The 115343-nt window shown below is 32.4% G+C and carries 119 protein-coding genes (2 of these 119 only partly in view); 65 read left to right on the top strand and 54 right to left on the bottom strand.

What is annotated here, in order from left to right; all coding sequences use genetic code 11:
• Positions 1-860 carry the 3' portion of a GTP 3',8-cyclase MoaA gene (moaA, locus tag PQF96_RS08520; protein ID WP_271765740.1) on the top strand. The gene continues 172 nt to the left of window position 1, outside the view, so only the last 860 of its 1032 coding nucleotides appear in the window; its start codon lies off the left edge, out of view; its stop codon occupies positions 858-860.
• A 110-nt stretch (positions 861-970) separates the two neighbouring features.
• On the top strand, positions 971-1435 hold the full coding sequence (locus PQF96_RS08515) for an MORN repeat-containing protein (RefSeq protein WP_109434281.1): 465 nt from the start codon (positions 971-973) through the stop codon (positions 1433-1435).
• Positions 1436-1443: 8 nt separating this feature from the next.
• Here PQF96_RS08515 and PQF96_RS08510 read toward each other — a convergent pair whose 3' ends face one another.
• Entirely contained in the window at positions 1444-2409 is a 966-nt protein-coding gene (locus PQF96_RS08510) for a glycogen-binding domain-containing protein (protein WP_143916790.1), read from the bottom strand.
• Positions 2406-3389 carry a hypothetical protein gene (locus PQF96_RS08505; RefSeq protein ID WP_271765739.1) on the bottom strand — a complete coding sequence of 328 codons (984 nt, stop codon included), beginning with the start codon at positions 3387-3389 and terminating at the stop codon, positions 2406-2408. The genes PQF96_RS08510 and PQF96_RS08505 overlap by 4 nt, the downstream gene beginning before the upstream one ends.
• 160 nt (positions 3390-3549) lie before the next feature.
• Here PQF96_RS08505 and PQF96_RS08500 point away from each other — a divergent pair, with 160 nt between their 5' ends.
• The 7 genes from PQF96_RS08500 to PQF96_RS08470 all read left to right on the top strand — a co-directional run bounded on the left by PQF96_RS08500 (position 3550) and on the right by PQF96_RS08470 (position 9905).
• Positions 3550-4386 carry a universal stress protein gene (locus tag PQF96_RS08500; RefSeq protein WP_271765738.1) on the top strand — a complete coding sequence of 279 codons (837 nt, stop codon included), beginning with the start codon at positions 3550-3552 and terminating at the stop codon, positions 4384-4386.
• Between the two features lie 91 nt (positions 4387-4477).
• Positions 4478-5899, top strand: a complete 1422-nt coding sequence (gene cls, locus PQF96_RS08495) for a cardiolipin synthase (RefSeq protein WP_109434285.1) — start codon at positions 4478-4480, stop codon at positions 5897-5899.
• An 18-nt stretch (positions 5900-5917) separates the two neighbouring features.
• A complete protein-coding gene (locus PQF96_RS08490; protein WP_271765737.1) occupies positions 5918-6709 on the top strand; it encodes a patatin-like phospholipase family protein in 792 nt (263 codons plus the stop codon).
• Positions 6693-7325: a Crp/Fnr family transcriptional regulator gene (locus PQF96_RS08485; RefSeq protein ID WP_271765736.1), complete on the top strand. Its 633-nt coding sequence runs from the start codon at positions 6693-6695 to the stop codon at positions 7323-7325. The genes PQF96_RS08490 and PQF96_RS08485 overlap by 17 nt, the downstream gene beginning before the upstream one ends.
• A 113-nt stretch (positions 7326-7438) precedes the next feature.
• Complete coding sequence (locus PQF96_RS08480) at positions 7439-8851, top strand: MBL fold metallo-hydrolase (RefSeq protein WP_271765735.1); 1413 nt, start codon at positions 7439-7441, stop codon at positions 8849-8851.
• A gap of 78 nt (positions 8852-8929) precedes the next feature.
• Positions 8930-9487, top strand: coding sequence for a YeeE/YedE family protein (locus PQF96_RS08475; RefSeq protein ID WP_271765734.1), 558 nt, complete (start codon positions 8930-8932; stop codon positions 9485-9487).
• Between the two features lie 4 nt (positions 9488-9491).
• A complete protein-coding gene (locus PQF96_RS08470; protein ID WP_109434290.1) occupies positions 9492-9905 on the top strand; it encodes a DUF6691 family protein in 414 nt (137 codons plus the stop codon).
• Here the strand turns inward: PQF96_RS08470 and PQF96_RS08465 are convergent.
• The 15 genes from PQF96_RS08465 to PQF96_RS08395 all read right to left on the bottom strand — a co-directional run bounded on the left by PQF96_RS08465 (position 9894) and on the right by PQF96_RS08395 (position 21615).
• A complete protein-coding gene (locus tag PQF96_RS08465) occupies positions 9894-10898 on the bottom strand; it encodes a 2-hydroxyacid dehydrogenase (protein ID WP_271765733.1) in 1005 nt (334 codons plus the stop codon). The two genes, PQF96_RS08470 and PQF96_RS08465, sit on opposite strands and share 12 nt — an antisense overlap.
• Complete coding sequence (locus PQF96_RS08460) at positions 10879-11544, bottom strand: hypothetical protein (RefSeq protein WP_109434292.1); 666 nt, start codon at positions 11542-11544, stop codon at positions 10879-10881. Before PQF96_RS08460 ends, PQF96_RS08465 begins: the two co-directional genes overlap by 20 nt.
• A 17-nt stretch (positions 11545-11561) precedes the next feature.
• Positions 11562-12059 (bottom strand): hypothetical protein, encoded by a 498-nt coding sequence (locus PQF96_RS08455; RefSeq protein ID WP_271765732.1) that lies wholly within the window; start codon positions 12057-12059, stop codon positions 11562-11564.
• Positions 12060-12065: 6 nt separating this feature from the next.
• Complete coding sequence (locus tag PQF96_RS08450) at positions 12066-12509, bottom strand: hypothetical protein (RefSeq protein ID WP_109434294.1); 444 nt, start codon at positions 12507-12509, stop codon at positions 12066-12068.
• A 75-nt stretch (positions 12510-12584) separates the two neighbouring features.
• The gene (locus PQF96_RS08445; protein WP_109434295.1) at positions 12585-13028 is read right to left on the bottom strand and encodes an Hsp20/alpha crystallin family protein; all 444 of its coding nucleotides are present in this window, start codon (positions 13026-13028) and stop codon (positions 12585-12587) included.
• A gap of 91 nt (positions 13029-13119) precedes the next feature.
• A complete protein-coding gene (locus PQF96_RS08440) occupies positions 13120-13536 on the bottom strand; it encodes a hypothetical protein (RefSeq protein WP_271765731.1) in 417 nt (138 codons plus the stop codon).
• A gap of 367 nt (positions 13537-13903) precedes the next feature.
• Complete coding sequence (locus tag PQF96_RS08435) at positions 13904-15274, bottom strand: MBL fold metallo-hydrolase RNA specificity domain-containing protein (RefSeq protein WP_271765730.1); 1371 nt, start codon at positions 15272-15274, stop codon at positions 13904-13906.
• 11 nt (positions 15275-15285) lie between these two features.
• A complete protein-coding gene (locus tag PQF96_RS08430; protein WP_271765729.1) occupies positions 15286-16116 on the bottom strand; it encodes a restriction endonuclease in 831 nt (276 codons plus the stop codon).
• 20 nt (positions 16117-16136) lie between these two features.
• The gene (locus tag PQF96_RS08425) at positions 16137-16556 is read right to left on the bottom strand and encodes a pelota family protein (protein WP_271765728.1); all 420 of its coding nucleotides are present in this window, start codon (positions 16554-16556) and stop codon (positions 16137-16139) included.
• A 21-nt stretch (positions 16557-16577) separates the two neighbouring features.
• Positions 16578-17429, bottom strand: a complete 852-nt coding sequence (locus tag PQF96_RS08420) for a universal stress protein (RefSeq protein WP_109434300.1) — start codon at positions 17427-17429, stop codon at positions 16578-16580.
• Positions 17430-17496: 67 nt separating this feature from the next.
• Positions 17497-18345: a universal stress protein gene (locus tag PQF96_RS08415; protein ID WP_271765727.1), complete on the bottom strand. Its 849-nt coding sequence runs from the start codon at positions 18343-18345 to the stop codon at positions 17497-17499.
• A gap of 86 nt (positions 18346-18431) precedes the next feature.
• The gene (locus tag PQF96_RS08410) at positions 18432-18932 is read right to left on the bottom strand and encodes a universal stress protein (RefSeq protein ID WP_271765726.1); all 501 of its coding nucleotides are present in this window, start codon (positions 18930-18932) and stop codon (positions 18432-18434) included.
• Between the two features lie 64 nt (positions 18933-18996).
• Positions 18997-19845: a universal stress protein gene (locus PQF96_RS08405; RefSeq protein WP_271765725.1), complete on the bottom strand. Its 849-nt coding sequence runs from the start codon at positions 19843-19845 to the stop codon at positions 18997-18999.
• Positions 19846-19865: 20 nt separating this feature from the next.
• The gene (locus PQF96_RS08400) at positions 19866-20720 is read right to left on the bottom strand and encodes a universal stress protein (protein ID WP_109434303.1); all 855 of its coding nucleotides are present in this window, start codon (positions 20718-20720) and stop codon (positions 19866-19868) included.
• 46 nt (positions 20721-20766) lie between these two features.
• Positions 20767-21615, bottom strand: a complete 849-nt coding sequence (locus PQF96_RS08395) for a universal stress protein (RefSeq protein ID WP_271765724.1) — start codon at positions 21613-21615, stop codon at positions 20767-20769.
• Between the two features lie 142 nt (positions 21616-21757).
• Between PQF96_RS08395 and PQF96_RS08390 the strand changes: the two genes are divergently transcribed.
• Together PQF96_RS08390 and pdxH are read left to right on the top strand one after the other, a co-directional pair.
• A complete protein-coding gene (locus tag PQF96_RS08390; RefSeq protein WP_271765723.1) occupies positions 21758-24166 on the top strand; it encodes a heavy metal translocating P-type ATPase in 2409 nt (802 codons plus the stop codon).
• Between the two features lie 31 nt (positions 24167-24197).
• Positions 24198-24803 (top strand): pyridoxamine 5'-phosphate oxidase, encoded by a 606-nt coding sequence (pdxH, locus tag PQF96_RS08385; protein WP_271765722.1) that lies wholly within the window; start codon positions 24198-24200, stop codon positions 24801-24803.
• 14 nt (positions 24804-24817) lie between these two features.
• Here pdxH and PQF96_RS08380 read toward each other — a convergent pair whose 3' ends face one another.
• Entirely contained in the window at positions 24818-25024 is a 207-nt protein-coding gene (locus PQF96_RS08380) for a YgaP family membrane protein (protein WP_109434307.1), read from the bottom strand.
• Between the two features lie 983 nt (positions 25025-26007).
• Here PQF96_RS08380 and ccoS point away from each other — a divergent pair.
• The 7 genes from ccoS to PQF96_RS08345 are packed head-to-tail and all read left to right on the top strand — an operon-like array spanning position 26008 to position 32213.
• Positions 26008-26202, top strand: coding sequence for a cbb3-type cytochrome oxidase assembly protein CcoS (ccoS, locus tag PQF96_RS08375; RefSeq protein WP_109434308.1), 195 nt, complete (start codon positions 26008-26010; stop codon positions 26200-26202).
• Position 26203: 1 nt separating this feature from the next.
• On the top strand, positions 26204-28405 hold the full coding sequence (gene ccoN / locus PQF96_RS08370) for a cytochrome-c oxidase, cbb3-type subunit I (protein ID WP_143917541.1): 2202 nt from the start codon (positions 26204-26206) through the stop codon (positions 28403-28405).
• Between the two features lie 5 nt (positions 28406-28410).
• Entirely contained in the window at positions 28411-28596 is a 186-nt protein-coding gene (locus tag PQF96_RS08365) for a CcoQ/FixQ family Cbb3-type cytochrome c oxidase assembly chaperone (protein WP_109434310.1), read from the top strand.
• On the top strand, positions 28593-29549 hold the full coding sequence (locus tag PQF96_RS08360; RefSeq protein WP_143917542.1) for a cbb3-type cytochrome c oxidase N-terminal domain-containing protein: 957 nt from the start codon (positions 28593-28595) through the stop codon (positions 29547-29549). Before PQF96_RS08365 ends, PQF96_RS08360 begins: the two co-directional genes overlap by 4 nt.
• 41 nt (positions 29550-29590) lie before the next feature.
• On the top strand, positions 29591-31012 hold the full coding sequence (ccoG, locus tag PQF96_RS08355) for a cytochrome c oxidase accessory protein CcoG (protein ID WP_109434312.1): 1422 nt from the start codon (positions 29591-29593) through the stop codon (positions 31010-31012).
• A gap of 49 nt (positions 31013-31061) precedes the next feature.
• A complete protein-coding gene (locus tag PQF96_RS08350; protein ID WP_271765721.1) occupies positions 31062-31508 on the top strand; it encodes a FixH family protein in 447 nt (148 codons plus the stop codon).
• Between the two features lie 3 nt (positions 31509-31511).
• On the top strand, positions 31512-32213 hold the full coding sequence (locus PQF96_RS08345) for a sulfite exporter TauE/SafE family protein (protein ID WP_271765720.1): 702 nt from the start codon (positions 31512-31514) through the stop codon (positions 32211-32213).
• A 13-nt stretch (positions 32214-32226) separates the two neighbouring features.
• Here PQF96_RS08345 and hemN read toward each other — a convergent pair whose 3' ends face one another.
• The 4 genes from hemN to PQF96_RS08325 form a co-directional block, all read right to left on the bottom strand.
• Positions 32227-33591: an oxygen-independent coproporphyrinogen III oxidase gene (hemN, locus tag PQF96_RS08340; protein WP_271765719.1), complete on the bottom strand. Its 1365-nt coding sequence runs from the start codon at positions 33589-33591 to the stop codon at positions 32227-32229.
• Between the two features lie 131 nt (positions 33592-33722).
• Entirely contained in the window at positions 33723-34559 is an 837-nt protein-coding gene (locus PQF96_RS08335) for a universal stress protein (protein ID WP_109434316.1), read from the bottom strand.
• 78 nt (positions 34560-34637) lie between these two features.
• Positions 34638-35699, bottom strand: coding sequence for a response regulator (locus PQF96_RS08330; RefSeq protein ID WP_109434317.1), 1062 nt, complete (start codon positions 35697-35699; stop codon positions 34638-34640).
• 25 nt (positions 35700-35724) lie between these two features.
• Positions 35725-36951, bottom strand: a complete 1227-nt coding sequence (locus tag PQF96_RS08325) for a sensor histidine kinase (RefSeq protein ID WP_109434318.1) — start codon at positions 36949-36951, stop codon at positions 35725-35727.
• Between the two features lie 285 nt (positions 36952-37236).
• On the opposite strand from PQF96_RS08325, the gene PQF96_RS08320 reads away from it, so the two are divergent.
• The 8 genes from PQF96_RS08320 (at position 37237) to deoD (ending at position 41973) form a co-directional block, all read left to right on the top strand.
• Positions 37237-37647: a hypothetical protein gene (locus PQF96_RS08320; RefSeq protein ID WP_109434319.1), complete on the top strand. Its 411-nt coding sequence runs from the start codon at positions 37237-37239 to the stop codon at positions 37645-37647.
• 14 nt (positions 37648-37661) lie between these two features.
• Complete coding sequence (locus PQF96_RS08315; protein ID WP_271765718.1) at positions 37662-38537, top strand: J domain-containing protein; 876 nt, start codon at positions 37662-37664, stop codon at positions 38535-38537.
• Between the two features lie 10 nt (positions 38538-38547).
• Complete coding sequence (locus tag PQF96_RS08310) at positions 38548-38844, top strand: chaperone modulator CbpM (protein WP_109434321.1); 297 nt, start codon at positions 38548-38550, stop codon at positions 38842-38844.
• An 86-nt stretch (positions 38845-38930) separates the two neighbouring features.
• A complete protein-coding gene (locus PQF96_RS08305; protein ID WP_271765717.1) occupies positions 38931-39215 on the top strand; it encodes a hypothetical protein in 285 nt (94 codons plus the stop codon).
• Positions 39216-39351: 136 nt separating this feature from the next.
• The gene (locus PQF96_RS08300; RefSeq protein WP_271765716.1) at positions 39352-40236 is read left to right on the top strand and encodes an RsiV family protein; all 885 of its coding nucleotides are present in this window, start codon (positions 39352-39354) and stop codon (positions 40234-40236) included.
• A gap of 83 nt (positions 40237-40319) precedes the next feature.
• Positions 40320-40619, top strand: a complete 300-nt coding sequence (gene trxA / locus PQF96_RS08295; protein ID WP_109434324.1) for a thioredoxin — start codon at positions 40320-40322, stop codon at positions 40617-40619.
• Between the two features lie 2 nt (positions 40620-40621).
• Positions 40622-41269 (top strand): deoxyribose-phosphate aldolase, encoded by a 648-nt coding sequence (gene deoC, locus PQF96_RS08290; RefSeq protein WP_271765715.1) that lies wholly within the window; start codon positions 40622-40624, stop codon positions 41267-41269.
• A gap of 5 nt (positions 41270-41274) precedes the next feature.
• The gene (gene deoD, locus PQF96_RS08285; RefSeq protein ID WP_143917548.1) at positions 41275-41973 is read left to right on the top strand and encodes a purine-nucleoside phosphorylase; all 699 of its coding nucleotides are present in this window, start codon (positions 41275-41277) and stop codon (positions 41971-41973) included.
• Between the two features lie 76 nt (positions 41974-42049).
• Here the strand turns inward: deoD and PQF96_RS08280 are convergent, their stop codons facing one another.
• Complete coding sequence (locus tag PQF96_RS08280; RefSeq protein WP_109434327.1) at positions 42050-42889, bottom strand: universal stress protein; 840 nt, start codon at positions 42887-42889, stop codon at positions 42050-42052.
• A 144-nt stretch (positions 42890-43033) separates the two neighbouring features.
• Between PQF96_RS08280 and PQF96_RS08275 the strand changes: the two genes are divergently transcribed.
• From PQF96_RS08275 to PQF96_RS08265, 3 genes are all read left to right on the top strand, one after another.
• Positions 43034-43483 (top strand): DUF2267 domain-containing protein, encoded by a 450-nt coding sequence (locus PQF96_RS08275; protein ID WP_109434328.1) that lies wholly within the window; start codon positions 43034-43036, stop codon positions 43481-43483.
• Between the two features lie 71 nt (positions 43484-43554).
• The gene (locus tag PQF96_RS08270; protein WP_109434329.1) at positions 43555-43827 is read left to right on the top strand and encodes an acylphosphatase; all 273 of its coding nucleotides are present in this window, start codon (positions 43555-43557) and stop codon (positions 43825-43827) included.
• 130 nt (positions 43828-43957) lie between these two features.
• Complete coding sequence (locus PQF96_RS08265) at positions 43958-44572, top strand: WG repeat-containing protein (RefSeq protein ID WP_271765714.1); 615 nt, start codon at positions 43958-43960, stop codon at positions 44570-44572.
• A gap of 7 nt (positions 44573-44579) precedes the next feature.
• Here PQF96_RS08265 and PQF96_RS08260 read toward each other — a convergent pair whose 3' ends face one another.
• The gene (locus PQF96_RS08260; RefSeq protein ID WP_109434473.1) at positions 44580-45020 is read right to left on the bottom strand and encodes an Lrp/AsnC family transcriptional regulator; all 441 of its coding nucleotides are present in this window, start codon (positions 45018-45020) and stop codon (positions 44580-44582) included.
• 103 nt (positions 45021-45123) lie between these two features.
• Here PQF96_RS08260 and PQF96_RS08255 point away from each other — a divergent pair, with 103 nt between their 5' ends.
• Both PQF96_RS08255 and PQF96_RS08250 read left to right on the top strand, forming a co-directional pair.
• On the top strand, positions 45124-46053 hold the full coding sequence (locus PQF96_RS08255; protein ID WP_271765713.1) for a 2-hydroxyacid dehydrogenase: 930 nt from the start codon (positions 45124-45126) through the stop codon (positions 46051-46053).
• A 3-nt stretch (positions 46054-46056) separates the two neighbouring features.
• Positions 46057-46470 carry a VOC family protein gene (locus PQF96_RS08250; RefSeq protein WP_271765712.1) on the top strand — a complete coding sequence of 138 codons (414 nt, stop codon included), beginning with the start codon at positions 46057-46059 and terminating at the stop codon, positions 46468-46470.
• Positions 46471-46747: 277 nt separating this feature from the next.
• Here the strand turns inward: PQF96_RS08250 and hpf are convergent, their stop codons facing one another.
• Positions 46748-47050 carry a ribosome hibernation-promoting factor, HPF/YfiA family gene (gene hpf, locus PQF96_RS08245; protein WP_143917551.1) on the bottom strand — a complete coding sequence of 101 codons (303 nt, stop codon included), beginning with the start codon at positions 47048-47050 and terminating at the stop codon, positions 46748-46750.
• Positions 47051-47165: 115 nt separating this feature from the next.
• Here hpf and PQF96_RS08240 point away from each other — a divergent pair, with 115 nt between their 5' ends.
• The 3 genes from PQF96_RS08240 to PQF96_RS08230 are packed head-to-tail and all read left to right on the top strand — an operon-like array spanning position 47166 to position 50193.
• On the top strand, positions 47166-48248 hold the full coding sequence (locus tag PQF96_RS08240; protein WP_143917552.1) for an efflux RND transporter periplasmic adaptor subunit: 1083 nt from the start codon (positions 47166-47168) through the stop codon (positions 48246-48248).
• Positions 48248-49510: an ABC transporter permease gene (locus PQF96_RS08235; protein ID WP_271765801.1), complete on the top strand. Its 1263-nt coding sequence runs from the start codon at positions 48248-48250 to the stop codon at positions 49508-49510. Before PQF96_RS08240 ends, PQF96_RS08235 begins: the two co-directional genes overlap by 1 nt.
• A gap of 8 nt (positions 49511-49518) precedes the next feature.
• Complete coding sequence (locus PQF96_RS08230; RefSeq protein WP_109434335.1) at positions 49519-50193, top strand: ABC transporter ATP-binding protein; 675 nt, start codon at positions 49519-49521, stop codon at positions 50191-50193.
• Here PQF96_RS08230 and PQF96_RS08225 read toward each other — a convergent pair.
• Positions 50186-51025 (bottom strand): universal stress protein, encoded by an 840-nt coding sequence (locus PQF96_RS08225; protein WP_271765711.1) that lies wholly within the window; start codon positions 51023-51025, stop codon positions 50186-50188. The two genes, PQF96_RS08230 and PQF96_RS08225, sit on opposite strands and share 8 nt — an antisense overlap.
• 139 nt (positions 51026-51164) lie before the next feature.
• On the opposite strand from PQF96_RS08225, the gene PQF96_RS08220 reads away from it, so the two are divergent.
• A complete protein-coding gene (locus tag PQF96_RS08220; RefSeq protein WP_271765710.1) occupies positions 51165-51947 on the top strand; it encodes a DUF6544 family protein in 783 nt (260 codons plus the stop codon).
• A 59-nt stretch (positions 51948-52006) separates the two neighbouring features.
• Here the strand turns inward: PQF96_RS08220 and PQF96_RS08215 are convergent, their stop codons facing one another.
• Genes PQF96_RS08215 through PQF96_RS08200 form a run of 4 tightly spaced genes read right to left on the bottom strand, consistent with a single transcriptional unit; the run spans position 52007 to position 55038 of the window.
• Positions 52007-52495 (bottom strand): hypothetical protein, encoded by a 489-nt coding sequence (locus tag PQF96_RS08215; protein WP_271765709.1) that lies wholly within the window; start codon positions 52493-52495, stop codon positions 52007-52009.
• A 14-nt stretch (positions 52496-52509) separates the two neighbouring features.
• Positions 52510-53475 (bottom strand): MlaD family protein, encoded by a 966-nt coding sequence (locus PQF96_RS08210; RefSeq protein WP_271765708.1) that lies wholly within the window; start codon positions 53473-53475, stop codon positions 52510-52512.
• 28 nt (positions 53476-53503) lie between these two features.
• Entirely contained in the window at positions 53504-54256 is a 753-nt protein-coding gene (locus tag PQF96_RS08205; protein ID WP_271765707.1) for an ABC transporter ATP-binding protein, read from the bottom strand.
• On the bottom strand, positions 54256-55038 hold the full coding sequence (locus tag PQF96_RS08200; protein WP_271765800.1) for an MlaE family ABC transporter permease: 783 nt from the start codon (positions 55036-55038) through the stop codon (positions 54256-54258). Before PQF96_RS08200 ends, PQF96_RS08205 begins: the two co-directional genes overlap by 1 nt.
• 151 nt (positions 55039-55189) lie before the next feature.
• Between PQF96_RS08200 and PQF96_RS08195 the strand changes: the two genes are divergently transcribed.
• Together PQF96_RS08195 and PQF96_RS08190 are read left to right on the top strand one after the other, a co-directional pair.
• A complete protein-coding gene (locus tag PQF96_RS08195) occupies positions 55190-55459 on the top strand; it encodes a heavy-metal-associated domain-containing protein (protein ID WP_109434341.1) in 270 nt (89 codons plus the stop codon).
• A gap of 29 nt (positions 55460-55488) precedes the next feature.
• Positions 55489-55671, top strand: a complete 183-nt coding sequence (locus tag PQF96_RS08190) for a hypothetical protein (protein WP_143917556.1) — start codon at positions 55489-55491, stop codon at positions 55669-55671.
• A gap of 59 nt (positions 55672-55730) precedes the next feature.
• Here PQF96_RS08190 and PQF96_RS08185 read toward each other — a convergent pair whose 3' ends face one another.
• The 4 genes from PQF96_RS08185 to PQF96_RS08170 are packed head-to-tail and all read right to left on the bottom strand — an operon-like array spanning position 55731 to position 59422.
• Positions 55731-56669, bottom strand: coding sequence for a hypothetical protein (locus PQF96_RS08185; protein WP_109434343.1), 939 nt, complete (start codon positions 56667-56669; stop codon positions 55731-55733).
• A gap of 11 nt (positions 56670-56680) precedes the next feature.
• The gene (locus PQF96_RS08180) at positions 56681-57640 is read right to left on the bottom strand and encodes a DUF6175 family protein (protein WP_109434344.1); all 960 of its coding nucleotides are present in this window, start codon (positions 57638-57640) and stop codon (positions 56681-56683) included.
• 18 nt (positions 57641-57658) lie between these two features.
• A complete protein-coding gene (locus PQF96_RS08175) occupies positions 57659-58189 on the bottom strand; it encodes a hypothetical protein (protein WP_143917557.1) in 531 nt (176 codons plus the stop codon).
• Positions 58190-58207: 18 nt separating this feature from the next.
• A complete protein-coding gene (locus PQF96_RS08170) occupies positions 58208-59422 on the bottom strand; it encodes a hypothetical protein (protein WP_109434346.1) in 1215 nt (404 codons plus the stop codon).
• 739 nt (positions 59423-60161) lie between these two features.
• On the opposite strand from PQF96_RS08170, the gene PQF96_RS08165 reads away from it, so the two are divergent.
• From PQF96_RS08165 to PQF96_RS08155, 3 genes are all read left to right on the top strand, one after another.
• Positions 60162-61094 carry a metallophosphoesterase gene (locus PQF96_RS08165; protein ID WP_109434347.1) on the top strand — a complete coding sequence of 311 codons (933 nt, stop codon included), beginning with the start codon at positions 60162-60164 and terminating at the stop codon, positions 61092-61094.
• Between the two features lie 25 nt (positions 61095-61119).
• The gene (locus PQF96_RS08160) at positions 61120-62250 is read left to right on the top strand and encodes a helix-turn-helix domain-containing protein (RefSeq protein WP_271765706.1); all 1131 of its coding nucleotides are present in this window, start codon (positions 61120-61122) and stop codon (positions 62248-62250) included.
• Between the two features lie 160 nt (positions 62251-62410).
• The gene (locus PQF96_RS08155) at positions 62411-63553 is read left to right on the top strand and encodes an acyltransferase family protein (RefSeq protein ID WP_271765705.1); all 1143 of its coding nucleotides are present in this window, start codon (positions 62411-62413) and stop codon (positions 63551-63553) included.
• A gap of 83 nt (positions 63554-63636) precedes the next feature.
• On the opposite strand, the gene PQF96_RS08150 is transcribed toward PQF96_RS08155, so the two are convergent.
• Positions 63637-63876 carry a NifU family protein gene (locus PQF96_RS08150; protein ID WP_109434349.1) on the bottom strand — a complete coding sequence of 80 codons (240 nt, stop codon included), beginning with the start codon at positions 63874-63876 and terminating at the stop codon, positions 63637-63639.
• A gap of 3 nt (positions 63877-63879) precedes the next feature.
• On the bottom strand, positions 63880-65025 hold the full coding sequence (locus tag PQF96_RS08145; protein WP_271765704.1) for an Mrp/NBP35 family ATP-binding protein: 1146 nt from the start codon (positions 65023-65025) through the stop codon (positions 63880-63882).
• A gap of 193 nt (positions 65026-65218) precedes the next feature.
• Here PQF96_RS08145 and PQF96_RS08140 point away from each other — a divergent pair, with 193 nt between their 5' ends.
• A complete protein-coding gene (locus PQF96_RS08140) occupies positions 65219-66046 on the top strand; it encodes a hypothetical protein (protein ID WP_271765703.1) in 828 nt (275 codons plus the stop codon).
• A 12-nt stretch (positions 66047-66058) separates the two neighbouring features.
• On the opposite strand, the gene PQF96_RS08135 is transcribed toward PQF96_RS08140, so the two are convergent.
• The 3 genes from PQF96_RS08135 to trmB are packed head-to-tail and all read right to left on the bottom strand — an operon-like array spanning position 66059 to position 67703.
• A complete protein-coding gene (locus PQF96_RS08135) occupies positions 66059-66394 on the bottom strand; it encodes an MGMT family protein (RefSeq protein ID WP_109434352.1) in 336 nt (111 codons plus the stop codon).
• Positions 66385-67014, bottom strand: a complete 630-nt coding sequence (locus PQF96_RS08130) for a LysE family translocator (protein WP_109434353.1) — start codon at positions 67012-67014, stop codon at positions 66385-66387. Before PQF96_RS08130 ends, PQF96_RS08135 begins: the two co-directional genes overlap by 10 nt.
• 14 nt (positions 67015-67028) lie before the next feature.
• Positions 67029-67703, bottom strand: a complete 675-nt coding sequence (trmB, locus tag PQF96_RS08125) for a tRNA (guanosine(46)-N7)-methyltransferase TrmB (RefSeq protein WP_109434477.1) — start codon at positions 67701-67703, stop codon at positions 67029-67031.
• A 347-nt stretch (positions 67704-68050) separates the two neighbouring features.
• Between trmB and PQF96_RS08120 the strand changes: the two genes are divergently transcribed.
• The gene (locus PQF96_RS08120) at positions 68051-69106 is read left to right on the top strand and encodes a UDP-N-acetylglucosamine--N-acetylmuramyl-(pentapeptide) pyrophosphoryl-undecaprenol N-acetylglucosamine transferase (protein WP_143917560.1); all 1056 of its coding nucleotides are present in this window, start codon (positions 68051-68053) and stop codon (positions 69104-69106) included.
• Here PQF96_RS08120 and PQF96_RS08115 read toward each other — a convergent pair.
• The 3 genes from PQF96_RS08115 to PQF96_RS08105 form a co-directional block, all read right to left on the bottom strand.
• On the bottom strand, positions 69044-70126 hold the full coding sequence (locus PQF96_RS08115) for a sensor histidine kinase (protein ID WP_109434355.1): 1083 nt from the start codon (positions 70124-70126) through the stop codon (positions 69044-69046). The two genes, PQF96_RS08120 and PQF96_RS08115, sit on opposite strands and share 63 nt — an antisense overlap.
• Entirely contained in the window at positions 70127-70810 is a 684-nt protein-coding gene (locus PQF96_RS08110) for a response regulator transcription factor (protein ID WP_109434356.1), read from the bottom strand. It abuts the gene before it with no gap.
• Positions 70811-70956: 146 nt separating this feature from the next.
• Positions 70957-73356 (bottom strand): inorganic phosphate transporter, encoded by a 2400-nt coding sequence (locus PQF96_RS08105; protein WP_109434357.1) that lies wholly within the window; start codon positions 73354-73356, stop codon positions 70957-70959.
• Positions 73357-73846: 490 nt separating this feature from the next.
• Here PQF96_RS08105 and PQF96_RS08100 point away from each other — a divergent pair, with 490 nt between their 5' ends.
• The 6 genes from PQF96_RS08100 to PQF96_RS08075 all read left to right on the top strand — a co-directional run bounded on the left by PQF96_RS08100 (position 73847) and on the right by PQF96_RS08075 (position 84392).
• Entirely contained in the window at positions 73847-74206 is a 360-nt protein-coding gene (locus PQF96_RS08100) for a toxin-antitoxin system YwqK family antitoxin (RefSeq protein WP_109434358.1), read from the top strand.
• Between the two features lie 371 nt (positions 74207-74577).
• The gene (locus PQF96_RS08095) at positions 74578-77376 is read left to right on the top strand and encodes a TonB-dependent receptor (protein WP_271765702.1); all 2799 of its coding nucleotides are present in this window, start codon (positions 74578-74580) and stop codon (positions 77374-77376) included.
• A gap of 37 nt (positions 77377-77413) precedes the next feature.
• Complete coding sequence (locus PQF96_RS08090; RefSeq protein WP_271765701.1) at positions 77414-78718, top strand: hypothetical protein; 1305 nt, start codon at positions 77414-77416, stop codon at positions 78716-78718.
• 508 nt (positions 78719-79226) lie between these two features.
• On the top strand, positions 79227-82001 hold the full coding sequence (locus tag PQF96_RS08085; RefSeq protein WP_271765700.1) for a TonB-dependent receptor: 2775 nt from the start codon (positions 79227-79229) through the stop codon (positions 81999-82001).
• 60 nt (positions 82002-82061) lie between these two features.
• A complete protein-coding gene (locus PQF96_RS08080; RefSeq protein WP_271765699.1) occupies positions 82062-83276 on the top strand; it encodes a hypothetical protein in 1215 nt (404 codons plus the stop codon).
• Positions 83277-83561: 285 nt separating this feature from the next.
• Entirely contained in the window at positions 83562-84392 is an 831-nt protein-coding gene (locus tag PQF96_RS08075) for a T9SS type A sorting domain-containing protein (protein WP_271765698.1), read from the top strand.
• Between the two features lie 88 nt (positions 84393-84480).
• Here PQF96_RS08075 and PQF96_RS08070 read toward each other — a convergent pair whose 3' ends face one another.
• A complete protein-coding gene (locus PQF96_RS08070; protein ID WP_109434364.1) occupies positions 84481-85887 on the bottom strand; it encodes an MATE family efflux transporter in 1407 nt (468 codons plus the stop codon).
• Positions 85888-86191: 304 nt separating this feature from the next.
• Here PQF96_RS08070 and PQF96_RS08065 point away from each other — a divergent pair, with 304 nt between their 5' ends.
• The 5 genes from PQF96_RS08065 to PQF96_RS08045 all read left to right on the top strand — a co-directional run bounded on the left by PQF96_RS08065 (position 86192) and on the right by PQF96_RS08045 (position 90081).
• Positions 86192-86536, top strand: a complete 345-nt coding sequence (locus PQF96_RS08065) for a T9SS type A sorting domain-containing protein (RefSeq protein WP_160114027.1) — start codon at positions 86192-86194, stop codon at positions 86534-86536.
• A 131-nt stretch (positions 86537-86667) separates the two neighbouring features.
• Positions 86668-87651 carry a LuxE/PaaK family acyltransferase gene (locus tag PQF96_RS08060; protein WP_271765697.1) on the top strand — a complete coding sequence of 328 codons (984 nt, stop codon included), beginning with the start codon at positions 86668-86670 and terminating at the stop codon, positions 87649-87651.
• A 3-nt stretch (positions 87652-87654) separates the two neighbouring features.
• Positions 87655-88674, top strand: coding sequence for a hypothetical protein (locus tag PQF96_RS08055; RefSeq protein WP_109434367.1), 1020 nt, complete (start codon positions 87655-87657; stop codon positions 88672-88674).
• A gap of 6 nt (positions 88675-88680) precedes the next feature.
• The gene (locus tag PQF96_RS08050; protein WP_109434368.1) at positions 88681-89199 is read left to right on the top strand and encodes a DUF350 domain-containing protein; all 519 of its coding nucleotides are present in this window, start codon (positions 88681-88683) and stop codon (positions 89197-89199) included.
• A 432-nt stretch (positions 89200-89631) separates the two neighbouring features.
• Positions 89632-90081, top strand: a complete 450-nt coding sequence (locus PQF96_RS08045; RefSeq protein WP_109434369.1) for a YHS domain-containing (seleno)protein — start codon at positions 89632-89634, stop codon at positions 90079-90081.
• 167 nt (positions 90082-90248) lie between these two features.
• Here the strand turns inward: PQF96_RS08045 and tyrS are convergent, their stop codons facing one another.
• Positions 90249-91544: a tyrosine--tRNA ligase gene (gene tyrS, locus PQF96_RS08040; protein WP_271765696.1), complete on the bottom strand. Its 1296-nt coding sequence runs from the start codon at positions 91542-91544 to the stop codon at positions 90249-90251.
• 316 nt (positions 91545-91860) lie between these two features.
• On the opposite strand from tyrS, the gene PQF96_RS08035 reads away from it, so the two are divergent.
• Both PQF96_RS08035 and PQF96_RS08030 read left to right on the top strand, forming a co-directional pair.
• Positions 91861-94872, top strand: coding sequence for a CHAT domain-containing protein (locus PQF96_RS08035; RefSeq protein WP_271765695.1), 3012 nt, complete (start codon positions 91861-91863; stop codon positions 94870-94872).
• A 334-nt stretch (positions 94873-95206) separates the two neighbouring features.
• Positions 95207-96217: an NAD-dependent epimerase/dehydratase family protein gene (locus tag PQF96_RS08030; protein ID WP_271765694.1), complete on the top strand. Its 1011-nt coding sequence runs from the start codon at positions 95207-95209 to the stop codon at positions 96215-96217.
• Here the strand turns inward: PQF96_RS08030 and PQF96_RS08025 are convergent.
• From PQF96_RS08025 to PQF96_RS08015, 3 genes are read right to left on the bottom strand one after another with little or no spacing between them, the layout of a single operon-like run.
• On the bottom strand, positions 96192-96698 hold the full coding sequence (locus PQF96_RS08025; RefSeq protein ID WP_271765693.1) for a DUF4296 domain-containing protein: 507 nt from the start codon (positions 96696-96698) through the stop codon (positions 96192-96194). The genes PQF96_RS08030 and PQF96_RS08025 overlap by 26 nt on opposite strands.
• On the bottom strand, positions 96695-98035 hold the full coding sequence (locus PQF96_RS08020; protein ID WP_109434374.1) for a dihydroorotase: 1341 nt from the start codon (positions 98033-98035) through the stop codon (positions 96695-96697). The genes PQF96_RS08025 and PQF96_RS08020 overlap by 4 nt, the downstream gene beginning before the upstream one ends.
• Positions 98036-98037: 2 nt before the next feature.
• Entirely contained in the window at positions 98038-98769 is a 732-nt protein-coding gene (locus PQF96_RS08015) for a polyprenol monophosphomannose synthase (protein ID WP_143918635.1), read from the bottom strand.
• A 95-nt stretch (positions 98770-98864) separates the two neighbouring features.
• Between PQF96_RS08015 and PQF96_RS28640 the strand changes: the two genes are divergently transcribed.
• A complete protein-coding gene (locus tag PQF96_RS28640) occupies positions 98865-99521 on the top strand; it encodes a DUF4271 domain-containing protein (protein WP_109434376.1) in 657 nt (218 codons plus the stop codon).
• A 29-nt stretch (positions 99522-99550) separates the two neighbouring features.
• Positions 99551-100297, top strand: coding sequence for a uroporphyrinogen-III synthase (locus PQF96_RS08010; RefSeq protein WP_109434377.1), 747 nt, complete (start codon positions 99551-99553; stop codon positions 100295-100297).
• Between the two features lie 119 nt (positions 100298-100416).
• Here the strand turns inward: PQF96_RS08010 and pckA are convergent, their stop codons facing one another.
• Both pckA and PQF96_RS08000 read right to left on the bottom strand, forming a co-directional pair.
• The gene (pckA, locus tag PQF96_RS08005; protein WP_143915799.1) at positions 100417-102033 is read right to left on the bottom strand and encodes a phosphoenolpyruvate carboxykinase (ATP); all 1617 of its coding nucleotides are present in this window, start codon (positions 102031-102033) and stop codon (positions 100417-100419) included.
• 68 nt (positions 102034-102101) lie between these two features.
• The gene (locus tag PQF96_RS08000; protein ID WP_271765692.1) at positions 102102-102500 is read right to left on the bottom strand and encodes a DUF423 domain-containing protein; all 399 of its coding nucleotides are present in this window, start codon (positions 102498-102500) and stop codon (positions 102102-102104) included.
• A 137-nt stretch (positions 102501-102637) separates the two neighbouring features.
• On the opposite strand from PQF96_RS08000, the gene PQF96_RS07995 reads away from it, so the two are divergent.
• Positions 102638-104008 (top strand): saccharopine dehydrogenase family protein, encoded by a 1371-nt coding sequence (locus tag PQF96_RS07995; RefSeq protein WP_109434380.1) that lies wholly within the window; start codon positions 102638-102640, stop codon positions 104006-104008.
• Between the two features lie 162 nt (positions 104009-104170).
• Positions 104171-104641 (top strand): Lrp/AsnC ligand binding domain-containing protein, encoded by a 471-nt coding sequence (locus PQF96_RS07990; protein WP_271765691.1) that lies wholly within the window; start codon positions 104171-104173, stop codon positions 104639-104641.
• 48 nt (positions 104642-104689) lie between these two features.
• Here PQF96_RS07990 and PQF96_RS07985 read toward each other — a convergent pair whose 3' ends face one another.
• The 5 genes from PQF96_RS07985 to PQF96_RS07965 all read right to left on the bottom strand — a co-directional run bounded on the left by PQF96_RS07985 (position 104690) and on the right by PQF96_RS07965 (position 111165).
• Positions 104690-105382, bottom strand: coding sequence for a zinc metallopeptidase (locus PQF96_RS07985; protein ID WP_109434382.1), 693 nt, complete (start codon positions 105380-105382; stop codon positions 104690-104692).
• A 108-nt stretch (positions 105383-105490) separates the two neighbouring features.
• Positions 105491-106606, bottom strand: a complete 1116-nt coding sequence (gene ald / locus PQF96_RS07980) for an alanine dehydrogenase (RefSeq protein WP_271765690.1) — start codon at positions 106604-106606, stop codon at positions 105491-105493.
• Between the two features lie 134 nt (positions 106607-106740).
• Positions 106741-107001, bottom strand: coding sequence for a SemiSWEET transporter (locus PQF96_RS07975; protein ID WP_200825074.1), 261 nt, complete (start codon positions 106999-107001; stop codon positions 106741-106743).
• A 138-nt stretch (positions 107002-107139) separates the two neighbouring features.
• Positions 107140-110172, bottom strand: a complete 3033-nt coding sequence (locus PQF96_RS07970; RefSeq protein ID WP_271765689.1) for a leucine--tRNA ligase — start codon at positions 110170-110172, stop codon at positions 107140-107142.
• A gap of 60 nt (positions 110173-110232) precedes the next feature.
• Entirely contained in the window at positions 110233-111165 is a 933-nt protein-coding gene (locus tag PQF96_RS07965) for a ketopantoate reductase family protein (protein ID WP_271765688.1), read from the bottom strand.
• A 277-nt stretch (positions 111166-111442) separates the two neighbouring features.
• On the opposite strand from PQF96_RS07965, the gene PQF96_RS07960 reads away from it, so the two are divergent.
• From PQF96_RS07960 to truB, 6 genes are all read left to right on the top strand, one after another.
• On the top strand, positions 111443-112321 hold the full coding sequence (locus PQF96_RS07960; RefSeq protein WP_271765687.1) for a cell division protein FtsX: 879 nt from the start codon (positions 111443-111445) through the stop codon (positions 112319-112321).
• Between the two features lie 12 nt (positions 112322-112333).
• Positions 112334-113161 (top strand): prolipoprotein diacylglyceryl transferase, encoded by an 828-nt coding sequence (gene lgt, locus PQF96_RS07955; protein WP_271765686.1) that lies wholly within the window; start codon positions 112334-112336, stop codon positions 113159-113161.
• Between the two features lie 3 nt (positions 113162-113164).
• Complete coding sequence (locus tag PQF96_RS07950) at positions 113165-113572, top strand: hypothetical protein (RefSeq protein WP_271765685.1); 408 nt, start codon at positions 113165-113167, stop codon at positions 113570-113572.
• The gene (locus tag PQF96_RS07945) at positions 113553-113816 is read left to right on the top strand and encodes a DUF3098 domain-containing protein (protein ID WP_271765684.1); all 264 of its coding nucleotides are present in this window, start codon (positions 113553-113555) and stop codon (positions 113814-113816) included. Before PQF96_RS07950 ends, PQF96_RS07945 begins: the two co-directional genes overlap by 20 nt.
• Positions 113817-113891: 75 nt before the next feature.
• A complete protein-coding gene (locus PQF96_RS07940; protein WP_109434390.1) occupies positions 113892-114686 on the top strand; it encodes an undecaprenyl-diphosphate phosphatase in 795 nt (264 codons plus the stop codon).
• An 11-nt stretch (positions 114687-114697) separates the two neighbouring features.
• Positions 114698-115343, top strand: the 5' portion of a protein-coding gene (truB, locus tag PQF96_RS07935) for a tRNA pseudouridine(55) synthase TruB (protein ID WP_271765683.1). It continues 62 nt past the right edge of the window; 646 of the gene's 708 nt are visible here — the first part of the coding sequence; its start codon is at positions 114698-114700; its stop codon lies beyond the right edge, outside the window.

Raw genomic sequence — 115343 nt, 5'->3', positions numbered from 1 at the left:
TGACCTATGAAGAAATCTACACTATCGCCAAAGAATTTGTAGATCTGGGAGTTACAAAAATTCGTTTAACAGGTGGAGAACCTTTGGTACGTAAAGATGCTGCTCTAATCATGGAAAAACTTTCTTCACTGCCCGTGCAACTTACTTTGACAACCAATGGCGTTATTGTAGATAAGTTTATTGATCACTTCAAAAAATGTGGGATTACAACACTTAATGTTAGTCTTGATTCTTTAGATGCTAATAAAAACTCAGAAATCACTCGCAGATCTTATTTTGAAAAAGTATATCAAAATATTATTCTTCTAGTTAAGGAAGGATTTAATGTGAAGGTAAATTGTGTTTTGATGAAAGGCTTTAATGATAATGAAGTTATCGATTTTATCAATCTTAGTAAAGATTTACCCATACAAATTCGTTTTATAGAATTTATGCCTTTTGATGGTAATAAGTGGAATATGGATAAGCTAGTTTCGTTACAGGAAATTCTTAATCAAGTGCATTCAAATTTTGAAAAAGATGACATTATAAAATGTAAAGATGCGCCAAATGACACTACAAAAAGTTATCAAATAAAAGGATATCAAGGTACTTTTGCTGTTATAAGCTCTGTAACCAATCCTTTTTGTGATGGTTGTAACAGAATACGACTCACTGCCAATGGTCAAATAAAAAATTGCCTGTTTTCTTCTAAAGAATCAGATCTACTAACACCATTAAGAGAAGGAAAACCTATCTCTCCTATTGTTCAAAAAGCAATACAAGCTAAATTAAAAGTCCGTAACGGAATGGATACCTTAGATAAGTTTAACAAACCCGATTCTCATAATAACCGAAGTATGATTGCAATTGGAGGATAGCACAACGTTATTCTTTCTAATTCCCTAAATATCAACATTAATATTACTATTTTCTATATCCTTCTGTAAGTATCCCTTTACATTATACGACAATATAAAAAAGGGAAAACATGAAAAAAAGTATAAGTATATTCGTTTTTGTAGTAGGAATGGTTTTTTATGGGAACGCTCAAGATTTAAATAATGTACCAACTCAACACATCAATCAGTTAACTGATGGATGGCATAAATTCACCTCTCAAGGAGCTGCTTTTGATGTAGAAGTTGCATTTGGAAAATTAGTTAAAGGTAATATTCTATGGTTTGACTCTACTAAATATTCTGGTAGTTTTTATAACAATAAGATTTCAGGAAAAGGCACATACACCTGGTCTAACGGCGATTACTATGAAGGAAGTTTTAAGAATAATCAACGCCATGGGAAAGGAACTATGCATTGGTCAAATGGTTCAAAATATAGTGGTAAGTGGAAGAAAAATCAAAAAAATGGAAAAGGAAAATTATACGACAATAACGGAGCAGTAGTAAAGGAAGGTGTGTGGGAGCAAGATCTTTATGTCGATACCAGCGAATAATAATACATTCATTTTACCATACAGACCGAGTTGACGTTTCCCTTGAAATCGTATTCTTTTACAGGGTTATCAGGGTCTTCCATCCATTTGCCATCAACAATAAATTTATAATGATGTTTGCCTCCAGACAGCATCAGAGTATCTGCCCAACCATTCTTGGTTCTAGTCATTTTATATTCTCCTTCTGACCAATTATTAAATGAACCCGCAATAATAACTTGTTGAGCATCCAGGAAACCATTAAGAATAAATTTTGCAGGTGCTTTTATGTCTATTAAGGAGTTGTATCCACTAAATTCGTTAATCGTTTTTCTAGGATTATCGGGATCTTCTATCCAATCTCCATCAACAATAAATTTATATTGATACTCTCCAGGTCTTATTTTTAATGTTAAAGTCCAGCAGTCCTCGTTCTTAGTCATCCTAAATAGATCTTCATTCCATTTATTAAAACTACCACTTAAAATTACTTTTCTTGCAGTATCATATCCATTAAGTGTGAATGTTATATTTCCATTTTTATCAGGGTATGCAGTATAAAATTTTAGATTATAAGATCGCAACCTATATCCATTTTTATAAGCTCTAACCGCATTACCATCTCTTTTTGAAGGCTCTGCCCAATAGGCATTGTTGATTACAAATTTAAATTCCCAAGAAAACTCATCAGTAAAATCACTTAATTTTTTTCTGAGTTCATATTTATTTTCATCAACTTTGGTCATCTTCCATTTATGCTTTGACCAATTGTTAAATTTTCCTGAGACCACAACATTTTGTATATCCAAATCTTCAAAATCAAGTATACTTCCATGATGATCAGTGGTTGCTTTTTCATAATCTCTTTTATCAAAAGAAAATATCAATTCTTCTCCTTCTATGCGATATCCTTTAAAGGGTTCGGTCTGAGCATAGGAATACTTGCTTACAAGTGCAAGGATTAAAAAAATGCTATATAGTATATTCCTTTTCAATTTCGTACTAATGGATACTTTACAAAGTACAGTTTTTCTTTTTGATAATTAATAATAGTTCTTTTTTGTTGAAAGAATTCATACCCTAAAACTCCATCCAGTTCGGTTCCAAAAGCTTCTTTCATTGCATTTAAATTAGTCAATATCGTATTCATTGGTCCAAAATAAACGGTTTCGCTTAGTTTTACGCGAAATAATTTCCCTGCCATCACTTCAATCTTATGATCACTGGCTCCTAATAAAACTAATCGCTTCTTTGGATAAAAATTCTTAAGTGCTTTTCTTCCAATTTTTTTATTGATTTGGTTAAATTCTGCAGCAGTATCCAATCCAAATTTAACATTTTGATCACCAATATAACCATTTAACACAATAGTATGTTTTCTTAATTTAAAATCAATACTATCCACAATTTTCTCGGCATATACATGTTGATCCAATTTAGTTCCAAATTCATCAACCTTTGTTAGCGTAATTTGATTTAGATGCATATCTACAAATACTTCATAATCTTTTAGAATACTAAATCCTATAATTCCTAACAGGTTCATTTTTTTAGTTTTCTCAATATGAGATAAATCAACAATATCAGATGTTTTATTTTTTAAATTAAAATTTTGAAGAATAAATTCTTTTACATTTTGCTCGAACGTATCGTCCATCACTGAAATAACTCCAGAGGTTTGCTTTTTTCTTGAAAGATGTTGATACTGAACAGGAAAATGAACTTCGTTAAGCATCAGGGTTTCTGAACCAGTATCAATAATAAAATTTCCTTTTTTTTGAAGTAATTCTGCTTCTACAATAATAAGTCGATCAATAAGTTTAAAAGGGATTCTAGCTGTATATTCATTTAGAATCTCAGCTTTTGGGAAGGTAATTTTATTCTTCCCCAGAAAAAACTCAGGCACATTCTCTCCGGCAAAAACACCAGTGATACTAATCAAATAGAATATAGTACCTAATAGAATCTTTCTCATATATATAAGACCAATAGTGATGACATTCGTTACACCTTTTCTCTATTTAAAACCAAGTTTAATATAAAATTAAGAACGTATGCTTTAGGTTCTATTATGACCAATATCATAGTTACTCTATGGTGTCTCATCTATTTTTATACTGATAAATGATATACTTATGAAAAATATACTGCTTCCTACCGATTTTTCTGAAAATGCAAAAAATGCAATTTATTATGCTATGGAACTCTTTAAAAATGAACTCTGTACATTTTATATTCTCAACGTGCAAAAAGCGTCCAATTATACCACTGATGATCTTATGGTTGCCCCAGCTAATACCTCAGTTCATCAATCTGTGATTAGCGATGTAAAAAATAAACTTAATCTCATGGTAGAGCAATTAAAGGAGCAATATCCTCATGAGAACTATATCTTTCACACCATTACCGATTATGATATTTTTATTGATGCTATAAAACAGGCAATTAAAACTAAAGAGATAGATATTATTGTCATGGGAACCAATGGTGCTACAGGCGCTTCAGAAGTTGTTTTTGGAAGCAATACTCTTAATGTAATTCGCAAAATAGATTGTCCTTTAATTGCAATTCCGCAAGGATATACTTTTAAAAAACCTAAAACTATACTATATGCTATAGATGAAAGTGACCACTTTAAAACTGAAGGTATAGAACCATTGATGGATATGGTATTAAAATATAAATCTTCCATACGAATCCTTAAGATTAAAGAAGATGAAACAGTTACAGTTGCTGATTTTGATGATAAAAAACACATGAAGGAATATTTTAAAGACCTTAATCATACGTTTCATTCTATTATCAATGTCCCAACCGCTTTGGCTATTACAAGTTTTGTGCAGATTATGAATGTAGACATGACAGCGATGTTTATTCAAAAAGAAACTTTTTTAGAACGTTTTTTTAAGGGTTCAGAAACTTCTAAAATAAGCTATGGAACCCGAGTTCCTTTGATGGTTATGCATCATTGATATATTCTCTTATCTGCTATTTATGTTCTTTTATTATACTTGTTTATTTTTTTTAAATATTTTAGAGGAAATAGTCAAATTCGCATAATAGATGTTATTATACTTTATCATCTCGCTCTATATCCTAATCGGAATTTTTATCATTGTTAGGTTACTTCTTAACGGGATGCGTCCTACCAAAACATTGGCTTGGTTACTTGCAATCTTTACTATTCCTGTCGGAGGAATGTTCTTATACCTGATGTTAGGTCGAAATCGAAGAAAAAACAAGTTATTCGAACTTAGGCATACTCCAAAAATAACTTCATACATCAAAAAAGCTTTAGATCAATATTCTCCAATAACTGAAGAAGAATACGAAGAACATCACAAGATGATTTCTTTAATTACTAAAAATTCCTATTTTTCTCCATGTACAGGAAATGACTTAAAGCTTCTTAAAAATGGAAGAGCTACTTTTCAGGCAATATTCAATGCATTAGAAAAAGCTGAGCATTTTATCCACCTGGAGTATTATATTTTTGAAGAAGGTGAATTGACCAATGGTCTTTTTGAACTTTTTAGAAAAAAAATAAAAAACGGAGTAAAAGTTCGTATTCTTTATGATGGGATAGGAAGTAGATCTCTGAGCAAAAAATATATTAATAAGCTTAAGCATATAGGAGTAGAAATTCATAAATTCTTGCCTATCCGCTTTGGTAAATTTTTATCCTCGATAAACTATAGGAATCATCGTAAAATCATAGTTATTGATGATGAAATTGCCTTTACAGGAGGGATAAATGTATCTGACAAATATGTTAATGGAGATCCTGATCTTGGAGCCTGGTACGATATGCATTTACAATTAAAAGGACCTATCGTACATAATCTCCAGGCCATATTTGCTATGGACTGGTATTTGGTGAGTGGGGATGATGAAATATTAGATATTTCATATTTCCATCCTCATAAAAAAACAGACGGCTCTACTGCTCAAATCGTACATAGTGGACCAGATTCTGATTTTTCTGCCACACAACAGATGTATTTTTCTATAATCAATGAGGCCAAAGAATATGTTTATATCACCAACCCTTATATCATTCCTGGAGAATCTATTTTGGATGCATTAAAAGTAGCTTCTCTAAGCGGGGTTGATGTAAGATTATTACTTTCAGACAAATCTGATAATATAATTGTTAAGTGGTGTATCAGATCTTATTTTGAAAGATTATTACAAGCTGGAGTAAAGATTTATTTATTCCCAAAAGGTTTTTTACATAGTAAAACTGTTGTTGCCGATAATACGATATCATCTGTGGGTACAACCAATCTGGATGTTCGAAGTTTTGAACAAAATTATGAAGTTAACGCAGTAATCTACGATGATTCCTTTGCAGTAGCTCTCAAAAATGATTTTTTAAATGATTGTAGTAAAAGTATTCGACTTAACTATGATACCTTTGTATTAAGACCTTGGCATGAAAAACTTAAAGAAGGAGTTGCTAAGATCTTTAGTCCTATTTTATAATTGTATATAATTTCTATAATGAAAACATCTAAGAATATAGGATTGGTACTATCTGGCGGAGGGTTTAAGGGTGTTGCCCATATTGGTGCAATTCAGGCAATACAAGAAGCCGGAATCAAACCTAATTACATCTCAGGAACCAGTGCTGGAGCAATAGTAGGCTCGTTATATGCCGGAGGATATTCTCCTCAGGAAATCAGAAATTTCTTTCAAAAAACATCCATATTTAATTTTAACAGGTTCACCCGTAAAAAAGCAGGGTTCTTAGATTCTGAAAAATTTCATGATGACCTTGAGAATTTTTTCCCTGAGAATTCTTTTGAAGTTTTACCTAAAAAACTTTTTGTTACCGCCACAAATTTAATAGAAGGAACAGTAGAAGTATTTGATAAAGGAGAATTAATCAAACCTATATTAGCCTCTGCCGCTTTCCCCGGAGTTTTTACTCCTATAATGATCCAAGATCAACTTTATGCCGATGGTGGTATTCTTGATAATTTCCCGGTATCACCACTTATGAAACATTGTGATATGATTATTGGTGTAGATGTATCTCCTATTAAAAAACCCAAGATTTCAGATTTTAAACACTCCTATAATGTAATGCAACGTGCCTACTACCTTAGGGCAATGCCAAATGCCGAAATCAAATTTAAACACTGTGATATTATAATTCAACCAAAGCAATTAGTCAATCACGGAATCTTTAACAGCAGCAGTATGGATAAAGTATATGCTCTGGGATATGAAGAAGCTCAATTACAATTAGAATTATTTCTAAAGAACAGAAAAAATGATTCAGGAAATTAAAAATAATTATGGTCATCTTTTTGAAGAAGAGCTTCTACAGGAAATCAACAATGTAGCTACTTTTAAAGAAGTACCAGAAGGGTTTGAGCTTATTCGACCGGGAAGCTATATAACCGCTATGCCTTTAATTCTTAATGGAGCTATTAAAATTCTTAGAGGAGATACTGATGGCGATGAGTTATTATTGTACTTCTTAGAACGTGGAGACACATGTGCTATGACCTTATCTTGTTGTTTAGGACATCATAAAAGCGAAATTAAAGCTGTTGCTGAGACCAATGCCACATTGGTTATGATTCCAGTAGAAAAAATGGAAGAATGGACTGCAAAATACAAATCCTGGAGAGCTTTTGTATTTGAAAGTTATCATAAAAGATTGATAGAAGCCATTGAGACTATTGATAGTATTGCTTTCCTTAAAATGGATGATAGACTACTTAAATATCTTAAAGACAAAACAAAAATCAACCAAACCAATATCATTAATAATACTCATCAGCAAATTGCATATGATTTACATACATCAAGAGTTGTAATTTCAAGATTACTTAAAAAGCTTGAGCAAAACGGTATCGTAAAACTGAATAGAAATACGATTGAAATAGTACACTTCTGAACCTATGTAACAATTGTTACCGTATTGCAATAATAATTCCCTTATTTTTGACCAATAAATAATAAAGAACTAGTTTTTCCTTATAAAATTGAGGAAAGCTCAAAATAGAACACATGAAAATAGAACAAATATATACAGGATGTCTTGCACAAGGAGCTTATTACATCGAAAGTAATGGTGAAGTAGCTATTATAGATCCTTTAAGAGAAGTACAACCTTATATAGAAAAAGCTCAGGAAGATAATGCAAAAATTAAATACATCTTCGAGACACATTTTCATGCTGATTTTGTAAGTGGTCATGTTACTTTGGCAAAAGAGACTGGTGCAAAAATTATATACGGTCCTAACGCAAATACTTCTTTTGAAGCCATTATTGCTAAAGATGGACAAGAGTATAAACTTGGAGATATCACTATTATAGCACTACATACTCCTGGGCATACTATGGAGAGTACCACATATCTTCTTAGAGATATAAACGGGAAAGATCATGCTATTTTTAGCGGAGACACATTATTTCTTGGTGATGTTGGACGTCCTGATCTTGCGCAAAAAGCAGCTCATTTAACACAAGAAGAATTAGCAGAGACCCTTTATGATAGTTTAAGAACTAAAATTATGCCTCTAGCTGATGATGTCATCGTTTATCCTGCTCATGGTGCTGGTTCTGCATGTGGTAAAAACATGATGAAAGAGACTGTGGATACTCTTGGTAATCAAAAGAAAATGAATTATGCACTGCGATCCGATATGACCAAAGAGGAATTTGTAAAAGAAGTTACAGATGGATTGTTGCCTCCTCCTTTATATTTTCCGCTAAATGTGAAAATGAACAAAGAAGGGTATACTGATATCGGAGACGTTCTAGAACGAGGAACAAAACCGTTATCCCCAAAAGAGTTTGAAAATTTAGCTAATGAAACCGGAGCTATTGTTCTTGATGTAAGACATCAAAACGAATATGTAAAAGGGCATATACCCAGGTCTATATTTATAGGAATAGATGGTGGATTTGCTCCATGGGTTGGTGCTTTAATAGCCGATGTACAACAACCTATTTTATTGGTAACACCAGAAGGTAGAGTAGAAGAAACAATTACTCGATTATCAAGAGTAGGTTTTGATCATACTCTTGGGTATCTAGAAGGTGGTTTTGAAGCTTGGAAAGCATCTGGAGCCACATACGATACCATAACATCTATTTCTGCTTCTGAATTTAAAAACAGAATGGAAAATCAGGAACTTCCTGTCTTTGATGTACGTAAAGAAAGTGAATTTGTCGCAGAACATATAGATAATGCGCATAATTCTCCTTTAGATTTTATCAACGATTATTTAGCTGATTTCCCAGAAAACCAACCCTTTTATGTACATTGTGCAGGAGGATATCGTTCTGTAATTGCTGCATCAATAATAAAAAGTAGAGGTATACACAATTTAATTGATGTTGCAGGAGGATTTAAAGATATCAAAGAAGTTGGTATAAAAACTACAGAGTATGTGTGTCCTTCGACTTTGAAATAAATTAAAAATTCATGCAATGTAACATTTGTTACTGATAACTCCCCTGAGTTTTAATTTCTTTACCTCAAAATATTGCTTATGAATTGGATTTATCAACCTTGGCCTTGGTATTTATCAGGACCATTAATTGCATTAGTATTGTTCCTATTACTAATGGTTGGAAAAGGATTTGGGATGTCCTCCAATCTAAGAACCATGTGTACCCTATGTGGTGCAGGAAAAACAACTGATTTTTTTAAGTTTGATTGGAAAACTCAACGATGGAATCTTTTGGTCGCGTTGGGAACAATCATTGGAGGGTTTATTGCTGCCAATTTTTTATCTAATGATACAGCTGTATTAATGAATCCTGAAGTCATAACTGATCTTCAATCTAAAGGATTCATAGATGCTGGCAATGCTTACATGCCAGATTTTCTATTTTCTAACGAAATACTAACTGATCCAAAAGGAATTTTACTGCTTATAATTGGTGGTATATTAGTAGGTTTTGGAGCCAGGTATGCAGGAGGGTGCACCTCTGGACATGCTATCTCGGGGTTAAGCAATTTACAACTGCCCTCACTAATTGCGGTCATTGGCTTTTTTATTGGTGGATTGGTTATGATACATATTATTTTTCCTTTAATATTTTAAACATATGCGTTCAATTATATATTTATGTATCGGTATTTTCTTCGGAATTGTTTTATTCAAATCCGAAGCTGCTTCCTGGTTTAGAATTTATGAAATGTTTCAATTTGGATCTTTTCATATGTATGGCATCATTGGTTCTGCAGTTGGTTTAGGTATAGTAGTCACCCAATTTATAAAAAGATATAAGGTCAAATCCTTTTATGGAGATAACATTACTATCTTACCAAAAGACAAAAGTTTTAAGAGATACATGTATGGCGGAATCATTTTTGGGTTAGGTTGGGCTCTAGCCGGTGCATGTCCTGGTCCTATGTTTGTGCTTTTAGGAGCTGGTTATTTACCAATTTTCATTGTAATTATATCAGCCATTTTAGGTACTTTTTTATATGGAGTGTTAAAAGCAAAACTACCCCACTAACTCCAATGTCAGTTCATTTTTACCAGGTTCATTGCGCTCCCAACAATTGATATTATAAAAAGTGGTTTCTGCAATATTAGTCAATGCTTCTTTTGTAAGAAATGCTTGATGAGGAGTAAGTAATACATTGGGATGATCAATAAGACGTTTTAATAAGGGATCATCCAGTTTATCCTTAGAATGATCATAGAAAAAAACACCTCTTTCACGCTCATAAACATCTGCTCCATACCCCCCAATCCTTTTTGAGTCTAGTGCCTCCAATATATCTTGAGTGTACACCACTGCACCTCTTGCAACATTAACAAGCAACACCTCTCTTTTCATATGATTAATATAATTTACATCAATAAGATAGTGTGTCTCGGTAGTAAGCGGCATACTTAAAAATATAACGTCAGATTGCTTGCATAGGTCTTCTAACTCCACATATGTTACTTGGTATTTTTCCTTTAATTCTTGATTTTCATAAATATCATTGGCAATGATCTTACAATTAAACCCATACATTATTTTAGCAATTACCGCTCCTATTCTACCTGTTCCTACAATACCAATTGTTTTTTTATTAAGATCAAATCCCACCAAGTTACTTACCGAGAAATTATAGTTTTTTACTTGATGATTAGCCTGTATCAATTTACGATTAAGACTTAACAATAATGCAACCGCATGTTCTGCTATTGCCTCTGGAGAATATCCAGCAGCATTAGCAACCTTTATTCCTAATTTCTTAGCCACGATAAGGTTTACATTATCAAATCCTGTAGAGCGCAGTGCAACATGTTTAACTCCGAAATCTTTTAATCTTTCTAATACTCTAGAGGATCCATTATCATCAGAAGAAATTGCTATGGTATCAAAACCAATAGCCAACCTAGCTGTTTCACAAGAAAGCTGCTCTGGTATATATTTTATTTGATGTGCCTCATTGTTTGCTTTTTCCAGAAAGGGAATTTCAAAATCTTTAGCACTATATATCAATACCTTCATCTGTCATTTCTTCAATAATTAATAATTGTTGCCCTTTTAACGCCCATACCAGTACTTTAACATAATCGCTTACGGCTTTCTTAATATTTTCTGGCTCTGTAATATCTATTGATCCCTTCCAAATTAATTCTCTTTCTTTATCTGGGCAAATACAGTACAGGGATGATTCTGCATGAAAAATTTGATATGCAGAATAATAATCTTCATCATAATAAATATCTTGATTTTCATAATAATCGTCTCTAAAACTATCAAATGTCTTATCAAGATTTCTATATGCTTTTACCACCGTGACTTTATCTTCAACTCCAAGTACTTTGGAAAGTAAAATAGCGTCAAAACCTTTTTCAATAAGCTGAGACTCAAGGCTCATCACTTCTGTTTCGGTCTTGGGAGAATTGGTGAAAGATTTTTCAAAATAATCTAAACTCTTTACTGCTTTAACCCCGTTTTTTTTCAGTTCTCCTGCAAGTTTCTTCTCGAATACTTTTCTTGCATTTTCATCTGGAGTAATACCTATTACCAGCACCTTTTGCGCTTCAAACGTATCGATATCAGGATTTTTCCAGTTTTCAACCAGTTCACTTGATGTACAAGCACTAAATAATCCGGTAATTATTAAAAGAGAAAGATACAGTTTGTTCATGTTTTCTAAATTGGTTTTTACTTTATAAGTTTATCTAATCGTTCTGTTACAATACTTGTATACTCAGGTGTTTTTTCTAGAATAGATTCTCCCGATATAACATCTACTTCTTCGAGAGCAATATTGCTACTCCCTACTGTAGATAGGATGATAAGTTTATCTAATTGATCCGGGTGTTCTTCTATAAATTTTTTAATATTAAGCGGTGGGCTGCCATACTCCCAAGAATTAATGATCACTATGGCGTCCCATTTATCAATATTTACAGTAAAAAAAGTATATGCATCGATTACTTTAAAATGAATATCATCTTTTTTATAATGTTTTAAAATCCCTTGTACTAGTGAATCTTTAAATCTACTACCTTGTGATGCTATCAAAACTTTAGTTTGTAGACTAGACTGATTAACTTTTAAAGGAATCACAGTATCCATACTATACTTATATTCATACCATATCCAATATCCAGCAAAAAGAATAAAAATCAGGATGAGTATTTTTATAACAACTCTCATCAAAAATTAACTTAATAATCGTTTTTGTTTCCCTAGTTTCATTATCATTTTAATCAGGTCAAAAATCTTTCTTTTCAATACTTTGTAATCATTAAGGTAGATATTTACTATTATGGTCAATTCTCTATGATCTTCTTTATATTGCTTTTCTTTTTTGGGTTGATCGATACCGTCCATCAGTATTGTTAATTCATTATGATGGTTGATTATTTTTTTTAGAAGCGGATCGATTTCTTTTCTTTTAGTAGATAATTCATTAACGATATCTCTACTTTTTTCAAAAGTTTTTTCAGAGATTAATTCTATAGTATGGTTTTTAATAAGTTCGTCTAGAAAATGTTGTTCATCCTTAATAAACTTAAGTTCTAAAACCCATTGAATAGAAGTTTCATGCAACTCTTCGGGACTTCGCCATTCTATATATTTTACATTTGGTTGTTTTGGTTTCATGATATCTTATTTTTTTAAGGAATATTAAAAAACAGAGGATAATGCCCCTATTATCCTCTGTTTTTGTTATTGAGGTTAATCGATCTCAATTACCTTTTTTGGTTGTTCTTTTGCCTCTTCTCTCTTTATGAGATTAAGAGTAAGAATTCCATTTTTGTATGTGGCTTTTACATCTTCATTTTGGTTTACACTGGCAGGTAATTGCAGTTTTCTGTCAAATTCATTATAACTAAATTCTCTGCGTGTATATCCTTCCTCTTCTTCTACCTCTTCTTTTCTTTTTTTTGCACAAATGTGTAGCATTTCATCTTCCATAGTTATTTCAATATCTTTTTTTGAAAAACCAGGAACCGCGAGTTCAATTTCAAAATCATCCTTGTTCTCTTTTACATTCATTGCAGGAAGCTTTCTATCTCTTACAAAAAAATCATCTGCAAAAAAATCTTCGGTATCTAACCAATTGGATACTCGATCATTTACCCAAGGAAATCTGTTTTTGTTAAATTTAATTAATGACATAACGTTAAGGTTTAATAGAGTTATTATATCCAAAGTTAAGTTGACAACAATCAAATTAAAATGATAATTATCAGTTTATTAGTTTTTAACTTTACTTTTTATTCTTTCTTAAAATGCCACCAGCATAGCTAAAAACTTCTGATTTTAATTTTCTAAAGTTTTTGTAAAAATCTCGTAATTTATCTCTTAATGATTCATGATTCTTATTGTAAAAATGATCGCAGGAAATCGTATCGCACTCCATCATACCACCCAATTGATTTTCATGCTTTTTTATTTGATCATTAAACTCTTCTAATATCAATTCTATCTTTTCTATTTCTAGTCTAAATTCATGTAATCGTTCAAAAAGATTTGGCGTGGTGGGTTCGAACACATAAGAATTTAGTAATTGATTAATAAAAAGTATTTCATCTTTGATAAAACAAAGGCTTGACTTCCATTCTAAAACATCAAAATGTATATTCTTAAGTTCTTTTTCTAAAATTGTATTTGGTTCTGTTGTCATTTTTCTTGGTTTTTAAAGTCAAAAAAAGGTAACCAAATTTAGGCGTTTAGAAAATGATAATTATCAGATTTAATAACTTCCTCTCCTAATGACTATTTATAGTTTCCCGGCTGTTTAAAAGTGATCCCTGTCAGTATAAAGTTCCTCCCTGCAGTATTTTATCCTTTCCCCAAAGTTCTTTTTGTTTCCCCGGGACATCGAGATAGCTTCCCGGGAGGTTTTTTGGTTTTTCTGGAGGGTTAAGCCCCCTTTCTCCGGATGCTGGGAATTATATTTTATATAGCGGCACAATACCTTATGCTTCTGGGAGAAGAAAAAAATCAATAACCTCGAAGCAAACTTAGGGAATTAGCCCTTCGATGAGGAATTAAACCATGATTTCTATAATCTCATGTAACTTAGGAATATGAGGTTTCCAACGATAAGTATCTTGTATTTTTACCCGTAATGCATTTGCTGCAGAAGCTTCTCCATGTATCAGAAAAACTTTTTCGGGAATGTTCCTGATCTCCCGCATCCATTCTAATAATTCTTGCTGATCTGCATGAGCAGATAGGCTTTCTATTTGATGTATTTTTGCATTTACCTGATAATATTTTCCAAATAACTTAACCTCATGAGTTCCTTCTTGCAATAATCTTCCTCGAGTACCTTCTGCTTGATAACCAACTAACAAAATTGAAGTATTAATTCGATCTATCAGTTGCTGCAGATAAGTAAGTACTCTTCCTCCTGTAACCATACCACTACCCGCAATAACAATTTTGGGGTGGGAGTTATCAATAATCTCCCATGTTTCTCTATATGAGGTCACAATGGTACTATGATGGCAAGCTGCATAATACTCATTTATAGGAACTTTATGCCAGTCGGGAAAACGTTCAAAAACAGAAAGTACATTATTCCCCATGGGACTATCTACATAAACTGGTACATTAGGGATTCTGTTTCTTTGATATAATTTCCATAATATGTACATCAGTGTTTGTAAACGTTCTACTGCAAATGATGGAATAATTAACGTTCCTCTGTTATACAAAGTCTCATTAATCAAAGTAATCAGTTTTTCTTCTATGTCATCATTGGGATGACGCTTATTACCATATGTACTTTCTATAAAAAGAAAGTCTGCCCAATCGGGTTTTTCTGGAGCTCGAAGCAACACATCATTATTTCTTCCTATATCACCAGAAAACACAAAGATTTTACCATGAATATCTAATTCTATAAAAGTTGATCCAATAATATGACCATTATACCGAAACCTATATTTTATATCTGTTGATAGTGGAATCCATATATCTTTTTCAACGCTTTTAAAGCGTTGTATTGTTTTTTCTGCATCCTTCTGTGTATAAAAAGGTAATGCTGGATGATGTTTTGAGTATTTTTCTTCATTTGCTTTTTCTGCTTCTTCCTCATGTATCTTTGCGCTGTCTTTTATTATAATTTCTGAAATTGCCAAAGTTGGTGCAGTAGCAATAATATCCCCGGTAAAACCTTGTTTTATTAACCGAGGGAGGTAACCTGTATGATCCAAATGCCCATGGGTAAGAAGCACAACATCAATACCACAGGCGGCAATAGGTAAATTTTTCCAGTTTAATTCACGTAATTCTTTTACCCCCTGAAACATTCCACAATCAATCAAAATATTATACTGAGGTGTTTCAATATAAAACTTGGATCCAGTAACGGTACCTGCAGCACCCAAAAAATGAATTCGAACTAGTGGCATAGAAGTTTTTTTTACTCATTACATAACATTTCAATCTCATTAAGAATCTTCTTTTTTCGCTGCTCAGAAATACCCAAATGATCTAAATAGAAAACATCACCTGTTAATTGTTTACACAACACCACATCTCTGCTTAATAGAAATTGTTTTTCTCGATTAGTTAATAATGTAGAAACCGTTATAGGGTATAATCGTAAACGATCTATTCTATCTTTAAGACTGTTTTTTTCTGGATAATCCCAACTTAGCAAGTACAACCCCATACATTCTCCATATTGAATTGCATCTTTTGTAAATCGTGTATTAGTTACCACCCAACCTTCTTTAAGAGTTGTTTTATTTTTATTTAGTGTTTTGATATCTTGAAATCGAGATTGTATGTATAGCGGAACTTTTACATTACAATTACGTCCTTCCTCACCATGAAATTTGCACTCTATTAGCAGATAATCATCATTCTTATTGGCTACTATATCTACTTCATGAGATACACAATTACCCTGAATAATTTGTCCAACCCTCACCTGATAGCCAGAATATTTCAATATTGCTGCAACAAAACGTTCAAAAGGAAAACCTGTTGGCCCTAATTCATAAATTGCTTTCTTGAGTTTATATTTTGAAGCAAAAACAGATTTCTTCTTTTTAAGTAAAGCAAAAGCCCGATTATAAATTTCTTTAGTAGAAATTCCTTGATATAATTCATCTCGAACAACTTCTAGAATATATGCTATCGCTTTATCATCGGCTCCACTTCGTTGCAAAGATTTACGAAGCTTATGCAGTGAAAACTTAACCTTTTCACCAGTAGATTTTAAAATATCAAAATCCTGGTTTTGCATTAAATGTTTATGAATTATGGTTAAAAAGCACTCTTAAACTTATTAAAATAATCTCTTACCAAAGCTTTGGTTTGGTTGTCGGTCATACTATCTGCAATAAGGACATCTTTTACTTTTTTGGCAACATCTTTATAATTATCATTTAATTCTTTATTAAATCTATCTCTGGCCTCTGCTGGTCCAAAAATGACAATCCTGTCTGCATTCTGTATTAACGGAACTATCGTTTTAACATATGCTCTAAATTGGTGTTTTTCTCGCTCTAAATATTTACTATCCTGTACTACATCCTGAGGTCCTCCTTTAAGTCGTGTTCCCGAACCACCATGTATACGATAATTCTCAATTTCTGACGGAATGGTTGTCATATCTTCACTTTCTTCTTTTACAGAAATGATATGAGCTTTTTCTTTATCTATCCAGATTCCTAAATTTTTCATTTGTTCTTTTTTTATTGTTTTTTAATTTCTTAAATCATGTAATGCCAATACAGGTACTTTAGAATGATGGCCTAAATCCTTGACCATTGGTCTGGAGAAAATACTCCCAAAAAAACTGTGTTTTCTATTAAAAAAGATCACCATATCACTTTCTCTACTTTCTACAAAACACCGTACTCCAGATTTAACATCGATACTATGAAGTGTATGAAAATTATGTTTTAAGTTTTCAAAATATTCTTTTAATAATCGTTTATTACTTTTCTGGTCTTCTGTCAAATCTTCTCCATGAGAAATGTGTAATATGCGTAATTCGGCATTACTCATTTGCACAACATCAATAAGAGTTTGTAATTCTCTTCTTTTATAATTCATCTTATAATCTGTGGGAAATACAATTTCTTTCAATGCTCTATAATCTGCTTCATCTGGTATTGCCATTACAGGACAGTTTCTTGATTTCTCCATAACAAGAACAGTATTACTCCCATAAATAACCTCGCTGGCATTAGTTGTTCCTTTTGTGCCCATAATGATCATTTCTATATCCTGTTTTTCTACAATATCTTTGATGGCATCCAATATTCCATTAAACTGTGATACCATAAAAAACTTGTGATTGGGATAATCATCTCTAAAACTTAGTCTTTCCAAAATTTTACTTAATCCCTTCTCTGATTTATCTCTGGCTTCATCATAAAGCTTTTCTCCCGGTTCTGGAACCATCATACTTTCTAAAGCATAACCGGTAGCATTAAAGGCGTTAAGCACATAAAAATCACAAGCCTCATTTTTATAAAGCTCTAAAGCATATACTATAGCATTCCATGCATTTTTTGAAAAATCGGTAGGTAATAAAATCTTCTTTTTCATCAGTTAGGTTTTTTATTATTAGTGTTGTAAATGTATAGGTATACTTAGATGAATACTATGATAATTATCAGCTGGATGCTGGCATGACTAAAAAAGGAATAGTCAAACGAAAGCCTATTTTTTTGATTACGGCTTCTCTGGTTATACTTTCTATAAAACCATGTTTATAATGAAGCATAGATAACATATCAATCTTCATTTCATCAATAAATTCATTGATGACTCTTGATTTTTGATCGAACTTAGAAACCCAATGCATATTATATTTAACCTCTTTAAGATGTTCTTTTAGTTGTTTAAAATTACGTTCTTGGATTTCATCTAGTTGTTCTTTTTCATGAATATGTACAACTCTAATTTTGGAGTCAAATAACGATGCTATATCTATTAGCGGTTTTAGTTCCTCTTTGCTTTTAGAACGGCTTAAATCTGTTGCAAAAGCTATTTCTTGTGGTATCTTAAAATCAAATTCATCTGGAATTGCTAATATGGAACAACCTCTAATTTTCTGTATAGCGCTTACGGTATTACTACCCATTAAAACCTCTTTAGCACCACTGGCTCCTTTGGTGCCCATCACGACCAAATCAATGCTTTTACTTTTTACGGTTTTGTTAATGGTTTCAGAGAGTTTTTTAGAAACTGAAATCATCTCAAATGTATGATTCAGATCTTCTGTATCTCTTGTTATTGCATGAAAAGTCTCAGTAAGTTTTTCCCGAGACTCATTACTTAATTCCTTATATAGCTTTTCTCCTTTACTTGTATTTAATCTACTAGTCAAAACAGGTGTTTCGACACTAAATGTATTTAGAATATAAAAATGACAAGCCTCATTCTTAAAAAGCTTTGTAGCGTAGCAAAGTGCACTATATGCATTGTTAGAAAAATCGGTAGGAACAAGTATTTTTTTCATAATCTTTAGTTTTATCATATAGGACATAAAACTATCTCCAAAACACAAAAAATACTATGATAATTCTCAGGAATACCCTTAAAATTTCATTGTTTTTTTGTTATTACGTCTTCTTCAGAAAATGTAGTTTCGGTGTTTTCAAAATTGAATTCGTGAGGAACGGCCAAAACTGGACAACATTTGATTTTTTGAATGATGTTTGATGTATTACTCCCCATAAAAAAACCTTTGGCACCAGTTGCTCCTTTGGTTCCCATCACGATAAGGTCTATTTTTCTTTGTTTTACAGTTTCTTCAATCACTTCATGAAGTTTTTTTGCGGTACAAATTGTTTCAAAAACATGTCCAAAATCTTCAGAATCTCGAATAATAGAATGGAATGTTTCTTCTAATTTTTCCTTAGACTCTTTTCTTATTTGTTCATCTCCAGTACTGGTATCAATAATACCTGTAAAAAGTGGAATTTCTACATCACCAGCATTCAAAATATAAAATTGACAAGCTTCATTCTTAAACAAACGTGTAGCATAGTAAAGAGCACTGTATGCATTATCAGAAAAATCGGTAGGAACAAGTATTCGTTTCATGATATTTACTTTAAAATTATAGCATAAAATTATACTCAATTCATTAGAAATAATATGATATTTATCAGTCATCAGAAGGAATAACCAAAAAAGGAATATTGGTATGAAATGTCATTTTTTTAATCACTGGTTCTTTGGTTAACCGTTCTATAAAGCTATGTTCATAATTGATCATAATAAGGAGGTTAATCTCCAATTCTTCAATACACGCCTGAATAGCTTTTTCTGTTGTTGAAAAATCTGAAATAACATGAAAATCATAGTTAACCTTCTTAAAATACTGCTCTAACGTATTCGAATTGTAATGTTGTATATTATCTAGTCCAGGTTGATCATACACATGGATCATTCTAATGGTTGCATTATGATTTTTTGCAAAATCAAGTATAGGTGAAATCTCTGCTTTATGATACAATCGCTTAAAATCTGTTGCAAAAGCTATTTCTGAAATCTTCTCAAAATATACATCCTCAGGAACAACCAAAATTGGACAGTTGGATATGTTCTTAATCACTTTCTGCGTATTACTTCCCAAAAAAGCTTCCTTTACACCCGTTGCTCCTTTGGTTCCCATAACGATCATATCAAAAGAATATAATTGTACCAGTCTATTTATAGTATCTAATAAAGAACCTGATTTAGAAATTGTTTTGAAATTATGTTCCAAACCCGGTTTAGAGTTTTGAATATCATCTAATATCATTTTCAATCCTTGTTCAGATTCTACCTTAATTCCTTGGTAGAAACGACCAATCCGCTGAGAACTTACTGTGGTTAATAGTTGTACCGGGTTGAGCTCATATGTATTTAACAGGTAAAACTCACAGGGAACATCTCTATATGCCTCGATCGCATACAATATGGCATTCCATGCATTATCAGAAAAATCAGTCGGAATTAGAATTCGTTTCATACGTTTCATCACTTTATAAATTATGATTGCATTCTTTTTTCTGAAGGAATTACTAAAAACGGAATATTAGTATGATAAGCAACTTGGTTAATAACAGGTTTAAATAATAGATTTTCAAAAAAGGAATGTTTATTATGGATCATTACCAATAAATTGATTTTATACTTTTTCTGAAAATCTTCTACGGCTTCTAGTACATCCATTCCATCGGCAATATGAAAAACATGAGCGTTATCTTTAAAATATATATCAAGAAAATCCTTAACTTTTTGCTGATCATCATTTAAGGGTACTCCATAATATGCATTTAAAATATTAAGTCTACATATATGCTTATCGCATATTTCTTTTATCAATGGCAGAAATGCATTATTTACATTAAAATTATAATCTGTTGGAAACAAAACATCTTTTGGCGCTTCAAATTCAAAATTAGAAGGAACCGCAATAACAGGACATTTTACTTTTTTGATAGTGTACATTGTATGTGTCCCTATAAATATTTCTTTGGCACCCGTAGCTCCTTTTGTACCCATTACAATAAGATCAATAGCATACTTTTCTAGCACTTCCTCAATTTCGCCGATCAACGTATTAAAAGCTGATAATCTAACAAAACTATGTTTTGGATTATCAAATTCTGCCCTAATTTTCTCCTCGGTCCGTTTAATATCACGTTTAGAATTTACCATTGCTACATCCTCTAGTCCATATAATGTTGGATTTTCGATAAGATATCCTGCATGATAAGATACTGGGGTGAATGTATTGAGAAGATAAAAAGTAACTTCCTCATGTTTAAAAAAATGCATTGCATATCTGATTGCATTAAATGCATTATCAGAAAAATCGGTAGGTAACAAAATTTGTTTCATCTTATGTATGTATTAGTTGTTCAAACCTGTACTGATAAAATCTGTCTTAAGATCGTTTTAAATTCTGCATAGCTAAAAATGGAATTTTAATATGTAATCCTATTTTATCGATAGTAGACTGATATAAAATATTCTCCAGATAAGAATGTCTTGAGTTTACCATCACCAAAAAGTCTATCTTGTTCTTCTCTATAAATCCATTAACTGCATTGGTAAGGTTTTTTGCATCTTCTCTATGAAATACCAATTCTATATCTGGTAATGAATCCAATATGAATGCCTTATTATCTTCTTGCCTTATTGAAAGTTTATCATAATCTGAAACATATAGAAAATTGATAACAGATCTAAAACTTTTAGTTAATGTACTTAACAGCTTTAATTCTCTTCTTTTAAAGGGTAAAAGATAGTCTGTGGGAAATAAAATATTCTTTGGTTGTTGGTATTTACAATTACTGGGAATTGCCAATAAAGGGCATTTTACATATTTAAGCACCTGTAAGGTATTACTTCCAAAAGTAAGTTTTCTATCATCTGTTTTGCCTCTGGTACCCATAATGACAATATCTATATTTTCCTTATCCACCAAATCATTTGCTTCATCAACCAGACTTCCAAATACTGGTAAAGCAATATATTTATGTCGTGGATTTGGAGATATTTCTTCTAATGTAGACAACGTACTATGTAATGCAACACTAGAGTTCTTATATGCCGTTTCTTTTAGTTCTTCAAAAACATCTCTGGATACCTGAGTGTTATTCTCATACACCTCATCGGCGTATGCATTTAAAATAAAAAACTCACATCTCTCATACTTAAAAAGTTCAACAGCATATTGTAAAGCATTCATTGCATTTTCTGAAAAATCTGTAGGGATTACTATTTTTCTCATTTGGTTCTTTTTTATGACATAGTGCATTCAAAACTAAGTCTTAAGAGAGGCAAAAACTATGATTTTTATCAGTCTGGCAATTATGATATTTGTCATAGTTTATCAGACCATACTTCTTCAAATTTGCAACAAATAGATTTTTATGTCTGAGTCTACTTGTTTTCACTGCGGAATTGATTGTGGTAAAACGGTAATTAAATTTGATCAAAAAACATTCTGCTGTAATGGGTGCAAAACCGTATATGATATTTTTTCGTCTAATGATCTATCCTGCTATTATGACCTACAGTCTGCTCCTGGAGCCATTCCTAAAGAAATTCAAGGAAAATACGATTATCTCGATACTGATATTATTGCTAAAAAATTAATCGAATTTGATAACGGAAATACCCAAATCATAACACTATACATTCCTCATATACACTGTAGCTCTTGCATTTGGATTTTAGAAAACTTACATAAACTTCAAACTGCAATTACCGCTTCCCAAGTGAACTTTCCAAAAAAAACGGTTCGTATCACCTTTAAAAGTGATGCTATCTCACTTAAGGAAGTAGTTATTTTACTTCATACTATAGGTTACGAACCTTATATTAGTCTTGATGATTATGCTACAGCAAAAAAGAAAATTGATAGGAGTTTACTCTATAAATTAGGCATTGCAGGTTTTGCTTTTGGAAATGTAATGTTTCTGTCCTTTCCAGAGTATTTTGAAGTATCAGAATACTGGCTTGAGCAATACAAACCTATTTTTAGATGGTTAATGTTTGCCTTTTCTATACCTGTAGTTTTTTATGCTGCACAGGAGTATTTTATTTCAGCATATAAAGGTTTGCGTTCTAAATTATTAAATATCGATGTCCCCATTGCTTTAGGAATTTTGGTTCTTTTTTTACGTAGTACAGCAGAAATTATTTTTGATTGGGGGACTGGTTTTTTTGATAGCCTAACCGGTTTAGTATTCTTTTTACTGCTTGGGAAATTTTTCCAGAAAAAAACCTACTCCTTTTTATCTTTTGAAAGAGACTACAAGTCCTATTTTCCTATCGCAGTAACACGAATTTCGACTGCGAAGCATAAAAAAGAACGAAAAGAAGAAAACATACAAATTTATGATATCAAAAAGGGAGATCGATTGTTGATTAGGAATGGTGAATTGATCCCCGTAGATGCCATTCTTATCGATGGTAATGCGCAAATCGATTATAGTTTTGTAACCGGAGAAAGTGATTCTGTTCATAAACAGTCAGGCGATACTCTTTTTGCAGGAGGGAGACAACTTTATGGGGCTATTGAAATCGAAGTATTAAAATCAGTAGAACAAAGTTACCTTACTCAACTCTGGAGTAATGATGTATTTAACACTGATAAATCAGCATCTTTTACTAATCTCACTGATATTATAAGTAAATACTTCACAATAGCTATTTTGTGTATCGCTATAATTTCTACTTCATATTGGTTATTTACAGATGTTTCAAAAGCTATACACGTTTTTACGGCAGTACTTATTATTGCTTGTCCATGTGCATTAGCATTAGCGAGACCCTTTGCATTAGGTAATATTCTGCGAATCTTCGGAAAAAATAAATTTTACCTTAAAAATGCAGATGTAATAGAACGATTAGCATTGACTGATACTATTATTTTTGACAAAACGGGTACCATAACCACCACGATAACGAGTAACGTAACTTATGAAGGAATGCAATTAACTCCAGAGGAAGAATCTTTGCTCAAAAATACACTTCGAGCTTCAAATCATCCGCTTAGCAGAACACTTTATAATGTTTTAGCAGAACATGATATTCTAACTTTGGATGAATATCAGGAATATGTGGGCAAAGGTATTGAAGGTAAATCTGCCGATCATACCATTAAAATAGGCTCTCCAAACTTTGTAGGAAATGAAGACCTTTCTAAAGTATTTAATACAACTGTGCACGTAAGTACTAATGATGAATATAAGGGCCATTATACTTTTCATAACCAATATAGAAATGGTGTAAAAAAAGTATTTAATCAACTATTTAAGAACTATCAACTAGCCATATTATCAGGTGATAATGAAGGTGAAAAGGAATACTTGCAAAAAGTATTGCCAGAAAACACTTCTTTAATCTTTAATCAAAAACCCGATGATAAACTTAATTATATAAAAATGTTACAACAACAACATAAAAAAGTAATTATGGTTGGCGATGGGTTAAATGATGCCGGAGCTTTAGCACAAAGTGATGTAGGTATAGCTGTATCAGAAAATGTAAATGTATTCTCGCCGGCTTGTGATGGAATTTTAGATGCCTCTCAATTTGATAAGATATCAACCTATCTTATGATATCTAAAAATGCTATTAAAATTATTAAATCAAGTTTTATATTATCTTTTTTATATAACTGTGTTGGACTTTATTTTGCTGTGACTGGTCAGCTTTCTCCAATAATAGCTGCAATATTAATGCCTTTGAGTTCGATATCAATAATAGTATATGTTACCATACTAACCAATTGGATAGGTCAAAAAGTAAATGATAATCATAAGGATTTATAATTTGTTCCTAAATGTTTAAAACACATTAAATATGGAAACTACAGAGGACCATAACCCAATGGCACATTTCCAGCAATGGTTTTATGAAGTCGAAAAAGCTCATCCAGAAGACGAGGTTAATGCGATGATATTATCAACTATAGGTTTAGATGGTTTTCCAAAAAACAGAATTGTTTTATTAAAGCGTTTTACCTGGGAAGGTTTTGTTTTTTTTACTAATTACCATAGTGAGAAGGGAAAAGCGATAGCAAAGGACAATAGAGTTTCTTGTTCTTTTAATTGGACTGCTTCAAAACGTGAAGTCCTTATTACTGGAAAAGCAGAAAAAATCCCAGAAAATCTATCTGAAGGATATTTTGAATCACGTCCAGAAGGAAGTAAATTAAGTGCATGGGTATCTCATCAAAGTGATGTGATTTCTTCTAGAAAAGTATTACAGGACCGCCTAAAAAAGTATAAAACAAAATTTAAAAACAAAATCATTCCTAAACCTAAGTATTGGGGCGGATATATAATCAAACCAGAAACGATTGAGTTTATCTTACACTCTGAAAAAATAAAATTTAAGCACAGGACAAAATACAGACTTCTATCTAATTATTGCTGGTCTAAGAATATACAAATTATTATAGATTAAAGATCTTTATTAAGCTAATTCTTTACTTTACAACTGGCTATCCCAAATAATTTATATAATGGACACCAACCCATAAAACCAGTAATAACTAATACTCCTGATACTGATAATAAAACAATTCCTAAGGTATCAGATATAAAATTGTTATAAAATAAATATGCTAATACTACACCTAAAATGATTCTAATGATAGCATCTATCTTTCCTAAATTCTTTCGCATAACGATTTAATTTAAAAGTGAATACTCTATTAACTTCTATAAAGTTCTTAAAGAATTTGAAAGTATTGTATGATAAATGTCACCTATAAAATGAAATAGGAAAAATCAGTGTATTGCAAAAAAAAAGGCTAAATCCTAATAGAATTTAGCCTTATCAACACATAATAACACTCCACTTAATGCGCATAGCATTTAATTCTTCTAAACAAAGTCTCGTCATAATTGTAAAGATTTGTTGTGCAATCCAAAAACATATTTTGTTTTTGTGTCGCTGATTTTAGTCTTTTTCTGATGTTTCTTAAAGTTCTCATGATGATTAGTTTTTGGTCCCTGTTGTTTCGGGAGTTGATTGATGTAAAATTTAACTATCGTTATTTATAACGCCTCTTTGTATTCCAGGTATATCCTACAGTTCCACTTAATTTTCTTGTAATTCTGTTGCTATCTAAAGTTCTCATAATTTCTGTATTTTAATGATTTTGATATATAAATTGATCTTTTGGTTTTTATAGTAAGATTATCTGTAACGTCTCTTTGTGTTCCAGGTATATCCTTTGGTTGCACTTAATTTTCTTGTAATGCTATTGCTATCTAAGGTTCTCATAATTTCTATATTTTAATTGTTTTTGATTATATAATTGTTATCTCTTGATGTTAGTATTTAGGTTATCTGTAACGTCTCTTTGTGTTCCAGGTATATCCTATAGTTGCGCTTAATTTTCTTGTAATTCTGTTGCTATCTAAAGTTCTCATATTTTATATATTTAATTGTTATTTATACTTACTAGACGTCAAGAGTTTATTTTTGTTACAGTACTATGTATAAAAAGGTACTATTTTAACAATTATTAACATTTTACACCTCAAAAACAGGTACTGAGAGTTGGTTTAAGCCTAGAATGATCCTTTATTATTAAAACCTGACAAATGTCATTTTTTAAGAAAATCTTCAAACATACTTTTGGCTCACAATCAAAGTAAGCATGAGTGTAATCTATGTACTCTTAACGATTAGTATTATCGTTGCCATCGTCTTTTTTATAAGTTTTATTATATCTGTCAGGAATGGACAGTATGATGATGTGTACACTCCCTCTATTCGAATGCTCTTTGAGGATGAACTTATAAAAGAAAACAAAGAAAAATCTTCAGAATCCAATAAAACTAAACAATCATAATATGGAAATGGAACAATTCTATTACGATAATAAAATCGTGAAAAAATTCTTATATGCAACCATGTTTTGGGGCATTGTAGGAATGTCTGTAGGTCTACTACTAGCATTCATGTTTTTATTCCCTAATGTAACAGATGGTATCTCATGGTTGAGTTTTGGTCGTTTAAGACCATTACATACAAATGCCGTTATTTTTGCTTTTGTAGGTAACGCTATCTATGCAGGAGTCTATTACTCTACCCAGAGGTTGCTAAAAACCCGAATGTTTAGCGATGCATTAAGTAATATTAATTTTTGGGGTTGGCAATTTATTATTGTTTTAGCCGCAATAACATTACCATTAGGATATACTTCATCAAAAGAATATGCAGAACTCGAATGGCCAATTGACATTGCTATTGCCATCATCTGGGTAGTTTTTGGATGGAACTTAATAGGAACTATTTTAAGAAGACGACAACGGCATATGTATGTAGCAATTTGGTTTTATCTTGCCACTTTTGTTACTGTTGCGGTTTTACACATTTTTAATAGCCTCGAACTTCCTGTAAGTGCTTTAAAAAGTTATTCTGTATATGCAGGTGTTCAGGATGCATTAGTACAATGGTGGTATGGCCATAATGCAGTTGCATTTTTTCTTACCACTCCTTTCTTAGGATTAATGTACTATTTTGTTCCTAAAGCTGCCAATAGACCTGTATACTCATATCGATTATCTATTGTCCATTTCTGGTCTTTAATATTTATCTATATCTGGGCAGGACCTCATCACCTTCTATATTCATCTTTACCTGATTGGGCACAAAATCTTGGTGTAGCATTTTCTGTAATGCTTATTGCTCCATCATGGGGAGGTATGATTAATGGCCTCTTGACCTTAAGAGGAGCGTGGGATAAAGTACGTACTGATCCCGTTTTAAAATTTATGGTAGTTGCCATTACAGGTTATGGTATGGCCACTTTTGAAGGGCCAATGCTTTCTTTAAAAAACGTAAATGCTATTGCTCATTTTAGTGATTGGATTATAGCACATGTTCATGTTGGAGCTTTAGCATGGAATGGATTTTTAACTTTTGGTATGATCTACTGGATGGTACCAAAACTAACCAAAACAAAATTATGGTCTACAGGCCTTGCTAATTTACATTTCTGGATTGGTACTTTGGGGATTATCATGTATGCACTACCAATGTATGTTGCCGGTTTTGTGCAGGCATCTATGTGGAAACAATTTAATCCCGATGGGACACTTACCTACGGTAATTTCTTAGAAACAGTTAATGAAATCATTCCTATGTATTGGATGCGTGCTATCGGAGGTAGTTTGTTTATTTTGGGAACCTTTGTAATGCTATATAACATTATTAAAACGATACAAAGTGGTAGTAAAGTTACTGATGAATTAGCCGAAGCTGCTCCGTTACAAAAAGTAACCCGATTTAGAACTGCTAACGAAGGGTACCACACCTGGCTAGAAAGAAGACCTGTTAAACTAACCATCTTTGCTACAATTGCAATTTTGATTGGTGGTATTGTTCAAATCGTTCCTACCATAATGGTAAAATCCAATATTCCAACAATAACCAGTGTAAAACCTTATACTCCGCTTGAGCTTGAAGGAAGAGATCTCTATATACGAGAAAGTTGCGTATCCTGTCATTCACAAATGATTCGACCATTCCGTAGTGAAGTAGAACGTTATGGAGAATATTCTAAAGCTGGTGAATATGTATATGATCACCCTTTCCTTTGGGGAAGTAAACGTACTGGACCCGATTTAATGAGAATTGGAGGAAAATATTCTGATAACTGGCATTTAAATCATTTTTATGATCCACAAACCACCTCATCAGGATCAATTATGCCTAGTTATAAATGGTTGATTAAAAACAAACTTGATCGTTCACAAACCGAAGATAAAATGAATGCTATGGTATCTCTGGGTGTCCCTTATACTCCAGAAGAGATAGACAGAGCACAACAGTGGATGGATGAGCAAGCAACGCAAATTGAAAAAAATCTGTACACCGACCCTGATTTTGCAAAAACATATGAAGCTGATAAAAAATATGCCAAGGAAAACGGATTGGATTTTATCGAAATGCGCGATAGAGAAGTCGTTGCGCTCATAGCATATATCCAAAGATTAGGAACTGATATAAAAGTTAAAAACCAAGAGAACGTAGTTCAAACTAAAGAATAAACGCCATGCTAAAATTTATAAAAGGTCACATGGAGAGTATTGAAGGTATTGAGATCTATCCTATGATTTCATTACTCATATTTTTTATATTCTTCGCCGGATTATTCTGGTGGGTGATCACAGCAAAAAAAGAACATATAAAAGAGGTAAGTCAAATTCCTTTAGAAACCGAAAACGATATACAATCATGAGAAGTACTTCATCCTATTTAAGAGTGCTTGCCTTTTTAGGTATTGCTTATATATTAATAGAACTTACTGTCGAATCTGGAGAACAATCTGCATTCATTGCACAACCATTAACATGGTTAGTCTTAGGAATGGTTTTACTATTTATTGTGGCGATAGAGATTAGTTTACAGGCTTTAAGAAGCATCTTGTTTCGCTCTTTAAATCCAGAGGCCCAAGAACGTTATCTCCTGGCAGAAAAAACTAAAAAAGAAAAACAATTTGGGTGGATTAAAAAGATCTATCTAAAATTATTGGATAGTAAACCTGTAGAAGAAGAAGGTGAGATTATTCTTGATCATAATTATGATGGGATTCAGGAACTGGATAATAATCTCCCGCCATGGTGGGTGTATGGTTTTTATGCAACCATCGTATTTGGAGCAGTATATTTAGTTCGCTTTCATATTTTCAATGATTATACACAAACAGAAGAGTATGAAACTGAGGTTGCCGAAGCCAAAATTGCTATCGAAGAATACAAAAAAACTGCAAAAGACTTAGTCGATATAAACACAGTAACTCTGCTTACAGAAGCCTCAGATATTAACGCTGGAAAAGCAGTTTTCACTACAAATTGTGTAGCATGTCACAAAGCTGATGGTGGTGGTGGTATTGGGCCTAACCTTACCGATGAATATTGGATTTTAGGAGGCGGTATTAAAAATGTATTCAGGACCATCTCTGAAGGAGGACGTGATGGAAAAGGAATGGTTGCCTGGAAACAAACTCTGAAGCCTGCAGAAATGGCTCAAGTAGCAAGTTATGTGATTTCTCTCGGGGGAACAACTCCTGCCGAACCTAAAGAAGCTCAAGGTGAAATATGGATTGATCCAGATGCATCTCAAGAAGAAACTCCTAAAGAAGAGATCCCCGAAACTATTTCTGATTCGACAAGCATAGTTGTAAATCATTAATGTTTCTGGAACCTTATATCAAAACTTAAAATAATATTCCTTTGGAAACACCCGCAAACGAAAAATTCAGAGATTCTATCGGTACCATCAACGAAGAAGGTAAACGTGCCTGGGTGTATCCTAAAAAACCAAGCGGCAAATATTATTCTTATCGCAAATGGGTAAGCTATGGGTTACTTATCTTTTTGTTTTCTGCACCATTTATAAAAATAAACGGAAATCAATTTTTACTATTTAATGTTTTAGAACGACGTTTTAACATATTTGGAGCTCCATTTTGGCCACAGGATTTTCACCTCTTCGTAATCTCAATGATTATAGGTGTTCTATTTATTACTCTATTTACAGTTGCATTTGGAAGACTTTTCTGCGGTTGGGTATGCCCACAAACCATTTTTATGGAAATGGTATTTCGAAGAATCGAATATTGGATTGAAGGAGATAGAGGAAAACAAATACGACTAGATAAGCAATCCTGGAATGCTGAAAAAATAAGAAAAAGAGGGATGAAATGGATTATATTTTTTATCATTTCATTCTTTATAGCAAACATATTTTTGGCTTATTTAATAGGAAGCGATCAGTTACTACGATACATCATAGATGGCCCTTCTGAGCATATTAGCACATTAATTTCCTTACTTATATTTACTGCTGTCTTTTACTTTGTATTTGCATGGTTTAGAGAACAAGTTTGTATTATAGCTTGCCCCTATGGTCGATTACAAGGCGTACTTCTAGACTCCAAATCTATAGTTGTTGCTTATGATTATAAACGTGGAGAAAAAGAAGCTGGAAGAGCAAAGTTTAAGAAAAATGAAGATCGTCCAACTACAGGAAAAGGAGATTGTATTGATTGTTTTCAGTGTGTCCATGTATGTCCAACCGGAATTGATATTCGTAATGGCACACAGCTCGAATGTGTAAACTGCACCGCTTGTATTGATGCATGCGACCATATGATGGAAAGCGTGAATCTACCAAAAGGATTAATACGATACGCCAGTGAAGATAATATTGCAAAAAAAGCAAAATTTAAGTTCACTCCTAGGTTAAAAGGATACAGTGCTGTACTTGTAATTCTAATAGGTGTTCTTCTGGGAATGTCTTTTTTACGAAATGATGTAGAAGCTAATATCCTACGATTACCAGGACAATTATACGATCATAAGGACGATAATATAATTAGTAATGTATACACGTATAAACTAGTCAATAAAACAACAACAGAGATTAAAGATGTTCACTTCGAATTGTTATCTCATAAAGGAAAAATAGAGCTGGTTACTCATAAAAATTTTACCGTCCCAAAACAAGGTTTGGCCGAAGGGACTTTATTTATAGAAATTAATGCAGCTGCATTAGAAGGTGATAGTAACAGATTAAAAATTGGTGTCTACAGTGGTGGTAAATTAATTGAAACAACAATAACGGCTTTTTTAGGCCCAAGAAGTTATAGGTAAAAGTATCGGTTAAGACGTATTTATACCAGTACATCCAAAATAAAAAATTATGAAAATAAACTGGGGAACAGCTATAGTATTAGTGTTTATAGGATTCATTTCTTTCATCCTATATTTTGTTGTGCGAATGAATACTGAAAAAAAATATGAACATGATCTTGTAACAGAAGATTACTATAAGAAAGAACTTGCTTTTCAGAATGAAATCGATGCCGAGAAAAATTCAAAAAATCTAGAAAACAATATCTTAATTCATACCACTATCGAGGGGTTAGTTATTTCTTTTCCCAAAGACAAGAACCCTAGTGATATTTCTGGAATAGTATCTCTATATCGTCCTTCAAATAAAAAACTGGATTTTGAAATTCCTATCTCGCTTTCTAGTTCTAAAATGATAATCAAAGATGAAAATATAATAGAAGGGCGCTGGAATATAATAATCAATTGGGAGTATAACGACACTTCGTACTTGTTTAAAAAATCATTTACATACTAAAAAATGTTATTATCGGCACTCATATTAGGATTATTAGGAAGCTTTCACTGTGTTGGAATGTGCGGCCCGATAGCTTTTATGTTGCCTGTACATCAATCAAATACTTTTCAGAAAATTTTTCGAGTTTTCCTATATCATTTTGGCAGACTGATAGCCTACTGTATAATTGGATTATTCTTCGGAATTATTGGAAAAAGTCTAAATATATTTGGCCTACAACAAAATCTGTCTATTGCTGTAGGAGTGTTGATGATTATCCTCATATTAATTCCTCATCAGACCCTTAATAAATATAATATCTCTAAACCAATATATAAAGTCATTACCAAAGTAAAAAATGCATTGGGTATTGCTCTTAAAAAGAAAACACCCGACACCTTTCTTTCAATTGGTTTTTTAAATGGTTTTCTACCCTGTGGTTTAGTGTACATGGCAGTTTTTGGAGCTATCGCTTCTGGTCAAATTTTTGAGGGGAGTTTATATATGGTTTTCTTTGGATTAGGCACTATACCCTTAATGACTGTAGCAGTTTATGCCGGAAATTTCTTAACTAGAAAAGTGAGACAGCACATTCAAAAAGCTATCCCGGTGTTTGTTGTTATTATCGGATTATTATTTATTATAAGAGGGCTTGGTTTAGGTATTCCTTATCTTTCTCCTAAGCCTGCAGTAGAAATGGTTTCTGCAGACTTTGAATGTCATTAATTCTAGTGAAAATTTATATTGTCATAGAAAACAATGTAGTTTCAGGTTTACTTCGTTGCAATCTCAGATCAAATGCCATGCATATATTACGAACAAAAGGCCTTCCTTTTTCTGTTACTTTTATACTATGATCATTTTTAACTAATAATCCATCCAGTGCTAATTCTTCGAGATTCTGTACTACTTCTGGTAATTCCTTAAAATACATAATATCATTCTTCCAATTGGTTTCAAAATGACACATCAAATTTAAAATATGCTGTCTAATAATTTCGTCTTCCTTATCAAGCATATGACCTCTATATACCGGAATAATCCCTTCGTTTATAAGATGTTGATACTCTTCTATATTTTTCACATTTTGAGCAAAACCATACCAACTATCACTTATTGAAGATACTCCTAAACCAATCATTGCATGCGTTTTAGAAGCAGTATACCCCATAAAATTGCGATGTAACGTTTGACTTTTCATGGATTGAAATAGAGTATCATGTTCTAACGCAAAATGATCCATGCCTATTTCTATATAACCAACCTCTGACAACAACTTCTTACCCATCTCATATTGCTTTCTTTTTTGAGCCCCAGTAGGTAAATCAGCATCTTTAAATCCTCGTTGTCCATTCCCTTTTTGCCAAGGTACATGAGCATAACTATAAAATGCTAATCGATCCGGAAGTAATTCTTTTGTCTTTAAAACTGTATCTACTATACCTTTTTCAGTTTGAAATGGTAAACCAAAAATAATATCATGTCCCACAGATGTATAACCAATAGCTCTTGCTGCTTCTGTAACTTCCCTTACACGCTCAAAAGGCTGTACTCTATGAATTGCTTTCTGCACAACCTCATCATAGTCTTGTACTCCAAAACTCACCCTTCTAAAACCTAAATCATATAATGCTTGTAAATGTTCACGAGTTGTATTATTAGGGTGTCCCTCAAAACTAAACTCGCAGTTTTCTGCACGTTCTACTCCACTAAAAATACCATGAATTAAATGTTGTAAATTCTTAGCAGAAAAAAACGTAGGAGTACCTCCTCCTAAATGCAATTCTCTTATTTTGGGTTTGGTTTCAAAAAGATTGAGATATAAACTCCATTCTTTTAATAATGATTTGATATATGGGACTTCTACATCATGTCGTTTGGTAATTCGCTTATTGCATCCGCAAAATGTACACATGCTTTCGCAAAACGGAAGGTGAATGTAAAGACTTACTCCTTCATCATCATTACTTTCATTAAATGATCTTTGTATAGATGTTATCCATTTTTTTAATGAAAATGTATTGTCATCCCAATATGGCACGGTTGGATAACTTGTATATCTGGGCCCTGGAATATTGTATTTATGAACTAAGTTTGTTCGCATTTTTTTATTTTTTATTTTGAGTAGTTTCTACTCCTATTTAAAATTCTATTATAACCTAAGTTCAACTTATATAGCACCAATCAAAACGAAACACATTAAATTCTTCAATTCATTAAAGCTGCGCAGTTATATCATTCATGCAATACCAAAAAAGGAATGTTGGTATGATAACTTATCTTTTCGACCATAGGATGAAATAAAATACGTTGGAAAAAATTAAGGTTTTTAGCTATCATAGTAATCATATTAATCTCTCGACTCTCAATAAAACACTGCACTGCTTCTTCCATATTCGTATTGGATAAAAAATGAAAACTATGATCTAGGTTGTCAAGGGAGTCGTCCAGAAAATCTTTATTTTTCACTTGTAAAGTAGTTAGATCTTGTTCCTTTTTGGCAATATGCAACACTCTTAAACTTGCATTATTCATATAGAGTATTTCACTAATAGTATTTAGTACTCTACTTTTATAATACATGTAATAATCGGTAGGAAATACAATCTCTTTTGGCTTGGTATATGTAGCTTTTTCTGGAATTACTAAAACCGGGCATTTTACCTTAGTAATCACATCACCTGTATTACTTCCTATAGTTTTTTCTTTGAGTCCAGAAGCTCCTTTGGTTCCCATAACAATAAAATCAATATTTTTTTCCTGAATTTGTTTTCTAATTGCATCAACAAAAAAAATATATTCATTTATAGTGAAAAATCGATGTTTCGTATTTAAAGGTAATTTTTCTATGCTTTTGAGCAATGACTGCATTTGCTCTTTATTATTATGTGTATGTTTTTCTATGACTGTATCTTTTGAAGCATAGAAAGAATCTCCGCCTATCATTTCTTCAAAGGGAGAAACATGTAGAATATAAAAATTACAATTTACTTTTCTAAAAAATGAAAGGGCATAACTTATGGCATTCCATGAATTTTCAGAAAAATCTGTAGGGATCAGGATATTCTTCATCTTAAATACTTTCTAACACAACAAATGTATTAGGATGTATTTATGAAAAGAATGACAAAAATCAGTTTAGCACTATTTTTATTCAACTAACTGAAGACCTGCTAAATCTAATATTCGAATATTACGCCCTTCGATTTCGATCAGCCCATCTTTCTTAAAATTTGATAGCGTACGAATTAAACTTTCTGTAGCTATTCCAGCAACACTAGCCAGATCATTTCTTGATATTTTGATGCTATCTTCTGGCTTTTTATTTAAAACCTGAGCAAATTGTAAAATGGTTTGTGCTGTTTTTTTTCTCACCGAACTATATGCCATCTGTAATAGTTGTTCTTTAATTTCAGAAAGATTATCGGTTAACAGTTCCATCAACTCCAGAGAAATATTTTTGCTCTTTTCCAAAATCTCTTTGAGATTGTTTTTTGATATTCCGGCCAATTCAGTGTCTTCAACCGCAGTAGCAGATTCTTGATATGGAGTATTATCTACGAAAGAAGAAAACCCTAAGAAATCATCGGCTTTATATAGTGCTGTTATTAATTCCTTACCACTTTCATCCATTTTATGGCTTTTAATAACTCCTTTTAGAATAAGATATATTTTATTAGAATGCTCTCCTTCTTTATAGATTATGCCTCCTTTTTTAAAATTAGAAATTTCACCATGATCATCAAAAAAATTCTTGAGTTCATTTAGGTTTCTAAATCCTTCTTCATCCTCAGTTTTTGTTTCAGTACGTTGATTTTGCTCTTCAAGAATTCTTGAAATTATAGTTGCTTTAGCTAAACGACTTTCTATTGCACTTAATAATTCATCTTCTTCAAAAGGTTTGGTTAAGTAATCATCTGCCCCCAAATCCATTCCTTTTCGAATTTCTTTATGTTCAGTTTTTGCAGATAAAAATATAAAAGGAATATGATTTGTATTTGTATCATAAGACAAAGCCTCGAGTACCCCATAGCCATCGACCTCGGGCATCATAATATCGCAAACAATGATATCTGGTTTCTCTTCTTTTGCTTTTGTTATTCCCAATTTGCCATTTGGCGACGTAATTACTTTATAATCAGAAAGCTCTAAAAGCTCTGCAGTATTTTCTCTTAGTGCAGTATCATCTTCTATTAAAAGGATAGTTTTCATCGGTTTACCTAATTATTATTGGTCGTTATGTATTGGTGGTTGGTATGGTTACGGTAAAAGTAGATCCTTGATTTTCTTCACTTTTAAAGATAATACTTCCACCAAGATTTTCTAGATGGGTTTTTACAATATTTAATCCTATTCCGGTTCCTTGATCCAGTAATGCATTTTCTGCTCTAAAATATCGTTTAAAAATAAAACCTTGTTCTTTTTCAGGAATTCCAATTCCTTGATCGATAATGGTAAATGTAAGGATGTTATCTTCAAAGCCAACTTCTAAATCTATAGTTGTATGTTCCCCAGAATATTTAATTGCATTGTTAATTAGGTTTGACAAGACAAGTTCCAGAATTTTTTCATCAAATTCTATAACATAACCATCAATGTCTTTGGGGTAATTAATCCTTTGCCCGTCTTTGAGTAGCATATTTGCATTATAAATCACTTCATTAATTACTTTGCTCAAAGGAAAGCTACTGTACTTGTAACAAACTTTACCTGTTTCTAAACGCTCAATGGATAAAAAATCATTTAGAATATTATTAAGGTATTTCACTTTATTTTTGATCGTACCCAGATGTTTTTCTCTTTTCTCTTGTTGTTCTGTTTGAGTATATTTTCCTGCAAGTGTTGCTGAAGTAAGAATACCGCTCAATGGTGTTTTAAACTCGTGAGAAACCAAAGAGAGAAACTTCGTTTTTAACTCATTAAGATCTCGCTCTTTTTCTAAAGCTTCCTTAGCCTTGGCTTCAGCTTCCATTCGTAGTTTTACCTCTTCTTTTAATTCTTCAATTGTACTATGTAATTTTTCTGTACGTTCTTCTATTCTTTCTTCTAACCTTGCATTTAATTCTCTGATCTGCCGTTCCTGTTCTTTACGAAAAGAAATGTCAATCACTAGAGCCATTACATAATTATTTCCATAAATAGAAAATGGGTTTAATCCCGCTTCTACTGGGAATTTGGTACCGTCCTTTCGTACTCCGTGGATATCTCTCCCATTACCCATAGACCTTTTTTCTTTGTTACGCACAAAACCTTCAAAGTGTCCTTTATGTTCTTTATGGTGTTCTCGCGGAATAAGAATATTTAGTGGCTTTCCTATTAATTCATCGGTTTCATATCCAAATATCTCATTTGCTGATCCATTACATGCTACTATGACCTGATCTTCATTTACAACCACAATACCTTCAGAAACACCTTCTGACAAGAGTCTAAAAATATTACTTTGTTTTTCAAAAACCTTCATATAAATATTAAGTAGTGGTTGTTTATTGTATATAGATTGACTTCAAAAAAATAATTCCAAAATAATCCCTTCTTATTGTTGTATTAAATTTTACCTCCAAAAATAATACAAACGATAATAAAAACTTGTACTTCCCATTTGTTATTAGCATTCTCTAGGATACTTTAACTGAAAATTATGAAAAATTCCTTTTACCAATCTCTTTTTTAAACCTGATTTATATCATAAAAATACTCAACATCACTTCCTAAATTTATCTCACAAATTGATAAATTTTATATAATCATGACAACTGCACAAAATATAGGAATTACATTTTATCAAAATCTCGGAAAACTATTTTATGCCGTTGCTGCCTCGGATAAGGTAGTTCGTAAATCTGAGTATGATACTTTAAGAAAAATCGCGAAATCAGAATGGTTAAAAATAGATGACATTGAAGATGAATTTGGCGTAGACGCATCTTTTCAGATCGAAATTGTTTTTGATTGGTTAGATAATGAAGAACTTAATGCCGAAGAAAGTTTTAAACAGTTTGAAGCGTATTATCATGAAAACAAATCACATTTTAAAGATGCTATAAAACAACTAATTTGGACAACAGCCAATGCAATTGCTGGTGCATTTTCTGGAAAAAACAAATCAGAATTAATGATGTTGGGGAGACTAAAACTACTTTTTGAAGATAAAATTTAATTCTGAATAAGAACATGGAATTTATCGATTACTATAAAATATTAGGGATTCCAAAAAATGCTTCTGAAAGTGATATTAAAAAGGCTTATCGAAAATTGGCAAGAAAATACCACCCAGACTTAAATCCAAATGATAAGGAAGCAGAAAGGAAATTTAAAGAAATTAATGAAGCAAATGAGGTTTTAAGCAATCCCGAAAATCGTAAAAAGTACGATCAATATGGTAAAGACTGGAAACACGCTGAAGAATTTGAAAAACATCAAAAATCAAAACAACAATACAATCATGCTAATCAACAACAGCAGTATTCTAGAGATTTTTCTGATTTCTTCGAATCTATGTTTGGAGAAAGAAATAGAGATTATGGTCGTGGAAAGGTAAAATATCGGGGGCAGGATTTTAATGCAGAGCTACATCTCGGTTTAATGGATGTTTATAAAACTCATAAGAGAACACTAACCATTAATGGAAAGAATATTAGAATTACTATTCCGGCTGGAGTTGAAAACGGACAAATTATCAAAATCAAAGGGCACGGTGGACAAGGAATAGGAGGTGCCCCCAAAGGTGATTTGTATATTACTTTTATTATCGAAAACAAAACATCTTTTAAACGTGATAAAAGTAATCTATATCTAAATAAAGATATTGATATATACACAGCCGTTTTAGGAGGTGAAATCACAATTAACACTTTGGATGGAAAAGTAAAATTGAAAGTAAAACCAGAAACTCAAAATAACACACAAATTAAGCTAAAAGGAAAAGGATTTCCTATATATAAAAGAGAAGGACAATTTGGGGATCTTTATATCACCTATACTATCAAAACACCTAAAAATCTATCCCAAAAACAAAAAGAATTATTTAGAGAACTATCAAAACTTTAAATACATTACAATGACAAAAAAGCATCTCATATCTGCTAAAGAATTCTGTACAAATCATAAGATAGAATTTTCATTCATAAATTCTTTATATGAATTTGGTTTGATAAAAGTTATTACCGTTCGACAACAAGTATTTTTAAGTGTGGATGAGTTACCAAAACTAGAGCAAATTTTACTTTTTAATAAAGAATTAGAAATTAACCTCGAAGGAATAGAGGTAATCATTAATCTATTAGAACGAGTACAAAAAATTCAGGAAGAAATGAATATACTTAAGAATCGGTTACAATTATATGAAAAGCCTTAATCTATTTTATCATTCAAGCTGATTTTTATCATATTTTAAAAAACCTAAAGTATCTAATTTTACTTAGAATTTAAAACGTAACAATTATGACACTTTATGCAAAAATAAATGCTGATTTTTCTGAAAACTTTATAGGATATTCTGCTCTGGCTATCATAGCATCAACTTGTGTGGGTTCTATTGCTATTATGGCAACATTGCTTAATGGAAATGCGCCTATACAAATGTTCCTTGTTTTTCTAAGCGTAGTTGTATGTAGTGCTCATAATGCCGCAATATTAACCGTTCAGAAACCAAAATTAGTTCTAGATCTTTTAATCACTAGTTTGATTATTAATTCTGCAATAATTATTGGAAACGGGCTTTCTTAATTAACACTTAATTAGTTTGATAAAAAGGTGATTTTCAATTGAAAATCACCTTTTTTATTGTACTCCATATCCTGATCAATATCATATTTTTTAACCATACGCTATCCTATTTTTATACCACTCAAAAAATCAACATATGAAAACCTTAATCGCTTGCCTTGTCCTGCTAAGTTTAATCTCTTGTAAAAATGAAGTTTCTCCTCAACATCAAACAGAGCAAAAAGAAACAGAATCTCATATCGAACAAAAAGCCAAAGACACTATATCAATATTTTCTGAAGATAACTTAGAATTAAATCAAGAAAAAACAAAGGCTATAAAAAGAGAACGATTAATAACCGCAGAAGACGATAAACCACAATTACAAGAGCTTGTAATCTCTAAACGTTTTTTCAAAGAAGAAGATCACTATATCCTAGATTATCAATATCCGTATCTTAATGAAAAAATCAATCCTAAACACTCCATATTTAATGATTATATCACAGAAAATTATTTAAATATTGAAAAAACAGAAAACCAGATTCTTGAAGATAAAGAGCTTCTTTGTGATACTCTAAAAATTAATAGATTTAGAGATAAAAGAAGTATCGATTACAAAATTTACAATGCAAAAAATAATTTCATAAGTGTAGTACTTTATAAAGAAAATTATTATTCAGGAATGTTATACTCTACATACCTTTTTGATTGTGTCAACTTTGATCTCAAAACGTATAATTTTATATATTTTGATGATTTTTTTGAAATAGGTTCAGAAGAAGAAGTTTTTAATACTATAAACACTATCATAAAAGAAGGTATAGGCTCTGGAGATTTATATTATGATTGTTGGGAGTTATCCAAAGGTGATTTTAAGGCGTATAAAAACAACTTTGTGGTTAATGATGACACTGTAGAATTCTACTTTGACGATTGTGTTATTTGTCCATCTTACACAGGAACATACTCTATTGAGGTTCCTATTAAAAAAATTATGCATCTTATCAAAAAGTATAATAATACTCCCAAAATTGGTTAGTTTTTCGAATTCATTATTATAAATTAGTATTCAAAATAAATATATTCTTCTACATCTAATCTTTGAACGTAATATAAAAATTAATGAAAAGTAGTTTTAATACTATAATAGATTCTAAAACACCTGTATTGGTAGATTTTTTTGCCGATTGGTGTGGACCATGTAAAGTACTTGCTCCCATCCTTAAGGAGGTAAAAGATGATCTCGGTGAAAATATCAAAATTGTAAAGATCGATGTGGATAAAAACCAACCTTTGGCATCAAAATACCAGGTTCGTGGCGTTCCAACTATGATTTTATTTAAAGACGGAAAGCAATTATGGAGGCAATCAGGAGTACTACAAAAAAATGACCTTTTAAATATAATAAGTTCACATCGTTAACAATGGTACTTAATACATTCATAGACCATACTCTTCTAAAGGCTAATGCCACAGTTGATCATATTAAACAACTTTGCGCAGAAGCAAAAGAGCATCATTTCTATGCAGTTTGTGTAAATAGTTACTATGTTGCTTTGGCAGAAAGTGAGCTCATGAAAACCGATATCAAAATAGCTGCTGTAGTAGGCTTTCCTCTTGGAGCGACAATCACAAAGGCCAAAGTTTATGAAGCAAAACAATGTATCAAAGATGGAGCACATGAGATTGATCTGGTACTTAATATAGGGTTACTAAAATCTGGATATCATAAGATTGTTGAGGAAGAAATCAAGGCAGTTAAAAAAGAAATTGGAGAACATATCTTAAAAGTCATTTTTGAAAACTGTTACCTTACTGATGAAGAAAAGAGAATTGCTTGCCAATTATCCTTGAATGCTGGTGCAGATTTTATAAAAACTTCTACTGGTTTTGGCACCGGAGGAGCTACTCCCGAAGATATAGTACTTATGAAAAATGAAGTACACGGGAGTACCATAAAAATAAAAGCATCTGGTGGGATTCGAGATCTTAAAACAGCAACTCAATATATCGAATTGGGGGTTGATAGAATAGGCACATCTGCTGGAGTCACCATCGTAACTTCAAAATAAATCAGATGAGTATACACATTTCAGCACAGCCAGGAGAAATAGCAGAAACAGTTTTACTTCCCGGGGATCCTCTTCGTGCTAAATGGATTGCAAACACTTTTCTAAATGATCCCGTCTGTTATAATGAAGTTAGAGGAATGTTAGGGTATACAGGAACTTATAATGGAAATCCAGTTTCGGTTCAGGGAACGGGAATGGGAATTCCTTCTGCTTTAATATATTATCACGAACTCATTAATCACTATGGAGTTAAAAATCTAATTCGAGTAGGCTCTGCCGGTTCATACCAAAAAAATGTTCAACTTAGAGATATTGTTATCGCTATGTCTGCTTCTTCTACATCGGGAATTAATACTACAAGATTTGTTAACTCAGATTATGCTCCGACTGCCAATTTTGAATTACTGATGAAAGCTGTACACTATGCAAAAGATAATCATATTGCTATAAAAGCAGGGAACATATTATCTTCAGATGAATTTTATGAGGATGACCCTGATGCTTATAAGCATTGGGCAAAATACGGAGTGCTCTGTGTTGAGATGGAAACAGCAGGTTTATATACTATTGCTGCAAAATTTAATGTAAGAGCCCTTTCGATTCTTACAATTTCTGATTCTTTGGTTACTGGGGAGAGAACTTCGATTGAAGAACGAGAAACCACTTTTAGCAATATGATAGAAATCGCTTTGGGTATTTTATAAAGAAGCCTCATAAGCATATCGTAGCATCCGTCTTTTAGATACACGCCTATGAGGCCACAACAACATATGAATGGGATTACATTTTAAATGTTATCACTGGTTTATTTGCGTGATTTGCGATATCCTCTCCTATACTTCCGTTAAAGAAATGTGCCAGACCACGACGACCATGAGTAGGGATTGCAATAATGTCTGCTTCTATTTTATTACTATAATTAAATACTCCGCTTTCTACACTATAATCATTATAGTAAACCACATTATTATACATATCCATATTACCAGAATCTGCTTTGAATAAAAATTCTCTTACCCTTTCTTCAATCTGTCCAGAGCTTCTAAATCGTTCTCCCGGTAGGTTTATATATAACAAATGTACATTAGCTCCAAATGAGTTAAACAGTTTTATCGCATTATGATAAGGTCTAATATTCTCTATCTTAAAATCACATGCAAATACTACTTCTTTCATAGTAAAATCTTCTACTGGATTCTTAATCACTAATACAGGCACATCTGCAGTTCTAACTACTTTCTCCGTATTTGAACCTATAAAAACTTCTTCAGATAAACCACTAACACCATGAGAACCCATAACAATTAAATCTGCATCATTTTCATGTGCTACCTCATTAATCTCACTAAAAATCTTATAATTCTGTACAGTTTCTGTTACTTTAATTCCTTCCAGATAATCTTTATCCAAAAAAGCACTAAATCTATTTTCTGCAAGTTTCATATAATACATTGCTTCATTAATCTCCTGACCTTCATTTTTGGTCAATACGGCTTCAGATAATCCTAACATGTGTAATACTACAATTTCTGCATTTTGTTGTTTAGCTAGTATTGCTGCAACCTTTAATGCATATTCAGAATATTCAGAAAAATCTACGGGGACAAGAATTTTTTTCATAATGTAAGTATTAAGTGTTTTTACAATGTCAAAATTATAAGATGTAATCCCCAATTAATATGATAATTATCATACAAATCCTCTTTAGAAGATGATAACTTTATATTTTATGTTCGAATAATCGAAAACCAAAACCTCTTTATAATGGCACTTAATTTTAATCGATATGCAACAGAAGCAAACACTTTTTTAAAAGAATATGCTGAAGAAATGAACTTAAGCGAGACTCCAGATAAAGCAGGTAGAATTCTATCTGCAATTTTACATGGATTACGAGAAATTATATCTATAGAAGAGTCCTTGCAATTTATTGCTCAACTCCCCATGTTTCTAAAAGCTGTATATGTCAATGGGTGGTCTATTAAAGGTAAAAAACATAGGATAAAACATATGAAGGAATTTATTGATTTAGTAAGGTCCTTTGACGGAGTGACTTCTACTTATGATTTTGAATCTAATGAAATAGCAGAACATTATATTAATACTACATTTTTCATACTTCGTAAATATGTATCAACAGGAGAGATGAAGCATATAAGAGACGAGCTCCCCAAAAATCTTAAAAATATGATTTTTGATAAGTTATTTTTATAAGAATTTATATCACTTTTTATATTATTTGGGTACCTTTCAAAACTATCATATATGTCCAAAAAGCATCATAAATGTTAAAACATTATAACATTACAGTAACAGGAAAAGTTCAGGGAGTTTGGTATCGAAAAAATACACTTGAAAAAGCCAAAGAACTCCATATCACGGGCCATGTAAAAAATCTAAGCAACGGAAATGTATATATAGAAGCCGAAGGAAATCACGATCAACTTACCTCCTTTATAGCATGGTGTACTCTTGGACCAGAATTTGCAAAAGTGGACGATGTTTCATTTGAAGAAGGGGATATAAGGCCTTTTAAATGTTTTGAAATTATATACTAACTTGCTTTTCCAGTATTCTTTTATATCAATTCATAAGATTTAATCAAGATTTTGATAGTATGATATTTCTCATTTTATGATTGGTATCCATATGTTATTTTTAGAAGTATAATTTAAAAGATACATACTGATGAAAAGAATACTCATTTTAAGCATAGGCCTGATATTATTTTCGTTTTATGGAACCGCGCAGATTATAAAAGATATTGATGAAATTACACCATTTCATGAAGAGCTCGCTGCAATACGAAAAGGAAATAAATGGGCTTTCATAAATACAAAAGGAGAAACAATAATACCGTATAGAGAAGATATTGTAGCTTCTAAGGGAAGTGAAAGTTATCCTTACTTTAGCAACGAAAGATGTCTGATTAAACAAATAAAAAATGATATTTATTATTATGGATATATTGATAAATCTGGAAAGACGGTAATTGAACCAGAATACCTAAATGCTATTCCATTTAATGACGGATATGCTATTGTTCTAAAAATTGCAAAAGAGGAGTTGGGGAAAAATGATCTACTTGATAAAAAAGTGATTTCATATAGCTACGATGAAGTGGTGATAAACCCAAATGGAACTATTATAACTCATTTGTCTGGTCCAGAACATCTAATTTTTTCTAAAGATAAATTAAAGAAGCGACCTGGAATTCAATCCTATCTTATATCATCAAACTTAGTAGCTTTAAATAATAATAGTCGATGGGAAATCCATGTAATAAATACTACGAAAGAATAAAAACCGTTCAGGTTTCTTGAGGTGTAATATCTGACAATATCAAAAAAGTAGTTGTATCTCCATATTGCATTAACTTATCTATTAAATCTTGTAAATGCAATTGATCCTTAAGTACAACTTTGAGGTGGACATTTTGGTTTCCTGTAATACGATGGGCTTCTTTGATTTCTGGCAACTTATTTATAAGCATAAAAAGAGCTTTTAAGTTTCCATGAAATACTTTTACTAATACAAAAGCTTCAATTGTATATCCAAGTAATTTATAATCTAAAGATAGATTATAATGTTTAATTATCCCTGTATCTTCCATTTTCTGAATTCGCTCACGAACAGCAGATGGAGAAAGGTTAATTATACGCCCCAGATCTGCAAAAGAAATCCTGGAATTCTTTTTTAAACTAGAAAGTATTCTGTGATCAATATTATCTACAACCGATTCGTTCTTCATTTCTTCATAATTAACTTTATTCAATTTCAAATATAGCCATTAACCAAAGAATCAACTTCGAATTGAATATTTCTATCTTTAATTTTGATAAAAAAATAAAACTATGAGTATTGTGATCGTTTTTAATAACAAAGATCCTAAACCTTGGGCAGAAAAATTAAAATCTAAATTATCTGATATCCCTATCCAGATTTATCCAGAAATACATGATCCCCTGATAGTTAAATTTGCATTATGCTGGAAACCACACCAAAACATTCTTTTGCAATTTCCTAATCTTAAAGTAGTTCAGTCTGTAGGTGCTTCGGTAGAGCACATCATTAAAACACAAGAACTACGTAAAACAATTACATTAAGCAGAATAGTAGACAATAATCTTTCTCATGATATGTGGGAATACTTGTTGACTGCTATATTATCTATCTCAAAAAACAACTTTATATATGCTCACCAACAATCTATAAAATTATGGAAACAACATCCCTATACCAATATTCAAAACACTAACATATCTATCCTTGGATTAGGAAAAATAGGCTCTTTTGTTGCAGAAAAGCTTGGTCTACTTGGATATAAGGTTAAAGGATGGTCCTCTTCTGTCAAAAACATAAACAATGTAATCAGTTACTCAGGAATACAGGAACTGGATAGGTGCCTGCACAACACCGACATACTTATTAATATATTACCACTTACCGATACTACTCAAAATATTCTTAATATCACAAACCTTAAAAAGATAAATGCTGGAGGGTATCTAATTAATGTAGGAAGAGGTGAACATCTTGTAGAAAATGATCTATTAGATCTGTTAGAGGAGAAATATCTTTCAGGGGCTATACTTGATGTCTTTAGATCAGAACCTTTACCAGATAATCATCCTTTCTGGAACCATCCAAAAATTCAAATAACTCCACATGTAGCAAGTCTTACCAATATCGAATCTGCATCATTACAAATTGTAGAAAACTATAACAGGTTTACATCTGGTAAGGAATTAATGCACCAAGTTTCATTAAAAAAAGGATATTAAACCATGAACACCATATTTCATCTTGCATTTAAAGTAAAAAACATCAGTAGTACCAAACAATTTTATAATAAAATATTAGGTTGCCCTCTGGGGCGAGAAACCACAGACTGGGTTGATTTTGATTTCTTTGGACATCAAATTTCTGCTCATGTCTCTGATACTATCCCTCCTCTTGACTATTGCGGAGTCGTAGATAAAATTAAAGTCCCCATTCCTCATTTTGGATGCATCCTACAAGAAGACCAATTTGATATTTTAAAACAAAAATTAAAAGCTAATAATGTTGATTTTATGATTCCTCCACAAACACGATATGCAGACCAAACAGGAGAACAAAAAACAATGTTTGTACTAGATTTTAGTAATAATCCTATAGAATTTAAATGCTTCATTAAGAAAGCAGAAGTATTTAAATAAGTGTTTATAAACGGAAACAGGTAGACCTTCACCTACCTGCTTCTTTATAGGAAATTAATCTTGTAAATTACTTATAATTATAATTCTTAAACTTATTATTAAGCCAGGGAAACCTAATTATGTTCCTTTAAGCATGATTAACTTCTCTATTTGGTTTCTACTATACCATACTAAAAACCTTTCTTTAACTATAAATCACTTCTTTATCATCAAGGCTAAAGTACTCCTATTTTTACTCAAAAAATATGATATATATCAGTTTATACATCTTGAATAATTAATGATAAGGTTTAAACTCTTGCTTTCTTTTTTTTAATTGTTTTTCTATATCACTTAATGTTTCTTTAAAAGCTAATTCAAAATTCTGTTCATTTGATGTTGCATATATTTTAGGTCCTGGCAAACTCAATTCCATAGTACAGATTTTCCCTTTTCCTTTTGGATCATTTTCTTTTTTAAAAAACACATCAGATTTGATTACCCAATCGTATTTCTTGAATAGTTTATCTAGTTTTTCATGTACATAATCTTCCATGGTTTCACTTGTCGGCATTTGTACAAATTGAATATTGGTTTTCATAAATATCTCTGTTTAATTTTTATTCAAAAATAATAGGTATACCCTGTTTTAAATATGATAAATATCATTTCGAAAGCCGCTCTTTTAGTAGAAATTTGATAAAAAACAAATACGTATGCATACCCTCGTATTAAGGATACTTTTTGTTACCATTTTTATCTCTTGCTCTACTAAAGAAGATAAAATACTTCCCACGGTTAGTAATGTTACAGAATCAGTATATTCATCGGTAACGATTCAACCAGATAGTTTATATCAAGCCTATGCTTCGGTAAATGGCATCCTGGATAAAAATCTCGTAGAAGAAGGACAAATCATAAAAAAAGGGGTTCCTATACTTCAGGTTATAAATAGCAATCCGAAATTAAATGCAGAAAATGCCAGATTATCTTTAGAGCTGGCAAAAAATAATTATGACGGAAACGCAGCTATTCTTAGTAGCATAGAAGAAGAAATAAAAGCAGCAATATTAAAAATGACAAATGATTCTATTAACTATTGCCGTCAAAAAAATCTTTGGAGTCAACACATTGGTTCAAAAGTAGAATATGATACTAAAAAATTAACCTATGAACTTTCTACCAATAATTTAAGCCTGTTAAAAAACAAATATTACAGGACTAGGGAAGAACTTCAAACTCAATTAAAACAAGCTAAAAACACTTACAAAACATCGGTTATTACCACAAAAGACTTCACTATTAATAGTAAAATTAATGGAAAGATTTATGCATTGTATAAAAACCCAGGAGAAGTTGTTAATACTTTGGAGCCCTTGGCTTCTTTAGGGAGTGATAGCGTTTTTGTTATAGAAATGTTGGTTGACGAAGTAGACATAGTAAAGATAAAAAAGAACCAAAAGACGCTCATAACCTTAGATGCATACGATGAAGAAGTCTTTGTAGCAAAAGTGAGTAAAATTTATCCGAAAAAAGATGAGCGTAACCAGACTTTTATGGTCGAAGCACTGTTTGAAAAAAGTCCTGGGGTATTATATCCTGGTTTATCCGGAGAAGCAAATATTATAATTGCTCATATCTCAAAAACCTTGACTATCCCAAAAGAATATTTGGTTGATGGCAATAAAGTAAAAACTGAAAAAGGGTTAACTGAAATCAAGATCGGATTACAAAGTATGGATACTGTAGAAGTATTATCCGGAATTACTTCGAAAACTTGGATTTACAAACCTCAATGATGGTTAACACAAAAGTTATATTAAACATCGCCAAAACACATTTGGTTACCAAAATTAAACAAACCGCAACAGCAGCTCTTGGAGTGACATTTGGTATTGGCTCATACATCACTTTGGTTTGTTTTATGACTGGACTTAATGGAATGCTAGATGATTTAATACTCAATCAGACACCACATATTCATATTTTTAATGAGATTGAGCCTTCAAAAAAACAACCTACCGATCTATATTTTGAATTTCAAAACACACTTAACATTGTACACTCAATTAAACCAAAACAAAGCCAAAAAAGGATTCATAATGCATTACCAATAATCAATTATCTAAACAAAGATCCCAAAGTAAAAGGTGCTATTCCTCAAATAAAAGAGCAAATATTTTATATCGCTGGTTCTATCGAATTAGGAGGAAACTTAACCGGTATAGATATTTTACAAGAAGTTGAACTCTTCAATTTTAAAGATTATGTAGTTAAAGGTAGTCCGCAAGCATTAAAAAATAATGATAATGGTATTTTATTGGGTGCTGGAGTGGCAGAGAAAATGTCATTAGATATAGGAGATCGAGTTCAGGTTAGTACGATAAAAGGAGATGTCTTTCCGTTAAAAATTGTAGGGTTATATCAAAGCGGTATTGCGGATATTGATAATATTCAAAGTTTTGCAAATGTAAAGACAGTACAACGAATATTAGGTCAAGCCGAAAATTATATTACTGATATCAATGTAAAGCTATTTAATATCGAAGATGCAATTCCATTAGCACAAAAAATTGAACAACAATTTCAATTAAAAGCTATTGATATCAAAACCGCAAATGCCCAGTTTGAAACAGGAACAACAATCAGAAATCTAATTACATATGCTGTTTCTATTACCTTATTAATTGTAGCTGGTTTTGGCATTTATAATATTCTAAACATGATGATTTATGAAAAAATGAATGATATTGCTATTCTAAAAGCAATCGGATTTTCGGGTAAAGATGTGCAATTCATCTTTATGAGTCAAGCGATGATCATAGGAGCTGTTGGTGGAAGTTTAGGGTTACTAATAGGTTTTGGATTATCTCATTTGATTGGTAGTTTACCTTTTGAAACTGAAGCTTTACCAACAATTTCTACATATCCAATTAATCATAATCCCTGGTTTTATATTATCGGTTTCTCTTTTGCTATGATTTCAACTTTTTTGGCTGGCTATCTACCATCTAAAAAGGCTAAAAAAATAGATCCTGTTCGTATTATCAGAGGACAATAATTTAAGTTATGAAAACAATTCTTGAAGCAAGAAACATCAATAAATATTTCAGGAAACCAGTACTTTTTCACGTACTAAAAGATATTAATTTTAAGGTAAATCAAGGAGAGTTTGCTTCTATTATGGGAAAGTCTGGATGTGGAAAATCCACTTTATTATATATATTGTCTACCATGGACACAGGTTATGAAGGTGACTTGTATTTAAATACAGAATTGATTACAGGTCAAGAAAACGAAAAGCTCTCTTATATCAGAAATAAGCACATTGGTTTTGTGTTCCAGTTTCATTATTTATTATCCGAATTTTCGGTTTTGGAAAACGTTATGCTACCAGCTAAAAAGTTAGCTGAAAAATCAATCGAAGAAATAGAATATAATGCCATAGAAAAGCTCCGCATCCTTAACATCGAGCATATTGCAAAAAAAAGAGCATCACAAATATCGGGTGGAGAAAAACAGAGAGTAGCCATCGCCAGAGCTTTGATTAATAATCCAACTATCATAATGGGAGATGAACCTACAGGTAATTTAGATAGTCAAAATTCTGATAATGTTTTTAATATTTTCAAACAACTAAGTGAAGAACAAGGGCTTTCATTACTTGTTGTGACCCATGATCAAGATTTTGCAGATAAAACAGACCGAATTATACAAATGGGTGATGGGAGGATTATTAATTGATATTGAAACTTAATAACGGAATAGTTGTATGAGATTCTATTTGTTTTACAACATCCTTATGAAATAATTTTTTAATGAAACCTCGTCTACCTCTTTCTAGCATTGCAATTATATCTGCATCAAGGCTTTTCAAATACTCATTTAATTTGTCATGGATATTATCAGAAACAAGGACATCAAATTCAAGATTAGGATAGCTCACCTTTTGAAATAACATTTCTTTAAACCATGCCATTTGATTTTCGTCCTCATCCTTTTCTTTGGACGAGATATGAACAACATGTATTGTGGCCTCAAAAAATGCTGCGATTTCTAGTAGTCTTTTAATAGCAAAAATATCTTCTTCTTCAAAATCTGTTGCATATACAATATTCTTTATCTCGGTAGCTATACTATTATTTGGGATAACCATAAGAGGGCAAGAAATCTTAGTTATTAGTTTTTTAGCAATATCTCCTTCTAGAAATCCTCGCTTACTATATTTATCTTTTATTCCTATAACAACCATGTCAACAGATAATTCTTTTACTTTTAGTAGGATTTCTTCTGTAATTGATATATTCCTAGCTACTTCAATTTGTATATTCATATCAGACAAATTATTTCCTAAATGTCTAATACAATACTCTTTCAGAATAGAATACTGTTCCTCATATAATCTTTTTGAAGTCTGCCTTAAGGAACTTATTACTGTAGTTCCTGTAAAAGTCATAACATCAAAAACATGTAATACTATCAACCTTGCTTTTATTCTACTACTTAAATCGTATGCATAACGCAAAGCAGATACTGAATGTTCTGTATAATCAGTAGCATAAAGAATATTTTTCATGATTTCTGTCTGTTTAAAAAAAGGTATGATTTTATCGGCTCAAAAAGAATGACATAAATCATTTATAATCAACCAGTCATACTATAATTTAGAAGACTTCAGATTATTAGTATTCTAAAGAATTATTAAAATAATATTTATGATAATTGGGAGTATCGTATTATTACTATTCTTAATAGGTGTTGCCGGAATATCCTCTTTTAATAGTAGGGTTGAAAAAGAAAAAACAGCACTATTCAATTCAAAAAGAGGTGATCAAAAAATCACCAAAAATGACCTGAAAAATCTACCAAATCTTATAAAAAATCATCTCATCAAAACGGGTGTTCTGGGAAAACCAAAATATTGCAATGCTACTTTTAAACAAACGGGAATGATAAAAACAAATCCCGAAAAAAATTGGTTATCGTTTACTGCTATACAATATATGTCATCCAACAACCCTGGTTTTATCTGGACAGCTAAAGCTTTACCAATGCTTATTCGAGATAAATATGTTAATCATAGGGGAGAAGTAAAAGTGAGTCTATTAGGCCTGAAAAACTTAATACTATTTACTGGTCAAAAAGTAGATCAAAGTTCACTAGGACGATATTTAGGGGAACTAATATGGTTCCCTATGGGTTTTCTGGATCCTGATATTTCGTGGCAAACTATTGACTCAAAAATAATCAAAGCAACTATTACAAAGAATAACCAAGTCCTTGATGGTCTTTTTATATTTAATCAAAATGGAATGATAGACCTCTTTAAAACCAAAAGATATAGAGATATCGAATTAGAAAATTTTATAGGCGAAGTTGGAGAATATCAAGATTATGATGGACTAATAATTCCAAATAAGATGACTGCAATCTGGGATAGTAAGGAAGGAAAACAAGAATACTTTAAAGCGGATATTAAAGGCTATACACTACTGTAATAATAGCATTGAATACCTAAAATGTTATGATCATTAACTATAACAAAACTTGCTTTATTTTAATATCCCACTTTCTTCTTTAATGAAGGGACTTCCCATTTAATCATTTCTTTCAAAAATTCATCAACTTTCTCTACTATAAATTTTTCGGTTATAGATTCTGGGGTATATACGCCTAATTCTACCATATTATTTTCATGAGATGCGTTTTCGATCTGTGGAAATATCATAAAAACATAAATATCCCCATTGTAGGATTGAGAAAAAATCAGTGCTCCTCCCGGTAAAAATTGATACGCTGGGATTAAGTTGGTACAATCTATTAATTCTGGAGGAAAAGAATCAAAAGTGATATTAACTGCTTCATTGTTCTGTATCCAGCTTAATTCTTGAACTTTCCATCCAATATCATATTGTTTTACAATTCTGTTCAGTGTTCTAACAAGAATATTTTTTGTTGTGTTTTTCCATAATACTCTTTTATCCACAACAGTTTTTATAGAATTTCTATAATCACTTATTCGTTCTTCGAGATGTTCTATTTTCATAACTCATGATGATATTAGTTTTTTTCTTTTTCCATCTTTTTAAAGTAATTTTTAAAAAAGAAATTATGCTTTAAAGCTTCCATATTTTCATTAAATCGATTGGTTCCTTCTTTAATATTATTCATGGTAGAATCTATATTTTTTACTAACATAGAGTCATTTGCCAAATAATGTAATACTCCTTCTCCATCATTAATCTTTCTAACCACATTGTTTAGGTTTCCTGTAACTTCGACAATCTCAGTACTCGATTTCTCTAGGTTACTAACTATAGTTTTCATTTTTTGCCCGGACAAACTATCATTTAATAAAACCCCAGCAATACTTTCGTTTTCCTTAATAGAAGAAATAACATCTTTGAGCTCCTCAATTGCATATGATGCTCCAGTACTAGCTTTTCTTAATTCATACATTGTCTTTTTAAGGTCTTTAGCCATAATAGAATCATTGATTAACAATCCTAGTGTTCCTTTACCATTAACAATTTCTGTTGTTATTTTTAATAAATCAGCTGTAAGTAATGCTGCATTTTCATTGGTAACGTTTAAGGTCGTAAGCATATCATCGGTTCCAATTTTACTATAGGATTGAATTGTATCTCCTGAAATCACAGATGGTTTTTTACTTTCCCTAGGAATTATATTAACAATCATATTACCTACTAAACCGTCTGATCCAATTGTAGCAACAGCGTCTTTTTTTATATGCTTCCCAATCTTTTCTTCAATGACCATTTCTACTATAATTTGAGCATCATTTATCATACGAATTCTACTCACGGTTCCCACATTGATTCCAGAATAACGAACATTATTACCTAATTCGAGACCATTTACATTTGTGAATTGCGTCATGATTTTAATGGTATTACCAAATAGATTTTGTCGATTTCCTATCGAATATAATGCTGCAATAAGTAGTACTGTCCCGATGACTACAAAAACGCCAAGTTTAAATTTTTGAGATGTTGTTTTTTTCATAACATTTTACTTTTGGTTAGTGTCATTTCTAATGTTTAAAAAATGCCATTGTCTCAGGATCATCAGAATGTGATAATTCTTGATAAGTCCCCTCTGCATAATTAATCCCATCGACCAATAAAATAATTCGATTAGAAATGACACGAGCACAATCCACATCATGCGTTATAATTAGTGAAGAGGTTCCATATTTTTCTTGTATACTACGCATCAACTCAATAATCTCTTTTGCTGTTATAGGATCTAGCCCTGTAGTAGGTTCGTCATAAAGAATAATTTTAGGTTTCAATATTAATGCTCTCGCTAACGCGATACGTCGCTGCATTCCCCCAGAAAGTTCTGCAGGCATTAGATCAATAGCATCTACTAGGCCTACATTTTCAAGTGCTTCAATGACTAATGCCTCAGTATCTGCTGTCATCCTTAGTTTTTTTTTATGCCGTCTAAGCGGAAATTCGAGATTTTCTCGCACGGTCATCGAATCATATAATGCACTTCCTTGAAATAGAAATCCAATTTCGGTTCGTAATAGATCTAATTCGATTTGTCCCAGAACTGTAATATCCTGATTCCTTATCCTTATGCTACCACTATCAGCCTGCATCAATCCAACAAGGCATTTAATCATTACTGATTTACCAGAGCCCGACTTTCCCATTACTACAAGATTTTCTCCTTCAAATAATCGCAGATTAAACCCATTAAGTACATGATTCTCTCCAAAACTTTTTTTAAGATTCTGGATTTCTAAAACGGTTACTATACTCTCTTTTAATTTCATCAGATTTCAAAAAATATATCTGCCAAAAAAACAGCGACAAAGTCAATTATAAATAATAGCATCGAAGTATATACTACTGCAGAATTCGATGCTTCACCCACTCCAGCTGTTCCCTTTTTACAATAATACCCTTTATAACATCCTACTAATCCAATCGCATACCCAAAAAAGAATGATTTTATAGTTGCAGGAACTATATCGCTATACTCAATAGCATCAAAAACCTGATTAAAATACAGTCGGTAGGATACAGCTCCTTTTAGGTTTTCTACGATTGCAGAACCAAATAAAGCAATCGCATCTCCAAATACAATAAGAATAGGTAACATTAATGTAGTTGCTACAATGCGAGTAACTACTAAATATTTAAAAGGATTTGTTCCTGATACTTCCATCGCATCGATTTGTTCTGTAACTCTCATCGAACCCAACTCTGCTCCAATTCCTGAGCCAATTCGACCTGCGCAAATCAAAGCGGTAATTACTGGCCCTATTTCTCTAACTATAGAAATCCCTACCATAGAAGGCATCCACGATTCTGCTCCAAATTCCATTAACGTAGGTCTTGACTGAAGCGTAAAAACCAACCCTAAAATAAACCCTGTTACTCCTACTAAAAGCAAAGAACGATTGCCCATATGATAGCACTGTCGTAATAACTCTTGGAATTCAAATGGTTTGGTAAAGACTTCTCTGAAAAAACGTCTAGAGAAATATGATAAATCTCCAATCTCTATAAAAAAAGCTTTGGTTCTTGCTATTATATGAAGGGATTGCATCATAACATAATCTACTTCAGGTTTATTATCAAAGATAGAAGTAGTGTTTTCTAATAAAAATGACATAAATCATCATAAGAAACAGATATTCTCTGATATATATCATAGTTTACCATAATATAAACTCATAGTTTCGATCGCTAAAATTGATATTATGAGAACAACTATTGAAATACAAAATTTAAAATGCAGTGGTTGCGAAAATACAATTGCAAAAAAACTTCATGCGCTAGAGGGCATCAAAGATATATGTATAAACGTCAATGATTGTTCTGTATCTTTTAGTTATAAAACCCATCAAGGTTTGGAAACAGTACGACAGGAGCTTTTAAAACTTGGATATCCAATTAAGGGAGATAAAAACAACTTTAATATAAAAGCAAAATCGTATGTGAGTTGCGCTATAGGAAGAGTAAGTAAATAATGTATGTTATATAGATAAAAAGTTCTACAATGAAAGAAAAAGTAAAAACAAATGCTTCTTCTAATTCAATCTATGGTTTAGGTTTTATAGGAGCAGTAATCTATTATATTAGTCACGCTACAGGTTTTTGGATAGGTGTAGTTGGTGTTTTAAAAGCAATCGTTTGGCCAGCAATTCTAGTTTATGAAATTTTTAAATATGTAAAAGCATAAAAAAAGCTGTCTAATTAGTTAGACAGCTTTTTTTTATATTAGGTATATGATATATAATCTTAATACCAACCTCTTACATTATATTTTACATTTTGAGGTTGATTTTTACCATACGCTACTCCTACGTCTCTAGCAGCCTTAATATAAGTCTTTTTAAGATCTAATACTTTTAACTGATAGTTCCAGTCTCTATCACTTAGATCTTTAACTCTTGCCGCAATTTTTGCATATAAAGATTTTACTTTACCATAACAAGCTCCTTGAGGCTCTATAGTTGATAAAATAGCTCCAGCTTCATTTGCTGCATTTATATCCTGATTTGCCGCCCAGATAGCTGATGCCTCAGTAAGTTTTTGCTTACAATCTCTATCGATACTCTTTTGATAAAGAACCTTGATTTTTGACTTTACTTTATTAAAACAAGTACTTGCTTCAGGAACATTAGTTAATATAACCAAAGCTTCATCAAATTCATTCTGTGCTTCTAAAGCTGCTGCCTTTTTAAGAATGTTAGAACAGTTAGAATTATAATACTCTATAATCTTTTCTTTTCCTTTTTCAACAAACTCTAAAATTTCAGGGTTTTTTGGTGATAATCTTTTAATCGCAGAGATATATGCTTTGGTTTCATTATTACCAACTCCTTTTAACTCGATAGATTGACTAGCAAACAAGGTTCCAGATACTCCATCACCAATATATAGTGTTACATTTAAATTTAATGCAGTTTTTGGTGGAGCCGTAGCTGTTATATCTTTACTTAACACACTAACATTTGGTGCTAATATAAACCTTGAGTTATACGGATTTTCGCTAATTCCATTTTTAGTAATAATCTGTGCTAATCTATTCAATAGCATTTTTTTGGCAGAAGCAGGAATTCCCTCTACTTGCCTCGGCACATATGCTGCTAATGAAATACCATCGTTGTTACTTTTTTCTTGTGCTACCAATGAAGTCGCAACAAAAAACAACATTATATATAATACTCTTTTCATCATTTTATATTTTATTTTCCTCCTAATATGATTGTTGCTCTACCTAAGCCTTTCATAACAAGCTTGTTTGGAATTGCATATGGCTCACTTTTTAGCATTTTGCTAAGTCCTCTTACAAACCTTCTTGCATCCATAGCTCTTCCTTTATCATTAAAAAGAGGAATTCTTACTTGTTCAAATAAAGCCATATCTGCTGTCATATCTGTAGTATTAAATCTACCTTTAACTGCATTATCAGCTAACCAATCTTCGATAATAATTCCTAGTTCTTCATCATCATCACCATATTCTGATTCTAGATCACCATCCCAATCATCCCATTTCTGAACTCTTACAATAATTTCACGTCCGTTTTCAAACATATCATCAAAATGAGTTTGTAGAGAACCGGTAAAGTTATCCATGTGTGATAATACCGCTTCAGAAAGTAATACTGGTACTTCTGCAGAGAAAGAAGGAGCTCCTGTACCTGTTGCTGTTGCGATTTGTTTGTCTGTATATGCATCTAACCCTTGAAGATTAAAGTTAACTGATTTCTTAGGGCCAGTTTTATTAATAGTCCAAGTTAATTGCATAATAATATCTGCTTTGGCAACTTTCTTAAGTGCATCAATTGGACTTTCACTTACACCGCTTCCTGTGTCTTTTGAAGAACGCATATTATCTTCGGCAGCATTAGACTCTAAAGTTTTTATAGCAGATTCCATATTTTTAAGAGGAAATCCTCTTTCTGCCATCATACCATTTATTTGACTAATTACCTGTAATACTTCAGCATTTTCCTGAAATGCCCTTTTATAATCGGGAACCTTTACAATTGTCCCTTGATTGTTAAACCCTAACATATATCCATTTTGATTGCACCAAACATCACTAGGAACAACCATAATAGTAGGTTTTTTTGCTTGACCAAAACCAAAGGATATGGTAAGCATTAAAACCCCAACGAGTACGATAATATTTTTTTTCATTAATCTTTTGTTTTATGTTTAAAATCCCGAATTTAAAGCTCTAATTATTCCCTCTGCCTCTAACTTTTTTCTTAATTGGTCAGTGGTCACATTTACAACTACACCTATTTTATATTCTCTTTTACTAACTTTTAAGCGATCACCTGGTGCTATATTACCATCTGCCGCTGCTGTAACATATTTTCTAAATTCTCCACCATCGCTAAAAAAGGTTTTAAAGAATTCTGCATGATCCTTCTCAGCACTTGGATTACTTACCAAAGGTTTAAATGGTGTACAACCATTTCCTCCTCCTGCATATCCTTTAAACACCATACCATGTACGGCATTTTTCATTGCCTGAGCAACTGCAAACTTTGGGTTTTTGGAATATGACCATACTTTTACAAGTTTAGAACCTTGCTTAGCAATACCTTCACATTCTACATCATACCTCCATTCTTGGGTATCCTTATTAGCCAATTTCTTTTTTCGTTGGGCATTAGCATTAAAACTAAAACATAACAATAGTAATACTACCAAGCCAATCTTTGTGATAAACTTATTCATAATATAAAGTTTTCTTTCTTAATTAATTTGTCTGATTAACATCCCGGAGTAAAAGTTTTTACCCCCTTTAAATAGTGTATATTCTTTAATCTCTTCTGTAGATTCGTGCTCTTCTCCAGCCATAAAACGGTTATCCCATATTTGTTTTTTGTTTACTTTGATAACACCTTGTCTTTTATAAACTGTTTTCCCATTTTTATCAATGGTTTGCTCTAATACTTCATATTTATCTCCTCCTTCTAATCCTTCTTTCAATCCAATTTTTGCAGATAATGGATCTCCACTTATTAAAGGAGTTTTTGTTCTAAATACTTCGTATTTTCTTTGCAATTTTGCAATTACAGCATCAACTGCTTTTACAGTAGCAATGGATACTAGTTGTTCTTCACTTTTTCTAGTAAATGAGCTACTTTGCAGATCGGCCCATGCAACTTCTGTACCTATTAATTCTACTTTAAAAATATCAGACTCATCAAAAGCCTTCTTCTTGGCTTCATCAAGATTAGCATCATCTGTCCAATAATCATTATAGAAGATAGCAGCAGTTTCTTCATTCCATACCAATTTATAAAGGTTTGAAGTTGTTTTAATCACATATCCTTTTCCTGCAACATCAAGAGCCTTACCTGCTAACTTAGATCCAAGTCCACCACCGTTTCCTGCAAGACTTGCAGCAAACCCTAATCCTGCTTTGGCTTTTTCGGCAACTTCTTCTTTACTGATATACTTAAAATCATTAACAACAATAAATGTGTTCTTGATAAGTTCTTCTCCAGCATCTGCTAGCAAAGCAAGTCCTCTTTCGCTATTTTTAGCAATTTTCACATCTAACTCTGTAGCGTTATATGACCCTCTCTCTGAGATAAGATCCATATTAAAGCCTCCTTGTTCACTTCTATTAAACCATTTTGCAACTACTGCTTTTGCAATTTTGTTAGTAGAAAAGTATTCTTGAATAGCTACTTTCTGCGCTTCTTTTATCTCTTCTTTCGATAATGATTCATCATAAACTTTGGCTATTGTTCTTAGCTCAATGTTATGATTATTAAATTTTTCAGGAATCTCGGCTGATGTAAATGCCTCTTCAATGACATCTGCGTATTCTCTTTCTTTATCCGTTACCATAAGTGTAAATAACGAACTTCTCCTGTAAACGACGTCAGTTGGTTTTTCCTGACCATAGACCCCAAACGTACTTACAGCTACTAATAAATATAGTATTACTTTTTTCATAGGTTAAATTAGTTAAAATTGATAGTTAGATTTTAATAGCATTTATCCCTTACTAAATGCTAATATGTACCTCATTTCTAGGCGCAAAAACAGCGAAATTAAATAAAAAATGTTAATTAACTTAATTTTTGTTAACATTTATTCATCGATAAAAAACGTTTTTTAACGATAAAAAGCTATTTCACAGAAAATATTCGATGTTTTTAACAACACTCTGTTTTTTTAATCCCGCATATACAACAAAAGTAATCTGTACACTTAAACAAATTAAAACCAAATATATATACGATTTCTTTTAATTGATATTCGAGATACTTCATCTTTTATTTGTATTTAATTTTATTACTTAATTAAATACACACTTAAAAAAAGTAGCACAAGAAAACAACTATCAATTTATTCTTAAAACGAATTTTACATCGTTAAAAATAGTTAGTCAAAAATGAATATTTAACATTGTATAGAGTACCCCGTTTTCAGTGAATTTTTATATCCTCACAGAATTTCTATATTCCTTTTATTATAAAATGTTTTAAGAGCGCCTAGTTTTTTAAAGGCTTTTAGGTTTACTCCTCTTTATTGTTTCCGCATATAAGCGGGAAGAACAAGCTTTCATTATTCAGTTTTAAAAAAACACCTCTATACTACATTGTATTCACAAATACCATTACTTCAGTAATAAAAAAACATATTCTAAAAACAAAAGCATTACTTATATTTACTTATAAATTTGATTCCTATGTCATCAGAATCCCGATTAAACCGTGCATACAAAAATGCCAAAGTCATTCCTTTTGATGATACTTCTAAATTTATATTGTTTAGCGACTGCCACCGAGGAGATAATAGTTTTGCAGATGAGTTTGCTAATAATAGGAATATTTATTTTCATGCTCTTAAATATTACTACAATAAAGGGTTCACATATTGCGAATTAGGTGATGGAGATGAGTTATGGGAAAATCGAAATTTTGACATGATATTTAGAGCTCATAAAAATGTATATGAATTACTTTCTCTTCTTTATAGTGAAAATCGATTAGAAATGATTTGGGGTAACCATGATATGGTATATAGGAATCCTAAATATGTAAAAAAACATTTATCTTATTATTTTGATCGTAAAACTGATAGGGAAATTGCTCTTTTTCCCAATATAAAATATGAAGAAGCGATTGTACTCAAACATAAAAATACGAAGCAGGAAATTTTTATGCTTCATGGTCATCAAGCAGATTTTATGAATTATACAGGATGGAAAATCAATAGATTTTTGGTTCGTGTATTATGGAAACCTTTACAGGTAATAGGAATTTCTGATCCTACCAGCCCTGCTAAAAATTATAAAGAAACTATTAGAATAGAGCGTAGAATTAAAAAATGGATTGCTAACAACAAAAATTTATTTACCATTATTGGTCATACTCATCGTCCGCGATTTCCTGAAGCTGGAGAATTACCACTTTTTAATGATGGTAGTTGTGTTCATCCAAGATCAATTACTGGAATGGAAATTGAAAATGGAGCTATTACCTTAATTAAATGGCAAATTTCTACTACTGAAGATGGTATCTTGAAAATTATTAGAATCCCCTTGGAAGGCCCTCAAAAATTAACTGATTTTGTTACCGATCGTATACCCTTAGATGCAAAACACCCAATACATAATTGACAGTATCCCTATTAGACATAATCTAGTGTCTTATTTTATATCTATTGGAATCTTTTTTGGATTACTACTAAGTGCTGTAATTCTTTTTAGAGCTTCCAAAAAAAATATTGCTTTTAGGATATACGGCTGGTCCTTACTTATACAATCAATTATAGCAGCAGATACTTTTCTATGCTATACAGGGCTTATGAAATATACTCCACATTTAAATGATAGTACAGAACCATTAGTCTTACTTCTGGCACCTTCAATTTACATATTTATATATGCTCTTCTGGAACGAAAATCAATCACTTTAAAAAAACATTGGATACATCTCTTACCATCTGTATTATATCTTATATCTCAGATTAAATATTACTTTCAACCTACATCGATCAAAATCAATGCATATTTGGGTGCATATTTCCCAAATATGGAAAGAGCAATCGTTCCTGAGAATACAGATTATAGTTACCAGATCATCAAAGATGAATTTCGATGGCTTATCCTCTTTAGCTTAATAGTGTATATTGTACTATCGATACGACTGGTGTTAAAGAATTTCTACAATGGTAACACAAAAAACGCAAGCAATATTAAAGTTAATAAATATGATTTCTCTCGAAATACCATTCTTGCTTTATTAGCTTTTTTTATTCTTATTTTTTTGGTGTATTTGAATTTTGATGATGATGGTGGAGATCATTATATATTTATATTTCATACTATAACAGTATGTATCACTGGTTTTGTATTACTATCAGAGTCTCGATTTTTCGAAAATTCATGGTTGGCGGATAAATACGAAACCTCAAAAATTAATAGTGACTCTTTTTCTATTCAAAAAATAGAGCAATATATCAGAAATGAGGAGTATTATTTATCAAAATCTGCATCTTTAAAGGATCTGGCAAAAGCTCTTGGATCTAATCCTAATTACATTTCTCAAATCATTAATGTAAGTACTAATTTAAATTTTAATGATTTTATAAATCAATACAGAATTGAAGAATCAAAAAAAAGACTTTTAGATGACTCTTATGATCATCTCACTATAGAGGCCATAGGAAATTCTGTCGGCTTCAAATCAAAAGCCACTTTCTATAACGCTTTTAAAAAATATGTACAGCTTTCTCCAAAGGCATTTATAACACTTCAAAAATCCAATGCATAAAATTTAAAACGTCTAGAATTATAATTCTAGACGTAATATCTCCTTTTTTAAATCTGATTATAAGCAAAATACGTCACTTTTGTTTTGATACGATTTACCCGATTAATAAAACTATCGAAGTTAAATCACCATTATACATAAATCTTTTATATCCATAAAAATGGCAGAAAACAGATATTATTATATAGATTATTTAAGAGTGATTGCAATACTAATGATGTTTATTTTTCATACTTCAATGATCTTCGTGAAAGATTGGGATTGGCATATTCAAAATACTGAGAGAAGTAATATGTTATTAGAAATTAATTATTGGATGTCATCATTTAGAATGCCGTTATTATTTTTTGTATCTGGATTTATTTCTAACATCTTATTAGAAAGAATGAATTGGAATACATTTTCTACTCAACGGTTTTATCGCCTAATAATTCCCACAATAATATGGACTTTTATACTAGTAGCTCCACAATTATATTTTCAACGAAAATTTGAAGGGATAGAGCAATCATACATTGAATTCTATAAAACGTTCTTAAAATTTGATTGGTATCCAGAAGGAAATTTTCATTGGTTACATTTATGGTTCATCCCATATTTATTTTGCTATAACCTACTATCTATACCTTTATTTTATGTATTAAAGAAGCATACTTGTTTCACAAAAAATCTGAAATCCTGTTTTAGTAAAATTACATCACTATTTATTTTTGTATTCATTGCAATACTTCCTTACTCCTATTTATCTCTTCATTATAATGCATCATACGACTTCGTAAATGATATTGGAAGACATTCCTTTTTCATATTTTTTATTATTGCAGGATTATTATTTTATAGATTTCCAAAAACTCTAGAATTGATCCAGACAAATAGGAAATTATTTTTAAGTCTTTCTTTTTTATCAATTATAACCATTAATATAATTCGTTGGAATCAATGGGAACCACACTTAATTTGGGAAAATTGGAATGAAAAACCCCAAACTTACCTATTTAATGCATTATTAAATTTTAATACCTGGATGTGGGTTTTTAGCTGTCTAGGATATGCCAGAAAGTATTTAAAAAAGGGGAGTAAACTATTAACCTACGCAAATAATGCTGTTTATCCTTTCTATATATTACATCAAACAGTAATAGTAATTATAGGATACTATGTTTTGGGAACAAAAGACGCTATTACTCTAAAGTTTTGTTTTCTATTATTAGTATGTTTTTGGGTATGCATACTTATTTATCACTTGTATATAAAGCCATATAACATAATGAGGTTTCTTTTCGGAATGAAAAAACTTAAATAAAAAAAGAAATTATTTAATCTGGAAATTCATAAAAGTCAATACTGTACTTCCCTCAGGAGAAGTAATCTTTGATATAAAATATATTATTCTATATTGAGTACTTCTTCTATCTGCGGAGCATACTTTTTAATAGTCATCTCCACTCCAGATTTAAGTGTCATCTGATTCACACTACATCCTACACAAGCACCTTCTAACTGAACCTTTACTGTTTTATCATCTTCGATAGCAACTAAAGAAATATTTCCTCCATCACTCTCCAAAAATGGTCTAATTTCATCCAGCGCCTTTTCTACATTAATTCTTAATTCTTCAGAAGTCATTTTTTATTTTTTTACGGCAGAACATCCTGCCATGGTTGTTATTTTAATTGCCTCTGTTGGAGGTAAGCTATCGTTTCTATCTACTACCTCTTGCACTACACTTTTGGTTAATTCCTCAAATGCTTTTTCTATTGGTGTAGCTGTCTGTAATGCTGCGGGTCTCCCTACATCTCCTGCTTCACGAATACTTTGTACTAACGGAATTTCTCCTAAGAAAGGAATATCCATATCCTCTGCCAGGTGTTTTGCCCCTTCTTTTCCAAAGATATAATATTTATTGTTAGGAAGCTCTTCTGGTGTAAAATATGCCATATTCTCTATAATTCCCAAGACTGGCACATTGATACTCTCTTGCTGGAACATAGCTACACCTTTACGAGCATCTGCCAAAGCAACATTCTGCGGAGTACTTACTACCACGGCTCCGGTTATAGGAAGAGATTGCATAATAGACAAATGAATATCTCCTGTTCCTGGTGGCAAATCGATCAACATGAAATCCAGTTCTCCCCAAGCTGCATCAAAAATCATCTGATTTAGTGCTTTTGCAGCCATTGGACCTCTCCAAACTACTGCTTGATTAGGTTGTGTAAAAAACCCTATAGATAAAATCTTTACTCCATAATTCTCTATGGGTTTCATCTTAGATTTACCTCCTTCTTTTACAGAGAGGGGTCGTTCTCTTTCTACATCAAACATAATAGGTGCAGAAGGGCCATAAATGTCTGCGTCTAACAATCCTACTTTAAAACCCATTTTTGCCAAAGTCACTGCCAGATTTGAAGTTACCGTAGATTTACCTACACCACCTTTACCAGAAGCCACTGCAATAATATTGGTAATTCCAGGAATAGATTTTCCTTTGATCTCATTACTTTGAGACTGCGTATTAGCGGTAGGTGCTTCGACTTTTATATTTACCGTTATTTTTGCCTTTTCATAAACTTTCTCATGAATTACTTTCATGACATCTACCTCAGCACGTTTACGAATATGTAGTGCAGGGGTAGTCAATACCAAATCTACAACTACTTCGTCGCCAAAAGTAATTACATTTTTAACCGAACCGCTCTCTACCATATTCTGACCTTCTCCTGCAACAGTTATAGTCTCTAATGCCTTTAATATATCTGATTTCTCTAACTTCATGAGTATTTTTCTTTTGCTGACTAATTCATCTATCTAGATTGATTCTAAGTGCAAAGATAGGTTGAAAAGTTAAGATTATAAAGCCTCCAAATTGAAATGATTTATAGTGGTATCGTATTTCACAATAAGATGATTTTTATAAAGTGGTATGATTAATGTGAATAGCGAATTAAAAAAACACGAAATAACCATTATGAAACCAATTACTCTTCTTCTACTAGCGTACTTTATGGTATCTAATCATGGATTTAGTCAAGGTAAATTAGAGAAAGTCGAAAAAAGTTTAAGTAAAAAAGAAGAGAGCAATAGAAGTTATAATAATTCTAGATCAAGATCAAGAACTTCAAATAATTATGACGACACTTATCTTTTTGGTGACTTACTTATAGAAATAGGAGCTATTATAACCTATGGAATTATCTTTGAAGCCCCTGGAGAAGCGGAATATGCTGCTAGTACTGCTTCTATTACCAAATACCCATATCTTCATTCAAAAAAAGGAAACTATTCTTATGATTGGGGAGAAGATGCCGCTTTATTTAGGACTACACTTTCTACCCGAACCGTTGTCGAAAATGCAAAATTGTATGGAAATCATCTCAATGCCGATTTTAGATTTTTTAAAAGAATTGGTTTTGAAGCAGATTATCTACAATTATGGGAAGACAATACTTTTTTTGGAGATAATTCATTAGCCGTATATACTTTTCTCGCAAAGTATTATCGAATTCGTACTGAAAGATTTGACATGTATTGGGGATTAGGTGCCACCTATGTTGATGGTGAAGTAGATGAATTAGGATTTACTTATGGTCTTGGGGCTGAGCTTTTCTTTGCAAAACCGTTAAGTTTGGAGGTTAATTTTAATCAAGCTTTTATCAATGATACTACCGTAAACAAATTTAATGCGTTACTCAACTATCACTATAAACGTTATACATTTTCTGGAGGGTATGAGCATCTTAAATTGGGTAGCGTAGATTTTTCTACCTTTTCTGCCGGAGTCGGGGTTTCTTTTTAAGTGATTTTAAAATTATAACTCGGTCATAGGATCCCAGAATAGTTTTTCAAAATCTATAATCTGATTATCGATTACTTCTACTCCTTCACTTTCTAATAATTGTTGCATTAGGTTTGTTCCATCAAAATGGTGTTTCCCGGTGAGTATACCCTTTCTGTTTACCACACGATGCGCAGGCACATCATCTCTTCCACCACATGCATTCATTGCCCAACCAACCATTCGTGCACTTCTTGCCGCACCAAGACATTTTGCAATTGCTCCATAAGAAGTTATTCTTCCATAAGGTATTAGTTTGGCCACTTCATATACTCTTTCAAAAAAATTATCGTTTTCTTTTACTCCCACGTGTATACAATTCTTGCTAAGGTTATAATTACTAAAATCAACATCAATATTCCCATAAAATAATTAGAATATTTAGTGATAGACGCTGTTTTCTTCTCAATCTTTAAAAAAGACAATACATAAAAATAAAGAGTTACAAAAGTTCCTGTTCCTGCCGCGACAGTAAATGCTATAATACGTAAAGTATCGTATTCCATTTTTCCACTAACGCTCATTCCAGCAGCAATAGCACAGAAATAAGGTATTGGTAATACATTAATCGCTGACATCATAACACCTTTGAAAAAACTTCTCTTTTCATTTTTACGATATACTCTGATTTTTGTTCTTCTTTGTTTTGCTTTTGCGAAAAAGTAAATCGCCATCAAAAAAAAGATTACTGCTCCTGTACGCAGTAAAATATTTCTAACAAAAGGGTTGAAAAAAATATATTTGGCCAAAAGAATAGCAATCAAGGCCTGAAACAAGACCACTACAGAAGCTCCAATTGCCACTAAAATACCATTGTTCTTTCCTCTTTCAAGGCATGTGCGTGCAACGGTCATATTTACCAATCCAGGAGGAATAACTCCAACCAGTGATGCAAAAAATGTAACTAAAAATAGTCTAGTAGTTTCCAAAATTATTATGCCAATTACGTGATCCTAAACTGGATGTAAGTTATAGGTTTATTTTGTTCTAAATATTGTTTTTCATAAAAAGTTTGAATTGAAGTTACAATCTTTGGTGCACCTTCATTATGGTAAACATTATGATTTGCGTACAGCACTTCATGCCCTTCTCCATGCAACAATCCTAAGGTGTATCCATGCATAAATTCACTATCTGTTTTCAGATGCATGAGCCCTGTTGGTTTTAATATTTTCTTATACCGTTGTAAAAAATCATGATTTGTTAATCGATGCTTTGTGCGTTTATATTTGATTTGTGGATCTGGAAAAGTAATCCAAATCTCATCAACCTCTCCTTCTGCAAAAATATGATCGATTAGTTCAATTTGTGTTCTAATAAAGCCCACATTATTCATTTCGTCTTCTATCGCAGTTTTAGCACCACGCCAAAAACGGGCTCCTTTAATATCAATACCAATAAAATTTTTATCTGGATATTGTTCTGCAAGTCCTACCGTATATTCTCCTTTACCACATCCTAACTCAAGAACAATAGGGTTTTGATTTTTAAAGAATTTCTCATTCCATTTCCCTTTATATCCAAGTGTATTATTAAGCACTTCATCTCGTGTAGGTTCTACTACATTATGAAAGGTTTTGTTCTCGTTAAATCGTTTTAATTTATTCTTACTTCCCACTAATTCTCTAATTTCTTTTCTTATTCGACTCTCGAATCCTTTTTGTGTTACATTAAACCTCTGATTTTTGGTATTAAGAAACACTAATCTCTTTAGTAAAAAGAGTTCGATATATAGTAACATATCAAAAAATACACCAATTCAAATATTTCTATCAACAAAATATGATTTGAATCTCTTCTTAAAAAGGAAAAATCAATATGTTCAATATAATTTTCATGATGTTGAGTTTCACTAAAGATAATTTTTTGGTAAAATTAAGGAAATATACGCATAAGGAAATAGGATTACTTTTATTATTAAGAATTAAATGGTCAGTCGTTATAACCAATTAAAAACTAGAACATTTGAAAAAAAAAGTACTTGTAGCTCCTCTAAATTGGGGACTAGGTCATGCAACACGTTGTATCCCTATTATCAATGCGTTAATAGAAGAAGGTCTGGAGCCTGTTATTGCCTCTGATGGTATTGCTTTATCATTATTAAAAAAGGAATTTCCAAAGCTACAAACAAAACTCCTTCCTTCCTACAATATAGAATATTCTAAAAAGGGAAGTAATTTTAAGTTGAAAATGTTACTTAACAGTCCTAAAATTGCTCATGCTATAAGTGCCGAAAAAAAAGTCATTAAAAAGCTTATGCAGGAAGAGGATTTTTGCGGTATTATTTCTGACAACAGAATGGGAGTACGACACAAAAGTATTCCTTCAGTTTTTATAACTCATCAACTTACCGTACTAAGCGGAAAAACAACATCAATAAGCACAAAACTTCACAATAAGTACATTAAAAAATTCGATGTGTGCTGGGTTCCTGATATGGCTGATGATCCAAATCTTAGTGGTGAATTAGGTCACCCAAAAAAGAATACTATTCCTGTTACGTATCTTGGTCCTTTAAGTAGGTTTGAATATCAGGTTGTACCCAAGAAATATGATATTATGGTATTACTTTCTGGCCCAGAACCTCAACGCACTTTATTAGAACAAAAGTTATTTCAGGAATTTGAACAAAGTGATAAAAGAATTGTATTTGTACGTGGACTTATTGAAGATATACAACAGACGTATATAAAGAATAATATCACAATACATAATTACCTTACAGGGAAAGATCTGGAAGATACTATAAACAGCAGTAATTTGATCATTTCGAGATCAGGGTATACTACAGTAATGGATCTTGCCAAATTGAAGAAAAAAGCATTTTTTATCCCTACGCCAGGTCAGTTTGAACAAGAATACTTAGCAGAGCGTTTAACAATTAATAAATTAGTTCCTAGTTGTACTCAGAATGATTTTACATTAACTAAGTTAAGAGATTTGAATGCGTATCGAGGATTAAGTAGTTTTAGTACTGACATCGACTACGGGGAACTTTTTCACTTTTTCCAAAGTAAATGAAAATTCGCTTCCTACTCGATAATCGCTTTCTACATAAATTCGTTCGTGGTGCGCTTCGATAATATGCTTTACGATAGCTAACCCAAGACCAGAGCCTCCTTCTTTACGCGAGCCACTTTTATTTACTCGATAAAAGCGTTCAAATAATCTTGGGATATGGGCTTGTGCGATCCCTTCTCCATTATCTGTAACTCTAACAATAGTTTTATTACGGATCAAATCTTCGATACTTACCTCGGTCGTACCATCTTCTTTTCCATACTTTATGGAGTTTACAATAAGATTAGAAAGAACTTGTTGTATACGTTCTTTATCGGCATGAACCAGAATAGGGTTACTATAATTCATATCAAATGTAAGTGCAATATTCTTTTTTGCAGCTTTCATTTCATACAGATCAAATACACTTTGTACCAATTCTACAATATCAAAATTAGTATAGCTAAGATTAAGATCACCTGCTTCTAATTTGGTGATCATATCCAGATCGTTCACTATATAAATTAAACGCTCTACTCCCTTACTAGCACGATTTAAGTATTTATCAAGAATTGCAGGATCATCCATAGCTCCATCCAAAAGGGTTAATATATACCCCTGAACAGTAAATAATGGTGTTTTTAACTCATGCGAAACATTCCCCATAAATTCTTTACGATACGCTTCTCTGATTTTTAACTTTTCAATCTCTGTTTTACGCTGTTGTGCAAATTTTTCAACTTCTTTAATAAGAGTTCTCATATCTGTTGTAACAGGAGTATCACTAATAACATCATCTACTTCCAACATTTCGATATCATCATATATTTTACGAACTCTTCTATAAATAAACTTCTCAACACGATATTGAATGATTAGAAAGCAAATTGCATAGCATACCATTACAAAACCTAATATAAATAATAGGTTAAACTGGGATTGCGCATACAAAAAAACGCTCATTACGAGCGTTAATAATATAGTAATGTATAAAGACGAAAGGTATGCAAACCTATACGACTTCTTAAAATTCTCTGCCATTTAAACTACGAACTTATATCCTACTCCTTTAATCGTTTTAAAACTATCATCGCCGATCTTTTCTCTTAATTTTCTAATGTGAACATCTATAGTACGACCTCCTACGATCACCTCATTACCCCATACCTTATCAAGAATATCTTCTCGTTTAAATACCTTTCCAGGCTTAGAGGCTAATAAAGATAATAATTCAAATTCTTTTCTAGGTAAAACAATCTCTTTTTTATCTTTTACAATCTTATACTCATCTCTATTAATAACGAGATTACCTATCTTAACCACATTATCAGAAGATTCGTCTTCTTTAAGTCTACGTAATAAGGCTTTTACTTTACTCACTAAGACTTTTGGACGAATCGGTTTTGTAATATAATCATCTGCTCCTGCATCAAATCCTGCTACCTGAGAATAATCTTCTCCCCTTGCAGTAAGAAAAGTGATGATTGTATTTTGTAAATCTGGTAGTTTGCGAATATGCTCACAAGCTTCAATACCATCCATTTCTGGCATCATCACATCCAAAATAATTAATTGTGGTTTTTTCTTTTTAGCAACTTTTACAGCTTCAACTCCGTTTTCTGCAGTAACAACACTATATCCTTCTGCAGTAAGATTATACCCAACAATTTCTAAAATATCCGGCTCATCATCTACTAACAGAATTGTAATATCTTTTTTATTCATTTTTTATAGAATTATATCACTTGATTGAGGTAAATATACTATGTTACAATGAAAGTTTTCACAACTATTACACTAGGAAACAATAAACTAACGTAAAAATTTCATAAGGATAACATTTACTTAACGTCACAATTATCCTAAAATAATTAATCCTGATGATCTCTATAGGTGGTTAATAGATTCATCGTGGCTGTAATCAAGTCTTTTGTCTCCATTAACAAACCAAAATACAATGTAGTATTTTTAGGACTGCTTTCTTCGGTTCTTGTTCTCGCAACTTGTTTATTGATTTTATCATTAACAATCGTAAACAACTCTTGTTTTTCATTTATAATACCATTAAGTGTATTAAACTCTCTGCTATCAAAAACAGTTTTGATATTACTGAAGAAGTCATTAAGATGATCTTCTATTTCTTTTAGGTCTTTAATTTGGTTAAACCTAAGTTTCTTATGATTATTATTTACATGTTTATGACTTACCTTGGCCACATACTCCAGAGATTGAGTAATATCCTCTAGATATCCCAAAATCGAAATATAAAAATTACTGGCTCCTACACTGGATTCATCAAGGTTTTTGATAAAATAAAAGATACTATCTCTTAATTCTTCGACCTCAGTTTCTAATTTTGCAATTCCTTTTCTACTTTTCTTTAATGCAGCTAAATCATATTTTGCCAAACTATCAATAGTCTGTCCATAGATCTTATTTCCTCTATTTACAAAAGACTTAATATTATCTGCACTCTCTTCTATAACTCCTTGTATAGAACTACTTTCAGATTTTTTAAGTCTATCTTCAGCTCTTTCTGCTCTGGTTTTATTACGATATTTAATCGTATTTCTAACCAAAAGAAATACTGCCAAAGAAAGCAATACAGCTAACATTGCAGGTAGATGAATATTCAATAAAAAAGCAATTGTAGCCGCAGCAATAAATGCACTTATTGCCGTAAAGAACCATCCACCGATCACATTTAATACTCCAGCCACACGATATACAGCACTCTCTGTTCCCCAAGCTCTATCTGCTAATGAAGTACCCATTGCAACCATAAAAGTTACATATGTTGTAGAAAGAGGTAATTTCATAGAAGTTGCAATAGAAATTAACACCCCAGCTACCATAAGGTTTACTGCTGCTCTTACCATATCAAAAGCAGGAAGGTCCTCCTTTTTGGCTGTTAAGGTATTTGTAGAATCAATAGATTCTTGATCGAATTGTCTTTCTGTAACTCCTTTAAATGATTTTGGGGTAATAGAAGTAATTACATCCGAAATAAACACCGTTCCTCTAACAATGCCTCTGGATAAAAAATTTGGACGAAACTTCTCATCTCCTTCGCCTTGTCTTGATAAATCAATAGAAGTCTTAACAACATTCCTTGCCTTAGAAGAAAACCATAAAGTTAAGACCATTATAATACCTGCAGCCAATAACAATAAGGTAGGAGTTTCTGCTTTCCCTCCCAAAACTGCCATCGAGAATTCACCTGGTAACTGTCCGGATGCGCTCCATGCTTCATAAGCTTTCAAAGCAGCGATAGGGACACCTATAAAGTTTACAAGGTCATTTCCAGCAAAAGCCAATGCTAATGCAAAAGTTCCTACCACAATAATCAACTTATAGATATTAGTTTTAAATAATACTATTATTAAATATGAAATTATGGATAGCAATACAAAACCCGCTGACACAATTAGCGGAACATTAGTTTCTAAGAAACCTCTCAATGTTAATGCTATGGTTCCTGCTTCAGTATCAATTTTAAATAAATCTTTTTTGGCCGCTACTAATTCTTTAACGGTCTCATATGAACTATTAAAATATGCATTTGCCCAATCCAGCAATCCTTCTGCTCCTCCATTATATATAATGTCAACAATAGACTTAGCATAATTTGTTCCCTTAATACCTTTTATAAATATAAAATAGAGTATTGCTGTAAGGGCAATTCCTCCAAATAATGCTCCAACCCATTTCGCCTTCTTTTCGAAATTAAAAGACAATAACAAACGAGATATATATTGAACAATCGCTCCAACAGAAAACGCAACCACAACAGATAATAAAATCCCGGTTATAATTTCGCCTGCTTTCTTTGTATTAATATAGTTACCCAAATCTGCAATAGAAAGTGATGAATCGGCAGAAATTTTAAGTAACGCTACACACACTGCCGCTCCTAATAATTCAAAAACGATAGATACCGTGGTCGATGTAGGCATTCCTAAGGTATTAAAAAAGTCAAGGAGCAATATATCAGTAATCATAACCGCCATAAAGATGATCATGATCTCATCAAAATAAAACTCTCCAGGGACAAAAATACCTTTACGAGCTACTTCCATTAGTCCACTAGAAAAAATAGCTCCTGCAGCTATACCTATACTTGCTACAATCATAATTGTTCTAAAAGAAATTGCTTTAGAACCTATTGCAGAATTTAAAAAATTAACAGCATCATTACTTACACCAACTATAAGGTCGGCTACAGCTAAAGCCGCTAATGCAACAATCATCAATATGTAAATATCACTCATATACTTTGCATGTACTTATTGACCACAAAAATGTTATTAAAATTCAAGTCATATGTTATTGAAATGTTATCTTTTCAAAGCCTTTTCACCTCTATTTATGTGGTATTACAACTTTCAAATGTATAAATTAATATCGATTAATTACTGTTATTTACACCTATATAAAAATAGAGTACCTAAAACTAAAAAGGACTCCAAATCAATCAGTAAAACACTTATAAACAAATACTTAACACCATTACTAAAGGACTAAAAATGTACAATGCAATAGTTATAACCTGCTCTTAACTTCTAAGCTAAGCTATCATTAAGTACAAAATCCAAAAATTTAAAACTCAATGTTACCAAAAAATAAATTATATAAAATATTCATTATTAGTTACTTACAAGCTTATTGTTAATTTAATGTTATGTAAAAGTTGTTTAAAAGTAAAATTAATGTTATGTTTGTAATATAAATATTAAGAACCCCCAAACAAAAAGTTAATATATGAGAAATTTAGTAATAGCAATTGCATTGATGTTTTCCGCAACTATTTTTGCTCAGGAAGTAAAACCTACATTTGAAAAGCAGGGAGATCTTATTAAAGGTACATTCTTTTATCAGGATGGTTCAGTAAGACAACAAGGTTTTTATAATAAAGAAGGTAAGCTTCATGGAGAATGGAAATCATATGATGCTACAGGAAAGAAAATTGCCATGGGGCAATATAGTCAAGGAGTGAAAACCGGAAAATGGTTTTTCTGGAGTGCTGATAAATTATCAGAAGTAAATTATAGTGATAATCAAATTGCAGATGTAACTACTTGGTCTAATAAAGATAATGTAGTTGTTAATTATAACAATTAAAAATTGTCTAAAAAATGTAAAAAAACGCCTCATTAAGTGAGGCGTTTTTTTATGACATAAAATGAAAAAAAATGACTCTCATTTTTCCTTTACTTGACTTTTCTACAAAAAGGGTTTTTAATATTTTTTTCACATTACAAATCGTAAAAACATTTCCTTAACAATACTAGGCACTACGCTAAGCATCATTTCAAGTATTTATTTTCAAGCAATTTAAAATCCCACTAACACATTCTTAATGTTAAGAAAACACGTCTCATGTGCATCTGCATAACAATTATCTAACATTAAAATGATACATAATTAATTTTTGAATAACACACATTTAACACTTCCTATCGTTCTTTGCCGGGAATTTCAGAACAAGTTAAATGAAAAAAATTGTTACGCTCCTTGCGCTATTTTTTGTAGGAATACTCTTCGCGCAAGAAACCGGTTCTATAACTGGTACATTGTTAGACAAAGAATCTAACAACCAACCTTTACCTTTTGCTAATGTATTGATAAAAGGAACAACAAAAGGAACGACTACAGATTTTGATGGCCTATACACTATTGACAATCTAGAACCTGGTACATATACCGTAGAATTTAGTTTTGTTGGATACGAAACATTAGACATTAAGGAGGTTGTAGTAAAAGCTAATGAAGCAACAACAGTAAATGCCTCTATTGGGGCGAGTGCTGCTGCACTTGATGAAGTAATTATTAAAACAACTACTAAAAAAGAATCTGAAGCTGCTATCTTATTAGAACAAAAAAATGCAGTTACGATTCAGCAAAAGATAGGCGCACAAGAACTTTCTAAAAAAGGAGTAAGCGATGTCGCTACTGGATTAACTAAGGCTACTGGTATCTCCAGACAAAGTGACAAATTATATGTACGTGGTTTAGGTGATCGATACAATAATGCATATTTAAATGGATTACCAATTCCTTCATTAAATCCAAAATTAAAACTTATTGATCTAGGAATATTCCCAACAGGTATTGTAGAAAATCTAGGAATCTATAAAACCTATTCTCCTAACATCTACGGAGATTTTGCAGGAGCCAGTGTAAACATAGACACCAAAGATCGTCCTGGCAAAGGCTTTTTAGAAGTCGGATTTACTTCGGGAGTTAACACTAATGCAGTTGGTAATGATTTTTTCTTGCTTGATGGCGGACAATACGATGAGTGGGGATTAGATGATGGATCAAGAAGAGTTCCTATATTTTTGGATATTCCTAATTACAACTATGTAAGTACTCAAATCGATTATTTCCCATTTGACACTTCTTTTAATCCTAGAAAAAGATTTAATGCTCCTGATGGTGGTGCTAACATTACTGGAGGAAAAAGCTTTACTATTAATGATGAGCAAAAACTTGATGTATTAGTTACCGCATCATTTAGTCAAGATCACAAAACAGCACTTAACGGAACAGAAGCTTCTTTTAACTCTCAAGGAGGAATTATTACAAATTTTGACAATACTGATCGATATCAATACAGCACAAACACTACGGTGTTAGGAAGTTTAGGATACCGTTGGAACGCTAATAATAAAATATTAGCAACTACCTTATTTGTAAATGACACTCAAGATGAATTAAGAGAATTTATAGGGATCGGAAGTGAAGCTACAGATGTAACAATATTTGCCAGAAGAGGAACATATGAGCAAAATACTTTGTTTACACAACAATTAACTGGTGAGCATAAGTTTGCTGAGGACAAGTATAAATTAGTTTGGGGTGGTGCTTATAATAAAGCACAAGGATTGATTCCCGATCGACGTACATTATTTTTTACAGAATTATCTCCCGGTTTTTTGGTACTAGGAAACCGTACCAGTCCCGATTTTGCCAATAACCAACGTTTTTATCAAGAATTAGACGAAAATGATTATTCTGGAAAACTGGATTTTGATATCAACTTCGGAAAAGATGAGGATGACAACTTCAAAAACAAATTGACGGTTGGATTAGCAGCCAGATCAAAGGATAGAGATTTTGAAGCTAACCAGGTAAATTATAATGTAAATAACTTTAGAACTACAAATGTAGATTTTAACAATCCTGATGCATTATTAAATGAAACTAATTTTCTTAATGGATCATACATTGTTTTGGAAAATCTTAATCCAACTCGAATTTATGAAGCCGATTTATTGACTTTGGCCGGTTTTGCTAATCTTCAATATGAGTTATCCTCTAAGTTGACTTTTAATGGGGGAATAAGAACAGAGTTATTCGAACAAAACGTATTCTACAGAGAGCAACAAGACTTAGAAACTTCTCCTTTTAGAAAACAAACAATTGACGAAACTTTTATTTTACCTAGTATTAGTTTCAAATATGAAATCAACGAACAATCTAATCTGCGCTTTGCAGCTAGTAAAACAGTAACACTACCTAAGTTCACAGAAGTAGCTCCTTTCTTAGATGAAGACGTTACTGAAGTAACTTTAGGGAATCCTATTCTCGAAAATTCTGACAACTACAATGCAGATATCAAATGGGAACATTTCCCCGAACAATCAGGAGAACTAGTTGCTGCCACATTATTTGGTAAATATATAGAAAACCCTATTGAGAAAGTATTTGTAGCCTCTGCAGCAAACCAAAATACATTTATAAACTCTGATAACGCTATCATTTTTGGTGCGGAACTAGAATACAAAAAGAATCTTGGTAATCTATTTAAAGTAGAAGAAACGGTTTGGAACGATTTAAATTTTGGAATTAATGCCACTTTAATGTATTCCAAAGTTAAAATCGACAACAGTGTTACAACATTTAATGGTTCTAATATTGCTCCAACAAACTTAGATAGACAATTACAGGGAGCATCACCATACTTGATCAATACAGATGTGTCATATTCTAAAACTTTTAATACTCACAAAATAACTTCGGGCTTAGATTTCAACATCTTTGGAGATCGTGTGTACTCTGCTGGGGGTAACGGCGTAGGAGATATTTTTGAAAAAGGATTTGGCTTGCTAAACTTTAATTTTAAAGATGAAATTGGCGATCATATCGTATTAAGTTTCAAGGCAAGAAATTTATTAAACCCATCTATAGAAAGATATCAAGATCAGGAAAACATCGGTCAGGAATTTACTACCTATAAGTTTGATAATGGAATCAATGTAAGCCTTGGCGTAACATTTAAATTATAAGAAAATTAAACAACAACACAATTAAGCATTTATAAAGATGAAAACAAGAAATCTATTTACAGGAATCATATTGGGCATTACACTTGTATTTGGTGCATGTACCGTTCAGGAAGATAATATTGGTGATATTACTATCAATGAAGGAGGAGGAACAGGCACTGCATCTGGAGCCGTAGTATTAGAAGGTCAAATTACCGAAAACCGCACATTAACTTCTAGTGAAGTATACGAATTAAGAGGTGGAGTTTCTGTTGTCGACGGAGTAACATTAACTATAGAAGCAGGTACAAGAATTATCGCTGGAAATACTGGTGGTGTATTTGCATACTTAGCGATAGAGCAAGGAGCAAAAATCATCGCAGAAGGTACTGCCAGTCAACCAATCGTATTTACTTCTAACAAATCAACTCCTAACCCTGGTGATTGGGGAGGTTTATTATTAGCTGGTAAAGCTCCTATTAACAGGGGAACTACTGCTACGACAGAAGTTGCAAGTCTTACCTATGGTGGAACGGATGCTACAGATGATTCAGGAATTTTGCGTTATGTACGTTTAGAATATACGGGAGGTAAAATTAATGCTGATGCAGAATATAATGGATTGTCTCTATATGGTGTAGGAAATGGAACTACTTTAGAATACATTCAGGCTTTTAACGGTAATGATGATGGTATCGAATTTTTTGGAGGAACAGTAAATCTTAAATATGCTGTTGTGACTGGTGCAGGTGATGATTCTTTTGATTGGACAGATGGATGGACAGGAAATGGGCAATTTTGGATCGTACAACAAACTACTAGTGCTGGAGATCATGGAATTGAAGCTGATAATCTAAAATCAAATAATGCTGCAGCTCCTTTCTCAAATCCAACATTATCCAATATTACTTTGATAGGAGCTGAAGATGGCGATGGAAAAAATGAAGCTATATTATTTAGAAGAGGAACCAAAGTATCTATTCATAATATGATTATCAAGAATTTCTCTAAAGGTGTAGAGCTAAATGATGATCAAACCTTTACAAATTTAAACAATAACGAACTTACCATTCGTAATTCAATTATTGATAATCCGACATCCTTTGAGTTAAGCGCAGGAACCGCGACAGTAGATTTAGCCAATTTTGCAACGTTTAACAATTATTCAACAGACGCTTCAGGAACAGCAGTTCCAGCTTCTTTCGAAATAAATGGTTTTAGAGGCACATATCAGTTTACCGTTGCTGTAGATGGTGTAGATAATTTTGATCCTTCAACTCTAGGAACATTTTTTGATGCCGCTAACTATGTAGGAGCATTACAAGAAGGAGATACCTGGACATCAGATTGGACTCGTTTATAAGACATATAGTAACTATTTTTACTCTTTAATAAGCCTGGCATTTGCCAGGCTTATTTTTTACGTTCTTCAGTACACAAAACCACAAATCCCTAACAATCAACACAAAGGAAAGAATCACATAAAAAAACTTGCCAAAAAAATTCTTATTTTGTCGATTCTGTTTTACCACATTGTTAAGTCCATTTCTACAATTTTATTAGGATTAACACTTACATAACAATTTTCTAATACATTACAGCAAATAGAATTTCACTTAACAGCACCATAAAAGGCAACTAAATCTTTATTGTCTATTACACTTTTTCATTTCCTCAAAAATCCTGTTATACAAAAGGTTAGCACTAATCTATTGATTTCAAATCCTAACTAAAAATCACACTAAAAAATCCTACAAATCTCACCTTTTCTTCATTTTTCCTACATCACAATCCCTTAAACTAACCATAATAGTGGGATAAAATCTATTACTGTAAAACCGTATTTATTTGTAACAGATTTAAAACACAAAATGAGAAAATTATTTACGATAGCAGCTCTACTTTGTTTAGGTGCTGTTTTTGCACAAGAAACCGGGACAATTGCCGGTAAACTATTAGACAAAGAGTCAAACAATCAACCACTTCCTTTTGCTAATGTAGTTGTCCAAGGTACTTCAAAGGGATCTTCTACAGATTTTGATGGATTATTCGAGATCACAGATATTCCCGCTGGTACGTATACTATTGAATTTAGTTTTACTGGATACCAAACTGTAGAGATACCTAATGTAGTAGTAGAAGCAGATAAAGTAGCTGTCGTAGATGCCACTATGGGTGCTACCGCAGCAGCATTAGAAGAGGTTGTTATAAAAGTAATAACTAGTAGAGAACGTGAAGAAGCCCTTTTAATAGAACAAAAGAATGCAGTAGAAATTAAACAAGCCATCGGTGCCCAGGAATTAGCCAGAAAAGGGGTTAGTGATGCAGAAGCAGCTGTAACCAAAATTACGGGAGTAACTAAACAACAAGGAGAAAAAAATGTTTTTGTTAGAGGGCTTGGTGATCGTTATAATTCTACTTCTTTAAATGGATTACCATTACCTTCTGATAATCCAACATATAAAAATATTACTCTGGATCTTTTTTCCTCTGATATTATTAAAACTATTGGGGTAAGTAAGGTATTTAGCTCTAGATTATATGGAGATGTCGCAGGCGCTAATATCGATATTGAATCTAAAGAAATAGTAGGTAAAGAAGAATTTAAGGTTTCTATCTCTACTGGTATTAATACGGAAACTGTAGGTGAAGATAATTTTTTAGTTGCAGATGGTGCCAATGGTTTTGGAACAGGTCTCGACAAAGATTTTCCTCTTACCGATTTAACTCAATACAATTTTGAAAACAGTCTAGATCCAGATGCTCAAAGCTCTCAATTTAATAGCAGTATTGCAATTTCGGGAGGTAAAAAATTTGATATCGGTGAAAATAGATTAAGTGTTTTTCTAGTTGGCGGATTTGATAATAGCTATCAATTTAAGGATGGATTTTCTAAACAAATTAATGCTACTGGCGGATTTTCAAGAAATCTAGATGTTCAACAATATGAATATAATGTTTCTCAAAAACTTATGGGGAACTTTAAGTATAGTTTTGGAAACGGAAATTATCTTGCGTTAAACACTATATACATTCATGACAATACACAAAGCGTAAGTGATTATTTTGGACAGCAAGATAGCGTTAGCGACGATGCTGAACGTCCTACATTTATAAGAAGACAACAAACCAATAACAACAATGTATTTATTAATCAATTACTGGGATATTTTAATATCAATGATAAACTTACATTAGATTTTGGTGGGTCTTATAGTAATGCTCAAAGTGATGAACCAGATAGAAGACAAAACACCTTTTTGCGAATTGATGGAGAATTTAGAACAACTACTGGTAGTGCAGGGCTTAATCATCGTTTCTTCTCTCAATTAGATGAGGATGATATCGCAGGTAAAGCAATCATCACTTATGATCTAAATACTTCTGATAGTGATGACACTCAGAAAATCAATAACATAGAATTAGGAGTTAATTACAGAAATACAGAAAGACAATTCGATTTTATTCAATACAGCACAAATTTTAATTCTCAGATTCTAGTGGACAGAAATAATATTGATGCTTTATTCAACCAACAATCTATTGATGACGGTACTTTCAGTCTAGTAACCGATAGAGGAAGAGCAGACAATCCTAATGCGTTAACCCCTTTCTTTTATTCAGCAGACAGAACAATAATTTCTCCTTTTGGATCGACAACACTGTCTTTAGTTGACAATTTAACAGTTAGTCTTGGTTTAAGACTTGATAATGTTGAGCAAACTGTTGATTATGACACAGAACTAATCAGTAGTGTATCTAATCCTCCTAGTGGACCTACCGGAGTTATCGAAGAGAACTACATTCTACCAAGCATGAGTTTAAAGTACAATTTCTCTGAAAATAGTATTCTAAGATTAGCAGGTAGCAAGACCTATACATTACCTCAATTTATCGAAGTTGCCCCTTTCTTATATGAGGATGTTAATTTTTCAAGATTTGGTAATCCTTTACTTCAAGCATCAGATGATTACAATGTAGATCTAAAATATGAATGGTATCCAAAATCAGGAGAAATCATTGCAATCACAGGTTTTTTTAAATATATAGATTTCCCAATAAATACGATTGAAGTGAATTCTGCGGGAAATGATATTTCATTTGTAAATACTCCTGAAGCTACTGCTTTTGGAGCAGAGTTAGAAATCAGAAAAGATATATTCAATAACGATATAGGTGAAGATGCTAATGGTAATAATAAATTGACTGCTGGATTAAATATATCATACCTAAACACTAATCAAACCCTTGAAGATGTCGATACAGATGAACTAACGGTTAGATATACAAATGATGAAGACGAGTTGTCCGGTGCTTCTGACCTTTTAATAAACGCAGACATTACCTACAACATCAATAGACCAAAATACGATCTATTATCTTCTCTTGTATTTAACTATTTCAGTGATAGAATCTTTACGATTGGAGTAGCAGGAAGAGAAAACATAGTAGAAACGGGAATCCCAACATTAGACTTCATCAATAAACTAAAGCTAGGTGAACATTTTGGAATTTCACTAAGTGCTAAGAATCTATTAAATCCGGATTTTAAATTGACTCAGGATACTACTGCTGGTGAAACTATAGATTTAACAACCTATAAAAAGGGAGTAAATATCAGTGCTGGTATCTCTTACGAATTCTAATTTTTTAAATAAGTACATAATCATAATTACGCATATTTTAAACTCAAAAAAACAGAAAACATGAAAAGATTATTTTTATCAAGTTTGGCAATTGCTGCTTTATTAGTAGCCTCTTGTAGTAGTGATGATGATGCACCTACTACACCAACGACTCCAGGTCCTACTTTAGATGGCACTATTGCTAGTCAGGATGATGATGATTTAATAGTAACCGACCTTAAAGGTGATGTTACAGGAGATATTACTTTGGCTGCAAGTGAAGCTTGGATTCTTACAGGTGAATTGGCAGTAAAAGATGGAGCCACTTTAACTATTGAAGCAGGAACTACAATAAAAGCTGCTGCTGGTGGAACAGGTGTATTTATCGTTGTAGAACAAGGAGGGAAAATCATGGCTGATGGAACCGCTGCTGCACCGATCAAAATTACTTCTAATGCTGGTAACCCAAGACCAGGTGACTGGGGTGGTTTATTAATTAATGGTAAAGCTCCGATTAGTGGCGGAGGCACTTCTACTACAGAAGTATTACCATTACAATATGGCGGTACAGAAGCTACGGATAATTCTGGTGTTTTAGACTATGTTATTGTAGAATACACTGGAGCTCGTATTAATGGCGAAAAAGAGTTTAACGGAATTACTCTTTATGGTGTTGGATCTGGAACACAAATTAGTAATGTAGCTGCATTATTTGGTGATGATGATGCCATCGAATTCTTTGGTGGTACTGTTTCTGTAACCAACGCTTTAATGGTTAATGCTAGAGACGATATGTTTGACTGGACACAAGGATGGACTGGAAATGGTTCTAACTGGTATGGATTAAGAACAGCAGATTTTACTGCAATTTCTGAAGACCCTAGAGGTATCGAAGGTGATGGTAATCTAGACGGTAATTCTCCTGGAGATGCTGGACAGTCTAACCCAACTATTGACGGAATAACAATCATCAATAGTGGAATCATTGAAATGGCTGATATGATCAAAATCAGAAGAGGAAGTGGTGCTACTATTACAAATGCATACATCGCATTAAACAATGAAGACGCTTCTGCTAGTGATCTTGTAGATCTTAGAGATGGTAGAGGATGTGCAATTGCAGGTTTAAGTTTAACAGGTACGGCTAATCCAGCAAATGGATTAGATATTATGGATATCAAAAACCGTACTTTGGCTGACTGCGGTGATGCTACCGAAGCAACTGTTACAATTACTTCTGGAACTACTCCTTCTGTAGATACAGCAATTTTTGCTTGGACTGGATTTACTTTCTAAGTAAAAACACATAATAAAATATAACTAAAAAGCTGCCAATTGGCAGCTTTTTCTTTTTAACCTAATTCCCCTAAAGGTATTTCTTCAAACAATTAACCATCTATACATTCAACACAATCATTACTTGCTATACTCTGATAAAAATCTATACAATACACCTCACAATGTTACTAAAATCTTATCTCTGTTAAACAATAGTAAATTAACAATCAAGTACTGGAAAACCTCAACATAACTAATCAAATTTTGAAGTAGCTTTATACTATAACTTTTAAAACCTTAATCATGAAAAAAATTATTTTACTTTTATTTTTATCAAATACATTACTTATAAATGCTCAATTTGACCTAAAAAATTTGTCCATTGCTTCAAGCGCTAATTCACTTAATAAATATGACAGAATTTATTTTGATTTTGATTTAAAGGGTAACTTCAATGAAAGAATTTATTATAGATTATATGAAAATTCAGAATCTCAACAAAATTTAATTACATCTGGAAGAATAAACTCTGAAGACGATATAGTTAATTATCCTAATTGGACAACTATAAATTTCTGGAGTTTAGTAATCAAAGATAATGGAGTGAATTTAAATAATCCTTTGTTTCTTGTTTTAGAATATAAAGGGGTTAAAAGAGTAGCATCAAACAGATATAGAATATATAGAACAAATCTTCTTGGTGATGACCGATCAGAAGCTATTACTTCAATTTGTAATGGCATATCAAATCCAAGCACTTTATACAATAGAAGCATATCCCCTTTAGAAATTGGTACTATGCAGTATACAGTAACTAGTGTATTGGGACAAAGCTTTAGAAGATATGACCAAATAATTTCAGAAGTAACTTCCCATACAACTATTGGCGAATTAACTAGAGGGTCAAAGCCAGCAGCAAAAATTTCTTATTCATGTCCAAATAGAATAAATATAACAGTAGAACGCTCTCAACGTTCACCTTATTCGATTCAGATTTATAAATCTGATGGAACTTTTATCTCTAGACATGATATAAAAAATGAATTTGAAGAAAAAGAAATCACAAATCAACTACCTAAAGGATTCTATATTATCAAAAACGGCACTGACACTTATAAAGTGGTTAAGGAGTAAATTTTGAAAAACTAAAATAAATCTATTTTATCATAGTAACGGAAACGAAGTATTGCAACTCGTTTCCGTTTTTTTGTTATCTAATAGTTTATACTCGAACCTCTTTCCATTTTCCTTTTCTAAACCAAATAATACCAATTACAGCAATAAGCACTTCAGCAAAGGTAATAGCCAGAAATACGCCCATGGCTCCCCAATTCAATACTAAAGCAGCGAAGTATGCAAATGGTAATTGAAACACCCAAAAACAAAAGAAATTAATAATAGTAGGTGTTTTTGTATCTCCTGCTCCGTTAAACGATTGTATAATGACCATTCCATAGGCATAGAATACATATCCTGCGGCAATCACCCGTAAGCTTAATGCTCCATATTCTACAACTAATGCTTCAGTACTAAATATTTTTATAATGACTTCGGCAAAGATGAGATAGACTACAGATACAACAAGCATAAAATAAGCATTGTATTTTCCAGTTTTCCAAACTGATTGTTCTGCGCGTTCTGGTTTTGCTGCCCCTAGATTTTGACCTACCAATGTTGCTGCAGCATTACTCATTCCCCAAGACGGCATAAGGGTAAACATTAATACCCTAATTGCAATAGTATATCCTGCCAATACTTCACTACCAAATTCAGCCATAATTCGCATCAGGAATACCCAACTAGAAGTCCCTATGATAAATTGTCCAATCCCTCCAAGAGATACTTTTACCAGATTTAACATAATCTCTGCTCTAAAAACAATGTCTTTAAAAGCAATTTTAATTTTACTCCATCCATAGAAAAGGATCAATAATTGGAATATGACAGCACTACCTCTACCTATTGTAGTAGCAATTGCTGCTCCCTGAACTCCGAATGAAGGGATAGGGCCAAATCCAAAAATAAAAATAGGATCCAGAATAATATTGAGTAGATTCGAAAATATCAACACCCGCATCGCTACTGAAGCATCCCCTGCTCCCCTAAATACAGCATTAATCAGAAACAATAACATAATGGTGATGTTTCCTCCTAGTAGCACCTGAGTATATCCATAACCACTTGCTATAAGGTCAGGTTCTGCACCCATTAGCCCAAGAATTTCTTTAGGAAAAAGAATCCCGAATATGCTAATTATCACCGCTATTATAGTACCTAAAAGTATCGATTGTACTGCCGCTTGCGAGGCGCCATTAATATCTTTTTCGCCCACTCGTCGTGCCACAATTGCAGTTGCCCCCATGCTTAATCCTATGGCTACCGCATAAATTAAGGTGAGTACAGATTCGGTTAAACCAACTGTGGCTATAGCATTTGCACCAAGACTAGAAACAAAATAGGCATCTACCAAAGCAAAGATAGACTCCATCATCATCTCTAGAATCATAGGTACAGATAACATAAAAACAGCTTTGCGAATGCTTCCCGAAGTGAATTCTTGTTCCTTACCGGTTAATGCGATTTTGAAATATGTAAATAGACGAGTAAACGTGAGTTTATTTTCAGTCATGATGAGTTATAATTATGAAATATTAGAAATAAATAAAATTAGAGTAAGAAAAGACTAAGAAGAAAATCTTAGCTTCTAAATCGCGGGGTCTCTATGTGCACAATTATGTACATAATTCTTTTATAACTTCATGATGATACAAATATGCGGCATTATTTTTGAATAAAAAATTAAAATTGAGTTAAAAACCGTAATTCATGTAGAGGACAACCGTCTAATCCATAATTAAAGGGAAGTAAGCCGCTTTTTTATTATATTTTTAATTTTAATGTTGTATATTTATTGCCCCAAAATAATTTTTTGTATGAAAAAAATCTACTTGCTATTCATATTTATTGGTCTTATATGCTTTTCCTTTGCTCCAGGAATACAAGCACAGTCTGGCAATTTTGACAGACAACAATCCAATGACACAAAAATCAAAGGGTTACGAATTTCCCCTAATCCTGCCAGTGGAAACACACTTTATATTACTTCAGAAAAAAACCTTACTAAAACCGTCACTATTTTTACGGCCTTAAGTCAAAAAGTAATGTTTAAAGTTTTAATTGGTAAAGAATTAGACATCTCATCTTTACCTCCTGCTATCTATATCATACGAATTAAAGAGGAAGACAGAACATCTACTGTAAAATTTGTAAAAACTTAAAAAAAATTTACAGGATTCTTACATTTATTTTTAAACGTTAATACATCATTTTTTTATCTTAATAAACAAACATTTATAAAAAGGACAGTCTTTTTTATACATTTGTTCTACAAAATTCCTGAACAAATTTTATGTTGACTGATACCATTTTTTCTATTCAAAATAATACAGATTTTGAGCGGTCAGCATTACGCGTTTTTAATCACCAATACAATAATACTCTAACTTATCAAAGATTCTGTAATCTTCTTGGAGTTACAAAATCTTCTGTAAAACATATTGATGACATTCCTTTTTTACCTATTCAATTTTTTAAACAGGAAAAAATAGTAAGTACTACTCAGTCCTCAATATCCAAAATCTTTACTAGTAGTGGCACTACTGGCAGTGTAACGAGTAAACATTATGTCAGTGATCTCAATATTTATGAAAAAAGTTTTAGAAGAGGATTTCAGCATTTCTATGGAGATATTACCGAATTTATAGTATTAGCATTATTACCTTCATATCTAGAAAGAGAAGGTTCTTCTCTTATCTATATGGCAGAAAAATTGATTGAAGACAGCAATCAACCCGAAAGTGGATTTTATTTGCATGAAACTCAAAAACTAGTAAAAACCCTTCAAGAACTCGTAGCAAAAGGAAAAAAAGTTTTACTTCTTGGGGTTTCTTTTGCATTATTAGATCTTGTTGAAAATTTTGACATCAAGCTAAATGATTCTGTTGTCGTAATGGAAACAGGAGGTATGAAAGGTCGTAGAAAAGAAATGATACGACAAGAATTACATCAAACTCTTAAAGACGGATTTGGCATTTCTCAAATCCATAGTGAATACGGAATGACCGAGTTATTATCCCAGGCTTATTCTAAGGGTCATGGTATTTTTTATTGTCCTCCCTGGATGAAAGTCTCTATAAGAGACCCCGAAGACCCATTAACCATATTAGACATTAACAAAACCGGAGGGATAAATATCATCGATCTTGCCAACATTAATTCTTGTTCATTTATAGCAACTCAGGATCTTGGTAAAATTTATAATGATGGAAGTTTAGAAATTTTAGGTAGATTTGATCATAGCGATATTAGAGGCTGTAATCTAATGGCATTATAAACTATGGCACAAAACAAATTAGGCTGTTTTTCCTTTCCTGCGATTATTATATTAGCAATAATTGGAAGTAGTTTTGTACAGACTTTTTTACCCATTTCCTCATTCACTTCTTTTGTAATAGTTTTACTTGTTTTTTCATGGATACTTGGAAAAATACAAGATGCTGATCAAAAAAAGTCACATTGGCGTTATATGATATATAGCGGACTCGTTATCGTATTTGTTTTAGGAATTAGATACGCTATTAGCACCATTCCAATAATTCAAGAAACTGAGCAACCTGTAATTTCAGAAGATATTTATCGCGAAAAGGTTTTAGAGAAAGGAGACTCTATTATACTATTGCGTCAAAAAAGAGTATGGACAGATAATTATGGAAATTCATTTAAAGGAGAATTTTCAGTTCGGGAAAAAGAATATATTACATCTAAAACAGAATACGCAAATAACTCACAAAAATACAGACAACAGACCTGGGGAAAACTATATCAACATTTAGCGACTTCTGATACTCCAAAACTTGATTTAATTCTGAAGGAACTCGAGAAAATTAAAACCACAAACAAACTCAATCAATTCGAATTTGCAGAAATGGTAGTTACCTTCATACAGGATATCCCATATGCTTTTGTTTTTGATACGGCATGTGAATCTCCAGACAAATACGAAGATTCAATTCGTGTACTATTAGAAAAGTGCAAGGATTGTTGTATTGGCCACATTCCTTTCGGAATACAAAACCCTGTGGGTTTTATGGGAAATCTAAAAGGAGATTGTGACACCAGAACCGTTATTATTTATGCTATTCTTAGCCATTTTGGATATGATGTCGCCATACTTAATAGTGATTATTACAAACACTCTATCCTTGGATTACATATTCCCGCAAAAGGAAAATTTAAAATCAAGAACGGGAAACGATATTATGTTTGGGAAACCACCAATAAATATTTTACCATCGGAACACTTCCCAAAAATTTTGACAATATAAATCAATGGTACATTGTACTTACTAACACTTAAAAAATCATGCAAACCAAATTATTAACTCTCGCTTTCATAGAAATAGCTCTTGCTATTGTGGTTTCTGTACTTATATTATTCATTTCTTTTAAAATATTACAAAGAGTATTTTTTAAAAACATTTCTCTTAGAGAAGACAATATTGCATTTTCGATTTTTACTGCAGGTATTATCTTATCAATTGGTGTCATACTAGCAGAAATTATTCCTTCTATTACTAATATAATACGACTATCTATGTCTAATGGGGATGAGATCTCTTTTGGCAAGATAGCTCAATATTCGGGATTATACTTATTCATAGGATTTGCATTTGCGGTCATAATCAATACCTCTGTATTCTTACTTTTTTCGGTGTTAACCAAAGGTGTAAATGAATTTAAAGATATTCAGCAAAATAATATCTCGACTGCAATAGTGGTTACCGCAACTCTATTATCTATTACTTTAATTGCAAAAGATAGCATTAGCTTACTCATTAGTGCACTGATCCCATATCCCGAAACTAGTAATTTCTTACTCTAGAGTCTCAAACTTCAAAATTATATCGCTTTCATTCCTACTAAAACCGGGAAGTTGATCCACAATTTGATTATTAACACATTAAATCTGTAATGATTGGTTTTTTTTACGACCTAATACATGTACTCAAAATAAAGAATTATTTAAACTCCCACATTGTGATAATTCTATAGAGTAAAAAAATCAATGTGATCAATGATCATAAAGAGTGTTAAGTTTTAATTGATTGGTTAGTTCATAAAGTCTGCTAGAGCAATATCTATGCAGACTTTATTATTCAACCCTTAACCCAATGATTACCAAAATTATACAAAACACTACTTCATCAAACATGAATTAAATTTAAGTACTAAAAAAACACTTATAATTATGTTAAAAATGTAATGATTGGATTTTTTTACGACTGAATTAACAAGACGATAAGTACAGAGAATTATGAAACTATATGTCACCTTATTTTTTATTGCTTTTGTGACGGTCATAAGCGCCCAAAAGATAGATTATAATACCGATAAAAATTATATCGCAGAAGGCTATGATGTTACAGAATATTTTAACAATAAAGCGGTAAAAGGAGACAACAAATTTGTATTCACTCACGATACTGTAAAATATAAATTCGCAAGTCAGCAGAACTTAGAAAAGTTCAAAAAGAATCCTGATAAGTATATACCACAGTACGGAGGATATTGCGCCTATGCAGTCGCAGTAAATAGTGAAAAAGTGGATATAAACCCAAAGACATTTGAAATAAGAGATAACAAACTATACTTATTTTATAATTCCTGGGGAATAAATACGCTAGAAAAATGGAAAAATGAAGATGCTAATACGTTACAAGCAAAAGCTGATACGAATTGGCAAAACATAAAGACAAAAAAGTAATGCAGCCTTATTGAAGCTGTATGTAATGCTAAGTTTTTTCAATAATTGATTGGTTAGTTGACAACGCCTGCTAGAGTAGATTCATGCAGGCGTTGTTTTTTTATGAAGTTTTTATAATAAATCAGACCTCATAGATTTTGAAAACCAGTGAGGTCTATATTATCTTTTTAAACTACTCTAATCACAAAATAATTCTTTTTACCACGTTGTAACAATACAAACTGATCATTAATTAAATCATGTTCTGCTATCGAATATCCTTCGGCAACTTTTTCTTTATTTACCGAAATAGAATTTTCTTTCAATGCTCTCCTTGCTTCTCCGTTTGATTTTAGGAAACCTGTTTTTTCTGCTAACGCTCCGATGATATCTAAACCATTGCTTATCTCTTCTTTTCCTATTTCCGCTTGCGGAACACCATCAAAAACATCTAAAAAAGTAGCTTCATCCAAATCTTTAAGATCAGCCGATGTCGATTTTCCAAAAAGAATAGCAGAAGCTTTAATTGCATTATCGAGATCTTCTTTAGAATGAACAATCACCGTAACTTCATCTGCCAATCTCTTTTGTAATACTCGAAGATGCGGAGCTTCTTTATGTTCATCAACCAAAGTTTTTATCTCTTCTTCTGTCAAAAAGGTAAAAATCTTAATATATTTTTCTGCATCTTCATCACTGGTATTTAACCAATACTGATAAAATTTATAAGGAGAAGTTCGTTTAGCATCTAACCATACATTTCCACCTTCAGATTTTCCGAATTTAGAACCATCTGATTTGGTAATCAATGGGCAGGTCAAAGCATATCCTTTACCACCAGCAATTCTTCTGATCAACTCAGTTCCTGTAGTGATATTACCCCACTGGTCACTACCCCCCATTTGCAACGTACATTCATGTGATCTATACAAGTGTAAAAAATCATATCCTTGTACTAATTGGTAAGTGAATTCTGTAAATGACATTCCTTCTGATGACTCTGATGAAATACGGTTCTTCACAGAGTCCTTGGCCATCATATAGTTTACGGTGATGTGCTTACCGACATCTCTAATAAACTCAAGAAATGAAAAATCCTTCATCCAATCATAGTTATTCACTAATACTGCAGCGTTAGGCGTTTCACTTTCAAAATCTAGGAATCTGCTTAATTGAGATTTTATAGCTTCTTGATTATGACGTAATGTTTTTTCATCAAGTAGATTACGCTCTGCTGATTTCCCAGAAGGATCACCAATCATACCTGTAGCACCTCCTACCAAGGCAAATGGCTTATGACCCGCTCTCTGGTAATGTGCTAATAACATAATCGGAACCAGATTACCAATATGCAACGAATCTGCGGTAGGATCAAATCCCACATAAGCCGATCTCATTTGTTCCATTAGGTATTCTTCGGTGTTGGGCATTGCATCATGTAACATCCCTCTCCAACGTAATTCTTCTATAAAATTCTTAGCCATTTTTATGATAATTCGATTCGAAGCGACAAAGATAAAAATATGGACAATATCCAGCTATGAATATGTAAGAAATCAGCATTACATTGTTTTTCATCATTAACTTTGTCATTCCAGCGTAGGCTGGGATCCATTTTGGAATCCATAATTACAGATCCTAGCCTTTAGTTTATCCTAAGCACTTCGACTACGCTCAGTGCAAGCATTCTCAAAGGTCGGGATGACAATTACATATCAAATTTTAACTCCCAACCCTCATTATCAAGGTAACATTTTTAGTTTCTTTGCTATTAACTAGAGAATACCACATATATCACCTATGAAAACATTACATTCTATTTCTTTGATTTCTTTTGTATTCATTATCTTTTTTATAATCACTTGTCATACTACGCATGCACAAACAGAAAAAGATACATTACTAGCTTCTCAGTATTTTAAGAAGGGGGATTCTTTATTGGTAGATGCAAAATATGATGAATCTATTAAACTCTTTGAAAAAGCACTATCTATATATAAAAACACCAAGACTTGGAAAAAAGTGGCAAGTTGTTATAATAAAATCTCAGAAAATCAATGGCGTAAATACGATGATAAAGAATCTCTTATAAATGCAAAAAAAGCACTAAAAACAAGTTCTAAATATCTTAAAAACAATATTGAAGAAGCTATTGCATATGGCAACATAGGAGTATATCACAGATATTCTTTGGATTATGAAACAGCCATAGAAAACTATAATAAAGCGTTGACTATTAAACAAAAAATAGCACCTAAACCATACAAAGAAATCAGTGTATCATATGGTCGTATTGGCACTATTTTCCTACTAAAAGGAGAATATGATAAATCTTTATTATTTCTTAAAAGGGCCTTGTCTTTAGGAATTAAAGTTTATAGTAAAAGTCACAAAAACATTGGCTATTCTTATAACGAAATTGGAAGAGTATACATCTCAAAAAAAGAATATGAAAAAGCCTTAGACTATTTTAAAAAAGCATTAACTATTTTTTCTAATAAAACCAATTTGCAAATAGAAGCCGCTTCTTCATTAAACAATATAGGTGTTGCCCTTAGAGGAAAAAAAAAGTATTATGAAGCATTAAAATATTATAATAGAGCCTTAGATATATATTTAAAAGAATATGGTAAGCAACATATAAGAGTGTCAAATTCTTATTATAATATTGGTTTAATTCATCATGATTTAAAAGAATATGATAAAGCATTAGAGTACTACAATAAAGCATTAACTATTAGATTAAAAAAATTAGGCAAAAGTCATTCTTATGTAGCTAACTCTTATTTTCTTATGGGATGGAGTTATTATGAAAAACATGAATATGAAAAATCACTTATACACTATAAAAAGTCTTTGGATATACATCTAAAGCTTTCTTCTCCTAGCCCTACTATGATTGCAACGTTATACCAATTTACTGGAGATGTTTTTAATAGAAAAAAAGAATACCCTAAAGCTTTACACTATTATCAATTAGCTCTAGAAGCTAATACACCTAAAAGCAAAATAATTAAAAACAATACGAATCATTTTTTTGATTTAAATATAGCTCTGGAAACTTCACTTAATAAAGCAAAAGCATTTCAGAAGCTATATCAACAAGATAACAATTTAAAAGATCTACAACATAGCATAAACATCTACAAAAAAGCTGATACGCTAATTCATAAAATAAGACAGGAATTAAGTAAACCAAAAGACAAACTAGAATTTGCTAAAATTACGAAAGAAGTTTACACTGGAGCGATTGAAACTGAACTATTATTTAATGCTGTCCATAAAAAACAAGATGATTTAAACAATATCTTTTACTATACCGAACAAAGTAAAGCGAACATTTTAAAAGAATTATTAAACAATTCGAGTGCTATAAACTTCGCTGGATTATCTGTTGAATTAGTTGAACTAGAAAAAAGTCTTAAAACAGATCTTTCTTTTTATCAATCTAGAGTTAACAAAGAACAAACCAAATCACAATTGGACACTTTGAAAATAAGAAAATATGAAAACAAACTATTTGACATCAATAGAAAACAAGATTCATTAACTCAAATCCTAGAAAAAAACTATCCTAAATACCATCAACTTAAGTATCAAAACGATATTGTTTCTGTAGTTGATATCCAACAACAATTGGATGACAAAACGACTTTGTTAGAGTTTTTTATTGGAGATAGCACCTCTTATGCTTTTACCGTTTCTAAAGATCACATAGGAGTCCAAGAACTGGTAACTTCAAAACTTACAGAACAGATTGAAGCATTTCGTAGTAGTATTATCTCCCAAGATATTCAAAAATTTAAAAAGCAATCGAATGCACTCTATAATATACTTTTTGCTCCTATTACTAAAAATATTATTGGAGATCAATTAATCATTGTACCAGACGGTCCTTTATGGCATCTTAATTTTGATTTGTTATTGACACAAAAAGATAGTGCTAACAATAATCCTGCACTGCTATCATATCTCCTAAATGATTATGCAATCACCTATGCCAATTCTGCGAATCTGCTATTTACACCTTTTAAAAACAGTCAGCACTCAGAAACCCTACAGGAGTGTCTTGCTTTTTCATTTTCTGATAGTACACATACCACGACAACCAATACTATGCGCTTGGCAACGCTAAGAGGCGCTGGAGATGATTTACCGGGAACTCGTGAAGAGATTCGCGCGATTGCTGATATTATCGATGGACAATATTATTATGGTTCGCAGGCGGTAGAAGCTAATTTTAAAAGCAATGCAAGTCGATATAACATACTACATCTGGCATTACATGGAGAGGTAGACAACGAAAGACCAGAGAACTCAAAACTCTATTTTACCAAAAGTAAAGACACCATAGAAGATAATCTATTGTATAGCCATGAATTATTTGCTTTGGATATCCCTGCAGAACTCACGGTATTGAGTGCATGTAACACAGGAGCTGGTAAAATTGCCAAAGGAGAAGGAATTATGAGTTTGGGTAATGCTTTTCAATATGCAGGAACCAAGAGTTTGTTATTGACAAACTGGGAGGTGTCTGATAAAACCACACCTGATGTGATGAAATATTTCTACATCAACCTAAAAGCTGGCATGAATAAAGGTAAAGCCTTACAACAAGCCAAACTAGAATACCTAGCCAAGGCAGATATTAATCGAACAGCTCCTTTTTATTGGGGAGCATTTTATTTAGTTGGAGATGCTTCTCCTATGCATTTTGAAAATAACACCCTTGTATATTGGGCTATGGGATTAGGTGTTTTAGGAATAATAATTCTTGTAGGGTTTTGGTATAGAAGGAAGAATAAAGTTTAACTAGTATTTTCAGACCTGTCAGGTTTTGAAAACCTGACAGGTCTACCCTTTTTAAAACTATCATACTATCAAATCGAATTGTCATTCCAGTCCTTCGACCTAGCTCAGGATAAACTAAAGACTGGAATCCATAATTACATATCCAAAATAGATCGCAGATCAAGTCTGGGATGACAAGAAATACTTTCTACTTCAAGTAGGAATAAAATCTATATTTAAAAAAGCTGTTGCATCATGCAGAAACATATTTCCCCGACAAAATATTTTCTTCTATAAGAAAGAGTACAAAAAACAGTCATTAATTACTTATTTTAGTACCCGCAGAATATATGCTATGATATTAGTTACAGGTGCCACAGGTTTAGTAGGAACTCATCTATTGGTTAGATTAATAAAGGACAAACAGTCTGTACGTGCACTATACAGAACCGAAGCCAAAAAAGAGCATGCTAAAAAAGTGTTTTCCTCATATTTCTCTGAGGAAGAAGAACACCTATTCGAAACTATCCAATGGGTACAAACTGATATAAGTGATATCCCAACACTTACCGAGGCTTTTGAAGATGTCACTCATGTGTATCATTGTGCAGCTAAAATTAGTTTTAATCCTTCTCACTATAAAAAATTACGAAAAGCCAATATTGAAGGTACTGCTAATATTGTAAATCTTTGCCTAATACAAAACGTAAAGAAATTATGCTATGTGAGTTCGATCGCAACCCTGGGAGAAAATATATCAGGTGCTGCTATTGATGAAAATGCAGAATGGAACCCCGAAGTTCCTAATTCGGTATATGCCATTACCAAATACGGTGCAGAAATGGAAGTCTGGAGAGGCGTACAGGAAGGACTGGATGCTGTGGTCGTAAATCCAGGAATTATTATCGGACCAGGTTTTTTTAATAGTGGTAGCGGATTTCTATTCAAAAGAATCCATGCCGGGATGAAATATTATACCACAGGAATAACGGGATATGTAGATATTGAAGATGTGATCAATATCATGACTCGACTTATGAATAGTACATTTACAAATCAACGTTATATTCTTGTTAGCGAAAACATAAGCTACAAAAGTGCCTTTTCTATGATTGCTAAAGGACTACAGAAGTCTATCCCTAGGAAAAAAGCTACTCCTTTCTTAATGAAAATAGCATATCACGCACAGCGTATCAGTCATTTTTTCTTTAGAACAAAACGATCTGTATTTCTATCGTCAATACGCAGTGCATTCTCTAATAGCTACTATAACAATGATAAGATTAGGACAACATTAGACTATGATTTTATCACGATGGAAAAAAGCATACAAAAAACAGCTACTTATTTTCTGAATCAGGAGTAACTCGCTTTTTCTTAGCCATTTCAATTTCATCTTCGATAAGAAGATCTTTAGTATTGATCAATTCGTCTTCGATCTTCAACGTATCTAAACTCTTCTGTATAGAATCTTCTATTTTTTTAATAGAGTCTTCCTCCTTTTTTAATGCTTCAAACTTAGTTCTTTCTTTTTCAAGTTTTGTTTTCACTCTTTCAAAAAGAGCTTGATATCTTTTCATATCACTGGTATACCAAGTGTTGTTTTCTGCAAAAACAATACTATCAATATCATATTTCCTAAGAATAAAAGCTTCAGGATTAATACTGTCCTCTACAAATGTTTTTCTATTTGATGATTTTGCTGCTTTTATAAAAGCAATATCCGATAGGATGTCAACCATACGATCTTCATCTATTATTATTTTTGGCTTTTCAGCTTTATCCAAACTCTGACATGCAATACAACATGTCAGAAAAACTATAGCATATATTAGGTTTCTAATCATCTATCAAAAGTTAATCGTTGTGCATGTCGCACCTCATAAAATTTAAAATTTTTGTATACTAGACTTCCGTTTACAAAAGTATGTGTGATTCTTGATTTAAACGTAGTTCCTTCAAAAGGAGACCATCCACATTTATAAGCAATGTTATCCTTGTTTACAGTCCAGGGAGCGTTTAGATCTACTAAGACTGCATCTGCATAATATCCTTCTTTAATATATCCACGTTTCTCGATCTGGAATAATATTGCGGGATTGTGACACATTTTCTCCACAATTTTTTCTAAAGTTATTTTACCTTGATGATAAAATTCTAACATTGCAGGAAGTGCATGCTGCACCAAAGGACCTCCTGAAGGAGCTTTGGTATACACATTATCTTTCTCTTCTATAGTATGTGGAGCGTGATCTGTAGCAATGACATCAATTTTATCTTTCAATAGTGCTTTTAACAAAGCATCTCTATCTTTTGATGTCTTTACAGCTGGATTCCATTTAATTAATGTCCCCTTTTCTTTATAATCAGCATCAGAAAACCATAAATGATGAATACAAACCTCGGCAGTAATTTTCTTTTCTTTTAACGGAATTTTATTGGTAAATAACGCTAATTCTTTTGCTGTAGAAAGATGAAAAACATGTAATCTTGCTCCAGTTTTTTTTGCTAATGCTATAGCTTGAGATGATGACAAATAACATGCTTCTTCACTTCTGATAGTTGGATGAAGTTCAATAGGAATATCATCTCCGTATTTTTCTTTATATTCTGCCGTATTTTTTCTAATTGTTTCTTCGTCTTCACAATGCACTGCGATCAATAAATCTGTAGATGAAAATATTTTTTCTAATACTTCTGGATTATCTACTAACATATTTCCTGTAGAAGACCCCAAGAACAATTTAAGTGCTGCTACTTTTTTAGGATCGACCTTTAGAATTTCTTCTAAGTTATCATTAGTCCCTCCAAACATAAAAGAATAATTTGCGTAACTTGTTTTTGCAGCGATTTCAAATTTTTCTTCGAGTTTTTCTATGGTAGTGGTCTGAGGATTGGTATTAGGCATTTCTATAAAAGAAGTAATCCCTCCGGCAATAGCTGCTCTGGATTCTGTTTCTATATTTGCCTTATGTGTCAATCCAGGTTCTCTAAAATGCACCTGATCATCTATTACCCCTGGTAATAGATATTTTCCTTCGGCATCAAAAATATGCACATCAGGTGATTTTGCACTTATCTGTGGTGCAATTTCCTTAAAGACACCATTTTCTATATATACATCTCCATTAAAAACATTTCCTTCATTAACAATGTTGGCATTTTTAATAAGTACATTCTCCATGATCATATTTCGTAACGATTAAATAAGCTGTTAAATTTCATTTTTATAACTCCAAAAACTGCTTCGGAAATAATTCCTTTACTCATTTTTGAAGCCCCACGTGTTCTATCTGTAAAAATTACAGGAACTTCTTTTATTTTAAATTTTAATAAGTGTGCTTTAAATTTCATTTCTATCTGAAAAGCATATCCCACAAATCGAATTTTTTTAAGATTTATTTTCTCCAATACCTCTCTTTTATAACAGATAAATCCGGCAGTTGTGTCATGAATATCCATTCCTGTTATAAATCGAACGTATTTTGAGGCTCCCCAAGACAATAAAACTCTACTCATTGGCCAATTTACTACATTGACTCCGGTAACATACCTAGATCCTATAGCAATATCAGAAGATCCTTTTGCACAAGCATTATATAACCGTATGAGGTCATTAGGGTTATGAGAAAAATCGGCATCCATTTCAAAAATATAAGCATAAGATCGTTCTAATGCCCACTCAAAACCTGCTATATATGCGGTTCCCAATCCAGATTTCACCTCTCGTTCTAGTAAAAAAAGAGATTCTGGATATTCTAATTGTAGTTCTTTTATCTTGGCAGCAGTTCCATCTGGAGAATTATCATCTACGATCAAAATGTGAAAATCACGCTGAAGCGAAAATACATTTCTAATGATTCGCTCCACATTCTCAATTTCATTATAGGTAGGGATTATGACTAATGCGTCCACCATCTAGGCTATTTTTCAGGCAAATATAACTAAATAATTACTAGATATTTTCTTGTTTTTATAAGTTAATTGATCGTAATTTTACCCCTGAATACAATATGGAATATATTTTACGCGAAATAACACCTACCAACTGGCTTACCATTTTAATTATGGCGTGCCTAATGCTCCTAGTGACAGCCAAGGGTGTGAATACCCTACGGTTTTCTGATTTTATCATGTTACTTGGCAATAATAAATATATTATATCTAATCAAAAACAAAATAAACTTTCATCCTTATTTAACGCAATCTTGCTTTTATTTCAGGTAGTTTCGGTATCGTTGTTTATATATTTATGTTTTGATGTCTTTAAATGGAATGTAGCTCCCAATGAAATTACATTATATTTTAAAATTGCAATCTTATATACGGTTATCGTTGTTTGTAAGTTATTAATAGAAAAAATTATTGCCGCTATTTTTTCTATTGATTCTATAATTGATGAATATTTATTTTACAAAGTATCCTATCGCAATTTTATGGGTGTCATCCTATTACCTGTCAATATCATATTTATATATGCTGTACATCCTTCTAAAATTGCTTTTATAATACTATTGATTTCACTGTCTATTCTAAACATAATTGTGCTCGTTTCCTTTTATAAGAAAAACGAAAATGTTATTTTAAACTACTTGTTTTATTTTATTTTGTATCTTTGCGCACTTGAAATCGCACCCTATTTTATACTATATAAGCTTATTAGTAATTAGTAGGACCTTTACAAAAAGAAAGAATATATATGAAAGTGAAAACAATTTTGGTCTCACAGCCGGAGCCTAAAGTGGAAAATTCACCTTATTTTGATTTAGAAGAAAAGGAAAAGGTAAAAATTGACTTTATCCCCTTCATTCATGTAGAGGGAGTTGATGCAAAGGAAGTAAGATTGCAAAAAGTAGATTTATCACAATACACTGCTATTATTCTTACTAGCCGTAACTCTGTTGATCATTTCTTTAGAATAGCTGAAGAAATGCGCTTTAAGGTTCCTGATACACTTAAGTATTTCTGTCAAAGTGAGGCTGTAGCCTATTATCTTCAGAAATATGTGGTATACCGCAAAAGAAAGATTTACGTGGGAAAACGTACTTTTCAGGAATTATCCCCACTAATCAAGAAGTATAAAAACGAAAAGTTCTTATTACCTTCTTCCGATAAGTTAAAACCCTTAATTCCAGACACTTTAAATAATCTAAAAGTAGATTGGAAACAGGGGATTTTTTACAAAACTGTGGTAAGTGATCTTTCTGATCTAAGAGATGTATTTTACGACATTTTGGTTTTCTTTAGTCCTTCTGGAATACAGTCATTATTTGAGAATTTTCCAGATTTTAAACAAAACGATACTCGAATTGCTGTTTTTGGTAACTCAACGGTAAAAGCTGCAGAAGAGCATAATTTGATTGTTAATATTCAAGCTCCTACACCAGAGACTCCGTCAATGACAATGGCGCTTCAGAAATATATCAAAGAAGCAAATAAAAAATAACTAGAGTTTTAATCTTAAAGACACATATCTCTAGGTTAAGATAAAGTTATTCATTAAAATAAAAAGGTCTGAAAATTAATTTTCAGACCTTTTTATTTTAATATTAGTATTCTTTTCCTTTAAAAAGAGTAACGCTGTGGACCTCCTCGTCTAATTTCTTCGTTAGCATAAGCTTCGAATTTTTTGAAATTCTCTCTAAAAGCATTTGTTAACTTAAATGCAGTTGTGTAATACGCTTCATCATCATTCCAAGTAGCTCTCGGACTCAACACACTTGTAGGAACACCAGGACACTCTCTTGGTTGCGCTACTCCAAATACCGAGTGAATGTGATATTTGTCGTATGAATATGTTCCTAAATCTCCGTTTAACACTGCGTTTATCATAGCTCGAGTATACTTCAGTTTCATTCGGGTTCCTACACCATAAGACCCTCCAGTCCAACCTGTATTTACAAGCCACACATTTACACCAGTATCATTCATTTTCTTAATTAACATCTCTGCATATTTAGCAGGATGCAACGGCATAAATGGTGCTCCAAAACATGCAGAAAACGAAGGTGTAGGCTCTACAATCCCTGCTTCTGTACCTGCTACTTTTGCAGTATATCCAGACATAAAATGATATGCTGCCTGACTAGGTGTTAGCTTAGAAATCGGAGGAATTACTCCAAAAGCATCAGCAGTCAAAAAGAATATATTCTTTGGGTTTTTACCAATAGAAGGTTTCTGTATATTTTCAATATGATGAATTGGATAGCTAACTCTGGTATTTTGAGTAATTGACGTATCAGCAAAATCTACAACACCGTTATCGCCAATGATTACATTCTCAAGAATTGCTCCTTTTTTAATTGCTCTATATATTTCAGGCTCTTTCTCTTCGGCAAGGTCAATAACTTTTGCATAACACCCTCCTTCAAAATTGAATATGGTATTTTCTTTAGTCCACCCATGCTCATCATCTCCTATCAATTTACGGTTAGGGTCTGTAGATAATGTAGTTTTACCAGTACCAGAAAGACCAAAAAATATAGCAGTATCTCCATCTTCTCCTACGTTAGCAGAACAATGCATAGGAAGCGATTCCTTATATACAGGTAAAATAAAATTCAACGCAGAAAAAATACCTTTTTTAATTTCTCCAGTATATCCTGTACCTCCTATTAATGCAATCTTTTTTTCAAAATTTAATATCGCAAAATTGTGTTGGCGCGTACCATCTACGGCAGCATCTGCCATAAAACCTGGTGCATTAACAATTAACCATTCTGGATCAAAATCTTTTAACTCCTCATCTGTTGGCCTCAAAAACATATTATACGCAAACATATTTGACCAAGGATACTCGTTAATCACACGTATATTTAATTTATACTCGGGATCTGCACAAGCATAGCTATCACGCACAAAAACCTCTTTTCCAGAAAGGTAGTTTGTTACCTTATCGTACAGTGCATCAAATGCATCTGGATCAAAAGGAATGTTGATATCTCCCCACCACACTTTGTCTTGTGTGATCTGATCTTTAACAATAAAACGATCCATAGGAGAACGACCAGTAAATTCACCAGTGTTAATTGCCAGTGCGCCTGATGACGTAATCTTTCCCTGACCTTTTTGCACTACTTCATCCTCAAGATCTTGAGGTGATAATTGGTAGCGCATTGTAGCATTTTCAATACCGTAATGCTTTAACGAAAACGTTTTCGTAATTGGATACAGTGGTTCCATAAAAATATGTTGTGTTTTGTTATGTACGTGCAAAATTATAAATAATAATCACACCAACCGATAAAAAATCATTTAATCTTAACTAACGAAATTATAAAGAAAATCCATCCAAGAATTAACAAAAAACCTCCTAAAGGTGTAATAAAACCAATACTTGACAGAGAAACTCCTAATACTTCATCTATCACCAAAAGGTATATTGACCCCGAAAAAAGGGTTATTCCCCCCAGAAATAAATAAAAAATTCTCTTTTTGGAAGTAGAACTCAAAATAGTCATATTTCCTAAAATCAAACACACAATCGCATGATACATTTGGTATCTGACTCCGGTAGTAAAAGAATCAATACTTTCTGCGTTCACTAATTTCTCCAATCCATGAGCTCCAAAAGCTCCCAATAACACCGCAAGCAATCCCATCACACACCCCGTAATCAAAATTGTTTTATTCGTAGATATTTTATTCATAATTGACTATACTAGCTATTAAATTTTAAAATTTAGACACATTTTTATCAAAAACATAATTAATCCGTCAAAATTGAGAACCTACTTTTTACGGTATTTACTACATTCGTATCAAAGTTATTAAAATATCATCAGGTATGCGAAAGATCTTAGTTATTGGTGCAGGTAAATCTACAGCGGTATTAATTAAATATTTTCAGGATAAATCTATTACTGAGAATTTATTTATAACGATAGGTGATATTTCTGTTGAAAATGCCAAAAACTTGGCAAATGATCACCCAAACACCAAAGCAATTCTTTTGGATGTTTTTGATCAAACTTCTCGTCAAAACGCTATTCAAGATGCTGACATTGTAGTTTCTATGCTTCCTGCACGTTTTCATATCGAAGTTGCAAAAGATTGTTTGACGTTTAACAAATGTATGGTTACTGCCTCCTATGTAAGTAAAGAGATGCAAGAACTCGATACTGAAGTTCGAGAAAAGGGATTGATTTTCATGAATGAAATTGGGGTAGATCCTGGTATTGACCATATGAGTGCTATGCAAGTTATAGATCGCATACGTAACCAAGGAGGAAAAATAATTCTATTTGAATCCTTTACAGGCGGGTTAGTAGCTCCCGAAAGCGATACTAATCTTTGGAATTATAAATTCACCTGGAATCCCCGTAATGTAGTAGTAGCTGGGCAAGGTGGAGCAGCAGAGTTTCTTCAGGAAGGCACATATAAATATATACCATATCATAAATTATTTAGAAGAACAGAATTTTTAGAGGTTGAAGGTTATGGTCGTTTTGAGGCATATGCAAACCGAAATTCATTAAAATACCAGAGCATCTATGGATTAGAAGATATCTTAACCCTTTATCGAGGGACCATAAGAAGAGTAGGGTTCTCCAGAGCCTGGAATACCTTTGTGCAATTAGGCATGACTGCTGATGATTATACTATTATGAACTCTGAGCATATGAGTTATCGAGATTTTACGAACTCTTTTTTAGCCTACTCTCCTTCTGATTCGGTAGAATTAAAACTTCGTCATTACCTCAAAATAGATCAGGATGACATCATGTGGGATAAGCTTCTAGAGCTTGATCTTTTCAATCCTAATAAAAAAATTGGAATTCCAAATGCAACACCAGCGCAAGGACTTCAAAAGATTTTGATGGACAAATGGACACTGGATGACGGTGATAAGGATATGATCGTCATGTATCATAAATTTGGTTATGAGTTTAATGGTCAACAAAAACAAATAGATGCAACTATGGTAAGCACTGGTGAAGATCAAACATATACTGCTATGGCTCGAACTGTGGGACTCCCTGTTGCAATGGCCACCCTGCGCATACTAAACAAACAAATTTCTCTTACAGGTGTTCAGATACCTATCCATGAAGAAGTATATGCTCCCATACTTAAAGAGCTTGAAGAGTACGGTATTATATTTAAAGAAAAAGAACGTGACTATCTCGGTTATAATCCTGATGGAGTAAAAGGATAAATCACATTAGTAGTATAGAAAGGAAACCTACATAACAAAATATTACAATAAAATATATTTCAACTTTACACATCCATCAATTTTACAAAAAATACATGCTTTTGCATTTCAATTAAAAAGCATTAATTGCGTTTTTAATTAATATCTGTAACTTTGTATATTATGAAAAATCAAAATTCAACTTTGAAAATTGATGGAATTGATAAAGAAATCCTACGTAATCTTATGGAAGACGCACGAAGGCCTATTCTTGAAATCGCAAGAAAAGTTGGTATTTCTGGAGCAGCTATTCATCAAAGACTGCGCAAATTAGAAGCCTCAGGGCTTATCGCAGGGTCAAAGTTTGTTATAGACCCCAAAGTACTTGGATACAAAACCATGGCTTTCGTTGGAGTATACCTGGACAAAGCCGTAAGCAATCCTAAAGCCGTAAAACAACTGCAAGAAATTCCTGAAGTAATTGAATGCCATTATACCACAGGAAATTGGTCTATTTTTATTAAAATCTTATGCAAAGATAATGAGCACTTAATGAATGTTTTAAACAAAGATATCCAGGCAATAGAAGGAGTATCCAGAACAGAAACTTTCATATCACTGGATCAGCAAATTGATAGACAGATTAAAATATAATCAGACCTTACCCGTCAGAAAACAGATAAGATCTGATCCATAAATTACTTAATCTCTTCTACCTAAAAAAATGGAAATAAAATAGAGTAATGTGGCTAACGAACCTAAAGCAGCAACCAGATATGTTCTAGCTGCCCATTTTAAGGCATCTTTAGAAGCAGCATGCTCTTCTCTAGTTACCATATTTGTCTTTTCTAACCAAGCCAGCGCTCTATTACTTGCATCATACTCTACAGGTAATGTTATAAATGTAAATAAAGTAGTCACTCCAAAGAGCAAAATACCGACTAAGAAAATAGTATTTCCAAATACCATCCCTGAAGCAGATAAAACTAATCCTGCCATAATGACCAAGTTAGAGAGCTTACTAGAAATCCCTACTGCTGGTACTATTTTAGATCGCATGGTTAACCAACTATAGGCAGTAGCATGCTGTACAGCATGCCCACATTCATGAGCAGCAACAGCGGCAGCGGCGGCATTACGTTGATTGTATACTCCTTCACTTAAATTCACTGTTTTATTCAACGGATTATAATGATCCGTTAACATTCCTGGTGTCGAAATTACTTTCACATCTCGTATCCCATTATCGTGTAACATCTTTGTCGCAATTTCTGCTCCGCTCATTCCATTTTGCAAATGAACATTAGAATATTTCTTGAATTTACTTTTAAGTTTATTGCTTACATATGAACTCACAAGAAATATAATCCCTGCAATGATATAATATCCCATCATAATTCAATACTTTTTATACTTATTAATACGGGTACATAAAATACAAAAACCTCGCCAAAATAGCGAGGTCTTTGTTTAAATAAACTTGAGTTAGCCAATAAATCGAGTCTACTTTAAATATCCATTCACATCCTCTAGAGGAAGGTTAAAAGCTTCTGATATCGCAGGATACACTACGTCACCGTTAATAACATTTAGTCCTTTTTTAAGTGGTTCATTCTCTGCACAAGCCTTTTTCCAACCCTTATTTGCCAATTGTATTGCATATGGCAAAGTGACATTAGTTAATGCCAAAGTTGAAGTATATGGCACAGCTCCTGGCATATTTGCCACAGAATAATGCACTACATCGTCAATAATATACACTGGATCCTGGTGAGTTGTAGGTTTTGTTGTTTCAAAACAACCTCCTTGATCAACCGCCACATCAACTAATACAGTTCCCGGACGCATCTCCTTCAGCATATCTCGGGTAATTAATTTAGGTGCTTTAGCTCCCGGTATTAATACTCCCCCAATAATTAAATCTGAAGTTTTTATATGTTTACGAATATTATGTTCGTTAGAAAATTCTGTATTCACATTAGCAGACATTACATCATCAAGATAACGTAATCTCTTTATACTAATATCCAAAATTGTTACATCTGCACCCATTCCCGCTGCCATTTTTGCTGCCTGTGTCCCAACAACTCCACCTCCAAGTACCAACACCTTTGCTGGTGCCACTCCTGGAACTCCTCCTAAAAGAATCCCTATACCTTTTAACGGTTTTTCAAGATATTTTGCTCCTTGCTGAATAGACATACGGCCAGCCACTTCACTCATCGGAGTTAATAACGGCAAACTACGATCAGGATCTTCAACAGTTTCATAAGAAACACAAACCGATCCACTATCAATCATAGCTTTGGTAAGAGGTTCACTAGATGCAAAGTGAAAATATGTAAATACTAATTGATCTTTTTTAATCAATGTATATTCCTGCTCAATAGGTTCCTTTACTTTAATAATCATCTCAGCAGTTTGATACACCTCTTCAATGGTAGGCAACATTTTACCTCCAGCTTTGGTATATTCTTCGTCCTCAAAACCACTTTGAAGACCAGCATTTTGCTGAATGAAAACAGTATGACCATGTTTAACAAGCTCCATAGTCCCGGCAGGTGTAAGACCTACTCTGTTCTCGTTATTTTTGATTTCCTTAGGAACACCAATTATCATATTCTTATTTTTTGGTCGAAAATAGCTGTTTTTATGAAATAAAACAATAAAAGATACCCTAAAAATATTTTATCAATAATTTTACTAGGTTATCACTTTATTTGTTAAAAAACAAGAAAAATTGAAAATTTATATTAGTTTTTATATCGATACTTAAAATAAAGCAATAGAAATCCTGATATCGCGGTTATGAAATTCGCTAAAATGATGGGTACACTATTGATTAAAAAACCATAAATAAGCCAACAAAGCACTCCAGTGACAAAAATATACAACATTGATAATGATAAACTATCAGTAGATTTTGTTTTCCAAGTTTTGTAAACCTGTGGTAAAAAAGCAGTTGTGGTTAATATTGCTGCCACTAATCCTAAGATTTCTATTGGATTTATCATAATCTAAAAAAAAGAGTACACTTCGACAGGCTCAGTGTACGATTCTACAAATTCTCATAACAACACTAACCCTTCAAGAGCCTTAGAATTCGACAATAAAGGCAGGTTAAAACTCTCGTCAATTATTATTAAAGTTACTTATCCAACCACATTAACAATCTTACCAGGAACAACAATTACCTTTTTAGGTGTTCGTCCATCTAGTTGTTGTTTCGTTTTTTCATGTCCCATCACCTCGGCCTCGATCTCATCTTTACTTAAATCTAAAGACAATTCTAATGTAAAACGTGTCTTACCATTAAATGAAATTGGATATTGCTTTGTACTTTCTACTAAGTGCTTTTCTTCGAATATTGGAAACGCTGCAGTAGCAATAGATTCACTATGCCCTAGTTTTTGCCATAACTCCTCGGCAATATGTGGTGCATAAGGAGAAACCAGTATTGTCAATGGTTCTAATATCACTCTCGAATTACATTTCTGAGCAGTTAATTCATTCACTGCAATCATAAAGGTACTTACTGAAGTATTAAAACTAAAATTCTCAATATCTTCTTCTACTTTTTTAATGGTTTTATGTAAGGTCTTAAGACTATCTTTGGTAGGTGATTCATCAGTTACATTAAAAACATCTCCATTATGATATAATTTCCACAATTTTTTCAAAAAAGAATGCACTCCAGTAATTCCAGCAGTATTCCAGGGCTTAGCCTGTTCTAGCGGTCCTAAAAACATCTCGTACAATCGTAAACTATCTGCACCATATTGCTCGCAAATACCATCTGGGTTCACTACATTATATTTGGATTTGGACATTTTTTCTACTTCGCGACCAACAATATATTTTCCATCTTCCAGAATAAATTCTACATTTTTATATTCCGGCCTCCACTTTTTGAAGCCTTCCAAATCTAATTCATCTGAAGAATTTACTAAAGAAACATCAGAATGTAGTTTTGAAACAGTAAAACCTAATCCATCAATTATATTTTCAAATTTTTTAAAGGTTTTTTTTAAACCATCATATAATCCTGGATAATTAGTATGAAAAACTCCCTTCTTATCCTCTGGAATTAATTCTTTAAAAGGATGCTCTTCAAAATATTTAAATGAAGCAAATACTTTTCCATCGTATTTTTTTATAAAGTCTTGAATTTGATTTTTTTCTGAATCATTAAAAAACTTTCCTTCTAATACATTAGCAACGTTTTCAGAAAAATCTTCAAAAACTAATCTATATACAAAAGCACTAGTTCCCAAAATCATTCCTTGATTAATTAGCTTCTTCGCAAACTCATCAACAGGAACATAGCCGTGATCAAACAAGAATTTTTGCCAGAAACGAGCGTATAACAAATGACCCGTTGCATGTTCGCTTCCGCCAATATATAAGTCTACCTCTTTCCAGTAGTTAATCGCTTCCTTAGAAAATACCTCATCTTCGTTGTGTGGGTCCATATATCTATTAAAATAGTAAGAACTTCCTGCCCAACCCGGCATTGTATTTAACTCTAAAGGAAATACATTAGTATCATCGATTAAATCGTTAGACACCACTTTATTATTCTTAGCGTCCCAAGCCCAAACTGTAGCGCGACCTAATGGAGGCTCTCCAGTTTCTGTAGGTAAATATTTTTCTACTTCGGGTAATGCGATCGGTAAATGCGCTGCATCAATCATTTGTGGCATGCCATCTACATAATATACCGGGAATGGCTCTCCCCAATACCGTTGACGACTAAATACTGCATCACGTAGTCGGTAATTAATTTTTCCTTCTCCCTGACCAATCTTTTCTAACTCATAAATAGCAGTTTTTGTTGCTTTTTTATAGTTTAAACCATTTAAGAAATCAGAATTAGCAATGATGGTATTTTCCTTATCGGCAAATGCTTCTTCAGAAATATCAACTCCTTCAAAAATATTAGGGATATCGATTTCAAAATATTTCGCAAAGTCATAATCACGCTGATCCCCACATGGCACAGCCATTACAGCTCCTGTACCATACCCCGCCAATACATAGTCTCCTATCCAAATCGGCACAGACTCTTTGGTAAAAGGATGTTCGGCATATGCACCGGTAAACACTCCACTAATGGTTTTTACATCAGCCATACGCTCACGTTCGCTACGTTTTGCTGTAGCTTCTACATAAGCTTGTACTTCTTCTTTCTGCTCAGAAGTAGTTATCTTTTGAACCAATTCGTGCTCTGGAGCCAAAGTCATAAAACTAACTCCAAAAATAGTATCTGGCCGTGTTGTAAATACCTCTATAGTAGCCTCATGATCCTTTACATTAAAAGTTACACTTGCACCTTGAGATCGTCCTATCCAATTGGTCTGAGAATCCTTTAGCGGTTGTGGCCAATCAATCGTATCTAATCCATCTAATAATCGTTGTGCATACGCAGAGATTCGCATACTCCATTGCGTCATTTTTTTACGAACCACAGGATACCCACCACGTTCTGAAACTCCGTTTACAATTTCATCATTTGCCAAAACAGTTCCTAATTGCGGACACCAATTTACTTCGGTTTCTGCTAAATAGGTCAACCTATATTTTAACAATACCTCTTGTTTTTCTTTTGATGAAAAACCATTCCAACCTTCTGCTGTAAATGGTTCTACATCTTCATCACAAACTGCATTTACGTTTGCATTCCCTTCTTTAGTAAAAATAGCTTCGAGATCAGTAATTACTCTCGCTTTATCCGCATCCTTATCATACCAGGAATTGAAAAGTTCTATAAAGATCCACTGGGTCCATTTATAAAACTTTGGGTCACTGGTTTTAACTTCTCTACTCCAATCAAAAGAAAACCCAATTTTATCTAATTGCTCACGATAACGTGCTATATTTTCTCTGGTTGTAATCGCCGGATGCTGACCCGTTTGAATGGCATATTGTTCTGCTGGCAACCCAAAAGAATCATATCCTTGCGGATGCAAAACATTAAATCCTTTATGACGCTTATATCGCGCATAGATATCACTTGCTATATATCCTAGTGGATGACCAACATGCAATCCTGCTCCTGATGGGTAAGGAAACATGTCCAAAACATAATATTTGGGCTTTTCGCTGTTATTTTCTGCGTTAAACGTTCCTTTCTCTGCCCAATATTTCTGCCAATTGGCTTCAATAGTATTAAAATCGTAGCTCATTCCTCTAAAATTAAGACCGCAAATTTACAATTTTATGTGAGTTTACTACTCTTTTTTGTTTTAGTTTTTAGCACTTCTCGCCTTTACCTCCATAGGCTGTAAACATCTGTAGGTAAATCCATTTATAGGTGTGGATATCCCTAATTTTATCCCTTCTTTTACTATAAAACCATTAAAATTATCTAATTCTGATGGTCTACCTTCTATAATATCTCGTTGTGTAGAGGCTGTAGAATCATAAGGTTGCTTGCTAATAAAAACCATTATTCGGTCTACAAGGTCTTTTGGTAAGTTTACGTTTTTGCCGGTACCAATTTTATAAATTTCGGTTGCCGTTTGCTCTAAAAGCTCTTTGACATCTGGGTTTTCATACATTTCTCCAATTGTAGCCCTAGTTAACGCTCCCAGTCCGCTAACCGTAGCAATAAACATAAATTTGCTCCATATATCTACTTCAATATCTTCTGATATTGTATTCTTAAAACCAGCTTTATCAAATATTTCTTTTATGTTTTGAAGACGATCTGTTTTGCTTTTATCTAATTCTCCAAAAACAACTTCTGGAGAATGACCAAAATGAGAAATAACACCTGGAGCTTCTATTTTACTGTAAATCCTGCACAATCCTCCCAGAACATATTTTTTATCCAATACAGCACATACTTTTTCTGCATTATCAGCTCCATTTTGTAATGGTATCACCACCGTATTCTCTTTTAGAATAGGCATTATCAATTTTGCTGCTTCGGCTACTTGCCAGGACTTGGTACAAATCAATACCAAATCTGCTTTTTCCAAAGTATCAATATTATCGGTTACCAGGAACGGATGAGTTACAAAATTACCATCGATACTCTTTACTTGTAAACCATTTTTGCGAATAGCATCAAGATGCTTCCCTCTGGCTATTAATGTTACTTTTTGACCTGAATTGGCTATTTTACCTCCAAAATATCCACCAACACCGCCAACTCCTATAACTACTATATGCATATTTAAAATCAATTATATAAATAAGATTGTATTCAAGTATACGTTATTCTTATATAAACCAAAGTTAATTAAAATACAAAACAGAATAAAGACTCCCATTCTACAACAGGATTAATTCGATTAATTTATTTTAAAATGTGCCTCATTTTATAATAAAAAATTATAGATCCCGTGCTGGAACAGGATTAATTCGATTAAGGTATTCTAAAAATGTACTGCATTTTAGAATACGAAGTCTCATTAACTTTATTATTTTTACCAGAAAATTAGATTATCTATGAGTTCATCTTTTGAAAAATACCAAAAACGACGACTAATTTCTTCTTATTTTTCTGTAGTTATTAGTATATCGTTAGTATTATTTTTATTGGGCTTATTAGGACTATTGGTTTTAAATACAAAAAAAGTTGCTGATCACTTTAAAGAGAAAATCGCACTTACAATTTACCTAAAGGATACTGCCAAAGATGTTGAGATAAAACAACTTGAAAAGACTCTAGCATTAGCAGAATATACCAAATCCACCACGTTTATTTCTAAAGACGAAGCTGCAGAAGAGCATAGCAAGGATATTGGAGAAAATTTTATGGATTTTCTTGGATATAATCCACTTCAGAATTCAATTGACGTATATCTAAAAGCTGATTTTGTGGATCAGGCCAAAATTGAGGAAATCAACGCATCTATTGTCAAGAAAGATTTTGTAGATGAAGTAATTTATGACAAACCCTTGATTTCGCTACTTAATGACAACATAAAACGAATCAGTTTCTGGGTATTACTCATTAGTGGTGTTTTTACATTTATTGCGGTTCTGCTTATTAATAGTTCTATTCGTCTGTCGGTATACTCCAAAAGATTCATCATTAAAACTATGCAAATGGTTGGAGCAACAAAAAAATTCATTCGCAAACCCTTTGTCTGGAAAAGTGTTCGGTTAGGCATGATAGGAGCTTTTGTTGCCTTAATTGGAGTTAGTGTTGTTCTATATTATCTTAACAAAACCTTTCCCGAATTAGCACTACTGGATGATGAAATTCTACTTGTTATTTTGTTTGCTGGTGTTTTTGGAATTGGAATACTTATCACATGGATCAGTACTTTCTTTGCTACACAACGATTTTTAAACCTAAGAACTGACGAATTATATTATTAATACCAGATACTAATGGGCCCTATAGAATGGAATGTTGATCCTGAAATTGTAACGTTGTTTGGTGTTTTTCCTTTACGTTATTATGGTCTTTTATTCGTCACTGGTTTATTACTAGGCTATGGTCTTGTGAAAAGAATATATAAATCTGAAGGTGTCCCTACAGAAAATCTTGAAAAACTATCTACCTTTCTTTTTATTGGTGTATTAGTAGGAGCAAGGCTCGGGCACTGTCTATTTTATGACTTTGCCTATTTCTCTCAGCATCCACTAGAAATCTTTCTTCCATTTAAAATTACAGATGACAACTGGCATTTTACTGGTTTTACAGGATTAGCCAGTCATGGAGGTACTATTGGTGCAATTCTAGCAATTCTATTGTATTGTTATAAGAGTAAAACATCTTTACTCTGGGTTATGGATAGAGTAGCTATTGGCGCTCCTATTACTGCAGCATTTATACGGTTTGGAAATTTTATGAATTCTGAAATCTACGGAAAGCCAACAGAAAGTAACTATGGTGTTATATTTATGAGAGACGATATGATCCCAAGACATCCTACCCAATTGTATGAAGCCTTTTCTTATCTTATTATTTTTGGGATATTGTGGTACTGCTACAAAAAAACTGATCTAATACAACATAAAGGATTTATTCTAGGTCTATTAATGGCCTCCTTATTTTCGGCAAGATTGCTACTAGAAGTTTTTAAAGAAAATCAAGTTGCATTCGAGGATGAAATGATGTTAAATATGGGGCAATTATTAAGTATTCCATTTATAGGGATAGGAATCGCTCTAATAGTGATGAGCAGAATGAAAAACAAACCTCCAATATTCTAAACAATGAAAAAAATTGCTAAAATATGGTTTTCGATTGTTTTGATAATATTTATTGGATTTATGGCAGTAGTGATTCAAACATTCCGCCCTGTACGTGATGTTCAACCTGATGATGTTATGAAGATTGAAGGAATTGTGGACGATCTCCAAGAGGGCGCAGGTTTTGATATCGTTATTACTCTTAAAAATGATCATCATCACTATTATATTAACAGAGGATTACAACACAATATTGATTTAGATCAATTGCGTTCTAATATTCTAAATAAAAAAGTTACTTTGTTTGGTATTAAAAGATGGACTATATTTACCCGAGATAGCAACATGGGACATATTTCTAAGTTAATGATTAATAACGAAGTGATATTTAACGAAATTAATAACGATACACATGAAAAAACAAGCTACTAAAAACACTCCTTTTACACCTGATTATGTTTTTGGAAAGAAGAACTATGTCGTGATGGCTATTGGAATCGCTGTTATCGCTCTGGGTTTTATTCTTATGGCAGGAGGAGGAAGTGATGACCCAAATGTTTTTAATCCCGAAATCTACAACTTCAGAAGAATACGATTGGCTCCAACCATTGTTTTAATTGGTTTTGGAATTGAAGTATATGCTATTCTACTAAATCCTGAAAAGCAGAAAAAATAGTAATACGAATAAGACATCTAAATTCCGGCGGTAATTATATATTTGCATCAAATTTAAGAAAACCGAAAATCCTATATGGAAACTATTGATGCAATCATTCTGGGCATAGTACAAGGACTCACAGAATTCTTACCAGTTTCTTCTAGTGGCCACCTCGAATTAGGGAAAGCTATTCTAGGTGATAAAAGTGTACCTGAAGAATCATTACTATTTACTGTTGTATTACATTTTGCCACAGCACTTAGTACGATTGTGGTTTTTAGAAAAGATATATTTAGAATCATAAAGGGATTATTTGCTTTTAAAAAAAATGAAGAAACTCTATTCTCTATAAAGATCATTATCTCTATGATTCCAGCAGTAATTGTTGGTTTATTTTTTGAAGAACAGCTAGAAAAGCTTTTTGGTAGTAATATTATGTTTGTAGGTTTTATGTTGATCATTACAGCAGCATTACTATGGTTTGCTGATAAGGCCAAAAGCACCAGAAAACCAGTAAGTAGTTCAAACGCCCTTGTGATTGGTATCGCACAAGCAATTGCAATGTTACCTGGGATTTCAAGAAGTGGAGCTACAATCTCTACTTCAGTTTTACTGGGGAATGATAAAACTAAAGCCGCACGCTTTTCTTTTTTAATGGTTATTCCTTTGATTCTGGGAAAAATAGCAAAAGACTTACTTAGTGGAGATCTTACATTCTCATCAGAAAACAGTATCCCATTAGCTATGGGCTTTATTGCAGCATTTATTTCTGGGCTCTTTGCCTGTACATGGATGATTTCGTTGGTAAAAAAGAGTAAGTTAACTTATTTTGCCGTATATTGTATTCTTGTTGGCTTATTAGCCATCATCTTTGGTTTTATTAAATAGCCCCATCTATAATGTTAACCGAACAAGACTATAAGGACGGTCAAATTCTTTTGATCGATAAGCCATTGCAATGGACATCTTTCCAAGTTGTGAATAAACTTCGTTGGCTTATTCGAAAGCAATTCAATATTAAAAAATTAAAAGTAGGACATGCAGGAACATTAGATCCTCTTGCATCAGGGTTACTTATTATCTGTACAGGAAAATTTACAAAACGTATTCAGGAATTTCAAGGGCAGGCTAAAGAATACACAGGTACAATAATGCTTGGAGCTACAACTCCATCATATGACCTGGAAACCGAAATTGATCAGACATTCTCTACCGATCACATTTCTAACGAATCAATACAAAAAGTGACTACTCAATTTACCGGAGAAATCGAGCAGTATCCACCCATTTTTTCGGCTTTAAAAAAGGATGGTAAACGATTATATGAATATGCTCGAGAGGGTGAAACTGTAGAGGTTAGTTCTAGAAAAATAACCATTGATACATTTGAAATTACCAGGATTGAATTACCTGAAGTCGATTTTAGAGTAGTTTGTAGTAAAGGAACGTACATCAGATCACTAGCACATGATTTTGGAAAAGCTTTAGATAGCGGGGCTCATTTAACGGTTTTGAGAAGAACTAAAATAGGATCATTTTCTGTCG

It is taken from the genome of Aquimarina algiphila (assembly GCF_947494415.1).
In the GTDB taxonomy this organism is placed as follows: Bacteria; Bacteroidota; Bacteroidia; order Flavobacteriales; family Flavobacteriaceae; genus Aquimarina; species Aquimarina algiphila.
This window is presented reverse-complemented; position numbering and strand designations above follow the sequence as displayed.

What these genes read in the sequence shown, in the direction of transcription:
- PQF96_RS08515 (WP_109434281.1), top strand. Translation starts at nt 971, where the DNA reads ATGAAAAAAAGTATAAGTATATTCGTTTTTGTAGTAGGAATGGTTTTT.
- PQF96_RS08505 (WP_271765739.1), bottom strand. Translation starts at nt 3,389, where the DNA reads ATGAGAAAGATTCTATTAGGTACTATATTCTATTTGATTAGTATCACT.
- PQF96_RS08500 (WP_271765738.1), top strand. Translation starts at nt 3,550, where the DNA reads ATGAAAAATATACTGCTTCCTACCGATTTTTCTGAAAATGCAAAAAAT.
- cls (WP_109434285.1), top strand. Translation starts at nt 4,478, where the DNA reads ATGTTATTATACTTTATCATCTCGCTCTATATCCTAATCGGAATTTTT.
- PQF96_RS08490 (WP_271765737.1), top strand. Translation starts at nt 5,918, where the DNA reads ATGAAAACATCTAAGAATATAGGATTGGTACTATCTGGCGGAGGGTTT.
- PQF96_RS08485 (WP_271765736.1), top strand. Translation starts at nt 6,693, where the DNA reads ATGATTCAGGAAATTAAAAATAATTATGGTCATCTTTTTGAAGAAGAG.
- PQF96_RS08480 (WP_271765735.1), top strand. Translation starts at nt 7,439, where the DNA reads ATGAAAATAGAACAAATATATACAGGATGTCTTGCACAAGGAGCTTAT.
- PQF96_RS08475 (WP_271765734.1), top strand. Translation starts at nt 8,930, where the DNA reads ATGAATTGGATTTATCAACCTTGGCCTTGGTATTTATCAGGACCATTA.
- PQF96_RS08470 (WP_109434290.1), top strand. Translation starts at nt 9,492, where the DNA reads ATGCGTTCAATTATATATTTATGTATCGGTATTTTCTTCGGAATTGTT.
- PQF96_RS08465 (WP_271765733.1), bottom strand. Translation starts at nt 10,898, where the DNA reads ATGAAGGTATTGATATATAGTGCTAAAGATTTTGAAATTCCCTTTCTG.
- PQF96_RS08460 (WP_109434292.1), bottom strand. Translation starts at nt 11,544, where the DNA reads ATGAACAAACTGTATCTTTCTCTTTTAATAATTACCGGATTATTTAGT.
- PQF96_RS08455 (WP_271765732.1), bottom strand. Translation starts at nt 12,059, where the DNA reads ATGAGAGTTGTTATAAAAATACTCATCCTGATTTTTATTCTTTTTGCT.
- PQF96_RS08450 (WP_109434294.1), bottom strand. Translation starts at nt 12,509, where the DNA reads ATGAAACCAAAACAACCAAATGTAAAATATATAGAATGGCGAAGTCCC.
- PQF96_RS08445 (WP_109434295.1), bottom strand. Translation starts at nt 13,028, where the DNA reads ATGTCATTAATTAAATTTAACAAAAACAGATTTCCTTGGGTAAATGAT.
- PQF96_RS08440 (WP_271765731.1), bottom strand. Translation starts at nt 13,536, where the DNA reads ATGACAACAGAACCAAATACAATTTTAGAAAAAGAACTTAAGAATATA.
- PQF96_RS08435 (WP_271765730.1), bottom strand. Translation starts at nt 15,274, where the DNA reads ATGCCACTAGTTCGAATTCATTTTTTGGGTGCTGCAGGTACCGTTACT.
- PQF96_RS08430 (WP_271765729.1), bottom strand. Translation starts at nt 16,116, where the DNA reads ATGCAAAACCAGGATTTTGATATTTTAAAATCTACTGGTGAAAAGGTT.
- PQF96_RS08425 (WP_271765728.1), bottom strand. Translation starts at nt 16,556, where the DNA reads ATGAAAAATTTAGGAATCTGGATAGATAAAGAAAAAGCTCATATCATT.
- PQF96_RS08420 (WP_109434300.1), bottom strand. Translation starts at nt 17,429, where the DNA reads ATGAAAAAGAAGATTTTATTACCTACCGATTTTTCAAAAAATGCATGG.
- PQF96_RS08415 (WP_271765727.1), bottom strand. Translation starts at nt 18,345, where the DNA reads ATGAAAAAAATACTTGTTCCTACCGATTTTTCTAACAATGCATATAGT.
- PQF96_RS08410 (WP_271765726.1), bottom strand. Translation starts at nt 18,932, where the DNA reads ATGAAACGAATACTTGTTCCTACCGATTTTTCTGATAATGCATACAGT.
- PQF96_RS08405 (WP_271765725.1), bottom strand. Translation starts at nt 19,845, where the DNA reads ATGAAACGAATTCTAATTCCGACTGATTTTTCTGATAATGCATGGAAT.
- PQF96_RS08400 (WP_109434303.1), bottom strand. Translation starts at nt 20,720, where the DNA reads ATGAAACAAATTTTGTTACCTACCGATTTTTCTGATAATGCATTTAAT.
- PQF96_RS08395 (WP_271765724.1), bottom strand. Translation starts at nt 21,615, where the DNA reads ATGAGAAAAATAGTAATCCCTACAGATTTTTCAGAAAATGCAATGAAT.
- PQF96_RS08390 (WP_271765723.1), top strand. Translation starts at nt 21,758, where the DNA reads ATGTCTGAGTCTACTTGTTTTCACTGCGGAATTGATTGTGGTAAAACG.
- pdxH (WP_271765722.1), top strand. Translation starts at nt 24,198, where the DNA reads ATGGAAACTACAGAGGACCATAACCCAATGGCACATTTCCAGCAATGG.
- PQF96_RS08380 (WP_109434307.1), bottom strand. Translation starts at nt 25,024, where the DNA reads ATGCGAAAGAATTTAGGAAAGATAGATGCTATCATTAGAATCATTTTA.
- ccoS (WP_109434308.1), top strand. Translation starts at nt 26,008, where the DNA reads ATGAGTGTAATCTATGTACTCTTAACGATTAGTATTATCGTTGCCATC.
- ccoN (WP_143917541.1), top strand. Translation starts at nt 26,204, where the DNA reads ATGGAAATGGAACAATTCTATTACGATAATAAAATCGTGAAAAAATTC.
- PQF96_RS08365 (WP_109434310.1), top strand. Translation starts at nt 28,411, where the DNA reads ATGCTAAAATTTATAAAAGGTCACATGGAGAGTATTGAAGGTATTGAG.
- PQF96_RS08360 (WP_143917542.1), top strand. Translation starts at nt 28,593, where the DNA reads ATGAGAAGTACTTCATCCTATTTAAGAGTGCTTGCCTTTTTAGGTATT.
- PQF96_RS08350 (WP_271765721.1), top strand. Translation starts at nt 31,062, where the DNA reads ATGAAAATAAACTGGGGAACAGCTATAGTATTAGTGTTTATAGGATTC.
- PQF96_RS08345 (WP_271765720.1), top strand. Translation starts at nt 31,512, where the DNA reads ATGTTATTATCGGCACTCATATTAGGATTATTAGGAAGCTTTCACTGT.
- hemN (WP_271765719.1), bottom strand. Translation starts at nt 33,591, where the DNA reads ATGCGAACAAACTTAGTTCATAAATACAATATTCCAGGGCCCAGATAT.
- PQF96_RS08335 (WP_109434316.1), bottom strand. Translation starts at nt 34,559, where the DNA reads ATGAAGAATATCCTGATCCCTACAGATTTTTCTGAAAATTCATGGAAT.
- PQF96_RS08330 (WP_109434317.1), bottom strand. Translation starts at nt 35,699, where the DNA reads ATGAAAACTATCCTTTTAATAGAAGATGATACTGCACTAAGAGAAAAT.
- PQF96_RS08325 (WP_109434318.1), bottom strand. Translation starts at nt 36,951, where the DNA reads ATGAAGGTTTTTGAAAAACAAAGTAATATTTTTAGACTCTTGTCAGAA.
- PQF96_RS08320 (WP_109434319.1), top strand. Translation starts at nt 37,237, where the DNA reads ATGACAACTGCACAAAATATAGGAATTACATTTTATCAAAATCTCGGA.
- PQF96_RS08315 (WP_271765718.1), top strand. Translation starts at nt 37,662, where the DNA reads ATGGAATTTATCGATTACTATAAAATATTAGGGATTCCAAAAAATGCT.
- PQF96_RS08310 (WP_109434321.1), top strand. Translation starts at nt 38,548, where the DNA reads ATGACAAAAAAGCATCTCATATCTGCTAAAGAATTCTGTACAAATCAT.
- PQF96_RS08305 (WP_271765717.1), top strand. Translation starts at nt 38,931, where the DNA reads ATGACACTTTATGCAAAAATAAATGCTGATTTTTCTGAAAACTTTATA.
- PQF96_RS08300 (WP_271765716.1), top strand. Translation starts at nt 39,352, where the DNA reads ATGAAAACCTTAATCGCTTGCCTTGTCCTGCTAAGTTTAATCTCTTGT.
- trxA (WP_109434324.1), top strand. Translation starts at nt 40,320, where the DNA reads ATGAAAAGTAGTTTTAATACTATAATAGATTCTAAAACACCTGTATTG.
- deoC (WP_271765715.1), top strand. Translation starts at nt 40,622, where the DNA reads ATGGTACTTAATACATTCATAGACCATACTCTTCTAAAGGCTAATGCC.
- deoD (WP_143917548.1), top strand. Translation starts at nt 41,275, where the DNA reads ATGAGTATACACATTTCAGCACAGCCAGGAGAAATAGCAGAAACAGTT.
- PQF96_RS08280 (WP_109434327.1), bottom strand. Translation starts at nt 42,889, where the DNA reads ATGAAAAAAATTCTTGTCCCCGTAGATTTTTCTGAATATTCTGAATAT.
- PQF96_RS08275 (WP_109434328.1), top strand. Translation starts at nt 43,034, where the DNA reads ATGGCACTTAATTTTAATCGATATGCAACAGAAGCAAACACTTTTTTA.
- PQF96_RS08270 (WP_109434329.1), top strand. Translation starts at nt 43,555, where the DNA reads ATGTTAAAACATTATAACATTACAGTAACAGGAAAAGTTCAGGGAGTT.
- PQF96_RS08265 (WP_271765714.1), top strand. Translation starts at nt 43,958, where the DNA reads ATGAAAAGAATACTCATTTTAAGCATAGGCCTGATATTATTTTCGTTT.
- PQF96_RS08260 (WP_109434473.1), bottom strand. Translation starts at nt 45,020, where the DNA reads ATGAAGAACGAATCGGTTGTAGATAATATTGATCACAGAATACTTTCT.
- PQF96_RS08255 (WP_271765713.1), top strand. Translation starts at nt 45,124, where the DNA reads ATGAGTATTGTGATCGTTTTTAATAACAAAGATCCTAAACCTTGGGCA.
- PQF96_RS08250 (WP_271765712.1), top strand. Translation starts at nt 46,057, where the DNA reads ATGAACACCATATTTCATCTTGCATTTAAAGTAAAAAACATCAGTAGT.
- hpf (WP_143917551.1), bottom strand. Translation starts at nt 47,050, where the DNA reads ATGAAAACCAATATTCAATTTGTACAAATGCCGACAAGTGAAACCATG.
- PQF96_RS08240 (WP_143917552.1), top strand. Translation starts at nt 47,166, where the DNA reads ATGCATACCCTCGTATTAAGGATACTTTTTGTTACCATTTTTATCTCT.
- PQF96_RS08235 (WP_271765801.1), top strand. Translation starts at nt 48,248, where the DNA reads ATGGTTAACACAAAAGTTATATTAAACATCGCCAAAACACATTTGGTT.
- PQF96_RS08230 (WP_109434335.1), top strand. Translation starts at nt 49,519, where the DNA reads ATGAAAACAATTCTTGAAGCAAGAAACATCAATAAATATTTCAGGAAA.
- PQF96_RS08225 (WP_271765711.1), bottom strand. Translation starts at nt 51,025, where the DNA reads ATGAAAAATATTCTTTATGCTACTGATTATACAGAACATTCAGTATCT.
- PQF96_RS08220 (WP_271765710.1), top strand. Translation starts at nt 51,165, where the DNA reads ATGATAATTGGGAGTATCGTATTATTACTATTCTTAATAGGTGTTGCC.
- PQF96_RS08215 (WP_271765709.1), bottom strand. Translation starts at nt 52,495, where the DNA reads ATGAAAATAGAACATCTCGAAGAACGAATAAGTGATTATAGAAATTCT.
- PQF96_RS08210 (WP_271765708.1), bottom strand. Translation starts at nt 53,475, where the DNA reads ATGAAAAAAACAACATCTCAAAAATTTAAACTTGGCGTTTTTGTAGTC.
- PQF96_RS08205 (WP_271765707.1), bottom strand. Translation starts at nt 54,256, where the DNA reads ATGAAATTAAAAGAGAGTATAGTAACCGTTTTAGAAATCCAGAATCTT.
- PQF96_RS08200 (WP_271765800.1), bottom strand. Translation starts at nt 55,038, where the DNA reads ATGATGCAATCCCTTCATATAATAGCAAGAACCAAAGCTTTTTTTATA.
- PQF96_RS08195 (WP_109434341.1), top strand. Translation starts at nt 55,190, where the DNA reads ATGAGAACAACTATTGAAATACAAAATTTAAAATGCAGTGGTTGCGAA.
- PQF96_RS08190 (WP_143917556.1), top strand. Translation starts at nt 55,489, where the DNA reads ATGAAAGAAAAAGTAAAAACAAATGCTTCTTCTAATTCAATCTATGGT.
- PQF96_RS08185 (WP_109434343.1), bottom strand. Translation starts at nt 56,669, where the DNA reads ATGAAAAGAGTATTATATATAATGTTGTTTTTTGTTGCGACTTCATTG.
- PQF96_RS08180 (WP_109434344.1), bottom strand. Translation starts at nt 57,640, where the DNA reads ATGAAAAAAAATATTATCGTACTCGTTGGGGTTTTAATGCTTACCATA.
- PQF96_RS08175 (WP_143917557.1), bottom strand. Translation starts at nt 58,189, where the DNA reads ATGAATAAGTTTATCACAAAGATTGGCTTGGTAGTATTACTATTGTTA.
- PQF96_RS08170 (WP_109434346.1), bottom strand. Translation starts at nt 59,422, where the DNA reads ATGAAAAAAGTAATACTATATTTATTAGTAGCTGTAAGTACGTTTGGG.
- PQF96_RS08165 (WP_109434347.1), top strand. Translation starts at nt 60,162, where the DNA reads ATGTCATCAGAATCCCGATTAAACCGTGCATACAAAAATGCCAAAGTC.
- PQF96_RS08155 (WP_271765705.1), top strand. Translation starts at nt 62,411, where the DNA reads ATGGCAGAAAACAGATATTATTATATAGATTATTTAAGAGTGATTGCA.
- PQF96_RS08150 (WP_109434349.1), bottom strand. Translation starts at nt 63,876, where the DNA reads ATGACTTCTGAAGAATTAAGAATTAATGTAGAAAAGGCGCTGGATGAA.
- PQF96_RS08145 (WP_271765704.1), bottom strand. Translation starts at nt 65,025, where the DNA reads ATGAAGTTAGAGAAATCAGATATATTAAAGGCATTAGAGACTATAACT.
- PQF96_RS08140 (WP_271765703.1), top strand. Translation starts at nt 65,219, where the DNA reads ATGAAACCAATTACTCTTCTTCTACTAGCGTACTTTATGGTATCTAAT.
- PQF96_RS08115 (WP_109434355.1), bottom strand. Translation starts at nt 70,126, where the DNA reads ATGGCAGAGAATTTTAAGAAGTCGTATAGGTTTGCATACCTTTCGTCT.
- PQF96_RS08110 (WP_109434356.1), bottom strand. Translation starts at nt 70,810, where the DNA reads ATGAATAAAAAAGATATTACAATTCTGTTAGTAGATGATGAGCCGGAT.
- PQF96_RS08105 (WP_109434357.1), bottom strand. Translation starts at nt 73,356, where the DNA reads ATGAGTGATATTTACATATTGATGATTGTTGCATTAGCGGCTTTAGCT.
- PQF96_RS08100 (WP_109434358.1), top strand. Translation starts at nt 73,847, where the DNA reads ATGAGAAATTTAGTAATAGCAATTGCATTGATGTTTTCCGCAACTATT.
- PQF96_RS08095 (WP_271765702.1), top strand. Translation starts at nt 74,578, where the DNA reads ATGAAAAAAATTGTTACGCTCCTTGCGCTATTTTTTGTAGGAATACTC.
- PQF96_RS08090 (WP_271765701.1), top strand. Translation starts at nt 77,414, where the DNA reads ATGAAAACAAGAAATCTATTTACAGGAATCATATTGGGCATTACACTT.
- PQF96_RS08085 (WP_271765700.1), top strand. Translation starts at nt 79,227, where the DNA reads ATGAGAAAATTATTTACGATAGCAGCTCTACTTTGTTTAGGTGCTGTT.
- PQF96_RS08080 (WP_271765699.1), top strand. Translation starts at nt 82,062, where the DNA reads ATGAAAAGATTATTTTTATCAAGTTTGGCAATTGCTGCTTTATTAGTA.
- PQF96_RS08075 (WP_271765698.1), top strand. Translation starts at nt 83,562, where the DNA reads ATGAAAAAAATTATTTTACTTTTATTTTTATCAAATACATTACTTATA.
- PQF96_RS08070 (WP_109434364.1), bottom strand. Translation starts at nt 85,887, where the DNA reads ATGACTGAAAATAAACTCACGTTTACTCGTCTATTTACATATTTCAAA.
- PQF96_RS08065 (WP_160114027.1), top strand. Translation starts at nt 86,192, where the DNA reads ATGAAAAAAATCTACTTGCTATTCATATTTATTGGTCTTATATGCTTT.
- PQF96_RS08060 (WP_271765697.1), top strand. Translation starts at nt 86,668, where the DNA reads ATGTTGACTGATACCATTTTTTCTATTCAAAATAATACAGATTTTGAG.
- PQF96_RS08055 (WP_109434367.1), top strand. Translation starts at nt 87,655, where the DNA reads ATGGCACAAAACAAATTAGGCTGTTTTTCCTTTCCTGCGATTATTATA.
- PQF96_RS08050 (WP_109434368.1), top strand. Translation starts at nt 88,681, where the DNA reads ATGCAAACCAAATTATTAACTCTCGCTTTCATAGAAATAGCTCTTGCT.
- PQF96_RS08045 (WP_109434369.1), top strand. Translation starts at nt 89,632, where the DNA reads ATGAAACTATATGTCACCTTATTTTTTATTGCTTTTGTGACGGTCATA.
- tyrS (WP_271765696.1), bottom strand. Translation starts at nt 91,544, where the DNA reads ATGGCTAAGAATTTTATAGAAGAATTACGTTGGAGAGGGATGTTACAT.
- PQF96_RS08035 (WP_271765695.1), top strand. Translation starts at nt 91,861, where the DNA reads ATGAAAACATTACATTCTATTTCTTTGATTTCTTTTGTATTCATTATC.
- PQF96_RS08030 (WP_271765694.1), top strand. Translation starts at nt 95,207, where the DNA reads ATGATATTAGTTACAGGTGCCACAGGTTTAGTAGGAACTCATCTATTG.
- PQF96_RS08025 (WP_271765693.1), bottom strand. Translation starts at nt 96,698, where the DNA reads ATGATTAGAAACCTAATATATGCTATAGTTTTTCTGACATGTTGTATT.
- PQF96_RS08020 (WP_109434374.1), bottom strand. Translation starts at nt 98,035, where the DNA reads ATGGAGAATGTACTTATTAAAAATGCCAACATTGTTAATGAAGGAAAT.
- PQF96_RS08015 (WP_143918635.1), bottom strand. Translation starts at nt 98,769, where the DNA reads ATGGTGGACGCATTAGTCATAATCCCTACCTATAATGAAATTGAGAAT.
- PQF96_RS28640 (WP_109434376.1), top strand. Translation starts at nt 98,865, where the DNA reads ATGGAATATATTTTACGCGAAATAACACCTACCAACTGGCTTACCATT.
- PQF96_RS08010 (WP_109434377.1), top strand. Translation starts at nt 99,551, where the DNA reads ATGAAAGTGAAAACAATTTTGGTCTCACAGCCGGAGCCTAAAGTGGAA.
- pckA (WP_143915799.1), bottom strand. Translation starts at nt 102,033, where the DNA reads ATGGAACCACTGTATCCAATTACGAAAACGTTTTCGTTAAAGCATTAC.
- PQF96_RS08000 (WP_271765692.1), bottom strand. Translation starts at nt 102,500, where the DNA reads ATGAATAAAATATCTACGAATAAAACAATTTTGATTACGGGGTGTGTG.
- PQF96_RS07995 (WP_109434380.1), top strand. Translation starts at nt 102,638, where the DNA reads ATGCGAAAGATCTTAGTTATTGGTGCAGGTAAATCTACAGCGGTATTA.
- PQF96_RS07990 (WP_271765691.1), top strand. Translation starts at nt 104,171, where the DNA reads ATGAAAAATCAAAATTCAACTTTGAAAATTGATGGAATTGATAAAGAA.
- PQF96_RS07985 (WP_109434382.1), bottom strand. Translation starts at nt 105,382, where the DNA reads ATGATGGGATATTATATCATTGCAGGGATTATATTTCTTGTGAGTTCA.
- ald (WP_271765690.1), bottom strand. Translation starts at nt 106,606, where the DNA reads ATGATAATTGGTGTTCCTAAGGAAATCAAAAATAACGAGAACAGAGTA.
- PQF96_RS07975 (WP_200825074.1), bottom strand. Translation starts at nt 107,001, where the DNA reads ATGATAAATCCAATAGAAATCTTAGGATTAGTGGCAGCAATATTAACC.
- PQF96_RS07970 (WP_271765689.1), bottom strand. Translation starts at nt 110,172, where the DNA reads ATGAGCTACGATTTTAATACTATTGAAGCCAATTGGCAGAAATATTGG.
- PQF96_RS07965 (WP_271765688.1), bottom strand. Translation starts at nt 111,165, where the DNA reads ATGCATATAGTAGTTATAGGAGTTGGCGGTGTTGGTGGATATTTTGGA.
- PQF96_RS07960 (WP_271765687.1), top strand. Translation starts at nt 111,443, where the DNA reads ATGAGTTCATCTTTTGAAAAATACCAAAAACGACGACTAATTTCTTCT.
- lgt (WP_271765686.1), top strand. Translation starts at nt 112,334, where the DNA reads ATGGGCCCTATAGAATGGAATGTTGATCCTGAAATTGTAACGTTGTTT.
- PQF96_RS07950 (WP_271765685.1), top strand. Translation starts at nt 113,165, where the DNA reads ATGAAAAAAATTGCTAAAATATGGTTTTCGATTGTTTTGATAATATTT.
- PQF96_RS07945 (WP_271765684.1), top strand. Translation starts at nt 113,553, where the DNA reads ATGAAAAAACAAGCTACTAAAAACACTCCTTTTACACCTGATTATGTT.
- PQF96_RS07940 (WP_109434390.1), top strand. Translation starts at nt 113,892, where the DNA reads ATGGAAACTATTGATGCAATCATTCTGGGCATAGTACAAGGACTCACA.